We start from the raw sequence: 114,756 nt of genomic DNA, 5'->3' as shown, positions 1-114,756 counted from the left end.
CTTTGATGATCTTCCTGACCGTGATCAGCACCCTGATCCTGCTGGCGTCGCTGCACGATCTGCTGCTGCTCTGACGGCTCCGCTCAGCCCGCGGCTTCCTTGCGGCGGGCGCGGTAGGCGGCGACATGCAGGCGGTTGCCGCAGGTGCGGCTGTCGCAGTAGCGCCGGGACCGGTTGCGCGAGAGGTCGGCGAAGGCGCGCCGGCAGTCCGGTGCCTCACAGCGCCGCAGCCGGTCCTGTTCCCCCGCGACCACGAAGAAGGCCAGGGCCATGCCGCAGTCGGCGGCCAGGTGGTCGGCGATGGAGGCGCCGGGCGCGAAGTAGTGGATGTGCCAGTCGTAGCCGTCGTGGTCGGTGAGGCGGGGCGTGGTGCCCGCCGCCGCGATGAGGTCGTTGATGATGCGGGAGGCGGCCTTCGGCTCCGGGTTGGCGAAGACCTCGGCGAAGCGGCCGCGGACCCGGTGCACATCGGCGAGGTCCCCTTCGGTGAGCACCCCGACGTCGCTCACCTCATGGCTCCGTGCGAAGTCACCGAGCGCCGCCACGTCCGCGAGCCCGTCGGCGCCGTCCTGCTCCGGTGCGGTGTTCACCAGATCGACCACGGCGTCGAGAGAACACCGGGTGTCGTGGGTGATCAGCACGATTCGCTCCCTGGCCTGGGGGTCGGGCCGGTGCCCGCCGATGCTGGCCGATGCTAGCGGTATCCCAGGCGAAGACAGCGGCGCCGTCACTGCGGAGGATCTCCGCGGCGACGGCGCCCGTGTCTGTTTCTCTGCGGCGAGCGTCTCGCGCCGTGACCCTTCGCGCCGTCGCCCCGAGTCGGACGGCGTGAAGGGATCCCGACGCTCCTGGCGCGGTTAACTTTCCGCCAGGATGTGAGAGAGCTCGGTGTCGAGATCGAAGTGGCGGTGCTCCGTACCGGGGGGCACGGCCGCGTCGGTTCGCTTCAGGAAGGACTCCAGGGCCCGCGCCGGGGCCTCGAGCAGAGCCTCGCCCTCCGGGGAGCTCAGGGCGATGCAGACGACGCCCTGACCGTGGCTCCGGGACGGCCAGACTCGGACGTCGCCGGTACCGGTGGGCCGGTGCAGGCCCTCGGCGAGGAGATCGCGGGCGAATACCCACTCGACCGTCTCCTCGGCTCCGGTGTGGAAGGTGGCGTGCACGGCATAGGGATCGGCCGTGTCATACCGCAGTCCTGCGGGAACAGGCAGTGAGGACTCGCTCGACACAACGAGGCGCAGGTGCAGCTCGCAGCTGACCGTGGTGTTCATAAGCGCCAGGGCCTTTCGCTCAGTGTGCGCTCGGGGATTCGCACGTCGGCGAAATCGACATGCCACCTACGGTGCCGTTGTAAACCCCTCTGAGTGTTTTGCGTGTCTTTAGGTAGCTCTTTTGGCGGGTTGTCTCCGTTGGCCATGCGGCCATTCCGGTGAAGGGTTTCCATCCGGTAGGGTTTGGCCGTATGAATACGGGGAGTAACGAACCGCCGGAGGTCGCGGAACCGATCGACGGGGCGGTCGCGGAGCCGGCCCTCGGGTCCCGTGCGCCGCAGTACGTCCAGTCGCGCAGGGCGCTGCACCTGAGCTGGCAGGTGGGTGTCTTCATCGTGGGGCTCGCGGTGGTCGTCGCGGGCATCATCATGCTGCCGCTCCCCGGCCCCGGCTGGCTGGTGATCTTCGGTGGCATGGCGATCTGGGCGACCGAGTTCGTCTGGGCCCAGCTGGTGCTGCGCTGGACGAAACGCAAGGTCACCGAGGCGGCACAGCGTGCGCTCGACCCCAAGGTGCGCCGCCGGAACATCATTCTGACGACGATCGGCCTGGTCATCGTCGCGGTGCTCGTCGCCGTGTACGTGTGGAAGTTCGGCATCACGATGCCGTGGAAGATCAAGGAGTGACCCACGGGTGACTCCGGGGCGGTCGGAGGCACCCGCTGACATGCGGTAATGTTCTCCATGCGCCCGGGGCGATTAGCTCAGTGGGAGAGCGCTTCGTTCACACCGAAGAGGTCACTGGTTCGAACCCAGTATCGCCCACCCCGGATTACGGCCCGGAGGCTTTTCAGCCTCCGGGCCGTTCTCGTATTCACTTATGAGCCAAGGGAATTGACGGGTCCACATACGCGCGGGTGTACCGGTGCGCGGCTGTCCGGATTTCACCGCATTCGGTTCAGCGCATTCCGGAACCCCCGCGCGCCGCGCGGCCGTTGCTCATACCCGGCGCGGATGGCGAGAATCAGCGGCTCCCCGAGGGCCGTATCTCTGCCCCCGGCGGGCAGACTCGGACCATGGACTGGTGCCGTTACCGCTTCCACACCCGCTGGGACCTCCCCGCCGCCCCCGATGACGTCTACGCGGCTTTTGAGCGGGTGCGGGACTATCCGCTGTGGTGGCCGCAGGTGCGCGAGGTGACGTCGACCGACGGCCGCAGCGGTGTCGCCCGCTTCCGGTCCTTCCTCCCGTACGACTTGGTCGTCGGCGCGCGGGAGGCCCGCCGTGATCCCGGCGCCGGGATCCTCGAGATACGGATGACCGGCGATCTGGACGGGTGGGCGCGCTGGACGGTCGAGGCCGCGCCCACGGGGACGCGCGCCGTCTACGACCAGGAGGTCGAGGTGCGCAGGCCGCTCATGCGGCGCCTGGCCGTGCCCGGCCGGCCGTTCTTCGTCGTCAACCACGCCCTGATGATGCGGGCGGGACGGCGCGGGCTCGTCGCCCATCTCGCCGCCAGGGACCGCTCGTAGCCGCTCGGCGGGAGCCGGGGGAAGACGGTTTGAAGGAAGGGCGCCGGGACCTGTATTGTTCAGTGCGTTCCCGGGCGATTAGCTCAGTGGGAGAGCGCTTCGTTCACACCGAAGAGGTCACTGGTTCGAACCCAGTATCGCCCACCGGAGAACGCCGGTCCGTCAGCAGACGGACCGGTTTTTTCTTTGCCCTGCGTCAGGCGGCGGCCCGCAGTTCGGGCCGCAGCGGCCACGCCGGGTCCACCGTCTCCGGTGTGCCGCTCTTCGCGAACCACGCCTGGAGCCCCCGCGCCTGCGCCGCGTGCCAGACCGCCTGGAGCGTGTGCAGCTCGGCCGGCGAGAGGCGTTCCAGACGGGACGCGAAGCGGCGCCCTATCGCCCGTACGACATCGAGCGCCGCCTGGGCGTCCGCCGCCGCGTCATGGGCCTCGGACAGCTCCACCTCGTAGTGCTCGCACAGGTCGGTGAGCGTGCGGCGGCCCTTGCGGTAGCGGTCCAGGTGCTTGTCCAGGACCCGTGGATCGATCACGCAGAGGGCGGAGCCCTCCATATAGCGGCCGAGCGACGACGCGCGGTGCCTGCGCAGCTCCCGGTCGAGCATCGTCAGGTCGAACGGCGCGTTCATCACCACGATCGGCCGGCCCGCGGCGCCCTGCTCGGCCAGATCACGCGCGATCTCCTCCATCACCGGCGCCGGCCAGCGTCCGGTGCGCTGAAGATGATCCTCCGTCAGTCCGTGGACCGCGGTGGCCTCCTCGGGCACCGGAACGCCCGGGTTGACCAGCCAGCGGCTGATGCGCGGCCTGGTGCCCGCGCCCTGCTGGACGACGACGGCGGCCGACACTATGCGGTCGGTCTCGACGTCGACGCCCGTGGTCTCCGTGTCGAATGCGGCCAAGGGCCCCTCGTACCAGCACGTCATGGTCGTGCAACTCCTCGCTCAGTTCCGGCAGATGACGTCGGTCCTCCGCCCACACCGGTGATACCCGGGCCGTTTGCGCCGTACGCGGGCCGGAGACAACAGAGGTGCGGGGCCCTTGACATGACGGCCCGCGCCGGGAACCGACCTTTCGCGGAAGGCCTGTTGGACATGGCGCTCGCGCAGCCCGAACAGGGTGGGCTGCTGCCCGAGCGGATCGCACCGCCGCGCGGCACACTCGCCACCACCGCCTGTATGGAGACACTTCAGGTGGGCTACCTGCACGCCGTCGCGGCGGCCGCGGGATGCTCGCTCTCCCAGCCCTTTCCGGACAACGGCATCGACTGGCACGTCAGCCACAGCGCCCCCGGGCACACGGTCGACGACGAGGTCACCATCAAGGTCCAGCTCAAGTGCACGTACCAGATACCGCCGATCCCGGCGCCCCCGGACGACGGGTCCACGCGGCCCGCCTTCTCCTTCACGCTCGACAACGCGCACCTGGTGAAGCTGGCCCGTACGCCGGTCTCGGTGCACAAGATCCTTGTCGTGATGATCGTGCCCAGGTCCCGGGACGACTGGCTGCGGGCCGGTCACGACCGGCTCGACCTGCGGCACTGCTGCTACTGGACCAACCTCGCCGGGCATCCCGTGACCGGCAGGCGCAGGACCACCGTGCGCGTCCCCACCTCGCGGATCTTCGACGACCGTGCGCTCTGCGAGATCATGACGCGGGTGGGAAGGGGAGGGAGACCCTGATGCACCGCCCCCACGAAGAGCCCCTGCCGGCGGCCCGCCCCCACCCGGTGCCCGCCGCGGGCCCGTGGCCGGAGCCGCCCGAGCCCGGCCTCGTCGACCCCGCGGTGCTCGGCGCGCTGCTCGCCCGGCACGGCTGGCACCGGCGCGGCGGAGCCCCCGGCCGCTACGCCCGCTGGACGCCCCCGGGACCCGGTGGCGGCGGCACCAGCCTGCTCGTCCCCGAGAGCCGGGCCTTCCCCGACTGCGAGGACCTCATCGGCGAGGCCCTCGTCGCGCTCTCCCGCAGCGCTTCGCCGACCGCCCGTGACGTCCTCGTCGCTCTCGCCGTGCCCAGTGACGAGATCCACTGGTGGCGTGACGTGCCCGAGGGGCCCGCGGGCGCCGCGACCTGGCCGGCCGAGGAGCGGCTGCGCTCGGCGGCCCGGCAGCTGCTGCTCGCCGGAGCGCTCGCCGCGCGCGCCCGCGCCGGGTACCACGGGGCGCGGCACCGCGGGGCCGCCGCGACCGCCCTGGAGAACGTGCTGGTCGGGCCCGCGCCCGGCGGCCGCAGGCTGACCGCGTACCTGCCGGTCGGGACCGGGCGGCCACTCGCCGTCCGGCTGCGTCAGGCGCTGTACGCGGTCCGCGAGGCCGTCGACCTCCAGCGCGCCACCGGGGGCATGGACGCCTTCGACGGGGCGGTCGAGGCGGGCGCGAGCCATGAGCTGACCGAGGCGATCGTGGCGCTGGTGCACGGCACGGAGGGAGCGCGCGTCGCGGTGGAGTGGGCGCCCGGCGCGGGGGTGCCCGAAGGGTGCGCGGCGCACGCGGAGCCCGTGGAGTTCTCGCCCGGCGACCTGGCGGCGCTGCGCGCGGCGAGCGCCCGCTATCTGCGGGGCGAGCCGTCGGTGCCGGTTCACCTCACCGGGGCCGTGGTACGGATGCGGCGCTCGTCGCCGCGCGGTCCCGGCACCGTCCGGGTCAGGGTGATCACCGGGGCGGACGTCCCGCAGGTGCGGATGGTCCTGGACGAGGAGTCGTACCTCGTGGCCATCCAGGCCCATCTGGTGGGGCTGCCGATCCAGGTGCGCGGACGCCTGGAGAGCCGGGGCGGCTTCCGGCGGCTGACCGGGGCGAGCGGCGTGGCGCCGGTGCAGGTGGACGAGGCGGAGCGGGACCGGCTGATGAAGTCGCTCCAGGAGAACATCGACTTCTTCGAGGAGGCGTGCGGCACGGACTGAGGCGTGTGCGGTGGGCGTCGCCGGGGGACAGCCGCCCGGGAGCAGGGGGCGGAGGGGGCGCGCTTACGGGCGGGTCGGGAGATCCGTTTCGCGGGGGAAGCCCCGGGCTCGGTACGATCCCTCTTGCGTGCGCGATATGAACGTGCCGCACCCCCCTTCAGCTAGGAGAGACCGGTGTCAGACGTCCGTGTGATCATCCAACGCGATTCCGAGCGGGAAGAGCGCGTGGTGACGACGGGGACTACGGCCGCGGAGCTCTTCCCCGGTGAGCGCACCGTCGTCGCCGCCCGCGTGGCCGGCGAGCTGAAGGACCTGGCCTACGCCGTGGCCGACGGCGACGAGATCGAGCCCGTCGAGATCTCCTCCGAGGACGGCCTGAACATCCTGCGCCACTCGACCGCGCACGTCATGGCGCAGGCCGTGCAGGAGCTCTTCCCCGAGGCCAAGCTGGGCATCGGCCCGCCCATCCGGGACGGCTTCTACTACGACTTCGACGTCGCCGAGCCGTTCACCCCCGAGGACCTCAAGCGCGTCGAGAAGAAGATGCAGGAGATCCAGAAGCGGGGCCAGAAGTTCTCGCGCCGCGTCACCACCGACGACGACGCCCGCGAGGAGCTGGCCGGGGAGCCGTACAAGCTGGAGCTCATCGGTCTCAAGGGCAACGCGGCCAACGCCGCCGAGGGCGCGGACGCCGAGGTGGGCGGCGGCGAGCTGACCATCTACGACAACCTCGACGCCAAGACCGGCGAACTGTGCTGGAAGGACCTCTGCCGCGGTCCGCACCTGCCCACCACGCGGAACATCCCCGCGTTCAAGCTGATGCGCTCCGCCGCCGCCTACTGGCGGGGCAGCGAGAAGAACCCTCAGCTCCAGCGCATCTACGGCACCGCGTGGCCGTCGAAGGACGAGCTGAAGGCGCACCTGGAGTTCCTCGCCGAGGCCGAGAAGCGCGACCACCGCAAGCTCGGCTCCGAGCTGGACCTGTTCTCCTTCCCCGAGGAGCTCGGCCCGGGCCTCGCGGTCTTCCACCCCAAGGGCGGCGTGATCCGCAAGGAGATGGAGACCTACTCCCGCAAGCGGCACGAGGACACGGGCTATGAGTTCGTGAACACGCCGCACATCTCCAAGGAGCGTCTCTTCGAGATCTCCGGGCACCTGCCGAACTACTCGGACGGCATGTTCCCCGCCATCGAGTTCGACGAGCAGAACTACCGCCTCAAGGCGATGAACTGCCCGATGCACAACCTCATCTTCAAGGCGCGCGGCCGCTCCTACCGCGAACTGCCGCTGCGCCTCTTCGAGTTCGGCACGGTCTACCGTTACGAGAAGTCGGGCGTCGTGCACGGCCTGACCCGCTCGCGCGGCTTCACGCAGGACGACTCGCACATCTACTGCACCAAGGAGCAGATGGCGGGCGAGCTCGACTCGCTCCTCACCTTCGTCCTCGACCTGCTGCGCGACTACGGCCTGAACGAGTTCGAGCTGGAGCTGTCCACCCGCGACCCCGAGTCGGACAAGTTCATCGGCGAGGACGCGGAGTGGGAGGAGGCCACCGAGGCGCTGCGCCAGGCGGCCGCCAAGCAGGACCTCCCGCTGGTCCCGGACCCGGGCGGCGCCGCGTACTACGGCCCGAAGATCTCCGTGCAGGCCAAGGACGCGATCGGCCGGTCCTGGCAGATGTCGACCATCCAGGTCGACTTCCAGCAGCCCAAGCGCTTCGGCCTGGAGTACACCGCGCCTGACGGCACGAAGCAGCAGCCCGTCATGATCCACCGGGCGCTCTTCGGCTCCATCGAGCGGTTCTTCGCGGTGCTCCTCGAGCACTACGCGGGCGCCTTCCCGGTGTGGCTGGCCCCCGTGCAGGCGCTCGGCATCCCGATCGGCGACGCCCACGTGTCCTACCTCCAGGAGTTCGCGGCCAAGGCGAAGGAGAGGGGCCTGCGGGTGGACGTCGACGCCTCGTCGGACCGCATGCAGAAGAAGATCAGGAACGCCCAGAAGTCCAAGGTGCCGTTCATGGTCATCGCGGGCGACGAGGACATGGCCAACGGCGCCGTCTCCTTCCGTTACCGCGACGGCTCGCAGGAGAACGGCATCCCGGTCGACGAGGCGATCGCCAAGATCACCAAGGCCGTGGAGGACCGCGCCCAGGTCTGAGGCGGGCATATGCGCAGAGGCCCCCGAGGCGTGTCCTCGGGGGCCTCTCCTCGTACGGGCGTGCGGTTCCGCCCCGCCGACGCGTTCCGTACGGGTGAAGTCATATGCTGCACCTCATGACGAGTGAGCCGGAGCAGCAGATCGGAGTGGGGACGCAGGACGCGTTCCAGCGCCTGTGGACGCCCCACCGGATGGCGTACATCCAGGGCGAGAACAAGCCGACGGGTCCGGGGGCCGACGACGGCTGCCCCTTCTGCTCCATCCCGGCCAAGTCCGACGAGGACGGCCTGGTGATCGCGCGGGGCGAGCACGTCTACGCGGTGCTCAACCTCTACCCGTACAACGGCGGCCACCTCATGGTCGTGCCCTACCGGCACGTCGCCGACTACACCGGTCTGACCGCGCCCGAGACGGCCGAGCTCGGTGAGCTGACCAAGCAGGCGATGACGGCCCTGCGCACCGCGTCGGGCGCGCACGGCTTCAACATCGGCATGAACCAGGGAGCGGTGGCGGGCGCCGGCATCGCCGCCCACCTGCACCAGCACGTCGTACCGCGCTGGGGCGGCGACACCAACTTCATGCCCGTCGTGGGGCACACGAAGGTGCTGCCGCAGCTCCTCGCCGACACCCGCGAGATGCTCGCCGACGCCTGGCCGGTCCAGGCCGCCTGACCCGGCTCACGCGTCGTAGACGTCCGCCTTCTTCGGCATCGGGTCCTGGATCGCCCCGCTGAGGAAGCCGGAGCGGGCACCGAACTTCTCGGTGTTCACGCCGTTCTCCGCCAGGACCTTGATCGCCGCCGAGTGCACCACGCGCAGCACGGGGGTGGCGGCGCGCAGCGCGTCGTCGGCCATGAAGCGGTGCCGCCACGGCTTGTCGGCCCAGGCGTGCCGCAGGCCGAACGGCTCGGGCAGGACCAGCTTGCCGCCGAGGTGGTCCAGGAGCGGCGGATACCAGGTGAACGGGGCGCGGACGGCGAGTCGCACCACCTCGTCGGCGTCGACCAGGGGCAGACTGCGGTCCACGGTCTCCCAGAACTTGATGGGCTTGGCGACCGTCTTGGTCTTCGGGGCGGGCTTGCTGGTGAACAGCGAGTGCACGGGACCGAGCGCGTGCCCGGTGACCTCGATGCGCAGCGTCTCGTGCAGCACGGTCACGGTGATGAGCATCGTGATGACCAGCTGGCCGTCCCAGAGCGTGAACTGCACGCCCAGGTAGTGCCGCTCGCCGCTGCCGAACTGCTGTTCGTTGCAGATCCGCTGTACCTCGTGACCGCGTATCTGGAAGGCCTCCACGTCCGTGCCGGTGGGGCGGGCCACCGCCTTGGCGTTCTCCCCGATGGGGGAGACGATCCAGTGGTTCGTCTGGGGCTTGGTGAAGCCGCCGGTGTGCAGGGGCCCGCGCTCCAGGAGGCGGAGCTGGTCGTGCACCGCGCGTATGACGTCCCAGCTGCGGAAGGGGTGGATCTCCTTGCCGTCCTCGGCGGGCACCAGCTCCTCGGCGAGCTGCCAGCTCCCCCAGCGCGTGCCCATGCCCAATATGCCCTTGGGCCCGGCGTAGAAGACGGAGTTGCTCTGCTGCTCGGCGGAGAGCCGCGCCAGGTTCTGGCGCAGCCGCTCGGCGGCCGTCTCGCCGGGGCTGCCGGGCACCGCCTCGGGGATCTTGGCGCCGATGCCGCCGCCCGAGAGCAGGGCGGACCAGCGCTCGCGCATGTCCTTGGCCGTGCGCTCGGCGATCTGCTTGGCCCAGAACCAGCCCACCACGGGCAGCACGATCGACGCCCGCAGATACCACGCCCAGAAGCCGCCGAACGGCAGCTTGATCAGGGCGAGGACGGCCAGCACACCCACCGCGACGAGGACGGCCGTGGCGAGCGCGCTCGTCCGTTTGTTCTCGCTCTTGGCGACCTGGCGCCGGATGGTGAAGACCGCGAGCCAGACGACGAGGCCCGGCAGGAAGAGCACACCGCACAGGACCATCACGGCCGTGAGCCAGCTGTCGCGCTCCTTGCGGATGCGGTTGGCCGCGAGGCAGTGCTCGACGACCACCTGCGGCTCGGTGCCGAAGGACTGGATGAGCGGCTTGCGGCCGCCGCCCAGCATCCGCACCTGCACGGTCCGCGCGAACGCCTCACCGAGGCTCGGTTTGAACAGTGACCATATGCCGGGCTTCACCTCGGACTTGTGCCACTCGTTGTTCGCCTTGAGGATCTCGGTCACGTCGCTGTCGCGATACGCGGCCGAGGCCAGGGCGTGCGTCGCCGCCGTCTGGCCCGCGGCACCCGAGAGCGGGACCTGGGCCCCCGGCCTGAAGTCGAATCCATCGTCCGCCACTGCCGCCCCCTTGCCGCGACGCCTTCGCTGCTGCGGCTCTTCCCGACTTCCCTGTCCGGCACACCTGTTGACGTCCGGCGCATCTGTTGATCAGGTCATCAGCGTATCGGGGAGCACCGACATCCGGCAGTGGGCACCGGGGTGCCGCCCGCGCACGAGGGGCGCGGCGGACGGCACTCGTCCACCGCTCGACTACGCGGTTGCCTCCGCCCGTTCGCGGATCTTCTCCGAGAGCTGCGGGGGCATCGGCTCGTGGCGCGCGTACGTACGGCTGAAGCGTGCGGTGCCCTGGGACAGGGAGCGCAGGTCCACCGCGTACCGGCCGATCTCGATCTCGGGCACCTCCGCGCGCACCAGTGTGCGGCCGCCCGGCGCCTGCTCGGTGCCGACGACGCGGCCGCGGCGCCCCGACAGGTCGCTCATCACCGCGCCGACGTGGTCGTCGCCGACGAGCACGCGCACCTCGGCGACGGGTTCGAGCAGGTGGATGCGGGCCCCGGCCGCCGCCTCGCGCAGCGCGAGCGCGCCCGCCGTCTGGAAGGCGGCGTCGGAGGAGTCCACCGAGTGCGCCTTGCCGTCGAGGAGCGTCACGCGTACGTCGATCAGCGCGTACCCGGCGGCGACGCCCCTCGCCGCCTGCGCGCGCACGCCCTTCTCGACGGACGGTATGAACTGCCGCGGCACCGCGCCGCCGACGACCTTGTCGACGAACTCGATGCCGCTGCCGCCCGGCAGCGGCTCCACCTCGATCTCGCAGATCGCGTACTGGCCGTGCCCGCCGGACTGCTTCACATGGCGCCCGCGGCCCCCGGACCTCCCCGCGAACGTCTCCCGCAGGGTGACCTTGTGCGGCACCACGTCGACCTGCACGCCGTAACGGCTGCGCAGGCGCTCCAGGGCGACGTCGGCATGGGCCTCGCCCAGGCACCACAGGACCACCTGGTGGGTGTCCTGGTTGTGTTCGAGCCGCATCGTCGGGTCCTCGGCGACGAGTCGCGAAAGGCCCTGGCTGAGCTTGTCCTCGTCCGCCTTGCTGTGCGCCTGGATGGCGAGCGGCAGCAGCGGGTCGGGCATGTCCCAGGCCTCCATGAGGAGCGGGTCGTCCTTGGCCGACAGGGTGTCGCCGGTCTCCGCGCGGTGCAGCTTCGCCACGCACGCCAGGTCGCCGGCGACGCACCGCGTGAGGGTGCGCTGCTGCTTGCCGAACGGCGCGGAGAGCGCGCCGATCCGTTCGTCGGCCTCGTGCAGCGCGCGCGGTTCATGGCCGACGTCGGTCAGGCCGTGCCCGCAGACATGCACGGTCTCGTCGGGCCGCAGGGTGCCGGAGAAGACCCGTACGAGTGAGACGCGTCCTACGTAGGGGTCGGACGCCGTCTTGACCACCTCGGCGGCCAGCGGGCCCGCGGGGTCGCAGGTCAGCGCCGGGCGGGGCGCGCCGCTCGGCGTGGTCACGACGGGCGCGGGGTGTTCGAGCGGCGTGGGGAAGCCGCCGGTGATCAGTTCCAGGAGCTCGACGGTGCCGATGCCCTGGCGGGCGCCGTCCGCCGCGGGCGCGGCCGCGAGCACGGGGTGGAAGACGCCGCGGGCCACGGCCCGCTCCAGGTCGTCCACGAGGGACTTGTAGTCGATGTCCTCGCCGCCGAGATAGCGGTCCAGGAGGGACTCGTCCTCGCTCTCGGCGATGATCCCCTCGATGAGCTCGCTCCGTGCCTCCTCGATCAGCGGGAGCTGGTCGTCGCCCGGCTCGGACTCCTTGCGTTCGCCCGACGCGTAGTCGAACACCCGCTGCGAGAGCAGCCCGACCAGGCCGGTCACGGGGGCGTGCCCGTCCGGGCCCTGCTCGCCGTGGAGCGGCAGGTACAGCGGCAGTACGGCGTCCGGGTCGTCGGCGCCGAACGCCTCGGCGCACGTCCGCGTCATCCCGGCGAAGTCCGCGCGGGCCGACTCCAGATGCGTCACCACGATGGCGCGCGGTATGCCGACCGCCGCGCACTCCTCCCACACCATGCGGGTCGCGCCGGTGATGCCCTCGGCGCCCTCCGCCGCCGAGACGACGAAGAGGGCCGCGTCCGCCGCACGCAGACCGGCCCGCAACTCCCCGACGAAATCGGCGTATCCCGGGGTGTCCAGTAGGTTGATCTTGAAGCCGTCCCATTCGACGGGTACCAGGGAAAGCTGGACCGAGCGCTGCTGCCGGTGCTCGATCTCGTCGTAGTCGGAAACGGTGCCGCCGTCCTCGACGCGGCCCGCCCGGTTCACCGCCCCCGCGGTCAGCGCGAGGGCCTCCACCAGAGTCGTCTTGCCCGAACCGCTGTGGCCGACCAGCACCACATTCCGTACGGACGCGGGGTGGTCGGCCGATACTGCCCTGCCGGCGGCTCCGGGGTGTGCGTTCGCCTTGTCGCCCATGCCTTGCCTCCCGGTTACGTGCACGGTGAGGAGGCTCAGCCCCCTCGGGGATGCTGGCTGCTCGCGGGCGCGCGGGGCCGGGTGCTGGGCGGCTCCGACGGCGCCCGTGTCGCTTTCGAGCTTTCCACTCGGGTCACTCTGCGTCCATACGTCGTACGCGATGGTGAGGGGGCGAGCCGGTCGGTGAAGGGCGTGACTACGATGGGCCAGTCGGTGGCCAACGGGGCCACGCGGCGCACCGACCCCTCGGGAAGGCCATGCTGAACAAGTACGCGCGTGCATTCTTCACGCGTGTTCTCACACCGTTCGCCGCGTTTCTCATCCGCCGTGGGGTCAGCCCCGACGCGGTCACCTTCATCGGCACGGCCGGTGTGGTGGCGGGAGCGCTGGTCTTCTTCCCCCGTGGTGAGTTCTTCTGGGGCACGGTCGTCATCACCCTGTTCGTCTTCAGTGACCTCGTCGACGGCAACATGGCCCGCCAGCTCGGCCGCTCGAGCCGCTGGGGCGCCTTCCTCGACTCCACGCTCGACCGCGTGGCGGACAGCGCCATCTTCGGCGGGCTCGCCCTCTGGTACGCCGGTTCCGGCGACGACAACATCCTCTGCGCCGTCTCGATCTTCTGCCTCGCCAGCGGCCAGGTGGTCTCGTACACGAAGGCGCGCGGCGAGGCGATCGGCCTGCCCGTAGCCGTGAACGGCCTGGTGGAGCGCGCCGAACGGCTGGTGATCTCGCTGGTCGCCGCGGGCCTCGCGGGACTGCACACGTTCGGCGTCCCCGGCATCCAGATCCTGCTGCCCATCGCCCTGTGGATCGTCGCCGTCGGCAGTATGGTCACCCTCGTCCAGCGGGTCGTCACGGTCCGCAGGGAGTCCGCGGAGGCGGACGCCGCCGGGGGCAGCGCGCAGGAGAGTGAGGCCGCGCAGTGAAGGACCGACTGACGGACGGGCTCTACGGAGCCGGCTGGAGCACCGTCAAGAAGCTCCCCGAGCCGGCCGCCGTGCGGCTCGGCCGCATCATCGCCGACGTGGCCTGGAAGCGCCGCGGCAAGGGCGTGCTGCGCCTGGAGTCCAACCTCGCGCGCGTGGTGCCCGACGCCACCCCCGAGCGGCTCGCCCAGCTCTCCAGAGCGGGCATGCGCTCCTATCTGCGGTACTGGATGGAGTCCTTCCGGCTGCCGTCCTGGAGCAGGGACCGCGTCAGGAACGGCTTCGATCCGACGGGCCTGCACCACCTCACCGACGGCCTCGCCGCGGGCAAGGGCGTCATCGTCGCCCTGCCGCACCTGGGCAACTGGGACCTCGCGGGCGCCTGGGTCACCGCCAAGCTGGAGACGCCCTTCACGACCGTCGCCGAGCGCCTGAAGCCCGAGACGCTCTACGACCGCTTCGTCGCCTACCGCGAGAGCCTCGGCATGGAGGTCCTGCCGCACACCGGCGGCTCCGCCTTCGGCACCCTCGCCCGGCGGCTGCGCGCCGGCGGCCTCGTCTGCCTCGTGGCCGACCGCGATCTGTCCGCCTCCGGCGTCGAGGTGAAGTTCTTCGGGGACACCGCCCGGATGCCCGCGGGGCCCGCCATGCTGGCCCAGCAGACCGGGGCAGTGCTCCTGCCGGTCACCCTCTGGTATGACGGGACGCCCGTCATGAAGGGCCGCATCCACCCCCCGGTCGACGTGCCCGAGACAGGTACGAAGGCAGAGAAGACGTCTGCCATGACACAGGCGGTGGCAGACGCCTTCGCCATCGGTATCGCCGACCACCCGGAGGATTGGCACATGCTGCAGCGACTGTGGCTCGCCGACCTGGAACCCCGCCCCGAGCAGGCCCCGGCGGGGGAGGCGTCGTGAGGATCGGCATCGTCTGCCCGTACTCGTGGGACGTGCCGGGCGGCGTCCAGTTCCACATCCGCGATCTGGCGGAGCACCTCATCCGCCTGGGGCACGAGGTGTCCGTCCTCGCCCCGGCCGATGACGAGACCCCGCTCCCGCCGTACGTCGTGTCGGCTGGACGAGCCGTTCCCGTGCCGTACAACGGCTCGGTCGCGCGGCTCAACTTCGGCTTCCTGTCCGCCGCGCGGGTCCGCCGCTGGCTGCACGACGGGACCTTCGACGTCATCCACATCCACGAGCCCGCCTCGCCCTCGCTCGGCCTGCTCGCGTGCTGGGCGGCGCAAGGACCGATCGTCGGCACCTTCCACACGTCCAACCCGCGCTCCCGGGCCATGATCGCCGCGTATCCCATCCTCCAGCCCGCCCTGGAGAAGATCAGCGCGCGCATCGCCGTGAGCGAGTACGCGCGCCGCACCCTCGTGGAACACCTGGGCGGCGACGCGGTCGTCATCCCCAACGGCGTCGACGTCGGTTTCTTCGCCGATGCCGCGCCGAAGCCGGAGTGGCAGGGCGAGACCATCGGCTTCATCGGCCGCATCGACGAGCCCCGCAAGGGCCTTCCCGTCCTCATGAAGGCGCTCCCGCAGATCTTCGCCGAGCGGCCGAACGCCCGTCTGCTCGTCGCGGGCCGCGGCGACGAGGAAGAGGCGGTGGCCTCGCTCCCCGCCGAGCTGCGCTCCCGGGTGGAGTTCCTCGGCATGATCAGCGACGAGGACAAGGCGCGGCTGCTGCGCAGCGTCGACCTGTACGTGGCGCCGAACACCGGCGGCGAGAGCTTCGGGATCATCCTGGTCGAGGCGATGTCCGCGGGCGCGCCCGTGCTCGCCAGCGACCTGGACGCCTTCGCCCAGGTCCTCGACAAGGGCGGGGCCGGCGACCTCTTCATCAACGAGGACGCCGACTCCCTGGCCAAGTCGGCGATCCGCCTCCTGTCCGACCCGGCACGCCGCAAGGGCCTCCACGACCGCGGCAGCGCCCACGTACGCCGCTTCGACTGGTCGACGGTGGGCGCGGACATCCTCGCGGTCTACGAGACGGTGACGGACGGTGCGGCCTCCGTGGCGGAGGACGAACGCGTGGGGCTGCGGGCACGATTCGGCCTCGCGCAGCGGAACTAGCCGGCCGCATCACGGAACCGGCCCTGGTCAGGACAGCCCGTCCGGCGTTTGAGGACCGGGGGCTCGGGGGCGGAGCCCCCGTGACGGTGCCCACGAGGGCGGCCACGGGCCGAAGGCAGGGCGGCCAGACGGGACACCCGCCCACCGGCGGTAGCCTTGCGGCCCGTGACCTCCACACTGATCTGGATCGCCGCCGCACTGTTCGCGATCGGCCTGTACCTGAGCTGGACCGCCGGCCGGCTCGACCGGCTGCACGCCCGCATCGACGCGGCCCGCGCCGCCCTCGACGCCCAACTGCTGCGCCGCGCCTCGGTCGCCCAGGAGCTCGCGACCTCCGGGGTGCTCGATCCCGCCGCCTCGATCGTGCTCTACGAGGCGGCGCACGCGGCACGTCAGGCCGAGGAGGAGCAGCGCGAGGTCGCCGAGAGCGAACTCAGCCAGGCGCTGCGGGCCATCTTCGGTGAGGCCCAGCAGGTCGAGGCGGTGCGCGCGGCCCCCGGCGGGGACGAGGCGGCCACCGAGCTGGCAGCGGCCGTGCGCAGGGTGCCGATGGCCCGCCGCTTCCACAACGACTCCGTACGCGCGGCCCGCGCCCTGCGCGAACACCGCGCGGTCCGCTGGTTCCGCCTCGCGGGGCACGCGCCCTTCCCGCTGGCGTTCGAGATGGACGACGAGCCTCCGGTGGCGCTGGCCGACCGGGCCACCACATAGGGGCCTGACCAGGCACGTAGCGGCGGACCGACCAGGAGGGCGGTGGAAAATGAGCCACCGGTCACCCATTGGCCCTTGCTGTGGCCTGGTCGCCGGGAGTTTCCTCGTAGACGTAGCAGCCGTCTCCCTCGAGTGAGGTCACTCCGTGTCCAGCACCCCCTCCAGCAGCAACCCGTCGCCCGAGACCGGCACCGCGCGCGTGAAGCGCGGCATGGCCGAGCAGCTCAAGGGCGGCGTCATCATGGACGTCGTCAACGCCGAGCAGGCGAAGATCGCCGAGGACGCCGGTGCCGTGGCCGTCATGGCGCTGGAGCGGGTGCCCGCCGACATCCGCAAGGACGGCGGCGTGGCCCGGATGTCCGACCCCAACATGATCGAAGAGATCATCGAGGCCGTCTCGATCCCGGTCATGGCCAAGTCCCGCATCGGCCACTTCGTCGAGGCCCAGGTCCTCCAGTCGCTCGGCGTGGACTACATCGACGAGTCCGAGGTCCTCACCCCGGCCGACGAGGTCAACCACAGCGACAAGTTCGCCTTCACGACCCCGTTCGTCTGCGGCGCCACCAACCTCGGCGAGGCCCTGCGCCGCATCGCCGAGGGCGCGGCCATGATCCGCTCCAAGGGCGAGGCCGGCACCGGCAACGTCGTCGAGGCCGTCCGCCACCTGCGCCAGATCAAGAACGAGATAGCCCGGCTGCGCGGCTTCGACAACAACGAGCTGTACGCCGCGGCCAAGGACCTCCGCGCCCCTTACGAGCTGGTCAAGGAGACCGCCGAGCTCGGCAAGCTGCCGGTCGTCCTGTTCTCCGCCGGCGGTGTCGCCACCCCCGCCGACGCCGCGCTGATGCGCCAGCTCGGCGCCGAGGGCGTCTTCGTCGGCTCCGGCATCTTCAAGTCCGGCGACCCGGCCGCGCGCGCCGCCGCCATCGTGAAGGCCACCACCTTCTACGACGACCCGAAGGTCATCGCGGACGCCTCCCGCAACCTCGGCGAGGCCATGGTCGGCATCAACTGCGACACCCTGCCCGAGAACGAGCGCTACGCGAACCGGGGCTGGTGATGACCACTCCCGTCGTGGGCGTCCTCGCCCTCCAGGGGGACGTACGGGAGCACCTCATCGCCCTGGCCTCGGCGGACGCCGTGGGCAGGCCGGTGCGGCGCCCCGAGGAGCTCGCCGAGGTCGACGGCCTGGTCATCCCCGGCGGCGAGTCCACCACCATCTCCAAGCTGGCCGCCCTCTTCGGCCTGCTGGAACCCCTGCGCGCCCGCGTGCGCGACGGCATGCCGGTCTACGGAAGCTGCGCCGGCATGATCATGCTCGCCGACAAGATCCTCGACCCGCGCTCGGGCCAGGAGACGGTGGGCGGCATCGACATGATCGTGCGGCGCAACGCCTTCGGGCGGCAGAACGAGTCGTTCGAGGCCGCCGTCGCGGTCAAGGGCGTCGAGGGGGACCCCGTCGAGGGTGTCTTCATCCGGGCGCCCTGGGTGGAGTCGGTCGGCGCCCGGGTCGAGGTGCTCGCCGAGCACGAGGGCCACATCGTCGCCGTGCGGCAGGGCAACGCGCTCGCCACCTCGTTCCACCCCGAGCTGACCGGCGACCACCGGATCCACGCCCTGTTCGTCGAGATGGCGCGGGGCAACCCGCGCGCGGGAGCCTTGTAGGATCTCGGGGGACTACCCCCCGGGGCTCAGAGCCTGTGTCATAACCCCCGCGGGGGCTATGACACAGGCTCTAAGGTCTGGGTAAGTTCGTACTGGTTGTTGGGTAACGCGAAGGAGACAGGCAGATGTCCGGCCACTCTAAATGGGCTACGACGAAGCACAAGAAGGCCGTGATCGACGCCAAGCGCGGCAAACTCTTCGCGAAGATGATCAAGAACATCGAGGTGGCGGCCCGCACGGGCGGCGCCGACATCTCGGGTAACCCGACCCTCTTCGACGCCATCCAGAAGGCCAAGAAGAGCTCGGTCCCGAACAAGAACATCGACTCCGCGGTCAAGCGCGGCGCCGGTCTCGAAGCCGGTGGCGCCGACTACGAGACGATCATGTACGAGGGCTACGGACCGAACGGCGTCGCGGTGCTCATCGAGTGCCTCACCGACAACCGCAACCGCGCCGCGTCCGACGTCCGCGTCGCCATGACGCGCAACGGCGGCTCGATGGCCGACCCGGGCTCCGTCTCGTACCTGTTCAACCGCAAGGGCGTCGTGATCGTCCCCAAGGGGGAGGGCGAGCTGTCCGAGGACGACGTCCTCGGCGCGGTCCTCGACGCGGGCGCCGAAGAGGTCAACGACCTCGGCGACACCTTCGAGGTCCTCAGCGAGGCCACCGACATGGTCGCGGTCCGCACCGCGCTCCAGGACGCCGGCATCGAGTACGACTCGGCCGACGCCAACTTCGTCCCGACCATGCAGGTCGAGCTCGACGAAGAGGGCGCGCGGAAGATCTTCAAGCTCATCGACGCCCTGGAGGACAGCGACGACGTGCAGAACGTATTCGCCAACTTCGACGTGTCCGACGAGGTCATGGCCAAGGTCGACGCATAACGCTGCCGCGATGAGCGGTTTCGGCGGGTCGGGTGGGACACACGTCCACCGGCCCGCCGCTGTTGTCGGTGCCGGCGGATAGCCTGGCACGAGGTCAAAGATCGCCGCCGCGAAGAGGGGGAGGGGCGCGCATGCGCGTACTGGGGGTGGACCCCGGACTGACCCGGTGTGGCGTCGGCGTCGTCGACGGAGTCGCAGGACGGCCGCTCACGATGCGCGGCGTCGGTGTCGTGCGGACCCCGGCCGACGCGGAGCTGGGCCTGCGCCTGGTCGCCATCGAGCGCGGCATCGAGCAGTGGCTGGACGAGCACGAGCCGGAAGTCGTCGCCGTGGAGCGGGTCTTCAGCCAGCACAATGTCCGCACGGTCATGGGCACCGCCCAGGCCAGCGCGGTCGCCATGCTCTGCGCCTCCCGCCGCGGCATCACCGTCGCCCTGCACACCCCCAGCGAGGTCAAGGCCGCCGTCACCGGCAGCGGCCGTGCCGACAAGGCGCAGGTCGGCGCGATGGTCACCCGCCTGCTCCGGCTCGACGCGCCGCCCAAGCCCGCCGACGCCGCCGACGCCCTCGCGCTGGCCATCTGCCACATCTGGCGCGCCCCCGCGCAGAACCGCCTCCAGCAGGCGGTCGCCCAGAACCGCTTCCAGCAGGCAGCGGCCCTGCACGCGGCGAAGACCGCCACAGCACAGAAAGGCCGTATCTCATGATCGCCTTCGTCAGCGGCCCCGTGGCCGCGCTCGCACCCGACACCGCGGTCATCGAGGTCGGCGGCGTGGGCATGGCCGTCCAGTGCGCGCCGAACACCCTCTCCACGCTCCGGGTCGGCCAGCAGGCCAAGCTCGCCACCTCGCTGGTGGTGCGGGAGGACTCCCTGACGTTGTACGGCTTCACGGACGACGACGAGCGCCAGACCTTCGAACTGCTGCAGACCGCGAGCGGCGTCGGACCCCGCCTGGCCCAGGCCATGCTCGCCGTGCACAGCCCCGACGCCCTGCGCCGCGCCGTCTCCACCGGCGACGAGAAGGCCCTGACCGCCGTGCCGGGCATCGGCAAGAAGGGTGCCCAGAAGCTGCTCCTCGAGTACAAGGACCGCCTCGGTGAGCCCCTCGGCACCGGCGGCCCCGCCATCGGCACCGCCGTCACCGCGGGCTGGCAGGACCAGCTCCACGCCGCCCTGATCGGCCTGGGGTACGCCACGCGCGAGGCCGACGAAGCCGTTGCCGCCGTGACCCCGCAGGCCGAGGCGGCCGGAGGCACACCGCAGGTGGGCCAGCTCCTCAAGGCGGCGCTCCAGACCCTGAACCGCACCCGTTAGCCGGACCGTCACCGTCCGGCCGGACAGTGAACCGCACCCGCGGGCCCTCCCCGTACGGCAACCCCCGACCGCACCTCTGAACCGCATCGCGAGGCACACCGCATGAACTGGGACGACACGACCGACGACGCTGCCGATGCGGCCGAGCGGCTGGTCGGTGCGTCCGCCGACGGCGAGGACCAGGCCGTCGAGGCCGCCCTGCGCCCCAAGGACCTCGGCGAGTTCATCGGCCAGGAGAAGGTCCGCGAGCAGCTCGACCTCGTCCTGCGCGCGGCCCGCGCCCGTGGCGCCACCGCCGACCACGTCCTGCTCTCGGGCGCCCCCGGCCTCGGCAAGACGACCCTGTCGATGATTATCGCGGCCGAGATGGGCGCCCCGATCCGCATCACGAGCGGCCCCGCCATCCAGCACGCGGGCGACCTCGCGGCGATCCTGTCCTCCCTCCAGGAGGGCGAGGTCTTCTTCCTCGACGAGATCCACCGGATGTCGCGGCCCGCCGAGGAGATGCTGTACATGGCGATGGAGGACTTCCGCGTCGACGTCATCGTCGGCAAGGGCCCCGGCGCCACCGCCATCCCGCTGGAACTGCCGCCCTTCACGCTGGTCGGCGCCACCACGCGCGCGGGACTGCTGCCGCCGCCGCTGCGCGACCGCTTCGGCTTCACCGCCCACATGGAGTTCTACGAACCCGCGGAGCTGGAGCGCGTGGTCCACCGCTCCGCGGCGCTGCTCGACGTGGAGATCGACGCGGAGGGCGCCGCCGAGATCGCGGGCCGCTCCCGGGGCACGCCCCGTATCGCCAACCGTTTGCTGCGCCGCGTGCGGGACTACGCCCAGGTCAAGGCCGACGGCTCGATCAACAGGGACATCGCGGGCGCCGCCCTCGCCGTCTACGAAGTCGACGAGCGGGGCCTCGACCGCCTCGACAGGGCCGTCCTCGAAGCCCTGCTCAAGCTGTTCAGCGGCGGCCCGGTCGGCCTGTCGACGCTCGCGGTCGCCGTGGGGGAGGAGCGGGAGACGGTCGAGGAGGTGGCCGAGCCCTTCCTGGTGCGCGAGGGGCTGCTCGCCCGCACGCCCCGCGGTCGTGTCGCCACCCCCGCGGCGTGGGCGCACCTGGGTCTGGTCCCCCCGCGCCGAGCGGACGGAAAGGGACAACAGGATCTGTTCGGGGCGTGACGGGGCGGCCCGGGGGCGGCCCGGGGGCCTCACGGTGGTGCAACCTCGACGGAACGGCGCGGATAGTCGCGGGGTCAGGAACCCCGGTGCCATGCTGAGCGTTGTTCGTAAGGCGCGGACTCGCTTAGACTCCGCCGATGCCGCCCTTGCGGGCGGCGTGCCCACCCCCATCCAGTAGGCCGCTTTTACCCGCGCGGTCGTGCGAAGGAAATTCCGTCCCGTGAATATCGTGACCCTCCTCCCGTTCATCGTGCTCATCGGGGCCATGTTCCTGATGACCCGGTCGGCGAAGAAGAAGCAGCAGGCCGCCGCGTCGATGCGTAACGACATGCAGCCCGGCACCGGCATCCGCACGATCGGTGGCATGTACGCCACCGTCAAGGAGGTTCACGACGACGCCGTCCTCCTTGAGGTGGCCCCCGGTGTCCACGCGGTTTACGCCAAGAACTCGATCGGCGCGGTCCTCTCCGACGACGAGTACAACCGCATCGTGCACGGCACCGAGGACGACCTGAAGGAGGACACCCCCGTCGTTCCCGACGACGCCTCCTCGCTGACCGAGACCGACGAGCCCGCCGCCGCCTCCGACGACTCGCGCATCGACCTCGGCAAGAAGGACGCTGCCCCCGAGGCCGACGACGCGGAGCCGAAGAAGACCGACGGCGAGTCCGACGCGAAGTAGTCACGACCGGGGTTCGCGGGGCGCGCCGCTCGCGCGCCACGGGCTCCGGACTCCGTGCATCTCGCGCCGGGTCTCGACACCACTTCATGGCCGCCCGCCCGGGTCCTCCCCGCAACCGTAGGGGCCGGACCGGACGCCGGGCGGTTGGACAGGGAGAACGAGAAGGTGGCAGCACCGAAGAAGGGCCGAAGGCAGAGCGCTCCGGGCAAGCCGGGTCGCGCACTGGCCTTCATTCTGATCGCCCTCGTGGCGCTGACCGGGGGAATGTTCCTTTCCGGGCACACCACGCCGCGTCTGGGCATCGACCTCGCGGGTGGCACGAGCATCACGCTCGAGGCGAAGAACGAGCCGGGTCAGAAGAACGCGATCAACCCGACGAACATGAACACCGCGGTTGACATCATCAACAACCGTGTCAACGGCCTGGGTGTCTCCGAGGCCGAGGTTCAGACCCAGGGTGATCGCAACATCATCGTCAACATCCCCAAGGGGACGAACGAGAAGCAGGCGCGCGAGCAGGTCGGCACGACCGCTCAGCTCTTCTTCCGTCCGGTGATCACGCAGGCCGCAGGCGCCCCGACTCCCGACCCGTCCGCCACGGAGAAGGAGAAGGACAAGGACAAGGCCACCGACAAGGCGACGGACAAGGCCACCGACAAGGCGACGGAGGGGGCGAACTCCCCGGACTCCTCCGCGTCGCCGCAGGGCCGCGCCCTGACCGACGCCCTGAAGGCCGACCCGACGCCCTCCGCCTCGGACAAGCCCAAGGACGGCGAGGAGGGCACGAAGAAGGACGAGACGCCGGCTCCCGACCCGGCCACGGCCAAGCTCCAGGAGCAGTTCACCAAGCTGGACTGCACGGACAAGACGGCCCGCGCCGAGGCCGGCCGCGGCGTCAAGCCCTCCGACCCCACCGTCGCCTGCGGCAAGAGCGCCGACGGCAAGACGTGGGACAAGTTCATCCTTGCCCCGGCCGAGGTCAACGGCAAGGACGTCGACGAGGCCGAGGCCACCATCAGGCAGGACACCGGTGCCTGGATCGTCAACATGGAGTTCACGAAGGGCGGCGCGAAGAAGTTCTCGGACGTCACGAGCAAGCTCTCGCAGCAGCAGCCCCCGCAGAACCAGTTCGCGATCGTCCTCGACGGCGACGTCGTCTCGGCCCCCAGCGTCAACACGACCCTGAGCAAGAACGCCGAGATCTCCGGCAGCTTCACGCAGCAGTCCGCCAAGGACCTCGCCAACGTCCTGTCGTACGGCGCCCTGCCGCTCACCTTCCACGAGCAGAGCGTCACCACGGTCAGCCCGGCCCTCGGCAGTGAGCAGCTCCAGGCGGGCCTCATCGCGGGCGCCATCGGCCTCGCGCTGGTCGTCATCTACCTGGTGTGCTACTACCGCGGCCTGGCGCTCATCGCCATCGCGAGCCTTCTGGTCTCCGCGGCGCTGACGTACACGATCATGACCTTGCTCGGCCCGACCATCAAGTTCGCGCTGAACCTCCCCGCGGTCTGCGGAGCCATCGTCGCGATCGGCATCACGGCGGACTCGTTCATCGTGTTCTTCGAACGCGTACGTGACGAGGTCCGCGAGGGCCGCACGCTGCGCCCCGCCGTCGAGCGCGGCTGGCCGCGCGCCCGGCGCACCATCCTGGTCTCCGACTTCGTGTCGTTCCTCGCCGCCGCCGTGCTCTTCGTGGTGACGGTCGGCAAGGTGCAGGGCTTCGCGTTCACGCTCGGCCTGACCACGCTCCTCGACGTCGTCGTGGTCTTCTTCTTCACCAAGCCGCTGATGACGCTCATGGCACGCAAGAAGTTCTTCGCGGGCGGTCACAAGTGGTCCGGCTTCGACCCGAAGCGGCTCGGGATCAAACCCCCGATCCGCCGGGTCCGCCGTGCCCCCGGTTCCTCCGCTGGCTCCGTCGACCCGAAGGAGGCCTGAGGTGTCGAAGCTCGGTAATCTCGGCGCCAGGCTCTACCGCGGCGAGGTCGGCTACGACTTCGTCGGCAAGCGCAAGATCTGGTACGCCGTCTCGATCCTGATCACCATCACGGCCATCGTCGGCCTTGCGGTGCGCGGCCTGAACATGGGCATCGAGTTCGAGGGCGGTGCCGTCTTCAACACCCCGAAGACGAGCGCCTCGGTCGCGAAGGCGGAGGAGTCCGCGGAGAAGGCCTCCGGGCATGACGCGATCGTCCAGAAGCTGGGCGACGACGCCATGCGCATCCAGATCGCCGGCGTGGACATCGAAAAGTCCGACCAGATCAAGAAGGCGCTCGCCGAGGACCTCGGCGTCAAGGCCGGCGACATCAACGCCGACCTGGTCGGCCCGAGCTGGGGCGAGCAGATCGCCAACAAGGCCTGGCAGGGCCTCGCGATCTTCATGGTCCTGGTGGTGATCTATCTGGCCATCGCCTTCGAGTGGCGCATGGCCCTGGCAGCACTCGTCGCGCTCATCCACGACATCACCATCACCGTGGGTGTGTACGCACTGGTCGGCTTCGAGGTCACGCCGGGCACGGTGATCGGTCTGCTGACCATTCTCGGTTACTCGCTCTACGACACGGTGGTGGTCTTCGACAGCCTGAAGGAGCAGTCGAAGGACATCACCAAGCAGACCCGCTTCACCTACGGCGAGGTCGCCAACCGCAGTATCAACGGCACCCTGGTGCGCTCCATCAACACCACGGTCGTCGCGCTCCTCCCGGTCGGCGGTCTGCTCTTCATCGGTGGCGGTGCCCTGGGCGCGGGCATGCTCAACGACATCTCGCTCTCGCTGTTCGTCGGCCTCGCGGCCGGTGCGTACTCCTCGATCTTCATCGCCACGCCGCTCGTCGCCGACCTCAAGGAGCTCGAGCCGCAGATGAAGGCCCTCAAGAAGCGGGTGTTCGCCAAGCGCGCGGCAGCCGCGGCCAAGGGCGAGCCGGAGGACGCACCGGAGTCAGCGGGCGACGACGAGCCGCAGGACGACGGTTACGAGGACGACGCCGCCCCGGCGGTCGTCGGTCCCCGCAGCCAGCCCGCGTCGCGCGGCCGCGGCAAGGGCCGTTCTTCGGGGAAGCGCCGATGACCGAGCTGACGGACGTCACGGGGCTGCTGCTCAGCCGCATCCGTGACGTCCCGGACTACCCGGTGCCGGGCGTGATGTTCAAGGACATCACCCCGCTGCTCGCCGACCCGGCGGCGTTCGCGGCGCTCACCGAGGCGCTCGCCGATTTCAGCGTGCGGCACGGCGCCACGAAGATCGTCGGCCTGGAGGCCCGCGGCTTCATCCTCGGCGCCCCCGTCGCGCTCCGCGCCGGGCTCGGCTTCATCCCCGTACGCAAGGCGGGCAAGCTCCCCGGGGCGACGCTCAAGCAGAGCTATGACCTTGAGTACGGCAGCGCCGAGATCGAGGTGCACGCCGAGGACCTGGCCGCGGGTGACCGTGTCGTGGTCATCGACGACGTCCTCGCCACCGGTGGCACCGCCGCCGCCTCGCTGGACCTGATCCGGCGCTCCGGCGCGGAGGTGGCCGGGGTCGCCGTGCTCATGGAGCTCGGTTTCCTCGACGGGCGCCAGAAGCTCGCGGGCGCTCTGGACGGCGCGCCCCTGGAGGCGCTGATCACCGTCTGAGCCGGATCGCCGTCCGAGACGGCGTACGGCACAGTGAGACGGGCGTCCCGGCCACCGGTCGGGGCGCCCGTCGCCGTTTTCGGCCGTGCCCGTCGCCGCTTCGGCCGGTTCTCACCCTGGACGGCGCCCCGGCGGGTCGGCGAGGGTCGGCAAGGATCGGCGCGGGCCCGGATCGGGGCCGGATGGGGGCGGTGGCCGCCCACGGCGGGAATCGACGGCTCGTCCCACGCGTTTCTCCAGTACAGCGCAGTCTCACCGGCCCAGGGCGAGCCGAAGGCCCAGGATCGATACCATGAAGTATTCGGGGCCTGTCCGGGGGCCCGATCGCGCACAGGGAGCGCTCTTGCCAGACGAGTCCCAGCCACTCACCGCCGCCAAGGCCGCCCAGCAGGCCCAGCAGGCCTCGGCGGACTCCGCCGCGTCCGCGAAGAAGGCGGAGGGCGGGCAGGGCGGCACATCCGCGCAGCGCGCCCAGGGAGAGGTCTCCCGGGGCGACAAACCGGCCGAGCAGCCCCGTCCGAAGCTGCCGGCGGACCACCACCCGACGGCTCCCGCGATCCGCCCCGCCACGGGGCAGCCCCCGCGCTCCGGCTCCTCCAACCGCGTACGGGCCCGCCTCGCCCGCCTCGGCGTGCAGCGTTCGAACCCGTACAACCCGGTCCTCGAGCCCCTGCTGCGGATAGTGCGCAGCAACGACCCGAAGATCGAGACGTCGACGCTGCGCCAGATCGAGCGCGCCTACCAGGTCGCCGAGCGCTGGCACCGCGGGCAGAAGCGCAAGAGCGGCGACCCGTACATCACGCACCCCCTCGCCGTGACGACGATCCTCGCCGAGCTCGGCATGGACCCGGCGACGCTGATGGCGGGGCTCCTGCACGACACCGTCGAGGACACCGAGTACGGCCTGGACACCCTCAAGCGCGACTTCGGCGACCAGGTGGCCCTGCTCGTCGACGGCGTCACCAAGCTGGACAAGGTCAAGTTCGGCGAGGCCGCGCAGGCCGAGACCGTGCGCAAGATGGTCGTCGCCATGGCCAAGGACCCCCGCGTCCTGGTCATCAAGCTCGCCGACCGCCTGCACAACATGCGCACGATGCGGTATCTCAAGCGCGAGAAGCAGGAGAAGAAGGCCCGCGAGACCCTGGAGATCTACGCTCCGCTGGCGCACCGCCTGGGCATGAACACCATCAAGTGGGAGCTGGAGGACCTCGCCTTCGCGATCCTCTACCCCAAGATGTACGACGAGATCGTGCGCCTGGTCGCCGAGCGCGCCCCCAAGCGCGACGAGTACCTCGCCATAGTGACCGACGAGGTCCAGGCCGACCTGCGCGCCGCCCGCATCAAGGCGACCGTCACCGGCCGCCCGAAGCACTACTACAGCGTCTACCAGAAGATGATCGTCCGCGGCCGGGACTTCGCGGAGATCTACGACCTGGTGGGTATTCGGGTACTTGTCGACACGGTCCGCGACTGTTACGCCGCACTCGGCACCGTCCACGCGCGATGGAACCCGGTCCCCGGCCGGTTCAAGGACTACATCGCGATGCCGAAGTTCAACATGTACCAGTCGCTGCACACGACGGTCATCGGACCCAACGGCAAGCCCGTCGAGCTCCAGATCCGTACGTTCGACATGCACCGCCGCGCCGAGTACGGCATCGCCGCGCACTGGAAGTACAAGCAGGAGCCTTCCGCGGGTGCCTCCAAGGTGCGCACCGACGTGCCGAGGAAGGCCGGCGGCAAGGACGACCACCTCAACGACATGGCGTGGCTGCGCCAGCTCCTCGACTGGCAGAAGGAGACCGAGGACCCCAGCGAGTTCCTGGAGTCGCTGCGCTTCGACCTGTCGCGCAACGAGGTCTTCGTGTTCACGCCGAAGGGCGACGTCATAGCGCTCCCGGCGGGCGCCACCCCGGTCGACTTCTCGTACGCGGTCCACACCGAGGTCGGCCACCGCACCATAGGGGCGCGGGTCAACGGCCGGCTCGTGCCGCTCGAATCGACCCTGGACAACGGCGACCTCGTGGAGGTCTTCACCTCCAAGGCGGCGGGCGCGGGCCCGTCCCGCGACTGGCTCGGCTTCGTCAAGTCGCCGCGGGCGCGCAACAAGATCCGCGGATGGTTCTCCAAGGAGCGCCGCGACGAGGCGATCGAGCAGGGCAAGGACGCCATCGCGCGCGCCATGCGCAAGCAGAACCTGCCCATCCAGCGGATTCTGACCGGCGACTCCCTGGTCACGCTCGCCCACGAGATGCGCTACCCCGACATCTCGTCGCTGTACGCGGCGATCGGCGAGGGCCATGTCACCGCGCAGTCCGTCGTGCAGAAGCTCGTCCAGGCCCTCGGCGGCGAGGAGGCCGCCAACGAGGACATCGCCGAGAGCGCGCCGCCCTCGCGCAGCCGCAGCAAGCGCCGCGCCAACGCCGACCCCGGTGTCGTCGTCAAGGGCGTCGAGGACGTCTGGGTCAAGCTCGCCCGCTGCTGTACGCCGGTGCCGGGCGACCCCATCATCGGCTTCGTCACGCGCGGCAGCGGCGTATCGGTGCACCGCAGCGACTGCGTGAACGTCGACTCCCTCTCCCGGGAGCCCGAGCGGATCCTGGAGGTCGAGTGGGCGCCCACCCAGTCCTCGGTCTTCCTGGTCGCCATCCAGGTCGAGGCCCTCGACCGCTCGCGCCTCCTCTCGGACGTCACGCGCATCCTCTCGGACCAGCACGTGAACATCCTGTCGGCCGCGGTGCAGACCTCGCGCGACCGCGTCGCCACGTCCCGCTTCACCTTCGAGATGGGCGACCCCAAGCACCTGGGGCACGTGCTCAAGGCGGTCAGGGGCGTCGAGGGTGTGTACGACGTGTACCGGGTGACGTCGACGCGAAGGCCCTGAACCGGCTGTAGGCGACGGGCGAGCGCCCCGAACCGGCTGCATGCGACGGAAGGCCCGGCAGGTGACACCTGCCGGGCCTTCCGTCGTCTACGGTGCGGGTGTTCAGCCGCCGAACTCGTGCAGGCCCTTCAGGGCCTGGTCGAGCAGCGCCTGGCGGCCGTCGAGCTCCCGCTGGAGCTTGTCGGCCTTCGCGTTGTTGCCCGCGGCACGCGCGGTCTCGATCTGGCCGTGCAGCTTGTCCACGGCCGCCTGGAGCTGACCGGTGAGACCCTCGGCACGCGCGCGTGCCTCCGGGTTCGTGCGGCGCCACTCGGCTTCCTCGGACTCCTGGAGCACCCGCTCCACGGCGTGCATACGGGCCTCGACCTTCGGGCGCGCGTCACGCGGGACGTGGCCGATGGCCTCCCAGCGCTCGTTGATCGAGCGGAACGCGGCGCGGGCCGACTTCAGGTCCTTCACCGGGACGAGCTTCTCGGCCTCCTCGGCCAGCTCCTCCTTCAGCTTCAGGTTCTCCGTCTGCTCGGCGTCACGCTCGGCGAACACCTCGCTGCGTGCCGCGAAGAAGACGTCCTGGGCGCCGCGGAAGCGGTTCCACAGGTCGTCCTCGTGCTCGCGCTGGGCGCGGCCCGCGGCCTTCCACTCGGTCATCAGGTCGCGGTACCGCGCGGCCGTCGGACCCCAGTCCTTCGAGCCGGACAGCGCCTCGGCCTCGCCGACCAGCTTCTCCTTGGCCTTGCGGGCCTCCTCGCGCTGCGCGTCCAGCGAGGCGAAGTGCGCCTTGCGGCGCTTGGAGAACGCCGAGCGGGCGTGCGAGAAGCGGTGCCACAGCTCGTCGTCCGACTTGCGGTCCAGACGCGGCAGACCCTTCCAGATGTCCACCAGGGCCCGCAGCCGCTCACCGGCCGCCCGCCACTGCTCGCTCTGGGCCAGCTCCTCGGCCTCGACGACCAGGGCCTCCTTGGCGTGCCGCGCCTCGTCGGACTGCTTGGCCTTCTGGACCTTGCGCTCCTCGCGGCGGGCCTCGACGGTCTCGACCAGCTTGTCGAGCCGCTTGCCCAGGGCGTCCAGATCGCCCACCGCGTGCGCCTCGTCGACCTGTTGGCGCAGGTGCTCGACGGCGGTCATGGCGTCCTTGGCCGACAGGTCGGTCGTCTTCACCCGGCGCTCGAGAAGTCCGATCTCGACGACCAGACCGTCGTACTTGCGCTCGAAATAGGCGAGGGCCTCATCAGGAGATCCTGCCTGCCACGAACCGACCACTCGCTCGCCGCCGTCGGCCGTACGCACGTACACGGTCCCCGTCTCGTCGACGCGGCCCCACGGGTCGCTGCTCACAGCGCCTCCTCCACATGATGCCTGCGCAGGGCCTCGGGGCCCCCGGCATCGTCCACAGTTTCGTCACCGCCAACATAGGCGACCGGCGGGGCGGCTGTCCGCATCCCGCACGACCGAAGTTGCCCGGCGGCCCTCATGATCTGGTGACGGTCGCCTTGTCGATGACCACGGTCGCGTTCGGGCTGCCGTCGCCCTGCCCGGTGCTCTCCCCGGCGTCGGCGATCTTCTTGAGCACCTTCATCCCGGAATCGGAAATGGTCCCGAACGGTGTGTAATGGGGCGGGAGCTGACTGTCCTGGTAGACGAGGAAGAACTGGCTTCCGCCGGAGTCGCGGCCCTTCTTCGTCTGGGCGTTGTACTGGTTCGCCATGGCGACCGTGCCCGCCGGATACACGTTCCCCTTCAGGCGCTTGTCCTTGAGGTTCTCGTCCGGGATGGAGTAGCCGGGGCCGCCCTTGCCGGTGCCCTTCGGGTCGCCGCACTGAAGGACGTAGATGCCGCCCGTGGTGAGGCGGTGGCACGCGGTGTGGTCGAGGTAGCCCTTGTTCACCAGGAAATTGAACGAGTTCACCGTGTGCGGCGCCTTCGCCGCCGACAGGTCCAGGCCGATGTCGCCGCACGTCGTCTTCAGGGTCATCGTGTAGTCCGCCGACTTGTCGACGGTGAGCGCCGGCTCCTTGTCGAAGTCGAGCGGCTTCACCTTGCCGGGCGCCGGCTTCTCGCACGGGTCCTTCGGCGTGCTGGTCGGCTGCGCGGCGGCCTCGTCGTCCTTCGTCCCGCCGTCGCCGTCGAAGGCGCCCGCCACATACGACACCGCGCCCCCCGCCAGCACCACCGCGAGCGCCGACGCGATCACCGCGTTGCGCATGCGCGCCCTGCGCCGGGCGGATTCCCGCCGCTGCTGTTGACGCTCGAACTTCTCGCGGGCGAGCTGCCGCCGCCGCTGATCGTTGCTGACCACCGGGTTCTCTCCCCTTTTCTGGTGACCGCCTGAGTGTGCCCGTACCGTATATGGGTTACCTGTGGAATCGGCAGCGCCGGTAGGCTCTGATCTGCCGTGATCCTCCGCCGGGGGGCCGCGGTCCCTGCCACCGGACGACGAATGAAGGACGATCGTGCTCATTGCCGGGTTCCCCGCCGGGGCCTGGGGGACCAACTGCTACGTGGTCGCCCCCGCCGCCGGTGAGGAGTGCGTGATCATCGACCCGGGCCACCAGGCCGCCCAGGGAGTCGAGGACGCACTCGAGAAGCATCGGCTCAAGCCCGTCGCGGTCATCCTCAGCCACGGCCACATCGACCACGTCGCCTCGGTCGTCCCGGTCTGCGGAGCGCACGACGTACCCGCGTGGATCCACCCCAGCGACCGGTACATGATGAGCGACCCCGAGAAGGCCCTCGGCCGCTCCATCGGGATGCCGCTCATGGGCGAGCTGACGGTGGGGGAGCCCGACGACGTGCGGGAGCTGTCCGACGGCGCGGGGCTGAAGCTGGCGGGACTCGACTTCTCCGTCGCGCACGCGCCGGGCCATACGAAGGGGTCGGTGACCTTCCGGATGCCCGAGACGCAGGAGATCCCCTCGGTCTTCTTCTCGGGCGACCTGCTCTTCGCCGGCTCCATCGGACGCACCGACCTGCCCGGCGGCAGCCACGCCGAGATCCTCGAGTCGCTGGCACGCGTGTGCCTGCCGCTCGACGACTCGACGGTCGTGCTGTCCGGCCACGGCCCCCAGACATCCATCGGCCAGGAGCGCGCCACCAACCCGTATCTGCGGCAGGTGGCCGCCGGCCTGGGCGCGGACGAGACGTCCGCCCCGCGACGAGGAATGTGACGAGAGAATTCCGTGAGCACCTTCAAGGCCCCCAAGGGCACCTACGACCTGCTCCCCCCGGACTCCGCGAAGTTCCTCGCGGTCCGCGAGGCGATCGCCGCACCGCTGCGCAACTCCGGCTACGGCTACATCGAGACGCCCGGGTTCGAGAACGTCGAGCTGTTCGCGCGCGGTGTCGGTGAGTCCACCGACATCGTCACCAAGGAGATGTACGCCTTCACGACCAAGGGCGGCGACGAGCTCGCCCTGCGCCCCGAAGGCACCGCCTCCGTGCTGCGCGCCGCCCTGGAGGGCAACCTCCACAAGGCGGGCAACCTCCCGGTCAAGCTCTGGTACTCGGGCTCGTACTACCGCTACGAGCGCCCCCAGAAGGGCCGCTACCGCCACTTCTCGCAGGTGGGTGCCGAGGCGGTCGGCGCCGAGGACCCGGCGATCGACGCCGAGCTGATCATCCTGGCCGACCAGGCGTACCGCGCGCTCGGCCTGCGGAACTTCCGCATCCTGCTCAACTCCCTCGGCGACAAGGAGTGCCGTCCCGTCTACCGGGCCGCGCTCCAGGACTTCCTGCGCGGCCTCGACCTGGACGAGGAGACACGTCGACGTGTCGACATCAACCCGCTCCGCGTCCTGGACGACAAGCGCGCCGAGGTCCAGAAGCAGCTCGTGGGCGCCCCGTCGCTGCGCGACTCCCTGTGCGAGGCGTGCAAGGCGTACCACGAGCAGGTACGTGAACTGATCACCGCGGCGGGCGTCGCCTTCGAGGACGACGAGAAGCTGGTCCGCGGCCTGGACTACTACACCCGCACGACGTTCGAGTTCGTCCACGACGGCCTCGGCTCGCAGTCCGCGGTCGGCGGCGGCGGCCGCTACGACGGCCTGTCCGAGATGATCGGCGGCCCCTCGCTGCCCTCGGTCGGCTGGGCGCTCGGCGTGGACCGCACGGTCCTCGCCCTGGAGGCGGAGGGCGTCGACCTCGAACTCCCCGCGTCCACCAGCGTCTTCGCGGTCCCGCTCGGCGACGAGGCCCGCCGGGTCCTCTTCGCCAAGGTGACGGAGCTGCGCAAGGCGGGCGTCGCGGCCGACTTCGCGTACGGCGGGAAGGGGCTGAAGGCGGCGATGAAGGCGGCCAACCGCTCCGGCGCGCGGTATGCGCTCGTGGCCGGTGAGCGTGATCTGGCGGAGGACGTCGTACAGCTCAAGGACATGGAGTCCGGCGAGCAGAGCGCTGTCGCGGTGGGGGAGATCGTGGAACTGCTCAAGGGGAAGCTGGCCTAGCGACCGGCTCGTGGGGGGCGAGGGGCAGCCCTCGCCCCTTCGCCCCCTTCCCCTTCGCCCTCTCCGGCACCGCTCAGTCCAGCAGCCCGAGCCGCAGCGCGTGGGTGACCGCCGCCGTCCGGTCGTCCACGCCCAGCTTCCCGAAGGCCCTCAGCAGATGCGTCTTCACCGTCGACTCGGCGACGAACAGACGACGCCCGACCTCCGCGTTCGTGCACCCCTCGGCGACCAGCCGCAGCACCGCCGTCTCCCGCTCCGACAGCCGTGGCCGCTCGGGCCTGGTCCGCAGCCGGTCGACCAGGCGGGCGGCCACCGAGGGGGCGAGGACGGTCTCGCCGCGGGCCGCCGCCCGCACCGCGTCGGCGAGCTCCCCGCGGGCCAGGTCCTTCAGCAGGTAGCCCGCCGCGCCCGCCTCCACGGCCCGCAGGATGTCGCCGTCCGTCTCGTACGTCGTGAGGACGATGACCCGGCAGGTGAGCCCGGCCGCCGCCATCCGCTCGATGGAGTCGGCACCGCCGCCGCCGGGCATCCGCAGGTCCATCAGGACGATGTCGGGCCGCAGTTCGGCCGCGAGCGCCTCCGCTCGGGGGCCGCTCGACGCCTCCGCGACCACCTCCACGTCCGGCTCGGCGCTCAGCATGGCGCGCAGGCCCTCGCGTACGACGGGATGGTCGTCGGCCAGTACGACGCGGATCACGGGGAACTCCTCTCGGGGGCCGGCAGGACGACCGTCACGGTGGTGCCCTCGCCGGGGCGGCCGGTGACCTCCGCCGTGCCCCCGACCTCCGTCGCACGCGACCGCATCCCGCGCAGGCCGTAGCCCGGCAGGGGCACGCCGGGGTCCAAGCCGCGGCCATTGTCGCGGACCTGGAGGCTGAGCGAGGTCCGGGTGTACGTGAGCGCGACGCCGGCCGACGCGCCGGGGCCCGCGTGTCTGCGGACGTTGGCCAGGGCCTCCTGGCAGGAGCGCAGGGCGACCACGTCGAGGCCGGGCGGCAGCGGCCGTACGTCGCCCGTGACGGTCAGCGTGGCGTCATGGCGGGCCGAGAGGCGGCGCAGGGCGTCCGGCAGCGGACCGCCGCCGGTCAGATCGGCGGGGGCCCCGCCGGAGACCAGGGCCCGTGCCTCGGCGAGGTTCTGCCGGGCCGTGGCCTCCATCAGCTCCAGGTGACGCCGGGCCGCCGGCACGTCACGGTCCAGCTCGGCGCCGACGGCCTGGGCGAGCATCAGGACGCTGGTGAAGCCCTGTGCGAGGGTGTCGTGGATCTCGCGGGACAGCCGCTCCCGCTCGGCGAGGGCGCCGCGCTCGGAGGAGAGCCGGGTGATTTCCTCGCGGCTTGCCTCAAGCCGGGCGATGAGCTCGGCTCTCTCCATGCTCTGCTCGATGAGCCGGACCGTCCAGCTCCCCACGGCCACCGAGAAGACCAGGGTCACCAGGGCGAAGACGGAGTTGTAGAAGACGTCCTGGGCCGAGGGCCGCCACAGCACCGCCCAGCCGGCCACGGGGGCGACGTTGACGACGACGACCGCGACCAGCGCGGCACGCAGCCGCAGCGCGATGAAGCACATGGGGATGATCGCGAACGTCATCAGACGGGTCTGGCCGACCATGACGCCGGGCGGCAGGAACAGCAGGACGGAACCCGCGACGTAGACGAGCGCCCGGTGTTCGTCGGCGCCCTCGCACATCAGCACCGGACGCCCGACGACGACGTACCAGGGGACGAGGAGCGCGAGCAGCGCGGCGGCCGCGATCCGCACGGACCACCCCGGGTGGGCCGTGCCGAGGACGAAGACCAGGGTGGCCAGCCAGACCACGGCGAAGTACGAGTCCCAGAGCCGGAAGGTCCGATTCCAGACGTCGGACGCGGCGGCGCCCGCCGGCTCGCTCATCCGTCGCGCCGGTTCTTCCACCGGAAGGTCAGCAGACATAGCGCCAATCCTCCGACGCACCAGGCGCCGAGCACCAGGGCCGTCCTGCCGTACTCCCAGCTTCCCGTCTGTTCCAGGACGCTCGCCGACTCCGGCAGGAAGACGCCGCGCAGTCCCTGGCACATCCACTTCAGCGGGAAGAGCGCGCTGATGTCCAGCATCCAGCCCGGAATGGTGTCGACGGCGATGTACACCCCGGAGATGAACTGGAGCACCAGGAACGGAAGTACGACCACGGAGGTCGCGCTCCGTCCCGACCTCGGGACGCCGCTGACGGCGATGCCGAGCAGCGCGCAGCCGGTGAGCCCCAGGACGAAGATCCAGCCGAACGTGAACCAGTCCCACGCGCGCGTGGGCGGCTCCACCCCGAAGAACCAGACGCCGACGAGCAGCAGGAGCACCGTCTCCAGCACCCCCGTGACCAGGACGAGCCAGATCTTGCCGAGGAAGTACGCGGCCGGGGGCATCGGCGTCCCGCTGAGCCGGCGCAGCACCTTCTCGTCCCGCTCGATCGCGATGGAGATGCCGAGCGACTGGAAGCTGATCGACATGATGCCCGCGGCCATCATCGCGGGCACGTACAGCTGTGAGGCGGTGATGCCCGCGCCCGTCACGTCGTCACGGAAGATCGACGCGAAGAGGAAGAGGAAGACGACAGGGAAGGCGAAGGTGAAGACCACCTGCTCGCGCAGCCGGAAGAACTGCTTCAGCTCAAGACCGCCCTGATGCAGCCCGAGCCCCCAGGCGCCGGGCAGCCGTGCGGCGCCCCCGCTCGCGGTCCGTTCGCCGGTGACGGTGGTCATCGCGTGCCCTCCTGTCCGGTCAGCCGGAGGTAGACGTCCTCCAGCGTGGGCCGTTCGATCCGCAGGTCGGGGACCTCGCCGTCGAAGCGGCGGGAGAGCTCGGCGACGGTGCGGGCCGGGGTCGTGGTGTGCTCCTCGCGCGGTGTGCCGTCCGGCCCGGTCCACCCGACGGTGGCCCCGGTGCCGTACCGGCGGCGCAGGGCGGCGGGCTCGCCCTCGGCGACCACCCGGCCCTCCGCGATCACGGCGAGGCGGCCGGCGAGGGCTTCGGCCTCCTCCAGGTAGTGCGTGGTGAGCACGATGGTGGTGCCCTCGTGCGCCAGCGCCCCGATGAGATCCCAGAATCGCCGCCGCGCGGCCGGGTCGAAGCCCGTCGTCGGCTCGTCTAGGAGCAGCAGCTCGGGGCCGCCGATCACGCCCAGCGCCACGTCGAGCCTGCGTCGCTGACCGCCGGACAGCGCCTTGACGCGGCTCGCCGCCTTCTCCCGGAGACCCACCAGCGCGATCACCTCATCGGGGTCGCGCGGGCGCGGGTAGTAGCGCGCGAAGTGCCGCACCGTCTCCCGGACGGTCAGTTCGGCGGGCGCCGACTCGTCCTGCCACACGATGCCCACGCGCGAGCGCCAGGCCCGCCCCGCCGAGCCGGGGTCGGCGCCGAGCACGCGGACGTCGCCGCCGTCCCGGGCCCGGTTGCCCTGGAGGATCTCCACGGTGGTGCTCTTGCCCGCCCCGTTGGGGCCGAGGATGCCGAAGACCTCGCCGGGGCGGATCGCCAGATCGACGCCGTCGACCGCGGTGACCTCGCCGTACCGCTTGCGCAGTCCCCGTACGTCCACCGCGAGTTCGCCCGTGTGTGCTGTCATGACGTCGAGCATTCCGCCGGACCGGACGCCCCGGGACCCCCGTGCGTACCCCCTTGTGTCCATCGACCGGTGGACACACAGGCGCGTACGGCACAATGTCCCTGCCCGCGGCCACGACAAGCGACGGAACGGCGTGATGAGCAAAACGATGTCAGCGAAGGACGACGCCCCGGACCGTGAGGAGCGGGTGGCCGCTTCGAGGAGTGTCGGCGGGAGCAGCGCGCTCGCCCTGCTCCTGGTGATCACGGGCGTCGGCGGGCTGCTCGCCTCCTGGATCATCACCCTCGACAAGTTCGAGCTCCTCAAGGACCCGAACTTCCAGCCGGGCTGCAGCATCAACCCCGTGGTCGCCTGCGGCAGCATCATGAAGAGCGAGCAGGCGGAGGTCTTCGGGTTCCCGAACCCGATGCTGGGCCTCGTCACCTACGGCATCGTGGTCGGCGTCGGCATGAGCCTGCTGGCGGGGGCCCGCTTCCCGCGCTGGTACTGGCTGACGTTCAACGCGGGCGCGCTCTTCGGCGTCGGGTTCTGCACCTGGCTGATGATCCAGTCGCTCTACCACATCAACGCGCTCTGCCTCTGGTGCTGCCTGGCCTGGGTCGTCACGCTCCTGATCTTCTGGTACGTCACGTCCTTCAACATCCGCCACGGCTTCCTGCCCGCGCCCCGCTGGGCCAAGGGCTTCCTGGAGGACTTCACCTGGGCGCTGCCGGTGATGCACATCGGCGTCATCGCCATGCTGATCCTCACCCGCTGGGGCGCCGACCTCTGGGCCTGAGCGGCGGCCCGGCCCCGGGCGGCCGCCCCGGCCGCCCGGCGGGATTGTCAGTGGCGTGACATAGGGTTCTGGACGTGGAGCCCGACCTGTTCACCGCCGCAGCCGAAGACCGCCAGGAAAAGGATCCGTCCAGCAGCCCCCTGGCCGTCCGGATGCGCCCGCGCACCCTCGACGAAGTCGTCGGCCAGCAGCATCTGCTCAAGCCGGGCTCGCCCCTGCGCCGCCTCGTCGGCGACGGCGGCGGACCCGCAGGACCGTCGTCGGTGTTCCTGTGGGGCCCGCCGGGCATCGGCAAGACGACCCTTGCCTACGTGGTCTCCAAGGCGACGAACAAGCGCTTCGTGGAGCTCTCCGCGATCACCGCGGGCGTGAAGGAAGTGCGCGCGGTCATCGACGGCGCCCGCAGGGCGATGGGCGGCCACGGCAAGGAGACCGTCCTCTTCCTCGACGAGATCCACCGCTTCAGCAAGGCCCAGCAGGACTCCCTGCTCCCCGCCGTCGAGAACCGCTGGGTGACGCTCATCGCGGCGACCACCGAGAACCCGTACTTCTCGATCATCTCCCCGCTCCTCTCCCGCTCCCTGCTGCTCACCCTCGAACCGCTCACCGACGACGACCTGAGCGCCCTGCTGCGCCGGGCGCTCACCGACGAGAGGGGCCTCGGCGGCGCGGTCGGGCTGCCCGACGAGGCCGAGGCGCACCTGCTGCGGATCGCGGGCGGCGACGCCCGGCGCGCGCTCACCGCCCTGGAGGCCGGGGCGGGCTCGGCCCTCGCCAAGGGCGAGAAGGAGATCACCCTCCAGACGCTGGAGGAGTCCGTCGACCGGGCCGCCGTGACGTACGACAGGGACGGCGACCAGCACTACGACGTCGCCAGCGCCCTCATCAAGTCCATCCGCGGCTCCGACGTCGACGCGGCCCTGCACTATCTGGCCCGCATGATCGAGGCGGGCGAGGACCCCCGCTTCATCGCCCGGCGCCTGATGATCTCCGCGAGCGAGGACATCGGCCTCGCCGACCCGACGGCCCTGCCGACGGCCGTCGCCGCCGCGCAGGCCGTCGCCATGATCGGCTTCCCGGAGGCCGCGCTCACGCTCAGCCACGCCACGATCGCCCTCGCCCTGGCCCCGAAGTCGAACGCCGCGACGATCGCCATCCAGCAGGCCCAGGCCGACGTCCGCGGGGGCCTCGCCGGCCCCGTCCCGCCCCACCTGCGCGACGGTCACTACAAGGGCGCGGCCAAGCTCGGCCACGCGCAGGGGTACGTGTACCCGCACGACGTCCCCGGCGGCATCGCCGCCCAGCAGTACGCCCCGGACACCATCGAGGGCAAGCGGTACTACCAGCCCACCAGGTACGGCGCCGAGGCGCGCTATGCCGACGTGGTCGAGCGTGTGCGCGCCCGGCTGAAGGGCGAGCAGCCCGAGGTCTGAGGCACCTCGCCGCACCCGGTACACTTGTCGCCAGTGCTGAGTCCCGTGCCCGGTCTTGTACCGGCACCACCAGAGCGGGACACCCAGCCGGAACCCCGGCGCCGCGAGGCAAGGGGATCCAGGAGCGTCGCGCACCGTCGAAGGTGTCGCGGGCAGCCCACCACCATCTCGTACTCCGGGAATCGGTCGGTGGGCCACTCGCGTACTGCACATAGTGCCCAGACCAGGGAGCGGCTGCCTCGTGAGCCCATGGCTCGTGAGGTTTCCCAGGCTGCGGATGCGACCTCCCCTAACCACTGGTGAAGCCGATTTCACAATGAACAGAGAGGTTGGTTCATGCCGAACCAGTCCCGCCCCAAGGTCAAGAAGTCGCGTGCCCTCGGCATCGCGCTGACCCCGAAGGCCGTCAAGTACTTCGAGGCCCGCCCCTACCCGCCGGGCGAGCACGGCCGTGGGCGCAAGCAGAACTCGGACTACAAGGTCCGTCTGCTGGAGAAGCAGCGGCTGCGCGCGCAGTACGACCTCTCCGAGCGTCAGCTCGTCCGTGCCTACGAGCGCGCGTCCAAGACGCAGCTCAAGACCGGTGAGGCCCTGGTCATCGAGCTGGAGCGTCGTCTCGACGCCCTGGTCCTGCGTTCGGGCATCGCCCGCACGATCTACCAGGCCCGCCAGATGGTCGTGCACGGCCACATCGAGGTCAACGGCGGCAAGGTCGACAAGCCGTCGTTCCGCGTCCGTCCCGACGACGTCGTGATGGTCCGCGAGCGCAGCCGCGAGAAGCCGCTGTTCCAGGTCGCGCGCGAGGGTGGCTTCGCCCCCGACGGCGAGACCCCGCGCTACCTCCAGGTGAACCTGAAGGCCCTGGCCTTCCGCCTGGACCGCGACCCGAACCGCAAGGAGATCCCCGTGATCTGCGACGAGCAGCTCGTCGTCGAGTACTACGCCCGCTGACCCGGACGTAGCTCACCCTGCTTCAGCCCGTCGTCTCCCCGCCCTTCCCGGCGGGGCAGGCGGCGGGTTTGCTCGTATCCGGACCCGGCGCGCAGCGCCCGCGCCACCGCCGCGTCGAGGTCGAGCCCCGCGCCCGTGCCCACGCACTCCTCGTACCGCGCGTCGCCGAGCGCCTCGCGGACCTGCTCCTCGCAGACCGCGTGCGGCCCGCCGAAGTTGCCCGAGCCGAACAGCGGCAGCCCCACCGAGGGCCAGATGCGGGACGCGGCGCCCTGGAGCACCGCCGCCTCCGCCGCGTCGCCCGCCGCCGCGGTGAACAGCGCGATCAGCTCGATGGACAGGACCGTGCCGAGCAGGTCGTGGAAGCGGTGGCCCAGGTCCAGTGACTCGGTGAGCAGCTCACGCGCCGTCGCCGTCTCGCCGCGCGTCCAGGCCGCGTACCCGAGGACGTACAGGGCGTACGCGAGGGTCCAGCGCTCGCCGTGGTCCTCGCAGATCCGGCGCACGTCCTCGCACAGCTCCACCGCCACCCCCAGCTCGCCCCGGAACAGCAGGGCCATGGCGAGCTCGACCTGACTCATCAGGACGTTGCTGTTGAGCTCGCCGATCTCCTGGTAGCGGTCGAGCGCCGAGCGCAGCAGCGTCTCGGCGCGCGGGATGTCGTCGGTGACCAGGGCGAGGCAGCCGATGCGGTGCTCCGCGTACGCCGCGGCGACCGCGCTGCCCGACAGCTCCGCGCCCTCACGGCACTCGTGCAGCGCGGCCAGGGCGGCGGTCGTGTCGCCCTGGAGCACCGCCACGTAGCCGAGCACCCACAGCGCCTTGAGCCGCGTGTCCTCGTGGCCGCCGTCGAGTTCGAGGGCGCGGTCGAGCCAGTGCCTGCCCTCCGCGAGCCGGCCGCAGCCGACCCAGTAGAACCACAGCGTGCCCGCGAGGTACTGCCCCAGGTGCGCCTCGTCGCGCTCGGTCAGGCAGAACTCCAGGGCGGCCCGCAGATGGGGCAGCTCCATCTCGACCAGCTCGGCGACCGCGGCCTGGCGCGGCGAGAACCAGTCCAGCTCGCACCACGTGGCGAGCCCCGTGTACCAGTCGCGGTGCCTGCGCCGCAGCCGTGCGGCCTCGCCCGCCGCCTCCAGCCAGTCGAGACCGTACGCCCTGACCGTGTCGAGCATCCGGTAACGGACGCCCGCGGCACCCTCCTCGCGGGTCACGACGGACTGCGCGAGCAGCTCGTCGAGTACGCCGAGGACGTCCTCGGCGGCCAGTCCGTCCCCGGCGCAGATGTACTCGACGGCCTCCAGGTCGAACTGCCCGGCGAACACCGAGAGCCGCGACCACAGCAGCCGCTCCCGGGGCGAGCACAGCTCATGGCTCCAGCCGATGGCCGTGCGCAGCGTGCGGTGGCGCCGCGGCACGTCACGGCGGGCGCCGGTCAGCAGCCGGAACCGGTCGTCGAGCCGGGCCAGGAGCTGGGCGGGGGAGAGCGCCCGCAGCCTGCCCGCCGCCAGCTCCACGGCGAGCGGGATGCCGTCCAGGCGTCGGCAGAGCTCCAGGACGTCCTCGCGGTTGCCGTCGTCCAGGGTGAAGCGGGAGAGGCCGGCCGCCGCCCGGTCGGCGAAGAGCTCGGCGGCCTCCTCCTCGGGCATCGGCGCGACGTCGAGGAGCCGTTCGCCCGCGGTCTCCAGGGGCCTGCGCCCCACGGCGAGGACACGGAGCCCGGGGGAGTGCACGAGAAGGTCACGCACCAGCGGGGCGCACGCCTCGACGAGGTGCTCGAACCCGTCGAGCACGAGGAGCAGCTCCCGCTCGGCGAGGTGTTCCCGCAGCCCCTCGACCGGCGGCCTGCTGGTGTGGTCGGTGAGTCGCAGGGCCTCGGCGATGGCGTGCTCCACGAGGTCCGCGTCCCGCAGCGCCGCGAGATCCACCAGCCAGGCGCCGTCGCGCGGAGGGCTCTCGGCCGCGGCCCGAACGGCGAGCCGCGACTTGCCGACCCCGCCGACGCCGGTCACGGTGACGAGCCGCGCGGTCCTCAACGCGGCGGTCAGCTCGGCCAGTTCACGCGTGCGGCCGACGAAGGCGTTGAGCTCCAGGGGCAGATTGCCGGGGCGAAGTAAGGACATGGGGTACGGAGCGTACTCATCCGCATGCGGTCCGTACAATCGCTTCGGCCGTCTCCCGCGGCGCCGGGAGGCCGGGCGGTAGGGAGCGGCGGCCCCGGCGCGATAGGCTCGGGAAACGACTTTTCGATGTTCAGGGACGATGTCTCAAGGAGCGGTGCCAAGTGTCCGGTGGAGAGGTTGCCGGGATCTTGGTGGCCGTCTTCTGGGCGATCCTGGTCTCCTTCCTCGCGGTGGCACTCGCGAGGCTGGCCCAGACGCTCAGGGCGACCACCAAACTCGTCGCGGACGTGACCGAGCAGGCGGTGCCCCTGCTGGCGGACGCCTCCACCGCGGTGCGCTCGGCGCAGACCCAGATCGACCGCGTCGACGCCATCGCCTCCGACGTCCAGGAGGTCACGTCGAACGCGTCGGCACTGTCCACGACGGTCGCCTCCACCTTCGGCGGCCCGCTCGTCAAGGTGGCCGCGTTCGGTTACGGCGTACGCCGGGCCGTCAGCCGCAAGGCAGGACCTGAAACAGGGGAAGTGCCCGCCAAGCCGTCCCGTCGTACGGTGATCGTGGGCCGCACGGTGCCGTCCGCGCGCCAGAAGAAGCGGGACAACCGGAATAAGAGGGACTGACACCGATGTTCCGCCGTACGTTCTGGTTCACCGCGGGCGCAGCCGCCGGTGTGTGGGCCACCACCAAGGTCAACCGCAAGCTCAAGAAGCTGACGCCCGAGAGCCTGGCCGCGCAGGCCGCGAACAAGGCGATCGAGGCGGGCCACAAGCTCAAGGACTTCGCGCTCGACGTCCGCGACGGCATGGCCGAGCGAGAGGCCGAGCTGGGCGAGGTCCTCGGCCTGAACGCCCACCCCGACGCCGTCCCCGCGCGCCGCTTCGCGGTCATCGAGAACCGCAGCCCCGCCAAGCACGACAGCAGCAACGACAAAAAGACGAAGTACCTCGAGAACACGACGTACTCGTACAACCGGAATGAGGACCACTGATGGAGTCGGCTGAAATCCGCCGCCGCTGGCTGAGCTTCTTCGAGGAGCGCGGGCACACCGTCGTCCCTTCGGCGTCGCTCATCGCGGACGACCCGACTCTGCTGCTCGTCCCCGCCGGCATGGTGCCCTTCAAGCCCTACTTCCTCGGTGAGGTCAAGCCGCCCGGACCGCGCGTCACCAGCGTGCAGAAGTGTGTCCGTACGCCCGACATCGAAGAGGTCGGCAAGACCACGCGCCACGGCACGTTCTTCCAGATGTGCGGCAACTTCTCCTTCGGCGACTACTTCAAGGAAGGCGCCATCAAGCTGGCCTGGGAGCTGCTCACCGGCTCCGTGGCCGACGGCGGCTTCGGCCTGGACCCGGAGAAGCTCTGGATCACCGTCTACCTCGACGACGACGAGGCCGAGCGAATCTGGCACGAGGTGGTCGGCGTGCCCAAGGAGCGCATCCAGCGCCTGGGCAAGAAGGACAACTTCTGGTCCATGGGCGTCCCCGGACCCTGCGGCCCGTGCTCGGAGATCAACTACGACCGCGGCCCCGAGTTCGGCGCGGAGGGCGGCCCCGCCGTCAACGACGAGCGCTACGTGGAGATCTGGAACCTGGTCTTCATGCAGTTCGAGCGCGGCGCCGGCGACGGCAAGGAGGACTTCCCGATCCTCGGCGAGCTCCCCTCGAAGAACATCGACACGGGCCTCGGTCTCGAACGCCTCGCCATGATCCTCCAGGGCGTGCGGAACATGTACGAGACGGACACCCTGCGCGTCGTCATGGACAAGGCCACCGAGCTGAGCGGCGTGCGCTACGGCGCCGACGCGGGCTCGGACGTCTCCCTGCGCGTCGTCGCGGACCACATCCGTACGTCCGCCATGCTCATCGGCGACGGTGTCACGCCGGGCAACGAGGGCCGCGGGTACGTCCTGCGCCGCATCATGCGCCGCGCCATCCGCAACATGCGCCTGCTCGGCGCCACCGGCCCCGTCATCAAGGACCTCATCGGCGTCGTCATCGACACGATGGGTCTTCAGTACCCGGAGCTCATCGCCGAGAGCAAGCGCATCGAGACCGTCGCGCTCGCCGAAGAGGCCGCCTTCCTCAAGGCCCTCAAGGGCGGCACCAACATCCTCGACACCGCCGTCACGGAGACCAAGGCCTCGGGCGGCAAGGTGCTCTCCGGCGACAAGGCGTTCCTGCTGCACGACACGTGGGGCTTCCCGATCGACCTCACCCTGGAGATGGCCGCCGAGCAGGGCCTCTCCGTGGACGAGGACGGCTTCCGGCGCCTGATGAAGGAGCAGCGGGACCGCGCCAAGGCCGACGCCAGGGCCAAGAAGACCGGCCACGCGGACCTGCACGCCTACCGCGAGATCGCCGACACCGCCGGAGCCACCGACTTCACGGGCTACTCCGCCACGGAGAGCGAGGCCCGGATCGTCGGCCTCCTGGTCAACGGCGTCTCCTCGCCCGCCGCCACCGAGGGCGACGACGTCGAGATCGTCCTCGACCGCACCCCGTTCTACGCCGAGGGCGGCGGCCAGATCGGCGACACCGGCCGCATCCGCCTGGACAGCGGCGCCGTCGTCGAGATCCGCGACGTGCAGAAGCCGGTGCCCGGCGTGCACGTCCACAAGGGCGTCGTCCAGGTCGGCGAGATCACCGTCGGCGCCCCGGTGTGGGCCTCCATCGACGCGCACCGCCGCCGTGCCATCGCCCGCGCCCACTCCGCCACGCACCTCACGCACCAGGCGCTGCGCGACGCGCTCGGCCCCACGGCCGCCCAGGCCGGTTCGGAGAACCAGCCCGGCCGGTTCCGCTTCGACTTCGGCTCGCCGTCCGCCGTGCCCACGGCCGTGATGACGGACGTCGAGCAGAAGATCAACGCGGTCCTCTCCCGGGAGCTGGACGTCCAGGCCGAGGTCATGTCGATCGACGACGCCAAGAAGCAGGGCGCCATCGCCGAGTTCGGCGAGAAGTACGGCGAGCGCGTGCGCGTCGTCACCATCGGCGACTTCTCCAAGGAGCTGTGCGGCGGCACGCACGTGCACAACACCGCCCAGCTCGGCCTGGTCAAGCTGCTCGGCGAGTCGTCCATCGGCTCCGGCGTGCGCCGCATCGAGGCCCTGGTCGGCGTCGACGCGTACAACTTCCTCGCCAAGGAGCACACGGTCGTCGCCCAGCTCCAGGAGCTGGTCAAGGGCCGTTCCGAGGAGCTGCCCGAGAAGATCTCCGCCATGCTCGGCAAGTTGAAGGACGCCGAGAAGGAGATCGAGAAGTTCCGCGCGGAGAAGGTCCTCCAGGCCGCCGCCGGTCTCGTCCAGGGCGCCAAGGACGTACGCGGTGTCGCCGTCGTCACCGGTCAGGTGCCCGACGGCACGGGCGCCGACGACCTGCGCAAGCTGGTCCTCGACGTGCGCGGGCGCATCCCCGGTGACCGCCCGGCGGTGGTCGCCCTGTTCACGACGGCCAACGGCAAGCCGTTCACGGTCATCGCCACCAACGAAGCCGCCCGTGAGCGCGGCCTCAAGGCCGGCGACCTGGTCCGTACCGCCGCCAAGACCCTCGGCGGCGGTGGCGGCGGCAAGCCGGACGTCGCTCAGGGCGGCGGCCAGAACCCGGCCGCCATCGGCGAGGCCATCGCCTCCGTCGAGCGCCTCGTCACCGAGACGGCCTGATGCACGAGTCCATGCGCAGGGGCCGGCGTCTGGCCGTCGACGTCGGTGACGCCCGGATCGGGGTCGCCTCGTGCGACCCCGACGGGATCCTCGCCACGCCGGTCGAGACGGTGCCGGGGCGCGACGTCCCGGCCGCGCAGCGCCGGTTGAAGCAGCTCGTCGAGGAGTACGAACCGATCGAGATCGTCGTCGGTCTCCCTCGCTCCCTCAACGGGGGCGAGGGCCCGGCGGCCGCCAAGGTCCGCGCGTTCACCCAGGACCTCGCCCGCATGGTCGCCCCCGTCGCGGTGAGGCTCGTGGACGAGAGGATGACCACAGTGACGGCAAGCCAGGGGCTGCGCGCCTCGGGCGTGAAGTCCAAAAAGGGCAGGTCTGTCATCGATCAGGCGGCGGCCGTGATCATCCTTCAGCAGGCACTGGAGTCCGAACGGGCGTCAGGTAAAGCTCCGGGCGAGGGCGTCGAAGTGGTCATCTGATCGCGATACGGTAACGTTCCGCGCGATGCGGCGGTGTTCGAACAGCTGCCGCACAGCATCAAGAGGCGGAATGGTTGCCCGGCCCACCCGACGGCGGCCCCGCCTCGCGGCATGTAGGGGATCGATGACTGAGTATGGCCGGGGCCCAGGCTCCGAACCGTGGCATCCGGAGGACCCCTTGTACGGGGACAGCGGATGGGGAGGACAGCAGCCCGAGGGCGGCCGGTCCACCTACGGCGGCCAGGGGCAGTACCACCCGCAGCAGCCGCACCAGCATCAGCAGCCGCATCAGCAGCAGCCGCAGCAGGGGCAGCCGCAGCAGGGACAGTACGGCGGCGACTGGAACACCGGTCAGCAGCAGGCCGCCTACGACCAGTCGTACGGCGGCCCGCAGGGTTACGGGGGCGGGCCCGGCCAGGGGTACGGCGACCAGGGCCAGGGGCACGGCCAAGGGCAGAGCCAGGGCCACGGCCAGGGCCAGAGCCACGGCCAGAACGGCGGCTCGGAGTCCGGTTACCCCGCAGGACCCGACTCCGCGTACGGCGGCGGCCACGACCCCTACGGCGGCGGTGGCTATGACACCGGACAGCAGCCGCAGGCGCCCTACGCGGGCGATCCGATGGACCCCTACGGCGGCCGGCCCGCGGACTACGCCCAGGAGAACCCCGACTACTACGCGACGCCCGATGCGTACGAACCCCCGGAGCCGCCCGGCCGCCGCCGCCCGGTGGAGGCCGAGCCGGGGTCGGACACGGACTGGGACCCGGGGCCCGACCAGGGCGAACACGCCTTCTTTGCGGACGACGACGAATCCGGCGACGACCCGGGCCGCGGGGGCGGACGGGGTGACCGGCGCGGCCGGGGCGGCAAGAAGCCGAAGAAGCGCCGCAGCGGCTGTGCCTGTCTGGTCGTCACCGTGGTCTTCGGCGGCGGCCTGGCCGGCGTCGGCTACTTCGGCTACCAGTTCTACCAGGATCGTTTCGGCGCGGCGCCCGACTACGCGGGCGCCGGCTCGGGTGCGGTCACGGTCGACATCCCCGAGAACTCCACCGGCTATCAGATCGGCGCGGAGCTGAAGAAGGCCGGTGTCGTCAAGAGCGTCGACGCGTTCGTCTCGGCGCAGGGCAAGCGCAAGGACCAGGCGATCCAGTCGGGCGTCTACACGCTCAAGAAACGCATGTCCGCGGCGAGCGCCGTGGATCTGATGCTGAGTCCCAAGAGCCGCAGCAACCTCGTCATTCCCGAGGGAACGCGGAACAAGGCGATCTATCAGCAGATCGACAAACGTCTGAAGGTCGCGGACGGCACCACGGCGAAGGTCGCCAAAAACGAATACAAGAGCCTCGGTCTGCCCGACTGGGCGAATACGAACAAGGACATCAAGGACCCGCTGGAAGGCTTCCTCTACCCCTCCAGCTATCCGGTCGCGAAGGGCCAGAAGCCCGCGGACGTCCTCCGCAAGATGGTCGCCCACGCCAACAAGAAGTACGAGGAACTCGACCTCAAGTCGAAGGCCGCGGAACTGGACCTGGAGAACCCGCTACAAGTCCTCACGGTGGCGAGCCTGGTCCAGGCGGAAGGCAAGTACAAGCACGACTTCGAGAAGGTCGCGACGGTCGTCTACAACCGCCTGAAGCCCACGAACACCGAGACGTACGGCCTGTTGGACTTCGACTCCACCGTGAACTACCTCCGCGGCGAGTCCAAGCTCGGCACCGGCACGGTCGACGCACTCCGCACGATCGAGGACCCGTACAACACCTACAAGATCAAGGGTCTGCCGCCCGGCCCGATCAGCAACCCGGGCGAAGTGGCGCTGAATTCGGCGCTGCATCCCGCCAAGGGTGATTGGTACTACTTCGTTTCGGTCAGCGAGGACAAGACGCTCTTCGCCGAGACGAACGAAGAGCAGAACCGCAACCGCGAGAAATACCTGAAGGGGCAATGAGCGCGCAGAAGCGTCGAGCCGCCGTCCTTGGCTCCCCGATCGCCCACTCCCTCTCCCCGGTGCTGCACCGTGCCGCATACGAGGAGCTGGGGCTGAGCGAGTGGACGTACGACCGTTTCGAGATCGATGAGGCGGCGCTCCCCGAATTCATCGGGAATCTCGGCCCGGAATGGGCCGGGCTCTCGCTGACGATGCCGTTGAAGCGGGCGGTCATTCCGCTGCTCGACGAGATCAGCGCGACCGCCGCGTCCGTCGAGGCCGTGAACACGGTGGTGTTCACCGACGACGGCCGCAGAATCGGCGACAACACCGACGTCCCCGGCATGGTCGCGGCCCTGCGCGAACACGGCATCGAGCAGGTCGAGTCCGCCGCGATCCTCGGCGCGGGCGCCACGGCGTCCTCCGCGCTCGCCGCCCTCGCCCGGATCTGCACCGGCGAGGTCGTCGCGTACGTGCGCGGCGACGCGCGGGCCGCGGAGATGCGGCAGTGGGGCGAGCGGCTCGACGTGGAGGTCAGGACCGAGGCCTGGGCGGACGCCCGGGAGGCGCTGAACGCCCCCCTGGTGATCGCCACGACCCCGGCGGGCACGACGGACGCGCTGTCCGGCCTCGTGCCCGAGCGCCCGGCCACCCTCTTCGACGTGCTGTACGACCCGTGGCCCACCACCCTCGCCGCCCGCTGGTCGACGTACGGCGGGGCGGTGGTCAGCGGCCTCGACCTGCTCGTGCACCAGGCGGTGCTCCAGGTCGAGCAGATGACCGGCTGTGCGTCCGCGCCGCTCGACGCCATGCGCGGGGCGGGCGAGCACGCGCTCGCCGAGCGGTAGCCGTCCCTCCGGCGGACGGGCGTCCGTCTGATGGACCTGGGGCCTGGCGCGCCACCGGATCGTGGGAGGATCGGGGCATGGCGGGCCAGGGCCGCGCACCCGGCCTCGCCGTCGAAGACCGCAGTTCCAGGCGCGAGCATGAGGAGCACCGTTGAGCAGGTTGCGCTGGCTGACCGCTGGGGAGTCCCACGGACCCGCACTTGTGGCGACGCTGGAGGGACTTCCCGCCGGCGTTCCGATCACCACGGAGATGGTGGCGGACCACCTGGCCAGGCGGCGGCTGGGCTATGGACGCGGTGCGCGCATGAAGTTCGAGCGCGACGAGGTCACCTTCCTCGGCGGCGTCCGGCACGGTCTGACCATGGGCTCGCCCGTGGCCATCATGGTGGGCAACACCGAGTGGCCCAAGTGGGAGCAGGTCATGGCGGCCGACCCGGTCGACCCCGACGTCCTCGCCGACCTGGCCCGCAACGCCCCGCTGACCCGCCCCCGCCCCGGCCACGCCGACCTCGCGGGCATGCAGAAGTACGGCTTCGACGAGGCACGGCCGATCCTTGAGCGCGCCTCCGCCCGCGAGACCGCGGCCCGCGTCGCGCTCGGCGCGGTCGCCCGCTCGTACCTCAAGGAGACGGCCGGGATCGAGATCGTCAGCCATGTGACGGAGCTGGCCGCGGCGAAGGCCCCCTACGGCGTCTACCCGACCCCCGCCGACGTCGACAAGCTCGACGCCGACCCGGTGCGCTGCCTGGACGCCGACGCGTCGAAGGCGATGGTCGCGGAGATCGACCAGGCCCACAAGGACGGCGACACGCTGGGCGGCGTCGTCGAGGTGCTCGCCTACGGAGTGCCGGTCGGGCTCGGCTCCCACGTGCACTGGGACCGGCGGCTCGACGCGCGGCTCGCCGCCGCGCTCATGGGCATCCAGGCCATCAAGGGCGTCGAGGTCGGCGACGGCTTCGACCTCGCGCGCGTGCCGGGCTCCCAGGCGCACGACGAGATCGTCTCCACCGACGACGGCATCCGGCGCACCTCCGGCCGCTCCGGCGGCACCGAGGGCGGCCTGACCACCGGTGAGCTGCTCCGCGTACGCGCCGCCATGAAGCCCATCGCGACCGTGCCGCGCGCGCTCGCCACCGTCGACGTGGCGACCGGTGAGGCCACCAAGGCGCACCACCAGCGCTCCGACGTGTGCGCCGTGCCCGCGGCCGGCATCGTCGCCGAGGCCATGGTCGCGCTCGTCCTCGCCGACGCCGTCGCCGAGAAGTTCGGCGGCGACAGCGTTCCGGAGACCCGGCGCAACGTCCGGTCCTACCTCGACAACCTCCAGATCCGGTGACCCGCCCGGCAGTGGACGGCCCGCGCGTCGTCCTGATCGGACCCATGGGCGTCGGCAAGACGACGGTCGGCGAGCTGCTCGCCGACCGGCTCGGGACCACGTTCCGGGACACCGACGCCGACATCGTCGCCGCGCAGGGCCGCGAGATCGCGGACATCTTCGTCGACGAGGGAGAGCCGTACTTCCGTGACCTGGAACGGCAGGCCGTGCGGGCGGCCGTCGAGGAGCACGACGGCGTCCTCGCGCTCGGCGGGGGAGCGATCCTCGACGACACCACGCGCGCGTTGCTCTCGACGCACCCCGTCGCCTATCTGTCGATGGACGTCGAGGAGGCCGTCAAGCGCACCGGCCTCAACCAGGCGCGTCCGCTGCTCGCCGTCAACCCGCGCAAGCAGTGGCGCGAGCTGATGGACGCCCGCCGCCATCTGTACGCCGAAGTCGCCCGCGCGGTCGTCGCCACCGACGGCCGCACCCCCGAAGAGGTCGCCCAGGCGGTCCTCGACGCACTGGAGTTGAAGGAAGCATGACGACGGAGCAGACCCCCACCCGTATCCACGTCGGCGGCACCGCCGGCACGGATCCGTACGAGGTACTGGTCGGTCGGCAGCTCCTCGGCGAGCTGCCCGGACTCATCGGCACCCAGGCCAAGCGCGTCGCCGTGATCCACCCCGAGGCGCTCGCCGGGACCGGTGACGCGCTCCGCCAGGACCTCGCCGACCAGGGCTACGAGGCCGTCGCCATCCAGGTGCCCAACGCCGAGGAGGCCAAGACGGCCGAGGTCGCGGCGTACTGCTGGAAGGCGCTCGGCCAGTCCGGCTTCACGCGCAGCGACGTCATCGTCGGCGTCGGCGGCGGTGCCTCCACCGACCTCGCCGGGTTCGTGGCCGCGACCTGGCTGCGCGGTGTCCGCTGGATCGCCGTGCCGACCACGGTGCTCGGCATGGTGGACGCGGCGGTCGGCGGCAAGACCGGCATCAACACCGCCGAGGGCAAGAACCTGGTGGGCGCCTTCCACCCGCCGGCCGGGGTGCTCTGCGACCTGGCGGCGCTGGACTCGCTTCCCGTGAACGACTACGTCTCCGGGCTCGCGGAGATCATCAAGGCCGGGTTCATCGCGGACCCGGCGATCCTGGAGCTCATCGAGGCGGACCCGCAGGCCGCGCGCACGCCGGCCGGGCAGCACACCGCCGAGCTCATCGAGCGCTCCATCAAGGTCAAGGCGGAGGTCGTCTCCGGTGACCTGAAGGAGGCGGGGCTGCGGGAGATCCTCAACTACGGGCACACGCTCGCGCACGCCATCGAGAAGAACGAGCGGTACAAGTGGCGGCACGGGGCCGCCGTCTCCGTCGGCATGCTCTTCGCCGCCGAACTCGGCCGTCTGGCGGGGCGGCTCGACGACGCGACCGCCGACCGGCACCGCACCGTCCTGGAGTCGGTGGGCCTTCCCCTGACGTACCGTTACGACCAGTGGCCGAAGCTGCTCGAGACCATGAAGGTCGACAAGAAGTCCCGCGGTGACCTGCTGCGCTTCATCGTCCTCGACGGCCTCGGCAAGCCGACCGTCCTGGAGGGTCCCGACCCGGCGGTGCTGCTCGCCGCGTACGGCGAAGTGGGCGCGTAGGGCGCCTTGCTCGCCCTGCCGGCCCTGCCTATTCGGCCACGGGCACTTCGAGGCCTCCCCGGCCGTTCACACAACGGTGGCCGGGGACGGTACCGTTCGGTAAGAGTCTGGCCGGGGTTGTCGCACAGGCTCTGACGGGCGGGCCCAACAGCCGCCCGACCAGCGTCAGTCGTACGAGACGGAGTGGCACCGGATGCAGCACGCAGTGGGGTCTCCGCTGCCGCCGCCCCATCAGCCGGGGCACGGACCGGCCACCGGCTGGTCCCCGGCCGCACAACACCCGAGCGCTCCACCACCGGGAGCAGCACCGCCACCGCCCGCCCCGGGCCAGGCACCGCCGGCCCCGGGCCGAGCACCGCAGGACCCACGTCAGGCCCGGGCTCCGCAGGCCCCCGGGCAGGCGCCGCACATCCCGGGTGAAGCACCGCAGGCCCCGCACGTCCCACGCGCCCACAGCCAGGCGTCGGCCGCGCACCCGCAGGGGCCCGTGCCGCCCGCGCCGGACACCACCGGGCACATCCAACTGCCGCCGGGCGGCCCCGTGGCGATGCCGAGTCCGCCGCCGGGCACGGCACAGGCCGACACGGGGGCCACCACGCTCGCCGTGCTGCTCATCGGGCCCGCGGGCGCGGGAAAGACGAGCGTGGCGAAGTACTGGGCCGAGCACCGGCATGTGCCGACGGCCCACATCAGCCTCGACGACGTACGCGAATGGGTGCGGTCGGGCTTCGCCGACCCGCAGTCGGGCTGGAACGACCACTCCGAGGCGCAGTACCGCCTGGCCCGCCGCACCTGCGGCTTCGCCGCGCGGAACTTCCTGGCGAACGGCATCTCCTGCATCCTCGACGACGCGGTCTTCCCCGACCGCCCGGTCGTCGGCCTCGGCGGCTGGAAGCGCCACGTGGGTCCCGGCCTGCTCCCCGTCGTCCTCCTGCCGGGCCTGGAGATCGTCCTGGAGCGCAACGCCCAGCGCAGCGGGAACCGCCGCCTCACCGACGAGGAAGTGGCCCGCATCCACGGCCGCATGGCGGGTTGGTACGGCTCGGGCCTGCCCATCATCGACAACTCCCAACTGGACGTCCCCACCACGGCCCGACTCCTGGACGACGTCCTGACCCGAGCAATCGCGAGCCCACCACAGTGGTAGCGGGGCCCGCAGACCAGGACCGGGGCGCTACGCCTCCCCACCACCTTCACGCCGCCTGAGCGCGGAAGCGGTACGTGATTCCCGCGATCGTCCTCGCCCTCGGGCTGGGGGCCGGCGTCGGTGCCGGTGGGGACGGCACGGCGGCGGACGAGGCCGAAGCGCGAGCCACGGTGACGACTACCGCCACCGCCACCGCTACTGCCACCGCTACTGCCACCGCCACGCGGACCGCGGCGCCCGGTCCGCGGCCGACCGTCACGGTGCGGTCGACCAAGACGGTCAAGGCCACCAAGACGGTCAGGTCGACCGTGACGGTCACCCGCGACGGCGACGGCGGCTCCGGCGGAGGCGGCGGGTCCGTGTACTACGAGAACTGCGCCGAGGCCCGCGCCGCCGGCGCCGCTCCCGTGCACCGCGGCGACCCCGGCTACGGCAGCCACCTCGACCGTGACGGCGACGGCACCGGCTGCGACAGCTGACCGCGTCACCCGGTGACACCCCGACGCCCGGTCGGACGCGCTGGCCGGGCCGGACCGCGGTGGCGCTCGTAGGCTCGCCCCATGTCTGAGGTGTACGCGGTCCGCAGGGAGCGGGTGAGGGAGCGGTGCGCCGCGGGTGGGGGCGCCGCGGCGCTGGTGTCCCGGCCCGCCAATGTCCGCTATCTCGCCGGGGCGGCCCCCTCGGGTGCCGTGCTGCTGGTGGGCAAGGACGAGGACGTCCTGCTGTGCGGGAGACCTCCCAGCGATCAGCACGGCGAGGGACGCCCCGACGAGGGCCTGCGGATGCGGCTGCTGCCCGAGCCGGGCGCCGACCCTGCCGTGGCCGGCGCGGGGCTCGCGGTCGCCCAGGGCGCCGAGTCACTGGCCGTCGAGGAGCACCACCTGACCGTCGCCCGGCACCGGGCCCTCGGCTCGGTCGCCCCGCGGCTGCGCCTGGTGGACCTCGGCGGGGCGGTGGAGCAACTGCGGTACGTCAAGGACGAGGAGGAGATCTCCTGTCTGCGGATCGCCGCCGAGATCACCGACCAGGCCCTCGGAGAGCTCCTGGAGTCCATCCTCGTCGGCCGGACCGAGCGGCACCTCGCCCTTGAGCTGGAGCGACGGCTGGTGGATCACGGGGCCGACGGCCCCGCCTTCGCCACCTCGGTCGGGACGGGGCCCAACTCCGGCAGGGGCGGGCACAGGCCGTCGGACCGGAGAGTGGAGGAAGGGGACTTCCTCTCCGTGTGCCTGGGGGCCGGCTACCGCGGATACCGGTGTGAGATCGGACGTACGTTCGTCATCGGCACCTCTCCCGCCGACTGGCAGATCGAGCTGTACGACCTCGTCTTCGCCGCCCAGCGAGCGGGCAGGGAGGCCCTCGTACCCGGCGCGGCCTGCCGCGACGTGGACCGCGCGGCCCGTCATGTGATGAACTCGGCCGGGTACGCGGACGGACTCGCTCCGGTGACCGGTCACGGCGTGGGGCTCGAAATCGACGAGGACCCTCAATTGGCGCCCTCGGCCATGGGTAAACTGGACGCTTGCGTGCCTGTCACCGTCGAACCGGGGATTCACCTCCCGGGCCGGGGCGGTGTCCGGATCGATGACACGCTCGTCGTACGCCCCGAGGCGGACGGCGGACCCGAGCTACTCACCATCACGACCAAGGAGCTGCTCGCGCTCTAGCCCCGAGCTGAGCGCGTGCGCCGGGGTCGTCCACGTCAGTCCAGGAGATTGAAGCAACCGTGGCTTCCACGAACGACCTCAAGAACGGCCTGGTGCTCAAGCTCGAAGGCGGCCAGCTCTGGTCCGTCGTCGAGTTCCAGCACGTCAAGCCCGGCAAGGGCCCGGCTTTCGTGCGCACCAAGCTCAAGAACGTGCTCTCCGGCAAGGTCGTCGACAAGACGTTCAACGCCGGCGTCAAGGTCGACACGGCCACGATCGACAAGCGCGACATGCAGTTCTCGTACATGGACGGCGACTACTTCGTCTTCATGGACATGGAGACCTACGACCAGCTGCACGTCGACCGCAAGGCCGTCGGTGACGCCGCCAACTTCCTGATCGAGGGCTTCACCGCCTCCGTGGCGCAGCACGACGGCTCGGTGCTCTTCGTCGAGCTGCCCGCCGCCGTCGAGCTCGTGATCCAGGAGACCGAGCCGGGCGTCCAGGGCGACCGCTCCACCGGCGGCACCAAGCCCGCCACGCTGGAGACCGGCCACCAGATCCAGGTCCCGCTCTTCATCACGACGGGCGAGAAGATCAAGGTCGACACCCGCACCAGCGACTACCTCGGCCGGGTGAACAGCTAACCGTGGCTGCTCGTAATACGGCCCGTAAGCGCGCCTTCCAGATCCTCTTCGAGGCCGACCAGCGTGGCACCGACGTCAGGACGGTCCTCGCTGACTGGGTGCGCCACTCGCGGTCCGACACCCGGCAGCCGCCGGTGAGCGAGTACACGATGGAGCTCGTCGAGGGGTACGCGGAGCATGAGCGCCGCATCGACGAACTCATCTCGCAGTACGCCGTCGGTTGGACCCTGGATCGGATGCCGGTCGTCGACCGCAACATTCTGCGGCTCGGCGCCTTCGAACTGGTCTGGGTCGACGGCACACCCGACGCGGTGGTGCTCGACGAGGCGGTCCAGCTCGCCAAGGAGTTCTCCACGGACGAGTCGCCGTCCTTCGTGAACGGCCTGCTCGGGCGCTTCAAGGACCTGAAGCCGTCCCTGCGCCGCGACGAGGAGTAAGGCACCTCGTCACGTCACCCGGAGGGCCCGCGGCTGTTCGCCGCGGGCCCTCCGGGTTTTCCCGCGCAAAGGCGGGTATGCGTCCATGGCGGGGCCACGCACCAAAGGGCCCACGCGAGGACACACAAAAGCCCGCGCCCATGGGCGCGGGCCAAAGCTTTGGGTAAAGCAGAAACCGCCGGGGTGGCCGCGCCTTTCGGCTGCGGCCACCCCGGCGGCACGTTTCTGCTGCGTATGAGGGGTCGATCAGACCTCTTCGTGAGCGACGGCGCGGCGCGCGTCCGCGTCCAGAACACCCCAGCTGATGAGCTGCTCGGTGAGGACCGAGGGGGACTGGTCATAGATCACGGCGAGGGTGCGCAGGTCATCCTGGCGGATCGAGAGCACCTTGCCGTTGTAGTCCCCGCGCTGCGACTGGATCGTGGCGGCATAACGCTGGAGCGGGCCCGCCTTCTCGGCCGGCACATGGGCAAGACGCTCCAGGTCGAGGACGAGCTTCGGCGGCGGCTCGGCGGCCCCACCGGGGGCGGTTCCAGGCAGGAGCTCCTGCACCGGGACGCCGTAGAAGTCCGCCAGCTCGGCGAGGCGCTGCACGGTCACGGCACGGTCACCGCGCTCGTACGACCCCACCACGACCGCCTTCCAGCGTCCCTGGGACTTCTCCTCGACACCGTGGAGGGAAAGGCCCTGCTGGGTACGGATCGCACGGAGCTTGGCTCCGAGCTGCTTGGCGTATTCGCTGGACATATAGCTCCCCGGACGCTGCGACAATCAGGCGGCTCCGCCGCGTGGCTGGTAACTCACTGTGAGGTTACGCAGCGTTACTTGCCTGCGTCAAGCCGAATGGTCTCTACCGCTCCATCGGTGGAGTCGGATGTCGTACTCGGTCATCCGTACTGGTAGTGTGATGGCGCAATTTCGACGTCCTTTAAGGTCCGTCCCGTGAGGCGGAGAAGGAGGTCCGTTTTCACATGGACACGCAGGAAACGAACGACTCCGCTGTCGCGCGCCCCGTTCTCGAGGGCCCCGACATCGCGCGGGTACTGACCCGCATCGCCCACGAGATCGTCGAGCGCGCCAAGGGCGCGGACGACGTGGTCCTCCTCGGCATCCCCACCCGTGGCGTCTTCCTCGCCCGACGGCTCGCCGAGAAGCTCCAGGACATCACCGGACGCGAGGTTCCGGTCGGCTCCCTCGACATCACCATGTACCGCGACGACCTGCGCATGCACCCGCCGCGCGCGCTGGCCCGCACCGCGATCCCCGGTGACGGGATCGACGGCCGCCTGGTCGTCCTCGTCGACGACGTCCTCTTCTCCGGCCGCACGATCCGGGCCGCCCTCGACGCGCTGAACGACATCGGGCGCCCCCGCGCGGTGCAGCTCGCCGTCCTCGTCGACCGCGGCCACCGCGAGCTGCCCATCCGCGCCGACTACGTGGGCAAGAACCTCCCCACGTCGCTGCGGGAGACGGTCAAGGTCCAGCTCACCGAGGAGGACGGCCGCGACGCCGTGCTGCTCGGCGCCAAGCCCGTCTCCGCCTGAAGGACCGGCTTCCTTTCACACGGGCCGCACGGGCACCAGGGCACAGCCCTGCGCGCCCGCGTGCCCGCAGACCTCCACGACACCGGAGTACACCCCCGATGATGCGACACCTCATCTCGGCCGCCGACCTCTCCCGCGACGAAGCCGTCCACATCCTCGACACGGCCGAGGAGATGGCCCGGGTGGCCGACCGGCCGATCAAGAAACTGCCCGCCCTGCGCGGCCGCACCGTCGTCAACCTCTTCTTCGAGGACTCGACGCGGACCCGGATCTCGTTCGAGGCCGCCGAGAAGCGCCTCTCCGCCGACGTCATCAACTTCGCCGCCAAGGGTTCGTCGGTCTCCAAGGGCGAGTCCCTCAAGGACACCGCGCAGACCCTGGAGGCGATGGGCGTCGACGCCGTCGTCATCCGGCACGGCGCCTCCGGCGCGCCCTACCGCCTCGCCACCTCGGGCTGGATCGACGCCGCCGTCATCAACGCCGGTGACGGCACCCACCAGCACCCCACCCAGGCCCTGCTCGACGCCTTCACCATGCGGCGCCGCCTCGTCGGGCCCGACGAGGGGATCGGCAAGGACCTGGCAGGCCGGCGCATCACCCTCGTCGGCGACATCCTGCACAGCCGCGTGGCCCGCTCCAACGTCGACCTGCTGCACACGCTCGGCGCCGAGGTCACGCTGGTCGCCCCGCCCACCCTGGTGCCGGTCGGCGTCGAGAACTGGCCCTGCGAGGTCAGCTACGGCCTGGACGGCGTCCTCGCGAAGTCCGACGCCGTGATGATGCTGCGGGTGCAGCGCGAGCGCATGAACGCCGCGTTCTTCCCCACCGAGCGGGAGTACTCACGCCGCTACGGCCTGGACGGCGAGCGCATGGCGAAGATGCCCGCGCACGCCATCGTGATGCACCCGGGACCGATGGTCCGCGGCATGGAGATCACCGCCGAGGTCGCCGACTCCGACCGCTGCACGGTCGTCGAACAGGTCGCCAACGGCGTCTCCATCCGCATGGCCGTCCTCTACCTGCTCCTTGGCGGCAACGAGCCCGCCGCCCACACCCGTACCGAGGAGAACAAGTAACGATGAGCAAGATCCTGATCCGTGGTGCGAAGGTGCTCGGCGGCGAGGCGCAGGACGTCCTGATCGACGGCGAGACGATCGAGGCCGTCGGCACCGGTCTGACCGCCGAGGGCGCGGACGTCGTCGAGGCCGGGGGCAAGATCCTCCTGCCGGGCCTCGTCGACCTGCACACCCACCTGCGCGAGCCCGGCCGCGAGGACTCCGAGACGGTCCTGACCGGCACGCGCGCCGCCGCCTCCGGTGGCTACACCGCCGTGTTCGCCATGGCCAACACCTTCCCCGTCGCCGACACCGCGGGCGTCGTCGAGCAGGTCTACCGGCTCGGCAAGGAGTCCGGCTACTGCGACGTACAGCCCATCGGCGCCGTCACCGTCGGCCTGGAGGGCAAGAAGCTCGCCGAGCTCGGCGCCATGCACGAGTCCGCCGCCGGGGTCACCGTCTTCTCCGACGACGGCAAGTGCGTCGACGACGCCGTGATGATGCGCCGCGCCCTGGAGTACGTGAAGGCCTTCGGCGGTGTCGTCGCCCAGCACGCGCAGGAGCCGCGGCTCACCGAGGGCGCCCAGATGAACGAGGGCGTCGTCTCCGCCGAGCTCGGCCTCGGCGGCTGGCCCGCGGTGGCCGAGGAGTCGATCATCGCCCGCGACGTCCTGCTCGCCGAGCACGTCGGGTCCCGCGTCCACATCTGCCACCTCTCGACCGCCGGGTCCGTGGAGATCGTGCGCTGGGCCAAGTCGCGCGGCATCGACGTGACCGCCGAGGTCACCCCGCACCACCTCCTCCTCACGGATGAGCTGGTCCGCTCCTACAACCCCGTCTACAAGGTCAACCCGCCGCTGCGCACCGAGCGCGACGTCATGGCGCTGCGCGAGGCCCTGGCCGACGGCACGATCGACATCGTCGCCACCGACCACGCCCCGCACCCGCACGAGGACAAGGACTGCGAGTGGGCCGCGGCCGCCATGGGCATGGTCGGCCTGGAGACCGCGCTCTCCGTCGTCCAGCAGACGATGGTGGAGACCGGCCTGCTGACCTGGGAGGCCGTCGCCGACCGCATGTCGGCCAAGCCCGCGGAGATCGGCGGGGCCACCGGCCATGGACGCCCCGTCTCGGCAGGTGAGCCCGCGAACCTCGTCCTGGTCGACGCCGATTACCGTGGGGAAGTGGACCCCGCGAGCTTCGCCTCGCGCAGCCGCAACACTCCCTACGAGGGCCGTGAGCTGCCGGGCCGCGTCACGCACACGTGGCTCCGGGGTCGGGCCACGCTCGTCGACGGGAAGCTCGCGTGACAACTCTTCTGGAACTGGCCGCCGGCAAGGAATCGGCGGACGTGACCGACTGGGCCGCACGGCTCGGCTGGGTCGTGGGACTGCTGCTCTTCATCGCGCTCGTCTACTGGCTGATGCGCGAGGGCTGGAAATGGCGGGGCACGCTCCAGAGCGACCTGCCCGAGCTGCCCGGCGCGCCGAGCGACCCGGGTCCGGTGAGACTTGAGCTGACCGGCCGCTACCACGGCTCGACCACGGCCGGACAGTGGCTCGACCGCATCGTGGCGCACGGCCTCGGCACCCGCAGCCGGGTGGAGCTCACGCTCACCGACGCGGGCCTGGACGTCGTACGCCCCGGGGCGGCCGACTTCTTCGTCCCGGTGGACCGGCTGCGCGAGGCCCGGCTCGACAAGGGCATCGCCGGCAAGGTCCTCGCCGAGGGCGGCCTGCTGATCGTCACGTGGGAGCACGGCGACAAGCTGCTCGACTCCGGCTTCCGCTCCGACCACGCGGCCGAGCAGGCCGAGTGGGTCGAGGCCATCAACACATTGATCAATACGTCCAGCACTACGGAAGGCACCGCACGATGACGACCTCCACCAGGGGAGCCAGCAAGGCTCCCGCCGTACTCGTCCTGGAGGACGGCCGCATCTTCCGCGGACGTGCCTACGGGGCCGTGGGGGAGACCTTCGGCGAAGCGGTGTTCTCCACCGGCATGACCGGCTACCAGGAGACGCTCACCGACCCCTCGTACCACCGTCAGGTCGTCGTCATGACGGCCCCGCACATCGGCAACACCGGCGTGAACGACGAGGACCCCGAGTCCCGGCGGATCTGGGTCGCCGGCTACGTGGTGCGCGACCCCGCGCGCGTGCCCTCCAACTGGCGCTCCCGCCGCACCCTGGACGACGAGCTCACCGAGCAGGGCGTCGTCGGCATCAGCGGCATCGACACCCGGGCGCTCACCCGCCACCTGCGTGAGCGCGGCGCCATGCGCGTGGGCGTCTTCTCCGGAGAGGCGCTCGCCGACGACGCGGTGCTCCTCGCCCGCGTCAAGGAGGCCCCCGAGATGGTGGGCGCCAGCCTCTCCACCGAGGTCACCACCACCGAGTCCTACGTGGTCCCCGCCGTGGGCGAGAAGAAGTTCACCGTCGTCGCCCTGGACCTCGGCATCAAGGGCATGACCCCGCACCGCATGGCCGAGCGCGGCATCGAGGTGCACGTGCTGCCCGCCACCGCCACGCTCGACGACGTGTACGCGGTGAACCCCGACGGCTTCTTCCTGTCGAACGGCCCCGGCGACCCCTCGACGGTGGACCTCACCGTGGTCAAGGGCGTCCTGGAGCGCAAGACGCCGCTCTTCGGCATCTGCTTCGGCAATCAGATCCTCGGCCGCGCCCTCGGCTTCGGCACGTACAAGCTGAAGTACGGCCACCGCGGCATCAACCAGCCGGTGCAGGACCGCACGACCGGCAAGGTCGAGGTCACCGCGCACAACCACGGCTTCGCCGTCGACGCCCCGCTCGACAAGGTCAGCGACACCCCCTACGGGCGCGCCGAGGTCTCCCACGTCTGCCTGAACGACCAGGTGGTGGAGGGACTCCAGCTCCTCGACCAGCCGGCGTTCAGCGTCCAGTACCACCCCGAGGCGGCCGCGGGCCCGCACGACGCCGCCTACCTCTTCGACCGCTTCACGTCTTTGATGGACACCGCTCTGATGGAGGGCCAGCGTGCCTAAGCGCACCGATATCCAGTCCGTCCTGGTCATCGGCTCCGGCCCGATCGTCATCGGCCAGGCCGCCGAGTTCGACTACTCCGGCACCCAGGCGTGCCGCGTCCTCAAGTCCGAGGGCCTGCGCGTCATCCTCGTCAACTCCAACCCGGCGACGATCATGACCGACCCGGAGATCGCCGACGCCACGTACGTCGAGCCGATCACCCCCGAGTTCGTCGAGAAGATCATCGCCAAGGAGCGCCCCGACGCGCTGCTGCCCACCCTCGGCGGCCAGACGGCCCTGAACACGGCCATCTCCATGCACGAGCAGGGCGTCCTGGAGAAGTACGGTGTTGAGCTCATCGGCGCCAATGTTGAGGCGATCAACAAGGGCGAGGACCGCGACCTCTTCAAGGGCGTCGTCGAAGAGGTCAACAAGAAGATCGGGCACGGCGAGTCCGCCCGCTCGGTCATCTGCCACTCCATGGACGACGTCCTCAAGGGCGTCGACGAGCTCGGCGGCTACCCCGTGGTCGTCCGGCCCTCCTTCACCATGGGCGGCGCCGGCTCCGGCTTCGCCCACGACGAGGAGGAGCTGCGCCGCATCGCCGGCCAGGGCCTCACGCTCTCGCCGACCACCGAGGTGCTCCTGGAGGAGTCCATCCTCGGCTGGAAGGAGTACGAGCTGGAGCTGATGCGCGACAAGAACGACAACGTCGTGGTCGTCTGCTCCATCGAGAACTTCGACCCGATGGGTGTGCACACCGGCGACTCGATCACCGTCGCCCCGGCGATGACGCTGACCGACCGCGAGTACCAGACCCTGCGGGACGTCGGCATCGCGATCATCCGTGAGGTCGGCGTCGACACCGGCGGCTGCAACATCCAGTTCGCCGTGGACCCCGTCGACGGCCGCGTCATCGTCATCGAGATGAACCCGCGCGTGTCGCGGTCCTCCGCGCTCGCCTCCAAGGCCACCGGCTTCCCGATCGCGAAGATCGCCGCCAAGCTGGCCGTCGGGTACACGCTGGACGAGATCCCGAACGACATCACCGAGAAGACCCCGGCCTCCTTCGAGCCGACCCTCGACTACGTCGTCGTCAAGGCCCCGCGTTTCGCCTTCGAGAAGTTCCCCTCGGCGGACTCGACCCTGACGACCACCATGAAGTCGGTCGGCGAGGCCATGGCCATCGGCCGCAACTTCACCGAGGCGCTCCAGAAGGCGCTGCGCTCGCTGGAGAAGAAGGGCTCGCAGTTCACCTTCGTCGGTGAGCCCGGCGACAAGGCCGGGCTCCTCGCCGAGGCCGTCCGGCCCACCGATGGCCGCATCAACACCGTCATGCAGGCCATCCGCGCGGGCGCGAGCCCGGAAGAGGTCTTCGACGCCACGAAGATCGACCCGTGGTTCGTCGACCAGCTCTTCCTGATCAAGGAGATCGCGGACGGTCTTGCGGCCGCCGAGCGCCTGGACGCCGACCTGCTCGCCGAGGCCAAGCGGCACGGCTTCTCCGACGCCCAGATCGCCGAGATCCGTGACCTGGGCGAGGACGTCGTCCGCGAGGTCCGCCAGACCCTCGGGGTGCGCCCGGTCTACAAGACGGTCGACACCTGCGCCGCCGAGTTCGCCGCGAAGACGCCGTACTTCTACTCCTCGTACGACGAGGAGAGCGAGGTCGCCCCGCGCGAGAAGCCCGCGGTGATCATCCTCGGCTCGGGCCCGAATCGCATCGGCCAGGGCATCGAGTTCGACTACTCCTGCGTCCACGCCTCCTTCGCGCTCAGCGACGCGGGCTACGAGACCGTGATGGTCAACTGCAACCCCGAGACCGTCTCCACGGACTACGACACCTCCGACCGGCTCTACTTCGAGCCGCTCACCCTGGAGGACGTCCTGGAGATCGTCCACGCCGAGGCGCAGGCCGGGCCGATCGCGGGCGTCATCGTCCAGCTCGGCGGCCAGACCCCGCTGGGCCTGTCGCAGGCGCTCAAGGACAACGGCGTGCCCGTCGTCGGCACCTCGCCCGAGGCCATCCACGCCGCCGAGGACCGCGGCGCCTTCGGCCGCGTGCTCGCCGAGGCCGGTCTCCCCGCGCCGAAGCACGGCACCGCGACGACGTTCGCCGAGGCAAAGGCCATCGCCGACGAGATCGGCTACCCCGTCCTCGTACGCCCCTCGTACGTGCTCGGCGGCCGCGGCATGGAGATCGTGTACGACGAGACCCGCCTCGCCGTGTACATCGAGGAGTCGACCGAGATCAGCCCCTCGCGGCCCGTCCTGGTCGACCGCTTCCTCGACGACGCCATCGAGATCGACGTGGACGCGCTCTACGACGGCACCGAGCTCTACCTCGGCGGCGTCATGGAGCACATCGAGGAGGCCGGCATCCACTCCGGCGACTCGGCGTGCGCGCTGCCCCCGATCACGCTCGGCGGCTTCGACATCAAGCGCCTGCGCGCCTCCACGGAGGGCATCGCCAAGGGCGTCGGCGTGCGCGGCCTGATCAACATCCAGTTCGCGATGGCCGGGGACATCCTGTACGTCCTTGAGGCCAACCCGCGCGCGTCGCGCACCGTCCCCTTCACCTCGAAGGCGACCGCCGTCCCGCTGGCGAAGGCCGCCGCCCGGATCTCGCTGGGCGCGACCATCGCCGAGCTGCGCGAGGAGGGCCTGCTGCCCAAGCACGGCGACGGCGGCACGCTCCCCATGGACGCGCCGATCTCCGTCAAGGAGGCCGTCATGCCGTGGTCGCGCTTCCGCGACATCCACGGCCGCGGCGTCGACACCGTCCTCGGCCCGGAGATGCGCTCCACCGGCGAGGTCATGGGCATCGACTCGGTCTTCGGCACCGCCTACGCCAAGTCCCAGGCGGGCGCCTACGGCCCGCTGCCGACCGGTGGCCGCGCCTTCATCTCCGTCGCCAACCGCGACAAGCGCTCGATGATCTTCCCGGCGCGCGAGCTGGTCGCGCACGGCTTCGAACTCTTCGCCACGTCCGGCACGGCCGAGGTCCTCAAGCGCAACGGCATCAACGCCACCATCGTGCGCAAGCAGTCCGAGGGCGAGGGCCCGAACGGCGAGAAGACCATCGTCCAGCTCATCCACGACGGCGGCGTCGACCTCATCGTCAACACCCCGTACGGCACCGGCGGCCGCCTCGACGGCTACGAGATCCGCACGGCGGCCGTGTCCCGGTCCGTGCCGTGCCTCACGACGGTCCAGGCGCTCGCCGCGGCCGTCCAGGGCATCGACGCGCTGGGCCGCGGGGACGTGGGCGTGCGCTCGCTCCAGGAACACGCGGAGCATCTGACCGCGGCGCGCGACTAAGGCCGACAGACCCTGGGGGGACACCGATCCGGTGTCCCCCTTCTGGTGAGGACACCTCTCATGTACAAGTTCTTCTTCCACCTCGTCTTCCAGCGCATGGACCCGGAGCAGGCCCACCACATGGCCTTCCGCTGGATCCGTCTCGCGGCCCGCGTCCCCGTCCTGCGCACCTTCGTCGCGGCCGTCCTCGCGCCGCGCCACAAGGAGCTGCGCACCGAGGCGCTCGGGCTGCGGATGCACGGCCCCTTCGGGCTCGCGGCGGGCTTCGACAAGAACGCCGTCGCGATCGACGGCATGTCGATGCTCGGCTTCGACCACATCGAGATCGGCACCGTCACGGGGGAGGCGCAGCCCGGCAACCCCAAGAAGCGCCTCTTCCGCCTCGTCCCCGACCGCGCGCTGATCAACCGCATGGGCTTCAACAACGAGGGCTCGGCCGCCGTCGCCGCGCGCCTCGCCTCCCGCAGGCCGGTCTTCAACACGGTCGTGGGCGTCAACATCGGCAAGACCAAGGTCGTCTCCGAGGAGGCGGCCGCGGGCGACTACGTGAAGTCGGCCGAGCGGCTCGCCCGCCACGCCGACTACCTCGTCGTCAACGTGTCGTCCCCGAACACCCCGGGCCTTCGCAACCTCCAGGCCACCGAGTCGCTGCGGCCGCTGCTCACCGCCGTGCGCGAGGCCGCCGACCGCAGCGTGGCGGGCCGTCGCGTACCGCTCCTGGTCAAGATCGCGCCCGACCTCGCCGACGAGGACGTCGACGCCGTGGCCGACCTCGCGGTCGAACTCGGCCTGGACGGCATCATCGCCACGAACACCACCATCGCGCGCGAGGGCCTCGGCCTGACGTCGGACCCGGCCCTGGTCGAGGAGGCCGGCGGACTCTCCGGCGCGCCGGTCAAGGAGCGCTCCCTGGAGGTCCTGAGGCGCCTCTACGCGCGCGTGGGCGACCGCATCACCCTCGTGGGCGTCGGCGGCGTCGAGAACGCCGAGGACGCCTGGCAGCGCATCCTCGCGGGTGCCACCCTCGTCCAGGGGTACAGCGCCTTCATCTACGAGGGCCCGTTCTGGGCCCGCGCCATCCACAAGGGCCTCGCCGCGCGGCTGCGCACGAGCCCCTACGCCACCCTCGCCGACGCGGTCGGCGCCGACGTGAGGAAGTCCGCATGAGCGTCCAGGAGCCCTTCGGCACGCGCCTTCGTCACGCCATGGACGAGCGCGGCCCGCTGTGCGTCGGCATCGACCCGCACGCCTCGCTGCTCTCCGCGTGGGGCCTGAACGACGACATCGCGGGCCTGGAGCGGTTCACGGGCACCGTCGTCGAGGCGCTCGCCGGGTCCGTCGCCGTCTTCAAGCCGCAGAGCGCGTTCTTCGAGCGCTTCGGGTCGCGGGGCATCGCGGTCCTGGAGAAGGCGGTCGCGGAGCTGCGGGCGGCCGGCGCCCTGATCGTCATGGACGCCAAGCGCGGCGACATCGGCTCGACCATGGCCGCGTACGCCGAGACCTTCCTGCACAAGGACTCGTCCCTGTTCAGCGACGCGCTCACGGTCTCGCCCTATCTCGGGTACGGGTCGCTGAAGCCGGCCGTCGACCTCGCGCGCGAGAACGGCGCCGGGCTCTTCGTGCTCGCCCTGACCTCCAACCCCGAGGGCGCCGAGGTCCAGCACGCGGTCCGTGCGGACGGCCGCACGGTCGCGGCCACCGTCCTGGGTCACCTCGCCGCCGAGAACGCGGGAGAGGCGCCTCTGGGGTCCTTCGGCGCGGTCGTCGGGGCGACGCTGGGCGACCTGTCCTCGTACGACCTCGCCATCAACGGCCCCCTGCTCGCCCCCGGCATCGGGGCGCAGGGCGCGACCCCCGCCGATCTGCCCGGCGTCTTCGGCGCGGCGGTGCGCGACGTCGTGCCGAACGTCAGCCGGGGGGTGCTGCGGCACGGACCCGACGTCGTGGGCCTGCGGGAGGCCGCGGAGCGCTTCGCGGACGAGATCCGGGTGGCGGTCGAAAGGGCCTGAGCGAGGTGCGGGGGAGCGCGCCCACGTCTTACTGACGACATGTCAGCGGAAATCGGGGGTGAAATGCCGGGTTTGTGTGGCTCGACAGAGGCTGACCAGGACTTTTCGTCTGTTCTCGCTGACTCTGGCGGCCGTGGCCGCTAGTCTCCGACGAGAGGTGTGGGGCGACTAGGTTCCTCACCGGTCCGTATCCGACAGTTCGACATCCGAGGTGACGTAGGCGTGGCTCTTCCGCCCCTTACCCCTGAACAGCGCGCAGCCGCGCTCGAAAAGGCCGCCGCGGCTCGCCGGGAGCGGGCCGAGGTCAAGAATCGACTCAAGCACTCCGGCGCCTCTCTTCACGAGGTCATCAAGCAGGGCCAGGAGAACGATGTCATCGGCAAGATGAAGGTCTCCGCCCTCCTGGAGTCCCTGCCGGGCGTGGGCAAGGTCCGCGCCAAGCAGATCATGGAGCGTCTTGGCATCTCCGAGAGCCGCCGTGTGCGCGGCCTCGGCTCCAACCAGATCGCGTCTCTTGAGCGCGAGTTCGGTGGTGGCGCTGCCTGACGTTCTCAGGCACTCCTGAGAACCTGGATAATCGCTGCATGGCTGCAACATCCCGGGGGACGACCCCCGTACCCCCGGACGTACGTCCGCGGCTGACCGTGCTCTCCGGCCCCTCCGGGGTCGGCAAGAGCACGGTCGTCGCTCATATGCGCAAGGAACACCCCGAGGTCTGGCTCTCGGTCTCCGCCACCACGCGGAAGCCGCGCCCCGGTGAGAAGCACGGTGTCCAGTACTTCTTCGTCTCCGACGACGAGATGGACAAGCTGATCGCCAACGGTGAGCTCCTGGAGTGGGCCGAGTTCGCGGGCAACCGCTACGGCACCCCGCGCGACGCGGTGCTCGCCCGCCTGGAGGCGGGTGAGCCCGTCCTCCTGGAGATCGACCTTCAGGGCGCGCGCCTGGTGCGCGAGTCGATGCCCGAGGCGCAGCTCGTCTTCCTCGCCCCGCCGAGCTGGGACGAACTGGTCCGCCGGCTCACCGGCCGGGGGACCGAGGCGCCGGAGGTGATCGAGCGCAGGCTGGTCGCGGCGAAGACCGAGCTCGCCGCCGAGGCCGAGTTCGACACCACCCTGGTCAACACCTCCGTCGAGGACGTGGCCCGTGAGCTGCTAGCCTTGATGAGAGTCCTTTAGATCTCCACCCCTGTCCCGACCTCTGGTCGCGACGTCATTTGAACCCATCGGAAGGCGAAGAGTGTCCTCTTCCATCACCGCGCCCGAGGGCATCATCAACCCGCCGATTGATGAGCTGCTCGAAGCCACCGACTCGAAGTACAGCCTCGTGATCTACGCCGCCAAGCGCGCGCGCCAGATCAACGCGTACTACTCGCAGCTCGGTGAGGGCCTCCTGGAGTACGTCGGCCCCCTGGTGGACACGCACGTCCACGAGAAGCCGCTCTCGATCGCGCTCCGCGAGATCAACGCCGGCCTGCTGACGTCCGAGGCCATCGAGGGCCCGGCGCAGTAAGCGGTTCGTACCTTCACCACAGGCCCGGCAGCACGACTGCCGGGCCTGTGGTGTGTCATGGAGCAGTACGCATCCGAGCGCGGGGAGACGAAGGCAGTGGCCGAGAAGCCGAAGGTTGTCCTGGGTGTCAGCGGCGGCATCGCCGCCTACAAGGCGTGCGAGCTGCTGCGGCGGCTGACCGAATCCGGCCATGACGTGCGCGTCGTGCCGACCGAGTCGGCGCTGCACTTCGTCGGCGCCGCGACCTGGTCCGCGCTCTCCGGGCACCCCGTGTCGACCGAGGTCTGGTCCGACGTCCACGAGGTGCCGCACGTCCGCATCGGCCAGGGCGCCGACCTCGTGATCGTCGCGCCCGCCACCGCGGACATGATGGCCAAGGCGGCCCACGGCCTCGCCGACGACCTGCTCACCAACACGCTCCTCACGGCGCGCTGCCCCGTGGTCTTCGCCCCCGCCATGCACACCGAGATGTGGGAGCACCCGGCCACCCAGGAGAACGTCGCCACCCTGCGCCGCCGCGGCGCCCTGGTCATCGAGCCCGCCGTCGGCAGGCTCACGGGCGTCGACACCGGCAAGGGGCGCTTCCCCGACCCCGCCGAGCTCTTCGAGGTCGTACGCCGCGTCCTAGCCCGCGGGGACCTGGCGCAGGACCTGGCCGGGCGCCATGTCCTGGTCAGCGCGGGCGGCACCCGTGAGCCCCTCGACCCGGTCCGCTTCCTGGGCAACCGCTCCTCGGGCAAGCAGGGCTACGCGCTCGCCCGCAGCGCCGCCGCGCGCGGCGCCCGCGTCACGCTCGTGGCGGCCAACGCGGCGCTGCCCGATCCCGCCGGGGTGGACGTCGTGCAGGTCGGTACGGCCGTGCAGCTCCGCGAGGCGGTCCTGAAGGCCGCGGCCGACGCCGACGCCGTCGTGATGGCCGCGGCCGTGGCCGACTTCCGCCCCGAGACGTACGCGGCGGGCAAGATCAAGAAGAGGGACGGCCAGGAGCCCGCGCCCATCGCCCTGGTCCGCAACCCCGACATCCTCGCCGAGATCGCGGGGGATCGCCCGCGCCCCGGCCAGGTGATCGTGGGCTTCGCGGCCGAGACGGACGACGTCCTCGCCAACGGCCGGGCCAAGCTCGAACGCAAGGGCTGCGACCTGTTGGTCGTCAACGAGGTGGGCGAGCGCAAGACCTTCGGCTCCGAGGAGAACGAGGCCGTGGTGCTCGGCGCCGACGGCAGCGAGACGCCGGTGCCGTACGGACCCAAGGAGGCGCTGGCGGACACGGTGTGGGACCTGGTGGCGCTGCGGCTGCCCTGAGGGGGCGGCGCGAGGTCTGTCCTCTTCTGGCGGAACTTGGCCAGGTTCTGCCGCGTTACTTGACGGAGTCTTCTTCTCAGGGGCTCAATGTCACTTTCGCTCCACCAGAAGCGTCACTCCACGTTCATCAAGAGCCGCGAAACCGGGTCAAACCGGGTGCGTGGCCCTCTGGTGGATAGTGATCGGCGTGACGCACAATGCAGTGTCGCAGGTCACAGGGCTCCCAAGTGGCGAGACATGTGGTCCGGCGGACGAGTGTGACCGATAAACTGGTCTCGGACGAGCCGGGCGCAGCTCCCGGCAGTCCACCAATGATCAGCCAGCAGCCGCTGCAACCCCAGGGAGCGATGTGTCCCGGCGCCTCTTCACCTCGGAGTCTGTGACCGAGGGTCACCCCGACAAGATCGCTGACCAGATCAGCGACACCATTCTCGACGCGCTTCTGCGGGAGGACCCGACGTCCCGGGTCGCCGTGGAGACGCTGATCACCACCGGCCTCGTCCACGTGGCCGGCGAGGTCACGACGAAGGCGTACGCGCCGATCGCGCAGCTCGTGCGCGACAAGATCCTCGAGATCGGTTACGACTCCTCGAAGAAGGGCTTCGACGGCGCCTCCTGTGGCGTCTCGGTGTCCATCGGCTCGCAGTCCCCCGACATCGCGCAGGGCGTCGACACGGCGTACGAGAAGCGCGTCGAGGGCGACGAGGACGAGCTCGACAAGCAGGGCGCGGGCGACCAGGGCCTGATGTTCGGCTACGCCTGCGACGAGACCCCGGAGCTCATGCCGCTCCCGATCCACCTCGCGCACCGCCTCTCGCGCCGCCTCTCCGAGGTGCGCAAGAACGGGACGATCCCCTACCTGCGCCCCGACGGCAAGACCCAGGTCACCATCGAGTACGACGGCGACAAGGCCGTCCGCCTCGACACGGTCGTGGTCTCCTCGCAGCACGCATCGGACATCGACCTGGACTCGCTCCTGGCCCCCGACATCCGAGAGTTCGTCGTCGAGGCCGAGCTGAAGGCCCTCCTCGAGGACGGCATCAAGCTCGACACCGATGGCTACCGCCTCCTGGTCAACCCGACGGGACGCTTCGAGATCGGCGGCCCGATGGGCGACGCCGGCCTCACCGGCCGCAAGATCATCATTGACACTTACGGCGGCATGGCCCGCCACGGCGGCGGTGCCTTCTCCGGCAAGGACCCGTCCAAGGTGGACCGCTCGGCGGCGTACGCGATGCGCTGGGTCGCCAAGAACGTCGTCGCGGCCGGCCTCGCGGCCCGCTGCGAGGTCCAGGTCGCCTACGCCATCGGCAAGGCCGAGCCGGTCGGCCTCTTCGTCGAGACCTTCGGCACGGCCACGGTCGACACGGAGAAGATCGAGACGGCGATCGCCGAGGTCTTCGACCTGCGCCCCGCCGCGATCATCCGCGACCTCGACCTGCTCCGCCCGATCTACTCGCAGACCGCCGCGTACGGCCACTTCGGCCGGGCGCTCCCCGACTTCACGTGGGAGCGGACGGACCGCGTGGACGCGCTGCGCAAGGCGGCGGGTCTGTAGTCCCGGCCACCTCGGTCCACCGGGGCCCGGCTCTCCCTTCGGGGAGGGCCGGGCCTTCGTGCTTTTCTCGGCGCTGTCAGTCCCGTCTGGTAGGAATGCTGCTGTGAGCAGGGAGAACGAGGCCGGTGCGGGCGAAGGCGGGGGCGGGATGCCGGAGCCGGAGCAGCTTGCCCTGATCCGGGAGAGCGTGCGCGAGGCCAAGGTGCCGCGGGCCAAGCCCCGGACGTGGCGGGGTGCCGCGCTGGCCAAGGAGCTGCCCGTGGCGCGGGTCCTCGTCGACAAGGGCGTGCTGCACCTCGACAGGTACTTCGACTACGCGGTGCCGGAGGAACTGGACGAGGTGGCCCAGCCGGGAGTGCGGGTCAGGGTCCGCTTCGGGGCCGGCTCGCGGAACGTACGGGACGGGCGGCGTGAGGGCGGCGGACTGATCGACGGGTTCATCGTCGAGCGGTGCGCCGAGACCGAGTACCGGGGGCCGCTGGCCGCGCTGGCCCAGGTCGTCTCGCCGGAGCCCGTGCTCGGCCCGGAGCTGCTCGGCCTCGCCCGGGCCGTCGCCGACCGGTATGCCGGGAGCCTCGCCGATGTGCTGCAACTCGCCGTCCCGCCCCGGCACGCGCGGGCCGAGTCACGGGCCGCCGCCGCGCCTCCCGCGCCGCCCGCCGCGCCCGATGCCGGGAGCTGGCGGCGGTATGGCCACGGGGAGGAGTTCCTCGCCGCGCTCGCCTCCGGGGCCTCGCCCCGCGCGGTGTGGACCGCCCTGCCGGGGCCCCAGTGGGCGGACGAGATCGCCCGTGCGGTGCGGGCCACGCTGGCCTCAGGCCGGGGCGCGCTCGTCGTCGTGCCGACCGGGCGGCCCGCCGCGCGTGTGGACGCCGCGCTGACCGAACTCCTCGGCGCGGGGCAGCACGCGCTGCTCACCGCCGACGCCGGGCAGGAGCGGCGGTACCGCGAGTGGCTCTCCGTGCGGCGCGGGGAGGTGCGGGCCGTGGTGGGGACGCGGGCCGCCATGTTCGCGCCCGTACGGGACCTGGGTCTCGTCGCCGTGTGGGACGACGGTGACTCCAACCACAGCGACGACCGCGCCCCCTTCCCGCATGTGCGGGAGGTGTTGGAGCTGCGGGCCTCGCGGGACAAGTGCGGCTTTCTGCTCGGCGGCTGGAGCTGCACGGTCGAGGCCGCCCAGCTCGTCGAGAGCGGGTGGGCCGCGCCGCTCGTCGCCGACCGGGAGCAGGTGCGGGGCGCCGCGCCGCTGGTGCGGACCGTGGGCGACGGCGACCTCGCGCGGGACGAGGCGGCGCGGGCCGCGCGGCTGCCGACGCTGGCCTGGCGGGCCGTCCGGGAGGGGCTCAAGCTCGGGCCCGTCCTGGTCCAGGTGCCGCGGCGCGGCTATGTGCCCCGCCTCGCCTGTGAGCGCTGCCGGGAGCCCGCGCGGTGCCGCCGGTGCGCGGGGCCGCTGGAGGCGCAGGACGGCGGGGCCGCCCTGCGGTGCGGCTGGTGCGGGGTGGAGGAAGCCGCCTGGCACTGCGGCGAGTGCGGTGGGTTCCGGCTGCGGGCGCAGGTCGTCGGGGCGCGGCGGACCGCGGAGGAGCTGGGGCGGGCCTTTCCCGCCGTGCCGGTGCGCACCTCGGGGCGCGAGCAGGTGCTCGACACCGTCCCCGCGGCGCCGGCCCTGGTGGTGAGCACGCCGGGGGCCGAGCCGGTCGCCGAGGGCGGCTATGCGGCCGCCCTGCTGCTCGACGGCTGGGCCATGCTGGGCCGGCCCGACCTGCGGGCCGGCGAGGACGCGCTGCGGCGCTGGATAGCGGCCGCCTCGCTCGTCCGCCCGCAGAGCGCGGGCGGCACGGTGGTCGTGGTCGCCGAGCCGACGCTGCGGCCCGTCCAGGCCCTCGTGCGGTGGGACCCCGTGGGGCACGCGGTGCGGGAGCTCGGGGAGCGGGCCGAGCTGGGATTCCCGCCGGTCTCCCGGATGGCCGCGGTATCCGGCACGCCGGAAGCCCTCTCCGATTTCCTCTCGGCGGCCGAACTGCCGCCGGACGCGGCGGTGTTGGGGCCCGTGCCGGTGCGGGACGCCGGGCCGGGGCCCTCGCGGCGGCCCGGTGCGGCGCCCGCCGGTGAGCAGTGGGAGCGGGTGCTGGTCCGGGTGCCCCCGGGCAGCGGCGCGGCGCTCGCCGCCGCCCTGAAGGTGGCGCAGGCCGCGCGGATGGCCCGCGGAGCCAAGGGCTCACGCGAGGGCCAAGCCGAAGCGGTGCGGATCCGGGTGGACCCGCTGGACATCGGCTGAGGGGTGAGGGCTCCGCTCAAGGGGGCTCCGCTCAGGGGCCGGTGAGCCGGGCCCCGCACACCCCCGCCCCCAAGCCAGGAGGCAAGGGGGCGGGAACGGGTGTCGCTCGGGTGGGGTCAGCCGTTGCGGGGGCCGGGGAAGGCGGGGGGCCTGGGGTCCTCGCGCAGCGTGGGGCTGCCCGCCATCGGCTGCGTCGGCATCGTGCGCGCCGCGGGGACGGACGGCAGGGGAGCGCCGACCGGCACGGGGCGGGGGACCGTGGTCGTCGCAGCCGCCGTCGCCGTCGCCGCCGGCGCAGCCGTCGTCGCTGTCGCCGTCGTCGCCGCGGCGGCCGGAGCCGGTGCTTCCGCCGCCCGCTCCGCCTCGGCGGCGGCCTGCGTGGTGGCCCGCCGCGCGCCGTAGCGCCGGTGGACGGCCTGCTTGGTGACCCCGAGGGCGGAGCCCACCGCGTCCCACGAGAACCCGAGCGAGCGGTCGAAGTCCACCGCCGCGGTGACCAGCGTCTCGACGCTGTCCCGCAGTTCCTGGGCGAGGCGTACGGTCGGTGCGGGGGCCCGTCCGTAGACGACGAAGCCCGCGGAGGGGCTGGAGCGCCGCGGGCGGTAGACGTTTCCGAGCTGGGCGGTGAGCGTACGCAGTGCGTCCACCTGCCGGCGGACCCGCTCGATGTCCCGTACCAGAAGGTGCAGGCTGGCCCGAGCCTGGGCGTCGTGGGTTGCGTGGTCGGCCATGAACAAGCCTCTCGAACCGGCGTGGAAAAGGATCGGGCCACCTGTGCGGCCCTTTGTGGTCAACTCCTTCTTGACCAACGCGCTAGTTCCTGAGGGGTCACGGTGCAGGGGGCGTATGTGCATATGCACAGGGCGCGCGACGCTTCGTACGCCCCCAGGAGCGTCAACGGGACTCAGAGCCCGTGTCTCACCCGGAAGGACGCCCCGGCCGGCGTCTCGGAGGGGCCCATAGACTGGTGCGCTGCCGTCGCCCCCTCCAGAGATCCGAGGTATCCCCCAGTGAAGCTCGTCTTCGCAGGCACCCCTGAGGTCGCCGTCCCCGCGTTGGACGCCCTGATCGCCTCCGGCCGGCATGAGGTGGCCGCCGTCGTGACCCGCCCCGACGCCCCCGCGGGCCGTGGCCGCAGGCTCGTCGCGAGCCCGGTGGCGCAGCGGGCCGAGGAGGCGGGCATCGAGGTGCTCAAGCCGGCGAAGCCGCGGGACGAGGACTTCCTGGCGCGGCTGCGCGAGATCGCGCCCGACTGCTGCCCCGTCGTCGCCTACGGCGCGCTGCTGCCCCGGGTCGCGCTGGACGTGCCGGCCCACGGCTGGGTCAACCTGCACTTCTCGCTGCTGCCCGCCTGGCGCGGCGCCGCCCCGGTGCAGCACGCGGTGATGGCGGGCGACGAGATCACCGGGGCCTCCACCTTCCTGATCGAGCAGGGCCTCGACTCCGGCCCCGTCTACGGCACGGTGACCGAGGAGGTGCGCCCCACCGACACCAGCGGGGACCTGCTGACGCGGCTGGCCCTCGCGGGCTCCGGGCTGCTCGTCGCCACCATGGACGGCATCGAGGACGGCGGCCTGAAGGCGGTGCCGCAGCCCGCCGACGGCGTCACCCTCGCCCCGAAGCTCACCGTCGAGGACGCCGAGATCGACTGGGCCGCGCCCGCCCTGCGCGTCGACCGCGTGGTGCGCGGCTGCACCCCCGCGCCCGGCGCCTGGACCCTCTTCAGGGGCGAGCGGCTGAAGATCATCCAGGCCGCGCTCGTCACGGACCGCACCGACCTCGCGCCGGGCGAGCTGTCCCCGGCCAAGAACAACGTGTACGTGGGCTCCGGATCGCACGCCGTCGAGCTCCTCTGGGTGCAGCCGCAGGGCAAGAAGCCGATGCGCGGCGCCGACTGGGCCCGCGGGGTGCGGATCGCCCCCGGCGAGCGCGTGGGCGCGGGCGACGTAGGCTAGATGAGTTCGACCCACACCAGCAGCGGAGCACCTTTGAACGACCAGCCGACCCGGCGTCCCCACAAGTCGACGGGCAAGCCCGCGGGGAAGCCGGGCAAGCCCTACCGCCGTCCCCAGAAGGACCCCGTCCGCATCCTCGCCTTCGAGGCGATGCGGGCCGTGGACGAGCGCGACGCCTACGCGAACCTCGTCCTGCCGCCGCTGCTGCGCAAGGCCAGGGAGAAGGGCGACTTCGACGCGCGGGACGCGGCGCTCGCCACCGAGCTGGTCTACGGAACGCTGCGCCGCCAGGGGACGTACGACGCGATCGTGGCCGCCTGCATCGACCGGCCGCTGCGCGAGGTCGACCCGCCGGTCCTCGACGTGCTCAACCTCGGTGTGCACCAGCTCCTCGGCACGCGCATCCCGACGCACGCGGCCGTCTCCGCCTCGGTGGAGCTGGCACGCGTGGTGCTCGGCGACGGGCGCGCCAAGTTCGTCAACGCCGTGCTGCGCAAGGTCTCCCAGGACGACCTCGACGGCTGGGTGGCGAAGGTCGCGCCGCCCTACGACGACGACCCCGAGGACCACCTCGCCATCGTGCACTCACACCCCCGCTGGGTCGTCTCGGCCCTGTGGGACTCCCTCGGCGGCGGCCGTGCCGGCATCGAGGACCTGCTCGAAGCCGACAACGAACGCCCCGAGGTCACGCTCGTCGCCCGGCCGGGACGCTCCACCGCCGACGAGCTGCTCGACTCGGTGGGGGAGGAGTCGGCGCTGCCCGGGCGCTGGTCCCCGTACGCCGTGCGGCTCAGCGAGGGCGGTGAGCCCGGCCTCGTCGACGCGGTGCGCGAGGGGCGCGCCGGCGTGCAGGACGAGGGCAGCCAGCTCGTCGCGCTCGCCCTGGCCAACGCCCCGCTGGAGGGCCCCGACACGAAGTGGCTCGACGGCTGCGCGGGCCCCGGCGGCAAGGCGGCCCTGCTCGCCGGGCTCGCCGCCCAGCGCGGTGCGACCCTGCTCGCCTCCGAGAAGCAGCCGCACCGGGCCGGGCTCGTCGCCAAGGCGCTCGCCGGCAACCCCGGTCCCTACCAGGTCATCGCCGCCGACGGCACCCGGCCGCCGTGGCGGCCCGGCACCTTCGACCGCGTCCTGATGGACGTGCCCTGCACCGGACTCGGCGCGCTGCGCCGCCGCCCCGAGGCCCGCTGGCGCCGCCGCCCGCAGGACCTGGACGGCTTCGCCCCGCTGCAACGCTCCCTGCTGCGCGCGGCGTTGGAATCCGTGCGGATCGGCGGGATCGTCGGCTACGCCACCTGCTCGCCGCACCTGGCCGAGACCCGCGCGGTCGTCGACGACGTCATCAAGCACACGGCGGGCGCCGAGCTCCTCGACGCGCGGCCGCTCATCGAGGACGTCCCCGCGCTCGGCGACGGCCCCGACGTACAGCTGTGGCCGCATCTGCACGGGACGGACGCGATGTACCTGGCACTGATCCGGCGCACCGCCTGAGCCGCGCGCGGCAAGGGCCCGCTCACCGCGCCGGGGACCGTTCCGCCTCGGAGCCCTCCGGTCGCCGGGCGAGGGCGTGCGGCCACCACACCTTCGGGCCCACGTCCAGGAACAGGGACGTGACCAGGACCGACCGTACGACGAAGGTGTCGATGAGCACGCCGAGGGCCACCGCGAAACCGATCTCGGCGAACGCCACCAGCGGCAGCGTGCCGAGCGCGGCGAACGTGCCCGCGAGCACCAGACCCGCCGAGGTGATCACCGCGCCGGTCGCCGCAAGCCCCGTCAGGACGCCCTGGCGGCTGCCCTGGCGTGCGGTCTCCTCGCGGATGCGGGTCGCCAGGAAGATGTTGTAGTCGATGCCGAGCGACACCAGGAAGACGAAGACGAAGAGCGGGAAGTCGGTCGGCTCGCCCGAGTAGCCGAAGAGGTGGCGGAAGGCCAGCGCGCTCAGGCCGAGGGCCGCGGCGAAGGACAGGACCACCGTCCCGATGAGCAGCAGCGGGGCGATGACCGCCCGCAGCAGCACGCCGAGGATCAGCAGCACCACGATCAGGACCAGCGGAATGATCAGCTTGTTGTCGTGCGCGGTCGCGTTGTCCATGTCGACCAGGGCCGCCGTGCCGCCACCCACCCGCGCGTCGGCGTCGGGCACGGCGTGGACGGCGTCGCGCACCCGCTCCACGGTCCGCTTGGCGGCCGGGCTGTCGGACGAGTCGGTGGGCGTCGCTTCCAGCAGCACCTTGCCGTCGTGCACGGCCTTCGTCCCCGGAGGCCGGCCGACGCTGGCCGGCACCACGCCCGCCGTCTGACGGACCGCTCGGGCGACCTCGCCGCTCCGCGCCCTGTCGGCCACGATGACCAGCGGATCGCCGGAGCCCGCGGGGAAGTACTCGGCGAGCACTTCCTGGCCGGTGACCGATTCGGGCTTGTCGGTGAACGAGTCGGCGTTGCTGAGCCCCTCGGCCCGCAACTGGAACAGGCCGAGCGACAGCAGCGCGAGGACCGCCGCCGTGGCGCCCCAGATCGCCCGCGGGCGCCGGGCGATGCGCCGGCCCGTGCGGGCCCACAGGCCGCGCTCGGTCGGCTCGGGAGAGCCCAGGTGCGGGACCAGCGGCCAGAAGAGCCAGCGGCCGAAGATCACCAGGAGCGCGGGGAAGAGCGAGAGCATCGCGACGAGCCCCACGGCGACGCCGATGGCGGCGACAGGACCGAGGCCCCGCGTGGAGTTCATCTCGGCGGCGAGCAGGACCAGCATGCTCAGGACGACCGTCGCGCCCGAGGCGAGGACCGCGGGGCCCGCCCGGTGCAAGGCGAGCGCCATGGCCTCGTGACGGTCCTCGTGGCGGCGCAGCTCTTCGCGATAGCGAGCGACCAGGAGCAGGGCGTAGTCGGTCCCCGCGCCGAAGACGAGGACGGTCAGGATGCCCGCGCTCTGGCCGTTGACCGTCAGGTCGGCGTGCTCGGCCAGCAGATAGATGAGCGCCTGCGCGGTGAACAGCGCCGTGATCACCGCGACCAGGGGCGCGAGCAGCAGGGTGGGGCTTCGGTAGGTGAACAGCAGGATCACGATGACGATGCCGGCGGCCGAGAGCAGCAGTGTCGAGTCGATGCCCTCGAACGCCTCGGTGGAGTCGGCGGCCGTGCCGCCGGGCCCGGTCACGTGCACCTTGAGGCCGCCCTCGCCACTGCCCACCCGCTCGCGGACGGAGTCGACGGCGGGCCCGATCCGTTCCCAGCCGTCGGCGTCCATCGTGATGGGGACGAGGATCTGGGCCGCCTCCGGGTCCCGCTTCTCGTCGTAGGCGGGCCCGCGTACCTCCGCGCCGCGGATGCCGTGGGCGCGCAGCTCCCCCGTCTGGCGCACGTCCTCGCTGATCCTGGCGCGGTCGGCGGAGGTGAGGCCGCCCTCGCGGGCGTACACGACGACCGCGGGGATCACCTCCGGCCTGAAGTCGTCGGACAGCGCGAGGACTTGGGTGGACTCGGCGGAGCCGGGCAGCCAGGAGTCCGCGTCGTTCTCCTGGGCGTCGGTCAGCTTCTGGGCGAGCGGCGCCGCGACGACGATGACCAGCAGCCAGAAGAGCACCACCAGCCACTTGGCGCGCCGTCCGCACACCAGCCACGCGACTCCACGCCGCTCGTGCCGTTCCCGTACGTCCGCCATGGCTTCCCCCCGCTGGGCCGTGCCGCGGTGCCGGTGGACCGCTCAGCATGGCATGACGCGCGCCCTCGGGGGAGTCGTCGTGCCCATGGCTCGGACCGCGGTCCACGACCGGCGCCGGACATGGCAGTCTTGGGGCATGGCCCCGCAGATCAACCCCAGCATCCTGTCCGCGGACTTCGCCCGCCTTGCCGACGAGGCAAAGGCCGTCGAGGGCGCCGACTGGCTCCACGTCGATGTGATGGACAACCACTTTGTCCCGAACCTCACTCTCGGGGTGCCGGTCGTAGAGTCGCTCGCCCGCGCGACGGACACGCCTCTGGACTGCCACCTGATGATCGAGGACCCCGATCGCTGGGCGCCGCAGTACATCGAAGCGGGGGCCGGATCGGTCACCTTCCACGCGGAGGCCGCCGCCGCTCCCGTGCGCCTCGCCCGCGAGATCCGCGCCAAGGGCGCCCGCGCCTCCATGGCGCTGAAGCCCGCGACGCCCATCGAGCCCTACGAGGACCTGCTCCCCGAGCTCGACATGCTGCTGATCATGACCGTCGAGCCGGGCTTCGGCGGCCAGTCCTTCCTCGACATCATGCTGCCCAAGATCCGCCGCACCCGTGAGCTGATCAGCAAGCACGGTCTCCAACTCTGGCTCCAGGTCGACGGCGGCGTCTCGGCCTCGACCATCGAGCGCTGCGCCGAGGCCGGCGCCGATGTCTTCGTCGCGGGCTCGGCGGTCTATGGCGCCGACGATCCCGCGGAGGCGGTACGTTCACTGCGTACCCAAGCGGCGGCAAAGACCGCGTCAAGCGCCTGGGCATGCGGCCACTGAGCCACGGGAACGTGAACGCAGTCCCTCAGGGCTGATCAAACGGGCCGGATCTGCAAGGATGAACGGCGTACGCATTTTGTGAACAGCAGTGAGGAGAGCGCCGTGTCGGCCATGTCGGCGGGTCGGTCAGCCATGCGGATGGGACCCGCGGAGCTGGTGCAGGCGGCGGCCATGGCCCGCCGCTTCTACCTCGAGGGCAAGTCCAAGATCCAGATCGCCGAGGAGTTCGGCGTCAGCCGCTTCAAGGTGGCCAGGGTCCTGGAGACCGCCCTTGAGCGGGATCTCGTGCGCATCGAGATCCGGGTCCCCGCGGAGCTGGACGCGGAGCGCTCCGACGCACTGCGGGCCCGCTACGGCCTGCGGCACGCGGTCGTCGTGGAGTCGCCCTCGCCCGCCGACGAGATCGACGAGTCCCCGGACCCGGAGAACCTCGGCGAGGTCGCGGCGGACCTGCTCGGCGAGCTCGTCACCGAGGGCGATGTGCTCGGCCTCGCCTGGGGACGCTCGACCATCCACATGGCGGCCGCGCTCGACCAGTTGCCGCCGTGCACGGTCGTGCAGCTCACGGGCGTCTACGACGCGGGCACCGCCGAGCGCGGATCCGTCGAGGCGGTGCGCCGCGCGGCCCAGGTCTCCGGCGGCGAGGCCCACCCCATCTACGCGCCGATGCTGCTGCCCGACCCCGCCACGGCGGCGGCGCTGCGCAACCAGACCGGCATCGCGCGGGCCTTCGAGTACTTCGACAAGGTCACGGTCGCCGCGGTCTCCATCGGCTCCTGGGAGCCGGGGATCTCCACCGTCCACGACATGCTCAGCGACGAGGAGCGCGCGCACTACGCCTCGCTGGGAGTGGCCGCCGAGATGTCCGCGCACCTCTTCGACGCCGAGGGGCGCCGGGTCGGGCGGGACCTCGGGGAGCGGTGCATCACCGTCGAGACCGACCGGCTCCGGCGGATTCCCGAGGTCGTCGCGATCGCCGGGGGGCGGCGGAAGGCCGCCGCCATCGACGCGGTGCTCCGGTCGGGCCTCGTGACCAGCCTGGTCACGGACACGGCCGCCGCCGATCAGCTCCTCGTGGCGGGGACCGCGCCCCGGCCCGCCCTGAACCGCGCGGACCCGGACGGGTTCTGAGGCGCCACAGCACCCCGCGGTCCTTGCGGGGTGCTGTCGCTGTGGCAGCATCTGGCCCATGGTGACCGGTGCTGATCCCGTGGAGCTCTCCCTCGTCGGGGTGAGGGACAAGGCCGCGTTCATGGAGCGCTGTGCGCGGGCGCTCGCGCTGCCCGAGTACTTCGGGCGCAACTGGGACGCCCTCGCCGACTGCCTGACCGACCCCTCCTGGGCGCCGGACGTCCTCGTCGTCTCCGGCTGGCAGGAGTACGCGAGGGCCGCGCCGGGGGAGTGGGAGATCGCGCGGGAGGTGTTCTCCGCCGCCGCCGAGCACTGGCGGGGCGTGGCGGGCCCAAGCCCGGAGATCGTGCTCGTCCCCCACGGCACCGGCCTGCCCATGGACACCCCGCGTGGCGAGAGCTGAACGCACCGTTCCGCGCGACGGGCCCTTTGGACGATCCGACCAGGGCCCCGGCCGACTGCCTGGGTGATCATCCCAGCCCGTGCCGCCCCCATGACGTGGGACACTGAAGTACGTGCTTTTCCCTCGGGCTAACTGTCCGGGGGCCACCTCTGATCGACTGGGATGAGCAGCACGTGCGCTTCCTCAACGACATCCAGCCTGCGTACGACCTGACGTACGACGACGTCTTCATGGTCCCGAGGCGCTCCGCCGTCGGTTCCCGCCAGGGCGTGGACCTGTCATCGCCCGACGGCACCGGCACCACGATCCCGCTGGTCGTCGCCAACATGACCGCGATCGCCGGCCGCCGCATGGCCGAGACCGTCGCCCGCCGCGGCGGACTGGTCGTCATTCCGCAGGACATCCCGATCGAGGTCGTCACCGACGTCGTCTCCTGGGTCAAGACGCGCCACCACGTCCTGGACACCCCGATCGTCCTGGCCCCCGGCCAGACCGTCGCGGACGCGCTCGCGCTGCTGCCCAAGCGCGCGCACAACGCGGGCGTCGTGGTCGACGAGGACTCCAGGCCCATCGGCGTCGTCACGGACGCCGACCTCAGCGGCGTCGACCGCTTCACCCAGCTCTCCGAGGTCATGTCGAGGGACCTGCTGCTCCTCGACGCCGACATCGACCCGCGCACCGCGTTCAACAAGCTGGACGGCGCCAACCGCCGGTATGCCCCCGCCGTGGACAAGGACGGCCGCCTCGCGGGCATCCTCACCCGTACGGGCGCCCTGCGCGCGACCCTGTACACCCCGGCCGTGGACGCCAACGGCGGGCTGCGCATCGCTGCCGCCGTCGGCATCAACGGCGATGTGGCGGGCAAGGCCAAGCAGCTCCTCGACGCGGGCGTGGACACCCTCGTGGTGGACACCGCACACGGCCACCAGGAGTCGATGATCTCCGCGGTCAAGGCCGTGCGCGCGCTCGACCCGCGGGTCCCGATCGTCGCGGGCAACATCGTCGCCGCCGACGGCGTACGCGACCTCATCGAGGCCGGCGCCGACATCATCAAGGTGGGTGTCGGTCCCGGCGCCATGTGCACCACGCGCATGATGACGGGCGTCGGCCGCCCGCAGTTCTCCGCGGTCCTCGAATGCGCCGCGGAGGCCAAGAAGTTCGGCAAGCACGTATGGGCCGACGGCGGCATCCGGCACCCGCGCGACGTCGCCATGGCGCTGGCCGCCGGCGCGTCGAACGTCATGGTCGGCTCCTGGTTCGCCGGGACCTACGAGTCCCCCGGCGACCTCCAGCAGGACGCCGACGGCCGCCTCTACAAGGAGTCGTTCGGCATGGCCTCCGCCCGCGCGGTGCGCAACCGCACGAGCGAGGAGTCGGCGTACGACCGGGCCCGCAAGGCGCTCTTCGAGGAGGGCATCTCCACCTCCCGCATGTTCCTGGACCCGACCCGCCCCGGCGTCGAGGACCTGATCGACTCGATCATCGCGGGCGTCCGCTCCTCCTGCACGTACGCGGGCGCCGGGTCCCTGGCGGAGTTCGCCGAGCGGGCCACGGTCGGCGTCCAGAGCGCCGCCGGGTACGCCGAGGGCAAGCCTCTGCACGCCAGCTGGGTCCAGTAGCCGCCCGCCGTCCCGCCCTCGGCCGATCACGAAGAACCCCGCGCCCCTTCATGGGGCGCGGGGTTCTTTTTCGTCCACGGAGCGCAACGGACCAAACGGACTGCGCAACGAAGAGACGCATATGACCGAAGCGCGCAATGATCGACTGGCGGTGCGCAAGGTTGCTGCATTACGGTCGGGAAGGCGCTGACCTTAGAGTCAGGCGCTGAACGTGAGTGGCGGGGACTGCCTGCTCGGCGGTTCCCCACCTCTGGTGCGGGTCCCACGGGTCCTCGCCGCCTGACCGGCAGCGATGAAGGAGCCAGCGCGTGCTCGACCAAGGCGCACCCCCGCAGAACCCTCCGAGCCCCCGGGCACCCACCGGGCTCGGCGGCCGCTTGATGCGCCGTAAGCCGGTGGAGAGCCTGGTCGCAGAGGGGGGCCAGGGTGAGGGTGGCTCGCTGAGGCGCTCCCTCGGCATGTGGCAGCTGACCATGATCAGCATCGGTGCCACCCTCGGCACCGGCATCTTCGTCGTCCTCGGCGAGAGCGTCCCCAAGGCCGGGCCCGCCGTGACCCTGTCCTTCGTGATAGCCGGACTCACCGCCCTCTTCTCGGCCCTCTCGTACGCCGAACTGGCCGGCACCATACCGGTCGCGGGCTCCTCCTACTCATATGCGTACGCAACGATGGGCGAACTCATCGCCTGGGTCTGCGGCTGGTGCCTGGTCCTGGAGTACGGGGTGTCCGTTGCCGCCGTGGCCGTCGGCTGGGGCGAGTACCTCAACGAACTGCTCGACGGCACGATCGGCGTCACCATCCCGGACGCGCTCTCCGCGGCGCCCGGCGAGGTCGACGGCGCCATCATCAACCTGCCGGGCCTGCTCGTGGTGCTCCTCGCCATGGTCTTCCTGCTCGGTGGCGCCAAGGAGTCGGCGCGCGCCAACACGATCATGGTCATCGTGAAGATCGCCGCGCTCGTGCTCTTCTGCTCCATCGGCTTCATGGGCTTCAAGTCCGGCAACTACTCCGACTTCATGCCGCTCGGCATGGCCGGCGTCAGCGCCGCGGGAGCGAGCCTCTTCTTCTCCTACATCGGCTTCGACGCCGCCTCCACCGCCGGTGAGGAGGCCAAGAACCCGCAGCGCGACCTGCCGCGCGCGATCATGCTCTCGCTGATCATCGTCACCGCGCTCTACGTCCTGGTCGCCGCCGTCGCCGTCGGCGCCTGGAACTGGAAGGACTTCGAGGGCTCCCAGGCCACGCTCGCCGCGATCATGAACGACGTCAGCGGCCAGAGCTACTTCGGCACGCTGCTCGCCGCCGGTGCCGTCATCTCCATCGCCTCTGTCGTCCTCACCGTCCTGTACGGCCAGACCCGTGTGCTGTTCGCCATGTCCCGCGACGGCCTGGTCCCCAAGGCGTTCGGCAAGGTCAGCAAGAAGACCGGCACGCCCCGCGTGAACACCGTCATCGTCTCGCTGTTCTGCGGCGCCCTCGCCTCGGTCATCCCGCTCGGCAAGCTTGTCGACGCCACCAGCATCGGCACGCTCTTCGCCTTCGGCCTGGTCAACATCGCCGTCGTCGTGCTGCGCAGGACGCGCCCCGACATGCCCCGCACTTTCCGGGTGCCGCTCGGCTGGCTCTTCCCGGTCCTCGGCTTCGGCTTCTGCGCGTACAACATGTTCAGCCTCGACTCCGTGACCTGGGTCGTCTTCGGTGTCTGGATGGCCGTCGGCCTCGTGTTCTACTTCGGGTACGGCATGCGCCGTTCCCGACTGGCCACAGCAGAGAAATGATCCACCCGCCGTGCGACTGAACGATCTCGACGAACGCATCGTGCACGCCCTCGCCGAGGACGCCCGCCGCTCCTACGCCGACATCGGCCAGTTGGTCGGCCTCTCCGCGCCCGCCGTGAAGCGCCGCGTGGACCGGCTGCGGGCGACGGGCGCCATCACCGGGTTCACCGTACGGGTGGACCCGGCGGCCCTCGGCTGGGAGACCGAGGGGTTCATCGAGATCTACTGTCGCCGCAACACCTCGCCGGAGGCGATCCAGCGGGGTCTTGAGCGGTATACCGAGGTCGCGTCCGCGTCCACCGTGACCGGTGACGCGGACGCCATCGTGCAGGTCTTCGCCGCGGACATGCGGCACTTCGAACGGGTCCTGGAACGGATCGCGGGAGAGCCGTTCGTGGAGCGGACGAAGTCCGTGCTCGTGCTCTCGCCCCTGATGCGGAGATATTCGTCCGGATCGCCCGCCTGACGCTCCCCGTCAGTTCGTCGGGTACGGCACCTTCCACGGCAGGACGTGGAAGTCACCGGTGCCGTTCCTGACCTTCTCGTACGGGGCGGAGCTGTTGCACTTCGACAGCTTCTTCGTGCCGTCGGGGCCGCCCGTCGCGGCCCAGCTATATCCGACGCGGTCGTGCTTGCCCTGGTCGTGGACGCTGAAGCCGACGCGTCCGCCCTTGATCGAACGCATCTGGGCATCGGGGCTCGTCTCGGTGACGATCCCGGTCGCCGTGGCCACCTTGCCGCCCGTGACCAGGCAGTCGATGCGGCCCTTCGCCCAGCCGCCCTTGCCGCCCGGCCTGTCCAGATGCACGAACTCGAAGGTGCCGGTCGCCTTGTCGGGGCGCTTGTTGTCCGCGGCCGCCAGATGCGCGTCGAAGGTGAACGTCACGTCCTCGGTGGTCTTGCGGTACATCTTCGCCGAGCCGGTCAGCGCGGCGGCCTCGCGGGCCTGCGGATGCGCCGCGGTCCGGCTGCGCGTCGTGTCGTCGCGCGAGTCACCGGCATCCGACGCGACGGCCGCTCCCGTGGCGCCGGCGCAGATCAGCAGGGCGGTTCCCAGGGCGATCACGCGGCCGCGGCCGCTGGTCAGGCGGCCGACGGTGATCCGGGTGCGTATCTTGCGGCTCACGGGGAGCCTCCGTCCGATGTGCTCTTCGCCCGGTCCCTCCGGGTGAGACCACGCTCTCGCGGAAGAGGGGTCCGCCACGTCCGGCCACGGGCGGCACTCCCCTTCCGCCGCACGGCGGGGACCGGCCCGTACGCCGTGCGACCCGAGACGGACGGCACCGATACCCGGGGCGCACACCCGCCCGGCCGCCACGCAACGAATCGCCGTCCCGGCGACCCCACACGCAACGGATCCGGCGGCAGCCCGCAACACTCGCGGCTTGTCCGGGCATGGCCGCCGACCGTACGGTCTAACGGACCCCATCTGCCCCTTCGTACGTCATGAGGATCAGCCATGCCTGCGCTCCGCACCGCCCTGCTCCAGAGCTCGGGGAAGCCCGGGTCCGTCGAGGAGAACCTCGCGGAACTCGACGCGGCCGCGGGGCGCGCCGCCGCCGCGGGCGCCGGGCTGCTCGTGACGTCCGAGCTGTTCCTCACCGGGTACGCGATCGGCGGCGGCATGTCCCGTCTCGCGGAGCCTGCCGACGGCGCCTCGGCCACGGCGGTCGCCGGGATCGCGGCACGGCACGGGGTCGGCGTCGCCTACGGCTACCCCGAGCGCGAGGGCGAGGCGATCCACAACTCCGTCCAGCTCATCGGCCCCGACGGGGCGCGCCTCGCGAACTACCGCAAGACCCACCTCTTCGGCCGCTTCGAGCGCGACGCCTTCACCCCGGGCGACCTGCCGGTGGTCCAGGCCGACCTCGGCGGCGTACGCGTGGGCCTCATGATCTGCTACGACGTCGAGTTCCCGGAGAACGTCCGGGCGCACGCGCTGGCCGGCACCGACCTCCTCGTCGTCCCCACCGCGCAGATGCACCCCTTCCAGTTCGTCGCCGAGTCCGTCGTGCCGGTGCGGGCCTTCGAGAACCAGATGTACGTCGCCTACGTCAACCGGGTCGGCCGGGAGGGCGCGTACGAGTTCGTCGGGCTCTCCACGCTGGCGGGACCCGACGGTGTGTCGCGCGCCCGCGCGGGCCGCGCCACCGAGCTGGTCGTCGGCGACGTCGACCCCGACTTCCTGAGCGCGTCCCGCGCGGCCAACCCGTATCTGAGCGACCGCCGCCCCGGCCTGTACGGCTCGCTCGGCTGACCGCGCCCGCGCCCGTCCCCGCTCGCCTCTTCCCTCAGTCCGCGCAAGGAGTCCGTACCCCCATGACGTCCACGGTGCCCACCGCCATCCAGCACACCGACGCCGAGCCGCCGATCACCATGTTCGGTCCGGACTTCCCGTACGCGTACGACGACTTCCTCGCGCACCCGGCCGGGCTCGGCCAGATACCCGCGACCGAGCACGGCACCGAGATCGCCGTCATCGGCGGCGGGCTCTCCGGCCTCGTCGCCGCGTACGAGCTGATGAAGATGGGCCTCAAGCCCGTCGTCTACGAGGCCGACCAGATCGGCGGCCGGCTGCGCACCGTCGGCTTCGAGGGCTGCGACCCGTCGCTGACCGCCGAGATGGGCGCCATGCGGTTCCCGCCGTCCTCGACCGCCCTCCAGCACTACATCGACCTGGTGGGTCTCACCACCCAGCCGTTCCCGAACCCCCTCGCCGAGTCGACGCCCTCCACGGTCGTCGACCTCAAGGGCGAGTCGCACTACGCCGAGACCGTCGCCGACCTGCCGCAGGTCTACCGCGATGTGGCCAAGGCGTGGAACGACTGCCTGGAGGAGGGCGCGGACTTCTCCGACATGAACCGCGCGCTGCGCGAGCGCGACGTACCGAAGATCCGTGAGATCTGGGCGAAGCTCGTCGAGAAGCTCGACAACCAGACCTTCTACGGTTTCCTCTGCGAGTCCGACGCCTTCAAGTCCTTCCGGCACCGCGAGATCTTCGGCCAGGTGGGCTTCGGCACCGGCGGCTGGGACACCGATTTTCCCAACAGCATCCTGGAGATCCTCCGCGTGGTCTACACGGAGGCCGACGACCACCACCGCGGCATCGTCGGCGGCAGCCAGCAGCTGCCGCTGCGCCTGTGGGAGCGCGAGCCGCAGAAGATCGTGCACTGGCCGATGGGCACCTCCCTCAGCTCGCTGCACGAGACCGGTGAGCCGAAGCCCGCCGTGACCCGGCTGCACCGCACCGCGGGCAACCGCGTCACCGTCACGGACGCGTCGGGCGACATCCGCACCTACCGGGCGGCGATCTTCACCGCCCAGTCCTGGCTGCTGCTCTCGAAGATCGACTGCGACGACTCGCTGTTCCCCATCGACCACTGGACGGCGATGGAGCGGACCCACTACATGGAGTCCTCCAAGCTGTTCGTCCCCGTCGACCGGCCGTTCTGGCTGGACAAGGACGAACAGACCGGCCGTGACGTCATGTCGATGACGCTCACCGACCGCATGACGCGCGGCACGTACCTGCTTGACGACGGCCCGGACAAGCCCGCCGTCATCTGCCTCTCGTACACCTGGTGCGACGACAGCCTGAAGTGGCTGCCGCTCTCGGCGAACGAACGCATGGAGGTCATGCTCAAGTCGCTCGGCGAGATCTATCCGAAGGTCGACATCCGCAAGCACATCATCGGCAACCCGGTGACGGTGTCCTGGGAGAACGAGCCCTACTTCATGGGCGCCTTCAAGGCGAACCTGCCGGGCCACTACCGCTACCAGCGCCGTCTGTTCACCCACTTCATGCAGGACCGGCTCCCCGAGGACAAGCGCGGCATCTTCCTCGCGGGCGACGACATCTCCTGGACGGCGGGATGGGCCGAGGGCGCCGTCCAGACCGCGCTGAACGCGGTCTGGGGCGTGATGAACCAGCTCGGCGGCGCCACGGACCCGACCAACCCGGGCCCCGGCGACCTGTACGACGAGATCGCGCCGGTGGAACTGCCGGAGGACTGACCCGCGGGGGGCGGGTTCAGTCCGGCAGCGGGGTGAGCAGGACGCGGCCGACGAGTCCCACCGCCCCGTCGAGCCGCTCCCCGAACTCCGCCGCGACGCCCGGCAGATGGCGCAGCGCCCACAGGGCGCGCGCCGCCACCCACGCGCCGTCCCTGGCCCGCTCCAGGCTCCAGGAACCCGCCAGGTGGGTCAGCGGATCGCCGATCTGGAGCAGGTCGGGCCCCGGCATCAGCTCCTCGCGGATGCGCTCCTCCAGGGACACGAGGATGTCGCCCACGCTGTCGAACTCGTCCTCCAGGTCGGCCGGTTCACAGCCGAGCGTGTGGCAGGAGTCCACCAGGGCGAGCGCCAGGTCGTGGCCGATGTGCGCGTTGATGCCGGCGAGCGCGAACTGGAGCGGGTGCACGCCGGGATGACGGCGGTACTGGAGGAGCGGACGCCAGCAGGCGGGTGCGCCGCGCCCCTCGGAGCCGTCGCCGACGGCCTTCAGATAGCGCTCGGCGAACCGGACGTCCAGCGTGGCGGCGCTGCGTGCGTCGGGGAAGGTGCCGGCGCCCAGGTGTCTGGCGACCTCTTCGGTGACCGACAGATAGAGCCGGTTGAAGACGGCCACCCCGTCCCGCGGCGGCCACCCGTCGCCCAGCGCACGCATCCGTGCCACCACGCCGTCGACCCCGTGCGCCGGGGTCCCGCTCTCCGCCAACCGCTCCAAAGGCGCCATGGCGGCAGGGTCCCAGCTACGGGAGGGCCGGGGTGCGGGCGCACCGGCCGCTTCCCCGAAACGAGGGAACGGCCGGTGCCACGTACGTGCGTACGTGCCTACGCGTCGGCGCGCGGCCGGGCCGCGGCCCGCGCCGGGGCCCGTCGCCGCAGGGCGAGTGCCGTGCCCCCGGTGACCAGGGCGAGGGCGACCAGGAGCGCGCTGACCCAGAGCGGTGAGCGGTGACCGAGCCCCGCGGAGAGGGCGAGGCCGCCGCCCCACGGGCCGAGCGCGGCGCCCACGTTGAACGCGGCGGTGGCGAAACCGCCCGCGAGCGTGGGGGCTTCGGCCGCCGCGTAGAGGGCCTGCGAGATCAGCGTGGCGCCGACGCCGAACGACAGGGCGCCGAGCACGGGGACGAGCACCACCACGGCCACCGGGTGCGCGGCCGTCACCGCGAACAGCGGCAGGGCGCCGAGCAGGGCGCACGAGCCGCCCACCAGAAGCGGCAGCGGCCGTACGTCGGCGACGCGCCCCGCCACGCTCACCCCGGCGAACGAGCCGATGCCGAAGAGCGCGAGGACCACGGGGACCCAGCCGGAGCCGAGCCCGGTGACCTCGGTGACCAGCGGTGCCAGGTAGGTGAACGCACAGAAGGTCGCGCCGTTCACCAGCGCGCCGAGCAGCAGCGTCACCCGGAGCCGCGGCGAACGCAGCGCGCGCACCTCACCGAGGGCGCTCGGCCCCGCGGTGTCCGGCCCCGCGGTGTCCGGCCCCGCGGTGTCCGGCGCCCCCGCGGCGTCCGGCCTGCCCGCGGGCACCGCCCTGGCGATGGCGATCAGCGCGGGCAGGGAGAGCAGGGCCACGGCCCAGAACGCCGACCGCCAGCCCCACACCTCGCCGAGCAGCGCGCCCGCGGGCACGCCCGCGACGCAGGCCACGGTCACCCCGCCCAGCAGCGCGGAGGTCGCGCGCCCCTTGGCGTCGGGCCCGGCCAGGTCCGCGGCGGCCATGAGGGCGACCGCGAGGAACCCGGCGTTGGCGAGCGCGCCGACGACGCGGGTCACGAGCAGCACGGTGAAGCTCGTGGTGAGGGCGCCGGCCACATGGACGGCGAGGAAGGTGACGAGGAAGGCGAGCAGGGCGCGCCGGCGTGAGAAACGCCGGCTCAGGACGGCCATCAGCGGCGCGCCGACGATCATCCCCACGGCGAACGCCGACGTCAGATGGCCGGCCGCCGGGATGGAGACGTCCAGGTCCCGGGCGATGCCGGAGACCAGGCCGGACAGCATGAATTCGGAGGTGCCTTGCGCGAAGACGGCAAGGCCGAGCAGGTGGACGGCAAAGGGCACAGCGGGACTCCGCAACCACGAGGTGCAGCAAAGGGATCAGGGCACGGGGGCGGTGATCCGGTGGTGGCTGTGCCAGGGGTCGCGGACGGCCGCCCGAAGGGCGGCGGGAGTGTCAGCGCGACAGCACGGGAAGCCACCGGACGACCGGTGGCCTGAGTCTTGATGCCTCGGGGCTGGACATGGTGCGCAACCCTAACCAGGGCCGCACACCACGTCCAGCGATTAAGCGCCGTTCAGCGCTTGGGGCTCGCGTCGTCCTCTTCGTCGTACGTCGAGGTGCCCGAATCGAGCAGCGGCTCCTGCGTCTTGAGGTGCGGCGGGGCGAACGCGCGCAGGACGTGGTAGCCGGTGATGACCACGATCGTGCCGAGGGCGATGCCGCTCAGCTCGAAGTTGTCGGTGAACTTCAGCGAGACCCCGCCGACACCGATGATGATGCCCGCGGCGGCGGGGACGAGGTTCAGCGGATTGCGCAGATCGACCCCGGCGTTGATCCAGATCTGCGCGCCGAGCAGGCCGATCATGCCGTACAGGATGACGGTGATGCCGCCGAGCACCCCGCCCGGGATCGCGGCGACGACCGCGCCGAACTTGGGGCAGAGGCCGAAGAGCAGCGCGAAGCAGGCCGCGGCCCAGTACGCGGCCGTGGAGTAGACGCGGGTGGCGGCCATCACGCCGATGTTCTCGGAGTACGTCGTGTTGGGCGGGCCGCCGACCGCGGTGGAGAGCACGGAGGCGGCGCCGTCGGCGGAGATCGCGGTGCCCAGCTTGTCGTCGAGGTTGTCGCCGGTCATCTCGCCGACGGCCTTGACGTGCCCCGCGTTCTCCGCGATCAGGGCGATGACGACGGGCAGCGCCACGAGGATCGCCGACCACTCGAAGCTCGGCGCGTGGAAGGAGGGCAGGCCGATCCAGTCGGCGTTGCCGACGGCGGACAGGTCCAGGCGCCAGTGGTCGACGACCTTGCCGGAGCCGTCCGCCGAGTGGATCTTTCCGAAGACCTGGTCGAGGACCCAGGAGATGCCGTAGCCGAAGATCAGGCCGAGGAAGATCGCGATGCGCGACCAGAATCCGCGCAGGCACACCACGGCCAATCCGGTGAAGAGCATCACCAGGAGCGCCGTCCACTGGTCCTGCGGCCAGTAGGTCGAGGCGGTGACCGGCGCCAGGTTGAAGCCGATCAGCATGACCACCGCGCCGGTCACGATCGGCGGCATCGCCGCGTGGATGATCCGCGCGCCGAACTTCTGCACCGCGAGGCCCACCAGGAACAGCGCGGCGCCGACCACGAGGACCGCGCCGGTCACGGTCGCGCTGGAGCCGCCCTGCGCCCGGATCACGGCGGCGACGCCGACGAAGGAGAGCGAACAGCCCAGGTAGCTGGGGACCCGGCCGCCCGTGGCGAGCAGGAAGATGGCGGTCGCGACGCCCGACATCATGATGGCCAGATTCGGGTCGAGGCCCATCAGGACGGGTGCCACGAACGAGGCGCCGAACATGGCCACCACGTGCTGCGCGCCGAGCCCGAAGGTCCGTGGCCACGAGAGGCGCTCATCGGGCCGTACGACCGCGCCGGGGGCGGGGGTACGGCCGTCGCCGTGGAGTTTCCAGCGCACGCCGAGATCCATGGTGAGTGTCGCTTTCTGTGCGCTGAGCCGGGCCGTGTCGCGTGGCCCGAAATGATCGACGCCATGTTAATGCGACGCAAGTGCGACTTCTCCCCGGCCCGGCCCCGGGGGAGGGGTCAGGGCGTGCGGTCGGGCGCCGCCGACTGGGCCGTCGAGCCCTGCGCGGCCTTGCGGCCGTCCGTGCGCAGCACGTTCGCGAAGAGGACGAGGCCGAAGGCGAGCAGCGTCACCAGGCCGAAAGAGGTCACCAGACTCGTCGCGTCCGCCAGCGTCCCGATCGCCGAGGGCGCGATCAGACCCGAGGTGTACGTGATGGTGGCGACGCCCGCGATGGCCTGGCTGGGGTTCGGGCCGCTGCGGCCCGCCGCGGCGAAGGCCAGCGGGACCACGACCGCGATGCCGAGGCCGAGCAGGGCGAAACCGGCCATGGCCATGAGGGCGTGCGACGAGAGGACCACGAGCAGCCCGCCGAGCACCGCGAGGGCGCCGCCCGCGCGCACCGTCCGCACCGCGCCGAACCGGTCGACCACGGCGTCGCCCGCGAGCCGCGCGATGGCCATGGTGAGCGTGAAGCCGGTGGTCGACGCGGCGGCGACACCGGCCGACGTGTCGAGGACGTCCCGCAGGTAGACCGCCGACCAGTCCAGGCTCGCGCCCTCCGCGAAGACCGCGCAGAAGCCGACCGCGCCGATGAGCAGCGCCGACTTCGGCGGCAGCGAGAACCGCGGCGGCGCCTCCTCCTCGGGCTCCGCCTGTACGTCGAGCACGCCCTGGCAGGCCACCAGGCCGAGCGCGGTGAGCGCGGCGGCGGCGAGCGCGTGGTGCAGACGGGCGTCGGAGCCCAGGTGCGCGGCGACCGTGCCGGCCGCGGAGCCGATCAGGGCGCCGACGCTCCACATGCCGTGCAGGCCCGACATGATCGACTTACCCATGCGGGTCTCGGTCTCGACGCCGAGGGCGTTCATCACCACGTCCGACATGCCCGAAGAGGCGCCGTACACGAACAGCGCCAGGCAGAGCGTGAGCAGGTTGGGCGCGAGCGCGGGAAGGACGAGCGAGAGCGTCCACATGGCGAGCAGTCCGCGCAGCGCGGTGCGGGCGCCGAAGCGGTGGCTTATGCGGCTCGCGAGGGGCATCGCCACGGAGGCGCCGATCGCCGGGAAGGCGAGGGCCAGGCCGAGCATGCCCGCGCTGACCGACGCGTGCTCCTGGATCCAGGGCACCCGGGTCGCGAAGGAACCGGTGACGGCGCCGTGCACGCAGAACACGGCCGCCACAGCGATCCGCGCACGCCGCAGCCGCGCCTTGTCGTAGACCACTTCACTCATCCCGTTCCGCCCCTCCCGAGGACTGCCCCGATACGGCGACGTAAACTATCAGGAACCCTGCCTGATAAATAGAAGCGCCGTGTGGAAGGATCCCGGCATGCCTGCCTCACCGAGTACCGCTCGGGCCATCAACGACCGGCTCGCGCTGGGCCTCCTGCAGAGCGAAGGGCCCCTCACGGCCAACCAGTTGAAGCAGCTCACCGGCCTCTCCAGGCCCTCCGTGGCCGACCTCGTCGAGCGCCTCCAGGGCTCCGGGCTCGTCACCGTCGTGGGCGAGGCGGGTGCCCAGCGGCGCGGGCCCAACGCACGGCTGTACGGAATCGTCGCGGACCGGGCCCACCTCGCCGCGCTCGACGTACGTACGGAGAGCGTCTCCGTCGTCGTCACCGATCTGCTCGGCGCGGTCCTCGCCGAGGCCTCCGCGCCCGTCGGCGGCGACCCGGACGCCGCGCTGGAGCGCGCCCTCGGCCTCGTGGTGCGCACGGCGGGCGCGGGGGGCGTCCAGCGGCTGCACACGGTCGGCGTCGGTGCCCCCGGCCTCATCGACCCCGCCACGGGCGACCTGCACGACACCACCTCCCTGCCCGTCTGGCACCGCAGGATCGCGGGCGCCCTCCAGGAGCGGCTCGGCGCGCGCGTCCTGGTGGAGAACGAGACGAACCTCGCGGCCCGCGCCGAACAGCGGGACGGCGCCGCGCACGGCACGGACACGTTCGTGCTGCTCTGGCTCGGGGACGGCGTGGGGGCCGCCGTGGTGCTCGACGGGACCCTGCGCAGGGGCGCTTCGGGCGGCACGGGGGAGATCGGCTTCCTGCCGGTGCCGGGCACGGGCGGCCTGCCCTCGGCCACCGGCTGCGAGGGCGGCTTCCACTCGCTGGCCTGCGCCGCGGCGCTCCTCGAACTCGGCGCGGAGCACGGCCTGCGGTCCCCGGAGATGTCCGCGTCCGACCTCGTGCGGCACGCGGTGGAGAGCGCCGACGGCGCCTTCCTGGACGCCGTCGCGGACCGCGTCGCCGTGGGCGCCGCGGCCATGGCGGCGATCCTCGACCCCGGGTGCGTCGTCCTCGGCGGCGAGGTGGGCCGCGCGGGCGGTGCCACGCTCGCCGCCCGGGTCGAGGACCGCGTCACGGCCATGTCCCCGCTGCGTACGGAGGTACGCGCCAGCGCCCTCGGCGGCTCCGCGGTGCTGCGCGGCGCACTGCTCGCCGCGAGGGACGCGGCCCAGGAGGAGCTGTTCGGCCCAGGAGCCTGAGGGACCGGCACAAAGCCGCCCCCTCCCGCCGGGGTGGGCCGGCGGGAGGGGGCGGCGGGGTCATGACACAGGCTCTGAGCGGCGGTCAGCGGTTCAGCAGGTGCCGAGGTCCTGCCAGACGCCCCATTCGCCGCCGGCGCCGGGCTCGTCGCCCTTCGTCCACCACTTGGCCTTCCAGGTGTGGGACTTGTGGGACACGGTCTTGCCGGAGCCGTACTCGGTCGACGCGCTCCACGCCGGAGCCGTGCACGCGCCGGGCGGGTCCGTCGGTCCCGGCGGGTCGGTCGGTCCCGGCGGGTCCGTCGGCCCAGGGCCCGTGCCCGTGCCCGGCTCGACCAGCGTGGTGCCGCGCGCCAGGTCACCGGCGAGCGCGTACTTCGTGCCGCTGATCTCGACGGTCCAGTTCCACGGCGTGGACGTCGGCAGGTAGTAGTTGAAGGAGAGGTCCACCGAGGCGCCGGGCGCGAGCGACTGCCAGGCCGGCAGTTTCAGCGAGACGCGGTGGAAGTCGCCCTTCAGCCCGCCGACGTTGCTGCCGGTGTGATCACTGCTGATCACCTTGGTGCCGAAGCCCGACTGGTCGGAGGCGTTGCCGGGAGCCGAGGTCGCGTAGTCGAACTGGAACTCCGTGCCGCCGGGCAGTGCCGTCTTCGTGTTGTTGGTGATCTTCACCTTCGGGGTGATCGGGTAGTTGGAGTCACCGAGCTTGAAGTCGCCGAACTCGACGCCGACGTCCACCGCCTTTGTGGGCAGCTCCTTGTTCGAGACCTTCGCGCCGTAGGGCTTCGCGGTCTTGAACTTGTCGTACATCAGCGAGGTGAGGGTGTCCCCGATCTCGTACTGGCCCTTGGTCGCGTTCCAGCGGTAGTCGCCCGCCATCTCCCAGACCATGGTGCCGCCGATGCCGCGGTCGACCACGTAGTCGGCCTTCTTCGCCACCGACGTCTCGTCCTCCGTGGAGAGGAAGACCTTCTTCTCGGCGTTCCACAGCCACGGGGCGACCAGCGTCGAGTCGTACTTGCGGGCGTAGGTGCCGGTCAGCTTGGTGTCCGCGGGGAAGCCGTACTTGGTGACGTAGTCGCCGACGATCCCCTTCTCCAGGTTCTTCGCGTGCCACATCGGGTTGGAGCCCGCCGGGGACTCCTTGCCGTTGTCGTCCTTGTCGTGCCAGAGGTTGTCGATGCCGACCGCGCCGTCACCGCACTTGGTCAGGCCGGAACCGGCCGGGCAACTGGACGCGGCGGCCTTGCCCCACAGGCCGTCGGTGCCGCCCTGCACGTTCTTGTGGCCGCGGGTGTAGTACGGCAGGCCGATGTTGATGCGGCCGGCCGGCATCGAGCCGCGGAAGTAGTGGTACGCCCAGTCGGTGTTCAGATAGCCGACGCCGCCGTACTGCTGGCTGCCGTAGACGCCGGCCGCCGCCAGCTCGGCGTCCTTGCCGTCGTCGAAGAGGGAGGCGTTGGGGCCGACGTACTCGTTCCAGGCGCCGTGCAGGTCGTAGGACATGATGTTGACGTAGTCCAGGTACTTCTGGACCTGGAAGGTCTCCATGCCGCGCAGCAGATAGCCGGAGGAGGGTGCCGCCACGGTGAGCATGTAGTGCTTGCCGTCGGCCGCGCCCGCCTTGTCGAGCTTCTCGCGCAGGCTCTTCATCAGCGCCGCGTACCCCTTGACGAGGCCGCCGCGCCGGGCGTTGGAGATGGGGAAGTCCGAGGGGTGGCCCGCGTCCTTCATGGAGGTCGGGTACTCGTAGTCGATGTCGACGCCGTTGAAGCCGTACTTCTTGATGAAGGCGACCGCGGAGTCCGCGAAGGTGTCGATGCCCGCCTGGTTCACGGAGCCGTCGGCGTTGGTCGCCATCGAGTAGAAGCCGCCGGAGTCGACGCGCTTGCCGTCGTCGCCGAAGTAGCCGCCGGTCTCGGCCCAGCCGCCCACCGAGATCAGCGTCTTGACGTCCGGGTGCTGCTTCTTGAACTTGTTCAGGAGGTTGAAGTGGCCCTTGTAGGGCAGCGACGGGTCCATCTCGGCGCCCGCGACGCCCGGCCAGGTCATCCCGGTCGCGGCGTTCTTCTCCCCGTCGGAGCCGACGGAGAGCTTGTTGTCCTTGCCGATGTGCGCGAAGGCGTAGTTGACGTGGGTGACCTTGTCCCACGGGATGTCCGGGGCGAGGTAGGCGGGCTCGCCGTTCTTGCCCGTACGCCAGCCGGTGAAGTAGCCGATGACGCGCCGCTGGTGGTCGGCGCCCATCTTCTCCCGTCCCTCGCTGTCGTAGACGGAGCAGTACGGGACGTCGACGCCCGGGGTCGAGTAGAGACCGTCGGGGCGGCAGGACGCGTCGTCGGCGGCGTGCGAGGCGCCGCCGGAGACCAGGCCGAGCAGCAGTCCGGCGACGGCGGCGCCGGACGCGAGCAGGGTGGGTCTCGCGCGGGTGAGGAACGGCAAGGGGAACCTCCGGGTGCGGGGGCGGTACACGAACGGGGCGGTACACGAACGGGGCGGAACACACGGGTGAAGTCGTGAAACGTGTCGGGGCCCGGTGTGCGCACACCGTCGGCTCCGGCTCCTGGAGGTGACGCAGAGATTAAGAGGACTAGACCAAAGCGTCAATAGGTCTGGACCAAATAGGTCTGGACCAAAGTCGGCGGCGTCCCGCGATGCCCGGGGGGGGGGGCGCGTGTGACGCATGGGCCCTATGCCCGACGTGCCTGTGAGTCAGCCCACAGGCCGCCCCCCGGCGGGCCGACGATCAGACGTGGCACACTGGCCTCGTACCAGAAGCAGCGCACTCCGGGGTCGGTGTAATTCCGAACCGGCGGTTACAGTCCGCGACCCGGCCGCCTCCAGCGGCCGGTTGACCAGGTGAAATTCCTGGACCGACGGTGAAAGTCCGGATGGGAGGCAGTGCGCGGCGGGCGGGCATCTTGCACGCCGTCGTAGTGGCTTGTTCCTGGACCTCCGAGGAGGCCGGGACGGTTCCCGGTATTTTCCGGGGACGGTTCTCGGGAGATCCCGAGGACAGGTGTCATCGGCGTCGGCGTCGCCACAGGTGCCGCTGCCCGTACGTGTCGTCGTCTTTCGACAGCCCCGGAGTCCGTGCCCGAAGAGGCAGGAGATCCGGTGGCCACCGCCGTAGCCGAAGAGACCGCCATGCGGCGCGCCGTCGCGCTGGCCGCCCGCGGACTCGGCTCCACCAGCCCCAACCCCGTCGTCGGCTGCGTCGTCCTCGACGCCTCCGGCGAGGTCGCGGGCGAGGGCTGGCACCAGCGCGCCGGCGGCCCGCACGCCGAGGTCAACGCCCTGCGCGCGGCCGGAGAGCGGGCCCGTGGCGGCACCGCCCTCGTCACCCTCGAACCCTGCGACCACACCGGCCGCACCGGCCCGTGCACGCAGGCCCTCATCGAGGCGGGGATCGCCCGCGTCGTCTACGCCGTCGGCGATCCGACCCCCGCCGCGACCGGCGGCGCCGAGACCCTGCGCACGGCCGGGATCTCCGTCGAGCAGGGCCTGTGCGAGGCCGAGGCCGCCGCGGGCAACGCCGCCTGGCTCACCGCCGTCCGGCTCGGCCGGCCCCACGTCACCTGGAAGTACGCCGCCACCCTCGACGGCCGCACCGCCGCCGCCGACGGCACGAGCCGCTGGATCACCTCCGCCGAGGCCCGCGCCGACGTCCACCGGCTGCGCGCCGAGTGCGACGCCGTGCTGGTCGGCTCCGGCACCCAGCGCGCCGACGACCCGCACCTCGCCGTGCGCGGCGTCGAGGGCGCCGTCCAGCCCCTGCGGGTCGTCGTCGACACCAACGGCACCGCCGTCACGCCCGGCGCCCGCGTCCTCGACGACGCGGCGCCCACCCTCATCGCCGTCGCCGACGACGTACCGCCCAGGACCGACGCCGAGACCGTACGGCTCCCGCGCGCCGAGGGCGGGCTCGACATCCCCGCGCTGCTCGCCGCCCTGCACGCGCGTGGAGTGCGGTCCGTACTCCTCGAAGGCGGCCCGACGCTCGCCGGGGCCTTCGTCGCGGCGGGCGCCGTCGACCGCGTCGTCGGCTACCTCGCCCCCGTCCTGCTCGGCGCGGGCCCGGCCGCTCTCGCGGGCGGCGGAATCACCACCATCACCCAGGCGTTGCGGCTCGACGTGAGCGAGACCCGCCGCCTCGGACCCGACCTGCGGATCACCGCGACCCTCGTAGCGAAGGAGCACTGACGTGTTCACCGGAATCGTCGAAGAGCTGGGCGAGATCACCGCCGTCGAGAACCTTCCCGACGCCTCCCGGTTCCGCCTGCGCGGCCCCGTCGTCACCGACGGCGCCAAGCACGGCGACTCCATCGCGGTCAACGGCGTCTGTCTGACGGTCGTGGAGCACGAGGGCGAGGAGTTCACCGCCGACGTCATGGCGGAGACCCTGGACCGCTCCAGCCTCGGCGCGCTCACGGTCGGCTCCCGCGTCAACCTGGAGCGCCCCACCGCGGTCGGCGCGCGCCTCGGCGGACACATCGTGCAGGGCCACGTCGACGGCACCGGCGAGATCGTCGAGCGCAAGCCGTCCGAGAACTGGGAGATCGTCAAGGTCTCCCTCCCCGCCGGACTCGCGCGCTACGTCGTCGAGAAGGGCTCCATCACCGTCGACGGCGTCAGCCTGACCGTGGTCGACGCGGGCCCAGACTTCTTCACCATCAGCCTCATCCCCACCACCCTCGCGCTGACCACGCTCGGCATCAAGCAGCCCGGCGACCCGGTCAACCTCGAAGTCGACGTCATCGCCAAGTACGTGGAGCGCCTGCTCGGCGACCGTGCCCAGGGACCGGACCAGGAGGCCACCAAGTGAACTGGCTCAACGCGGAAGCCTTCACGGCCTTCGACCAGCACATCCTCTGGTCCGACATGATCGGCAACACCATCGGGCTGATCGCCCTCGCGCTCGGCTGGCGGCGCTCCATATGGACCTGGCCCGCCCAGTTCCTGTCCGGCGTCATCCTCGTCGCCGCGTACGCCTCCGCGCAGCTCTCCGGCGGCGTCGGCAAGCAGCTCCTCGTCATCGGCGTCGCGCTGTGGGGCTGGCGGCAGTGGACGCGCGGCAGGCAGCAGGCGCAGGACGGCTCCATCGCCATCCGGTTCGCCACCTGGAAGGAGCGGGGCATCATGCTCGCGGGCACCGCCGTCGGCACGCTCGCGGTCGGCGCCCTGTTCACCGCCGTTCCCGACCTGTCCTGGAACCCCTGGCCGGACGCCTACATCTTCGTCGGCACGCTCACCGCGATGGTCGCCCAGGCGCGCGGCCTCGTCGAGTTCTGGTTCGCCTGGCTCCTCGTCGACGTGGTCGGTGTGCCGCTCGCCTTCACCAGCGGCCTGGCCTTCTCCGGCCTTGTGTACGTCGTCTACCTCGCCCTCGTCCTGTGGGGCATGCGCGACTGGTGGCTGCGCTCCCGCGCGGCGGCCTCTCAGCCCGTCATGGAAGGAGCCCCGGCATGACCACGGCACCCCTCTGGTACAGCACGGACAACGTCGAAGACCTGTCCCTCGACCCCGTCGAGCAGGCCATCCGTGACATCGCCGCCGGCCGGCCCGTCGTGGTCGTCGACGACGAGGACCGCGAGAACGAAGGTGACCTCGTCGTCGCCGCCGAGAAGGCGACCCCCGAGATCGTCGCCTTCATGATGAGCGAGTGCCGCGGCCTGGTCTGCGCGCCCATGGAGGCGGAGGAGCTCGACCGGCTGCGGCTGCCGCAGATGGTCGAGCACAACACCGAGTCGATGAGCACCGCCTTCACCGTCTCCGTCGACGCCTCCGCCGCGCACGGCGTGAGCACCGGCATCTCCGCCGCCGACCGGGCGACCACGCTCCAGCTCCTCGCGGGCGGCGAGGCCACCGCGGACGACTTCGTGCGCCCCGGGCACGTCTTCCCGCTGCGCGCCAGGTCCGGCGGCGTCCTCGTCCGCAACGGCCACACCGAGGCCGCCGTCGACCTCGCCCGCCTCGCGGGCCTGCGCCCGGCCGGGGCGATCGTGGAGATCGCGGGCGAGGACGGCAGGATGCTCCGCCTGCCGGAGCTGATCCCCTTCGCCCGCAAGCACGGCCTGACGATCATCTCCATCGAGGACCTGATCTCCTACCGCCGCTCGTCGGAGCCCACCGTCCGCCGCGAGGCCGAGGTCCGGCTGCCCACCGCCTTCGGCGACTTCACCGCGTACGGCTACCGCTCCACCGTCGACGGCGTCGAGCACGTGGCCCTGGTCCACGGCGACCTCGGCGACGGCGAGGACGTCCTGGTGCGGCTGCACTCCGAGTGCCTGACCGGCGACGTCTTCCACTCCCTTCGCTGCGACTGCGGCCCGCAGCTCGAAGCGTCCATGGAGCGCATCACCGGGGAGGGCCGCGGCATCGTCGTCTACCTCCGCGGCCACGAGGGGCGCGGCATCGGCCTGCTCTCCAAGCTGCGCGCCTACGAACTCCAGGAGCGCGGCAGCGACACCCTCGACGCCAACCTGGAGCTCGGCCTGCCCGCCGACGCGCGGGACTACGGCGCGGGCGCCCGCATCCTCGCCGACCTCGGCGTGCGCGGCGTCCGGCTGATGACCAACAACCCCGACAAGACCGACGCGGTCCTGCGGCACGGCCTGAAGGTCACGGCGCGCGAGCCCATGCCCGTCAAGGCCGGCGAGCACAACCTGAGCTATCTGCGCACCAAGCGCGACCGCATGGGCCACGACCTGCCCTGGCTCGACGCCCCCGGCGTCTCCGCCTGCGGCAATCAGTGACCGGCCGGCAAAACGTACACACACCACGGAAACGATCAGGAGAAGCGCGTGAGCGGCAAGGGTGCACCCGAACTGAGCGTGAAGAACTGCGGCGACCTGCGGGTCGCGGTGATCGCCGCGCAGTGGCACGAGAAGGTCATGGACGGCCTCGTCGACGGCGCCCTGCGCGCCCTGACCGAGCTCGGCATCAGCGAGCCGACCGTCCTGCGCGTGCCGGGCAGCTATGAGCTGCCGGTCGTCGCCAAGGTCCTCGCCGGACGGGGTTACGACGCGATCGTCGCGCTCGGCGTCGTCATCCGCGGCGGCACCCCGCACTTCGAGTACGTGTGCCAGGGCGTGACGCAGGGCCTCACCCAGGTCTCCGTGGACACCGGAGTGCCCATCGGATTCGGCGTGCTGACCTGCGACACCGAGGAGCAGGCGCTCGACCGCGCGGGCATCGAGGGGTCCAGCGAGGACAAGGGGCACGAAGCGGTCACCGCGGCCGTCGCCACCGCGACCACGCTGCGCACCGTCTCCGAGCCCTGGCGCTGAGCGGCGCCGCGCGGGCGCGTAGAGTGAACGGCATCATGTCCAAGAAGACTTTCGAGGAGCTCTTCACCGAGCTCCAGCACAAGGCCGCCAACGGCGACCCCACGACCTCCCGCACCGCCGAGCTCGTCGGCAAGGGCGTCCATGCCATCGGCAAGAAGGTCGTCGAGGAGGCCGCCGAAGTCTGGATGGCCGCCGAGCACGAGGGCAAGGAGGCCGCCGCCGAGGAGATCTCGCAGCTCCTCTACCACGTCCAGGTGATGATGGTCGCCCGCGGCATCTCCCTCGACGACGTGTACGCCCACCTCTGAGCCGTACGCCCACTCCGCCCGACTCTCCCGTCACGCAAAGGAATCCGACCTCATGCTGCGCATCGCCGTCCCCAACAAGGGTTCACTGTCCGGACCTGCGTCGGCGATGCTCCATGAGGCCGGGTACCAGCAGCGCAAGGAGTCCAAGGAGCTCGTCCTCGTCGACCCCGAGAACGAGGTGGAGTTCTTCTACCTGCGCCCCAAGGACATCGCGATCTACGTCTCGGCGGGCCGCCTCGACATCGGCATCACCGGCGAGGACCTGCTCGTCGACTCCGGCGCCGGTGCCGAGAGCATCCTGCCGCTCGGCTTCGCCCGCTCCACCTTCCGCTTCGCCGCGAAGCCGGGCACGGCCACCGGCGTGGAGGACCTCGCGGGCAAGACCGTCGCGACCTCGTACGAGGGCATCGTCGCCAAGCACCTCGCGGGCCACGGCGTCGACGCCTCCGTCGTCCACCTCGACGGTGCCGTCGAGACCGCCATCGAGCTGGGCGTCGCCCAGGTCATCGCGGACGTCGTCGAGACCGGCACCTCCCTGCGGAACGCGGGCCTCGAAGTCTTCGGCGAGCCCATCATGAAGTCGGAGGCGGTCGTCATCCGGCGCATCGGCGCCGACACCTCCGACGCCGCGCAGCCCAAGATCGAGCAGTTCCTCCGCCGTCTCCAGGGCGTGCTCGTCGCCCGTTCGTACGTGATGATGGACTACGACTGCCGCGCCGAGCACCTGGAGCGCGCCGTCGCCCTCACCCCGGGCCTGGAGTCGCCGACCATCTCGCCGCTGCACAACGAGGGCTGGGTCGCCGTGCGCTCCATGGTCCCCGCCAAGGAGGCCCAGCGGGTCATGGACGACCTCTACGCCCTCGGGGCGCGGGCCATCCTCACCACGGCGATCCACGCATGTCGCCTCTGAACCGGCAGGAAGACCCGTCCCGTGTCTGAGCTTCCCTCCCTCCCCGTCACCTTCAGGCCGAAGCGGACCAGGACGGTCCTGCTCAGCGCGGGCGCCGCGATGTTCGTCGTCCTCACGGTGATCGCCCTCATGCTGCCCGGCATCGGCCCGGGGGAGCGGGCCAGCTTCGTCCTCACCGGCGCGCTGCTCTTCGGCGTACTCGTACTGCTCGGCAGGCCCAAGGTCGTCGCCGACGAGGCCGGCGTGCACGTCGTCAACATCGCCGGCGGCAGGCGCCTGGAGTGGGCGGAGATCGTGCAGGTCACCCTCCGCCCCGGCGACCCCTGGGTGTTCCTGGACCTCAGCGACGGCACCCGGCTGCCCGCCCTGGGCATCCAGCCGGGCATCGCGCGGCAGCAGGCGTTCGCGGACGCCCGCGCCCTGCGCGACCTCGCCGAGTCCCGCGCCCCGCTCGGGGACTGACCATCCGTGCCCGGATCTGATTAATCTGGTGGCGGAGCGGCCCGGTGTGCCGCCCCGCCCCTGACGGGCCCGCCCGGCCCCCAGGGGCTCCTGCTAACCGAGGAGTGACTCCCTCCAGCGATGGACGGATCGTCCTGTAGTACCTGCGCCGCCCCCGCCCGGCCTACCGGGACCCGCACGACATGGGAGGCGGCGGCATGACAGTCCCGCTGCTGCTCCTCGGGGCGGCATTCCTGCTGATTCTCGCCAACGGCTTCTTCGTGGCGGCCGAGTTCGGTCTCGTCACCGTGGAGCGGCCCGAAGCGGAGAAGGCCGCGGCCGACGGCGACCGCCGGGCCCGCACGGTCGTCCAAGCCCTCAAGGAGCTGTCGTTCCAGCTCTCCGGCACCCAACTCGGCATCACGATCACCTCGCTCGTCGTCGGCATGCTCGCCGAACCGGCGCTCGCCGAGCTGCTCGCGGTCCCGTTCACCGCGATCGGCGTCCCCGAAGGCGCCGTGGGCGGCCTCTCCGTGGTCGTCGGCATGCTGCTCGCGTCCGCCGTGCAGATGGTCATCGGCGAGCTGGTCCCCAAGAACTGGGCGGTCTCCAAGCCGTTGCAGGTCGCGCGGTTCGTCGCGGGCCCGCAGCACGCCTTCGCGCGGCTCCTGCGGCCCGTGATCGCCCTCCTGAACGCCGTCGCCAACCGCCTGGTGCGGATGCTCGGCGTGGAGCCCACCGAGGAGCTCGCCTCCGCGCGCACCCCCGGCGAACTGGTCTCCCTGGCCCGGCACTCGGCGCAGGCCGGCACCCTGGAGCAGGACACCGCCGACCTGTTCGTACGCACCCTCTCGCTCGGCGGGCTGACCGCGCAGCACGTGATGACGCCGCGCGTGAAGGTCAGCGCGCTCCAGTCGTCGGCGACGGCCGAGGACGTGGTCAACCTGACCCGCGCCACCGGCCTGTCCCGTTTTCCCGTGTACCGCGAGCGGATCGACGAGATCGTCGGCGTGGTGCACCTCAAGGACGCCCTCGCGGTGTCCGCGCACGAACGCCTGCGCACCCCGGTCGTCCGCATCGCGCAGCCGCCGCTCCTGATCCCCGGGACGCTGCCCGTGAAGCCCCTCCTGGAGCGGCTGCGCAGCGAACAGCCCATGGCCGTCGTCGTCGACGAGTACGGCGGCACGGCGGGCGTGGTCACCCTGGAGGACATCGTCGAGGAGCTCGTCGGCGAGGTCCGCGACGAACACGACCTGCACGACCTGCCCGAGCTGTGCGCGGCCCCGCCGGAGGACGGCAGGCCGAGCTGGGACGCCGACGGCGGCAGCCGGGTCGACACGCTCCGGCGCATCGGACTCGACGTGCCCGAGGGCCCGTACGAGACCGTCGCGGGCCTCGTGGCCGACCTGCTCGGCCGCATCCCGGTCCCCGGTGACCGGGCCGAGCTGCCCGGCTGGCGGCTCTCGGTGCGCCAGGTCGGGCACTACCGCGCCGAGCGGGTCCGGATCGTCAAGGTGGCCCAGGCGCCGGCCCCCGTAGCCGCGGAGGCGCTTCGATGAGCCTGCTCCAGCTTCTCTTCGCCGTCCTGCTGGTGCTCGCCAACGGCTTCTTCGTGGGAGCCGAGTTCGCGCTCGTCTCCGTGCGCCGCAGCCAGATCGAGCCCCTGGACTCCAAGCGGGCCCGCCAGGTCCTCTACGGGCTCGAACACCTGCCGCAGATGATGGCCGCAGCCCAGTTCGGCATCACCGTCTGCTCGTTGACGCTCGGCGCGGTCGCCGAGCCCACCGTCGCGCACCTCCTCGAACCGCTGTTCGCGGCGGCCCACCTGCCCGAGGGCATGATCCACCCGCTCGGCTACGTGATCGCGCTCGCCGTCGTCATCTTCCTCCACCTCGTCATCGGCGAGATGGTCCCGAAGAACCTCGCGATGGCGGCCCCCGAGAAGACCGCGCTCTGGTTCAGCCCCGGCCTGGTCGCCTTCGCCCGGCTGTGCCGCCCGGTGACGGTGGCGCTCGGGGCGTGCGCGCGCGTCGTCCTGAAGGCCTTCCGGGTGGAGCCCAAGGACGAGGTGGAGGCCGTCTTCACCAGCGAGCAGCTCAACCGCCTCGTGGAGGACTCCGGCCAGGCGGGTCTGCTCGACCCCGAGGAGCAGGAGCGCCTGGAGGACGCCCTGGAGCTGGGCTCGCGCCCGGTGACGGACGTGCTGCTCGACCGGGCGTCACTGGTGACCGTCGACGCCTCGGTCACCCCGGGCCAGGTCGTCGGCCTCACCGGACGCACCGGCTTCTCCCGCTTCCCCGTCTGCGCGGAGAACGGCGCCTTCATGGGCTACCTCCACGTCAAGGACGTCCTCGACCTGGAGGAGAGCGACCGTGCCGTGCCGCAGCAGGTGTGGCGGCCGATGACGACCCTGCGGGCGGAGCTGCCGCTGGACGACGCCCTGACCGTGATGCGCCACGCCGCGACGCACCTGGCCCAGGTCGCCGACGCGTCGGGCAAGGTGCTCGGCCTGGTCGCCCTGGAGGACGTCCTGGAACTCCTGGTCGGCGAGGTCCGCGACCCGGCGCACCGCGTGGCCGTGCCGCGCCCGCAGGCCGAGGCCGAGGACATGCCCGAGAGCCTGGACGGCGCCCTGGTGGGATGAGCCGCACGGCGCGGGACGCGCCCGGGCCTCAGATGCCGGGCGCGTCCTGCGGCCCACGTCCCGAGAGGACCTCGCCGTAGGCCTGCATCAGGTCCGGGAGGCGCAGGGTGGCGAGGTCGTCGCGGGAGGGCTCGCCGGGGTAGCCGGAGAGCCGCAGATCGCGGTAGGCGCAGCTCTTCTCGTAGAGCGTGCGCAGGAACCTGCCGTTGCCCAGCTCGTCGATCCAGGACTGGTCCACGACGTGCCCGCTGATGGAACGCAGCTCCTCCAGCGCCTCCTCGTCCCACACGTCACCGTTCTCGGCCGCGAGCACCTCGCCGATGGCGGTCAGCTCCAGGGGGCGGTACGAGGGGAAGTCGACGCGCGTCGTGAAGCGCGAGGACAGGCCGGGGTTGGCGGCGAGCAGCCGGTCCATGCCCTCGGGGTAGCCCGCGAGGATCACGACGAGGTGGTGCCGGTTGTCCTCGGCCCGCTTGAGCAGCACCTGAAGGGCCTCGTCGCCGTAGGCGTCGCCCTTGCCGTACCCGGAGTTGGAGAGGGAGTAGGCCTCGTCGACGAAGAGGACGCCGCCGATCGCGGAGTCGATCAGTTCATTGGCCTTCACGGCGGTCTGGCCCAGGTACTCGCCGACCAGGTCGGCGCGCTGCGCCTCCACCAGGTGGTCGCCGCCGAGCAGCCCGAGCGCGTAGAAGACCCGGCCGAGGATGCGGGCCACGGTGGTCTTGCCGGTGCCCGAGGGCCCGGAGAAGACGAAGTGTCGTTTCGGCGGCTGTACGGGCAGTCCCTGGGCGGCCCGCAGGCGCGCCATTTTGAGCTGCGCGGAGAGCGCCTTGACCTGCCGCTTCACGGGCTCCAGGCCGACCATGCCCTCCAGTTCGGCGAGCGCGGCCTCCAGGAGGGCGGGGTCGGTGGAGCCCGGCGGGAGCTGCGGGGCGCCGCCCGGCTTGATCGGGACGATCGCCTTCTCGCGGACCGCGTCGGAGGGCCCCGCGGGGACGCCGCCGGGGCCCTGTGTGCCCGGAGCGCCGCCGGCCGGGGGTAGCTGGGAGTCGGTCACCTTCACGTCCCGGCCCTCGGCGCCGAAGAGCGTGTCGATGCCGTCCGGTCCTTCGAGGACGTCCTGCCCCGTGCCGGCCAGGCTGATCGCGGCGGCGAGGTCGGCCGCCTCGTCGTAGCCGTCGCCCTCGGCGATGGCGGCGAGCCGCGCGGAGGTGTCCATGAAGGAGGCGTCGACCCGGTGCACCGCGCGGTACAGGGGGAGCGCCGCGGCCGAGCGCCCCGTGCCCTCGTGCGCCCTGGCCAGCCAGTACCGCAGCTCCTTGCGCTGCGGCTGTTCGCTGCGGCAGCGCATCAGGGCGGCGGAGAGGAGCGGCTCGGCCTGCCCGTACATCTCCAGGCGCACCCGGGCCATGCCGCCGAAGAGCCCGGCCTCGATGCCCAGCATCGGGTCGTCGACCAGCGGGTCCGTGTGCCGCACGAGCTGGTCCCAGTCCTTGACGAGGTAGGCGCGGCAGGCGTGCAGGAAGCGGACCTGCGGGTCGGCGTCGACCGGCGGCAGCCCCGCGAGCGCCCGGTCGAGCTCGGGGACGTGGCGGCCGTCGAGCCAGTGCGAGGCGTGCGCGAGGAGCAGGTCGCGGGTGCTTTCGAGGACGGGCTGGACCCACCAGCCCAGCCAGTACCAGGAGTTGAGGGTGCGGGTGTGCCGGGTGCGCTGCTCCCCGAACCGCTCGCGGTACTGGAACATCCGCAGCAGTGCCGTCGTCGTGTCGATGCGCAGCGCGTGCAGGCCGAGCCAGCCGTCGGCCATGCCGGGATCCATCCGGACCGCGGAGCGGAACTCCTCCTCCGCCTGCGGGTAGGCGCCCATCGTGTAGGCGTCGACGCCCCTCAGCCAGGCGAGGTCGGCCGGGGCGGGTGTGCCCACCGCGTCGAAGTCCATCACGTCCCCCACAAACCGTGCCCCCGTGTGCGAACCGCCGGACCGGTGCCCGTCGGCCACTTCGTCGAACCGCCTTGCTGTGGACGGGAGTTGCCTCGGCGCGCAGAGCAGCCGTCCAAAAAGGCGCACCGATGGGCATCGTACCTGCGGGGGAGCGGTCGGCCGTAGGGTGCCGCAGCGAGAGATCGGCCGGATGTGGCCGTGGAGCGGGGTCCCGATGGTGACCGAGGGTGAGCGAATGGCGGCTCGCGGCGGCCGAAAATGGAGGGCTTGAGGCAGAACGAAGCCCCCGATCACGGGGGAACAACCGGGGGCTTCGCGTCTGCGGTCGGTCCCTCAGGACCGCACATTCAGAACGTAAGTCCTGTAAGGCCCCCGGGTCAAGCAGAGTTGGGGCACTCATGGAAAAGTCTCGGGCCCAACTGGAAGACACTTTCCGGAGGTTCAGCGGACCGCCGATGGTCCTTCACACTCCGTGACGAGTTGGGTCCCCACTGATGTCCCACGGGGCCCTGGCAGCACCTCGTATCCCTCGGGGAACTGCCGTACCAAAATGTCGGCGAAGGGCCGTGAGGGGTCCTCGGTGAAGTGCCGCAGCTCCGCGGGTTCCCATCCGTCCCAGAAACCCCGCTGGGCAGTCCCGTCCCGCAGGCGCCCGCGCCGCCATGCCGCCTCCCGCGTCACGTCCATCCACAGCAGGGCGGCGAGGTGGGGCCGCAGCGCCGCGCGGCCCGCGCCGACCCCCTCGACGATCACCACGGGGGCGGGCGGCAGCGTCTGCTCGGCGGGGCCGAACCGGCGCTCCACCCAGTCGTACGTCGTGAAACGCGCCGTCTCGCCGAGGGCGAGCGGTCGAAGGACCCACCGCCGCAGCCGGTCCGTCCAGGCGAACAGCTCGCCGTGGCTCGCGATGTCGTCGAGCCGCAGGACGGGCGCGCCCCCGAGCGCCTCGGCGAGGTGCCGCGCGAGGGTCGACTTGCCCGAGCCCGCGTGCCCGTCCACGGCGATCAGCCGGACCGGGCCGCAGGAGGGCGGCAGCCGGCGCAGGGCTCCGGCGAGACGCGGCAGCGGGGGAAGCGGATCGTGCGGCTTCGGGCTCTTCGCGGGCGGGTCCGGGGTCATTCCGGCAAGCGTACGACCCCGGAAGGAGGTGTTCCGCGCGCCGCCGCAGGTCATGCCATTGGTTGAGGCCAATATAAGTGGGTGCGGCGGTGCCCGAAGCGCTGGCAGAAATCAGCGGGGAACGGCCATAGTTGGCCCACTTCCGTGCACCCGACCGAGCCTTTCCCCATTCCGCAGGAACCACGTCGACTGGGGGTCCCTTGATGGACCGAGCTGACCGACCCGACCGTTCTGACGCCATGTCCCGCAGATCCGTCCTCGCCTCGGCCGCCGCCGTGGCCGCCCTCGCGGCGAGCGCGGGGCCCGCGCTCGCCGTCCCGGCCGCGGGGCCGGGGCAGCGCCGCCCGCGCGCCGACCGGCACGTGGACAACCGCTTCTGGACCACGGGCGCGGACTGGCGCACCGGCACCGCCGAGGGCACGGCCGTCACCGCGGGGGCCAGGCCGGGGCTGCGCGTCGGCAGGGCCGCGGGCCGCGCCGACTACGCGGACCCGCACACCGGCAGGACCGCCACCTGGGAGTACGCCCGGTGGACCTCGCCCGTGCACCGCTCCACCGTCCCCGCCACCGAGCTCATCGCCTCCTGGAACGCGGACACCCCCGCGGGCACCTGGCTCCAGACCGAGCTGCGGGGCACGTACCAGGACGGGACGAAGACGCCCTGGTACGTGATGGGCCGCTGGGCCTCGGGGGACGACAAGGAGAAGGACATCCGGCGGACCTCCGTCGACGACCAGACCGACGGCAGATCCACGGTCTGGACGGACACGCTCTCGCTGAACGACACGGCGGCCGGGCCGCGCGTCGTCTCCTACCGGCTGCGGCTCACGCTGTACCGCGAGCCCGGGGCCACCGCGACCCCCACGGTCTGGCGGGCCGGTGCGATGGCCTCCGCGGTGCCCGACCGCTTCACCGTCCCCGCCTCGAAGCCGGGGCTCGCCAAGGAGCTGAAGGTCCCGCGGTACTCGCAGGAGATCCACGCGGGCCAGTACCCCGAGTACGACAACGGCGGCGAGGCCTGGTGCAGCCCGACCTCCTCGCAGATGGTCATCGAGTACTGGGGCCGCAGACCCACGCCGGCCGACCTGGCCTGGGTCGACCCCTCCTACGCCGACCCGCAGGTGTGCCACGCGGCCCGTGCCACGTTCGACTACCAGTACGACGGCTGCGGCAACTGGCCCTTCAACGCGGCGTACGCGGCCACGTACAAGGACCTCCAGGGCGTCGTGACCCGCCTCGCCTCGCTCACGGAACTGGAGGCGCTGATCGCCGCGGGCATCCCGGCCATCACGTCCCAGTCCTTCCGCAAGGAGGAGCTGACGGGCGCCGGGTACGGCACGGCGGGCCACCTGATGACCGTCATCGGCTTCACGGCCGGCGGCGACGTCATCGCCAACGACCCCGCGTCTCCCAGCAACCCCGCGGTGCGCCGCGTCTACAAGCGCCGCGAGTGGGAGAACATCTGGCTGCGTACGAAGCGGTACAACGCCACGGGCAAGGTCGTCTCCGGCACCGGCGGCGTCTGCTACCTGTACTTCCCGGTGAAGCTGAGTGCGGCGCAGAAGAAGGCGCTGGCGGCCGTCGGCGTCAAGTGACCGGGTGAACGGGTGACCGGTCGGGGGTGCGGGCCCGGCGCCCGCACCCCCGGCCGCGGGCTCACGTCACCGGGTCGACCACCCAGTCGGGGTGTCCCGGCATCGGCGGGGTCTTCGAGCCGTACAGCCACGGGTGGAGGAAGCCTTCGAGGTCCTCGCCCGCGACCTTCGACGCCAGGCCGACGAACTGCCGTGTGCTCGCCGTGCGGCCCTTGAATCCGCTGACCCAGGCGCGCTCGATCTTCCGGAACGTGGCCTCGCCGACCCTCTCGCGCAGCGCGTACAGGACGAGGGCGGAGCCGTCGTACCGCATGCGCTTGAAGAGGTTGGGCTCGGTCGGCTCCGCGGGGGCGCCGAAGTCCTTGCGCCACTGGTCGTGCGCCGCGTAGGCGGTCTTCATCGCGGCCTCGAAGCTGTCCCCGCCGTTGGCCTCGGAGTACAGCCGCTCGTAGAACCGGGCGTGTCCCTCGCTCACCCAGAGGTCGGACCAGCTCTCGAGGGCCACGCTGTCGCCGAACCACTGGTGGGTCAGCTCGTGCACCATGTTCCGCTCGGCGTCGACCTTGGTGCCGAGCAGGTCGGCCTTGGGGACGAGCGACAGCGTCTGCGTCTCCAGGGCCACGCCGAGGTCGGTGTCGCCGACCAGGATGCCGTAGCGGTTGAAGGGGTAGGGGCCGAGCCGCTCCTCCAGCCACTTCAGGTGGTCGGGCGTGAGCGCGCGGTAGGCGGCCGTCGGCTCGACGAGGGCGTCCGGCACGACGTCCCGCAGCGGGAGACCGCCGGGCCCCTCGCTCTCGACCAGCTTGAACTTGCCCACGGCGAGCTGCACGAGCTGCGTGGAGAGCGCCTGCTCGGAGTCGTACGTCCAGCGCAGCCGGCCGCCGGGGGCCTGGGTGCGCGAGACCAGCTTGCCGTTGGCGACGGCCGTGCGGTCGCTCGGCGTGGTGATGCGGAAGGTGACCGGTGCCCGCTGACTGGGGTGGTCGTTGCCGGGGAAGATCAGCCGGGCGCCGTTGGGCTGCGGGTAGACGACCGTGCCGTCGGGCGTGGGAATCCAGCCGTAGTCCTCGATCGCGTCGTCGCGGTGCCGGGTCTGCGTCGGATCGGCGGTGTAGGTGACCTTGACGGTGAAGGAGCGGCCCTCGGGTATCGGGGAACCGGGCGTCACGGTCAGCTCGTCGCCGGCGCGCGAGGCGTCCGCCTTCGAGCCGTTCACCGTCACGGCGTGCAGGGTGTTGCCCGCGAAGTCCAGGTTGAAGCGCGAGAGCGCCTGGGTGGAGGTCGCCCTGATGGTCGTCGCCGCCTCGAACGGCGTCCTCGGGGCCTGCCAGTCGAAGTCCAGGTAGTAGCGGTCCACGCGGTAGCCGCCGTTCCCGTCCAGCGGGAACATCGGGTCGCCGAGTCCCGGCGCGCCCGGCGACGGCTTCGGGGCGGGGGCCTGGGCGGCCTGGGAGACGGGTGCGGTGAGGGTGGCCGCCACGGCGACCGCGGCGGCGAGGGTGAGCCGCGCTCTGCGGTGGGACGTCCGGTACGTGCTCATCGGGAACCTCTCGGTCGGATGCTGCCCGGTCGTGCGTCGTGTCGCATCTCTCGTCCGAGACGCGTCGTGTCCCGTCTTAGACGCACGGCACCCGCGCTCAGTTGTGGGGTGACCAAGCTCTCTCCCGCAATCCGCCGAGCGACTGGCAAGGTGGAGAGGTCCCGTGGGGGGAAGACCAGTCGAACGTCTGCGAGAGAACATGACCGCGACCTCTGTCACCGCCCCCCGCGTGCGGGCCCGTACCGGCGGCCCCAAGGAAGACGGACCGAACCTGCTCGAACACCTCGCGGGCTGGGCGCTCGTCGTCGTCCTCGCGATGCTCGTCACGCAGGCCGGCCTGCTGTGATCGCCGTCACGCCCTGCGCGGGGGCGTGCGCGAGGCGATGACCGGGATCGCCGAAGGGGTGGGAGCCACCGTGCGGCTCCCACCCCTTCGGCATGTCCGCCCACCGGTCAGTTGATGGCCTTGATCAGCTCACCGTTGGCCGTGTCGCCGCTGAGCTCCCAGAAGAACGTGCCGCCGAGGCCCTGCTGGTTCTTGTAGGTCATCTTCCCCGCGATGGTCGCCGGGGTGTCGTAGCTCCACCAGTTGTTGCCGCAGTGGGCGTACGCGGTCCCGCCGACCGTGCCGTTGGCCGGGCACTTGGTCTTCAGCACCTTGTAGTCGTCGATGCCCTGCTCGTACTTGCCCGCCGCCGGGCCCGTGGCGGTGCCGCCGGGCGCCTTCTGCGTGACGCCCGTCCAGCCGCGGCCGTAGAAGCCGATGCCGAGCAGCAGCTTGTTCGAGGGGATGCCGAGGCCCTTGAGCTTCTTGATGGTGGCGTCGGAGTCGTAGCCGGCCTTCGGTATGCCGCTGTAGGAGGTGAGCGGCGAGTGCGGGGCGGTCGGCCCCTTCGCGTCCCAGGCACCGAAGTAGTCGTACGTCATGGGGTTGTACCAGTCGACGTACTGGGCGGCGCCCGCGTAGTCGGTGGCGTCGAGCTTGCCGCCGGCCGAGGCGTCGGCCGGGATCGCCGCGGTCACGAGGTTGCCGCCGCCGAACTTCGAACGGACCGCCGACATCAGCTTCTTGTACGCGTCGCGCCCGCTGGTGTCGCACGTCAGGCCGCAGGCGTTGGGGTACTCCCAGTCGATGTCGATGCCGTCGAAGACATCGGCCCACTTGGAGTTCTCGACCAGGTCGTAGCAGGACTTGGCGAACGCCTCGGGGTTCTTCGCGGCCTCGGTGAACCCGCCCGACCACGTCCAGCCGCCGAACGACCAGAGGACCTTGAGGTTCGGGTGCTTCTTCTTCAGCTTGCGGAGCTGGTTGAAGTTGCCGCGCAGGGGCTGGTCCCAGGTGTCGGCGACGCCGTCCACCGACTGGTCGGCGGTGTACGCCTTGTCGGTGGCCGCGTAGGCGTCGCCCATCGCGCACTTGCCGCCCTGGACGTTGCCGAAGGAGTAGTTGATGTGCGTCAGCTTGGCGGCGGAGCCGGACGTCTCGATGTTCTTGACGTGGTAGTTCCGGTCGTAGACGCCCCACTCGGTGAAGTAGCCGACGACCTTGGAGCCGGCGGCGGCCTTCTGCTGCGGGGCGGGGCTCTGCCCGGCGGTCGCGGTGCCCGCGCCGGCCAGCAGGCCCGCGCCGAGGACGGCGCAACAGGCGGTGGCGACCAGGGCCCGGAAGCCCGGGCGGGAAGAGTGCGGTCTGAGCATCGTGTCTCCTCGTGGGGGAGGACCCTGCGTGGGGCGACCCCTGCGTGGGGCGGACCCCTGCGTGAAGGGAGGGGGAAGTGGTGCCGTGGACCTTGACATGAACGCGGTAAGGCGTCCGGGGAAAACAGTAGGAGGACTAGACCAGTTGGTCAATGGTGCGTACCAATGCGGACGCTCTCGACGACCTTCGTGGCGATCTCGCATCTCTTTCGAGTAAGCGGTCGTTAACTAGTGACTGGCTGCCGCCGATCGGGCATACTCAACGCGCCACAGCCGCTGGTCAGCCGCTTCCGTGACCCGGAGGGAGACCCTGGCTCGGCATCGTTTCTCGGCGGCGCCGCCTCACCCTGCGCGGGCGTCCGTCGTAGCCCCACAGGGAGGAGAGCGACATGCCCGACCACGCCTTGCAGCCGGTGGAACGTCAGCTGCCCACGGACGAGGCCAGGGATCTGCTCTCGCTCGTCCGGGACATCGTCCAGCGCGAGATCGCGCCGAAGGCGGCCGAGGAAGA

At 71.4% G+C, this 114,756-nt stretch carries 104 protein-coding genes, 2 tRNA genes and 1 riboswitch (2 of these 107 only partly in view); of the genes, 81 read left to right on the top strand and 25 right to left on the bottom strand.

The annotated features are described in order from the left end of the window. Positions 1–74: the final stretch of a hypothetical protein gene (locus tag ACRAKF_RS08435; protein ID WP_447036311.1), read on the top strand. The gene continues 100 nt to the left of window position 1, outside the view; only the last 74 of its 174 coding nucleotides appear in the window; its start codon lies beyond the left edge, outside the window; it ends in the stop codon at positions 72–74. Positions 75–83: 9 nt separating this feature from the next. Here the strand turns inward: ACRAKF_RS08435 and ACRAKF_RS08430 are convergent, their stop codons facing one another. Continuing rightward, positions 84–641 (bottom strand): CGNR zinc finger domain-containing protein, encoded by a 558-nt coding sequence (locus tag ACRAKF_RS08430; protein WP_447036310.1) that lies wholly within the window; start codon positions 639–641, stop codon positions 84–86. A gap of 216 nt (positions 642–857) precedes the next feature. Continuing rightward, positions 858–1,271, bottom strand: a complete 414-nt coding sequence (locus ACRAKF_RS08425; RefSeq protein WP_003959770.1) for an SsgA family sporulation/cell division regulator — start codon at positions 1,269–1,271, stop codon at positions 858–860. 191 nt (positions 1,272–1,462) lie between these two features. Between ACRAKF_RS08425 and ACRAKF_RS08420 the strand changes: the two genes are divergently transcribed. The 4 genes from ACRAKF_RS08420 (at position 1,463) to ACRAKF_RS08405 (ending at position 2,886) form a co-directional block, all read left to right on the top strand. Beyond that, positions 1,463–1,897, top strand: a complete 435-nt coding sequence (locus ACRAKF_RS08420) for a TIGR02611 family protein (protein ID WP_447036309.1) — start codon at positions 1,463–1,465, stop codon at positions 1,895–1,897. A gap of 66 nt (positions 1,898–1,963) precedes the next feature. Next, a tRNA-Val gene (locus tag ACRAKF_RS08415) sits at positions 1,964–2,035 on the top strand. A 251-nt stretch (positions 2,036–2,286) separates the two neighbouring features. Beyond that, the gene (locus ACRAKF_RS08410) at positions 2,287–2,742 is read left to right on the top strand and encodes an SRPBCC family protein (protein ID WP_447036308.1); all 456 of its coding nucleotides are present in this window, start codon (positions 2,287–2,289) and stop codon (positions 2,740–2,742) included. A gap of 72 nt (positions 2,743–2,814) precedes the next feature. Beyond that, positions 2,815–2,886: transfer RNA gene (locus tag ACRAKF_RS08405), tRNA-Val, on the top strand. A 52-nt stretch (positions 2,887–2,938) separates the two neighbouring features. On the opposite strand, the gene ACRAKF_RS08400 is transcribed toward ACRAKF_RS08405, so the two are convergent. Then, on the bottom strand, positions 2,939–3,664 hold the full coding sequence (locus tag ACRAKF_RS08400; RefSeq protein ID WP_447036307.1) for an exonuclease domain-containing protein: 726 nt from the start codon (positions 3,662–3,664) through the stop codon (positions 2,939–2,941). 168 nt (positions 3,665–3,832) lie between these two features. Between ACRAKF_RS08400 and ACRAKF_RS08395 the strand changes: the two genes are divergently transcribed. The 4 genes from ACRAKF_RS08395 to ACRAKF_RS08380 all read left to right on the top strand — a co-directional run bounded on the left by ACRAKF_RS08395 (position 3,833) and on the right by ACRAKF_RS08380 (position 8,468). Further along, positions 3,833–4,420 carry a DUF4365 domain-containing protein gene (locus ACRAKF_RS08395; protein WP_447041870.1) on the top strand — a complete coding sequence of 196 codons (588 nt, stop codon included), beginning with the start codon at positions 3,833–3,835 and terminating at the stop codon, positions 4,418–4,420. After that, positions 4,417–5,640 carry a hypothetical protein gene (locus ACRAKF_RS08390; protein ID WP_447041869.1) on the top strand — a complete coding sequence of 408 codons (1,224 nt, stop codon included), beginning with the start codon at positions 4,417–4,419 and terminating at the stop codon, positions 5,638–5,640. The genes ACRAKF_RS08395 and ACRAKF_RS08390 overlap by 4 nt, the downstream gene beginning before the upstream one ends. Before the next feature lie 174 nt (positions 5,641–5,814). Further along, complete coding sequence (thrS, locus tag ACRAKF_RS08385) at positions 5,815–7,797, top strand: threonine--tRNA ligase (protein WP_447036306.1); 1,983 nt, start codon at positions 5,815–5,817, stop codon at positions 7,795–7,797. 104 nt (positions 7,798–7,901) lie between these two features. Beyond that, on the top strand, positions 7,902–8,468 hold the full coding sequence (locus ACRAKF_RS08380; protein WP_447036305.1) for an HIT family protein: 567 nt from the start codon (positions 7,902–7,904) through the stop codon (positions 8,466–8,468). Between the two features lie 6 nt (positions 8,469–8,474). Here ACRAKF_RS08380 and ACRAKF_RS08375 read toward each other — a convergent pair whose 3' ends face one another. Together ACRAKF_RS08375 and ACRAKF_RS08370 are read right to left on the bottom strand one after the other, a co-directional pair. Continuing rightward, entirely contained in the window at positions 8,475–10,130 is a 1,656-nt protein-coding gene (locus ACRAKF_RS08375) for a hypothetical protein (protein ID WP_447036304.1), read from the bottom strand. 192 nt (positions 10,131–10,322) lie between these two features. Next, positions 10,323–12,539, bottom strand: a complete 2,217-nt coding sequence (locus ACRAKF_RS08370; protein ID WP_447036303.1) for an elongation factor G-like protein EF-G2 — start codon at positions 12,537–12,539, stop codon at positions 10,323–10,325. Positions 12,540–12,796: 257 nt separating this feature from the next. On the opposite strand from ACRAKF_RS08370, the gene pgsA reads away from it, so the two are divergent. From pgsA to ACRAKF_RS08295, 15 genes are all read left to right on the top strand, one after another. Next, positions 12,797–13,465, top strand: coding sequence for a phosphatidylinositol phosphate synthase (pgsA, locus tag ACRAKF_RS08365; RefSeq protein WP_447036302.1), 669 nt, complete (start codon positions 12,797–12,799; stop codon positions 13,463–13,465). After that, the gene (locus tag ACRAKF_RS08360) at positions 13,462–14,382 is read left to right on the top strand and encodes a phosphatidylinositol mannoside acyltransferase (protein WP_447036301.1); all 921 of its coding nucleotides are present in this window, start codon (positions 13,462–13,464) and stop codon (positions 14,380–14,382) included. The genes pgsA and ACRAKF_RS08360 overlap by 4 nt, the downstream gene beginning before the upstream one ends. Next, positions 14,379–15,542 carry a glycosyltransferase family 4 protein gene (locus ACRAKF_RS08355; RefSeq protein WP_447036300.1) on the top strand — a complete coding sequence of 388 codons (1,164 nt, stop codon included), beginning with the start codon at positions 14,379–14,381 and terminating at the stop codon, positions 15,540–15,542. The genes ACRAKF_RS08360 and ACRAKF_RS08355 overlap by 4 nt, the downstream gene beginning before the upstream one ends. Before the next feature lie 165 nt (positions 15,543–15,707). Beyond that, positions 15,708–16,253, top strand: a complete 546-nt coding sequence (locus tag ACRAKF_RS08350) for a hypothetical protein (protein ID WP_447036299.1) — start codon at positions 15,708–15,710, stop codon at positions 16,251–16,253. A 145-nt stretch (positions 16,254–16,398) separates the two neighbouring features. Beyond that, positions 16,399–17,313 carry a pyridoxal 5'-phosphate synthase lyase subunit PdxS gene (gene pdxS / locus ACRAKF_RS08345; RefSeq protein ID WP_447036298.1) on the top strand — a complete coding sequence of 305 codons (915 nt, stop codon included), beginning with the start codon at positions 16,399–16,401 and terminating at the stop codon, positions 17,311–17,313. Continuing rightward, positions 17,313–17,918: a pyridoxal 5'-phosphate synthase glutaminase subunit PdxT gene (gene pdxT, locus ACRAKF_RS08340; protein ID WP_447036297.1), complete on the top strand. Its 606-nt coding sequence runs from the start codon at positions 17,313–17,315 to the stop codon at positions 17,916–17,918. Before pdxS ends, pdxT begins: the two co-directional genes overlap by 1 nt. 125 nt (positions 17,919–18,043) lie before the next feature. Continuing rightward, positions 18,044–18,802 carry a YebC/PmpR family DNA-binding transcriptional regulator gene (locus ACRAKF_RS08335; protein WP_447036296.1) on the top strand — a complete coding sequence of 253 codons (759 nt, stop codon included), beginning with the start codon at positions 18,044–18,046 and terminating at the stop codon, positions 18,800–18,802. Positions 18,803–18,933: 131 nt separating this feature from the next. Continuing rightward, entirely contained in the window at positions 18,934–19,509 is a 576-nt protein-coding gene (gene ruvC / locus ACRAKF_RS08330; RefSeq protein ID WP_447036295.1) for a crossover junction endodeoxyribonuclease RuvC, read from the top strand. Then, positions 19,506–20,117 carry a Holliday junction branch migration protein RuvA gene (ruvA, locus tag ACRAKF_RS08325; protein ID WP_447036294.1) on the top strand — a complete coding sequence of 204 codons (612 nt, stop codon included), beginning with the start codon at positions 19,506–19,508 and terminating at the stop codon, positions 20,115–20,117. Before ruvC ends, ruvA begins: the two co-directional genes overlap by 4 nt. A 102-nt stretch (positions 20,118–20,219) precedes the next feature. Next, positions 20,220–21,293, top strand: a complete 1,074-nt coding sequence (gene ruvB / locus ACRAKF_RS08320; protein ID WP_447036293.1) for a Holliday junction branch migration DNA helicase RuvB — start codon at positions 20,220–20,222, stop codon at positions 21,291–21,293. Between the two features lie 220 nt (positions 21,294–21,513). Further along, entirely contained in the window at positions 21,514–21,975 is a 462-nt protein-coding gene (yajC, locus tag ACRAKF_RS08315; protein ID WP_447036292.1) for a preprotein translocase subunit YajC, read from the top strand. Positions 21,976–22,140: 165 nt separating this feature from the next. Beyond that, a complete protein-coding gene (gene secD / locus ACRAKF_RS08310; RefSeq protein WP_447036291.1) occupies positions 22,141–23,913 on the top strand; it encodes a protein translocase subunit SecD in 1,773 nt (590 codons plus the stop codon). A 1-nt stretch (position 23,914) separates the two neighbouring features. Continuing rightward, on the top strand, positions 23,915–25,042 hold the full coding sequence (gene secF / locus ACRAKF_RS08305; RefSeq protein WP_447036290.1) for a protein translocase subunit SecF: 1,128 nt from the start codon (positions 23,915–23,917) through the stop codon (positions 25,040–25,042). After that, positions 25,039–25,587 (top strand): adenine phosphoribosyltransferase, encoded by a 549-nt coding sequence (locus ACRAKF_RS08300; protein ID WP_447036289.1) that lies wholly within the window; start codon positions 25,039–25,041, stop codon positions 25,585–25,587. The genes secF and ACRAKF_RS08300 overlap by 4 nt, the downstream gene beginning before the upstream one ends. Before the next feature lie 343 nt (positions 25,588–25,930). Beyond that, complete coding sequence (locus ACRAKF_RS08295; RefSeq protein ID WP_447036288.1) at positions 25,931–28,471, top strand: RelA/SpoT family protein; 2,541 nt, start codon at positions 25,931–25,933, stop codon at positions 28,469–28,471. A 102-nt stretch (positions 28,472–28,573) separates the two neighbouring features. On the opposite strand, the gene ACRAKF_RS08290 is transcribed toward ACRAKF_RS08295, so the two are convergent. Both ACRAKF_RS08290 and ACRAKF_RS08285 read right to left on the bottom strand, forming a co-directional pair. Then, on the bottom strand, positions 28,574–29,806 hold the full coding sequence (locus ACRAKF_RS08290; RefSeq protein ID WP_447036287.1) for a DUF349 domain-containing protein: 1,233 nt from the start codon (positions 29,804–29,806) through the stop codon (positions 28,574–28,576). Between the two features lie 133 nt (positions 29,807–29,939). Then, positions 29,940–30,767, bottom strand: a complete 828-nt coding sequence (locus ACRAKF_RS08285) for a peptidylprolyl isomerase (protein WP_447036286.1) — start codon at positions 30,765–30,767, stop codon at positions 29,940–29,942. A 154-nt stretch (positions 30,768–30,921) separates the two neighbouring features. Here ACRAKF_RS08285 and ACRAKF_RS08280 point away from each other — a divergent pair, with 154 nt between their 5' ends. Both ACRAKF_RS08280 and hisS read left to right on the top strand, forming a co-directional pair. Continuing rightward, positions 30,922–31,635, top strand: a complete 714-nt coding sequence (locus ACRAKF_RS08280; protein ID WP_447036285.1) for an MBL fold metallo-hydrolase — start codon at positions 30,922–30,924, stop codon at positions 31,633–31,635. A 12-nt stretch (positions 31,636–31,647) separates the two neighbouring features. Further along, complete coding sequence (gene hisS, locus ACRAKF_RS08275; protein ID WP_447036284.1) at positions 31,648–32,910, top strand: histidine--tRNA ligase; 1,263 nt, start codon at positions 31,648–31,650, stop codon at positions 32,908–32,910. Between the two features lie 73 nt (positions 32,911–32,983). Here the strand turns inward: hisS and ACRAKF_RS08270 are convergent, their stop codons facing one another. Genes ACRAKF_RS08270 through ACRAKF_RS08255 form a run of 4 tightly spaced genes read right to left on the bottom strand, consistent with a single transcriptional unit; the run spans position 32,984 to position 36,508 of the window. After that, positions 32,984–33,607, bottom strand: a complete 624-nt coding sequence (locus ACRAKF_RS08270; protein WP_447036283.1) for a response regulator — start codon at positions 33,605–33,607, stop codon at positions 32,984–32,986. Next, positions 33,604–34,803, bottom strand: a complete 1,200-nt coding sequence (locus ACRAKF_RS08265; RefSeq protein WP_447036282.1) for a sensor histidine kinase — start codon at positions 34,801–34,803, stop codon at positions 33,604–33,606. Before ACRAKF_RS08265 ends, ACRAKF_RS08270 begins: the two co-directional genes overlap by 4 nt. Next, complete coding sequence (locus ACRAKF_RS08260) at positions 34,800–35,645, bottom strand: ABC transporter permease (RefSeq protein WP_447036281.1); 846 nt, start codon at positions 35,643–35,645, stop codon at positions 34,800–34,802. The genes ACRAKF_RS08265 and ACRAKF_RS08260 overlap by 4 nt, the downstream gene beginning before the upstream one ends. Continuing rightward, positions 35,642–36,508 (bottom strand): ABC transporter ATP-binding protein, encoded by an 867-nt coding sequence (locus tag ACRAKF_RS08255; protein ID WP_447036280.1) that lies wholly within the window; start codon positions 36,506–36,508, stop codon positions 35,642–35,644. The genes ACRAKF_RS08260 and ACRAKF_RS08255 overlap by 4 nt, the downstream gene beginning before the upstream one ends. Positions 36,509–36,644: 136 nt before the next feature. On the opposite strand from ACRAKF_RS08255, the gene ACRAKF_RS08250 reads away from it, so the two are divergent. The 3 genes from ACRAKF_RS08250 (at position 36,645) to rpsD (ending at position 39,670) form a co-directional block, all read left to right on the top strand. Then, positions 36,645–37,286 (top strand): vitamin K epoxide reductase family protein, encoded by a 642-nt coding sequence (locus ACRAKF_RS08250; protein WP_447036279.1) that lies wholly within the window; start codon positions 36,645–36,647, stop codon positions 37,284–37,286. A gap of 74 nt (positions 37,287–37,360) precedes the next feature. After that, on the top strand, positions 37,361–38,719 hold the full coding sequence (locus ACRAKF_RS08245) for a replication-associated recombination protein A (protein ID WP_447036278.1): 1,359 nt from the start codon (positions 37,361–37,363) through the stop codon (positions 38,717–38,719). Positions 38,720–39,055: 336 nt separating this feature from the next. Next, a complete protein-coding gene (gene rpsD, locus ACRAKF_RS08240) occupies positions 39,056–39,670 on the top strand; it encodes a 30S ribosomal protein S4 (protein ID WP_055543665.1) in 615 nt (204 codons plus the stop codon). Here the strand turns inward: rpsD and ACRAKF_RS08235 are convergent. Beyond that, positions 39,658–41,790 carry an ATP-binding protein gene (locus ACRAKF_RS08235; protein WP_447036277.1) on the bottom strand — a complete coding sequence of 711 codons (2,133 nt, stop codon included), beginning with the start codon at positions 41,788–41,790 and terminating at the stop codon, positions 39,658–39,660. The two genes, rpsD and ACRAKF_RS08235, sit on opposite strands and share 13 nt — an antisense overlap. A gap of 161 nt (positions 41,791–41,951) precedes the next feature. Between ACRAKF_RS08235 and ACRAKF_RS08230 the strand changes: the two genes are divergently transcribed. The 14 genes from ACRAKF_RS08230 to nusB all read left to right on the top strand — a co-directional run bounded on the left by ACRAKF_RS08230 (position 41,952) and on the right by nusB (position 55,532). Then, a complete protein-coding gene (locus ACRAKF_RS08230) occupies positions 41,952–42,410 on the top strand; it encodes a DUF948 domain-containing protein (protein WP_447036276.1) in 459 nt (152 codons plus the stop codon). Between the two features lie 5 nt (positions 42,411–42,415). Continuing rightward, entirely contained in the window at positions 42,416–42,778 is a 363-nt protein-coding gene (locus ACRAKF_RS08225) for a DUF6167 family protein (protein ID WP_447036275.1), read from the top strand. After that, a complete protein-coding gene (gene alaS, locus ACRAKF_RS08220; RefSeq protein WP_447036274.1) occupies positions 42,778–45,447 on the top strand; it encodes an alanine--tRNA ligase in 2,670 nt (889 codons plus the stop codon). The genes ACRAKF_RS08225 and alaS overlap by 1 nt, the downstream gene beginning before the upstream one ends. Continuing rightward, complete coding sequence (gene ruvX, locus ACRAKF_RS08215) at positions 45,447–45,923, top strand: Holliday junction resolvase RuvX (protein ID WP_447036273.1); 477 nt, start codon at positions 45,447–45,449, stop codon at positions 45,921–45,923. The genes alaS and ruvX overlap by 1 nt, the downstream gene beginning before the upstream one ends. 124 nt (positions 45,924–46,047) lie before the next feature. Then, positions 46,048–47,871 carry an endolytic transglycosylase MltG gene (gene mltG, locus ACRAKF_RS08210; protein ID WP_447036272.1) on the top strand — a complete coding sequence of 608 codons (1,824 nt, stop codon included), beginning with the start codon at positions 46,048–46,050 and terminating at the stop codon, positions 47,869–47,871. After that, the gene (locus ACRAKF_RS08205; RefSeq protein ID WP_447036271.1) at positions 47,868–48,698 is read left to right on the top strand and encodes a shikimate dehydrogenase; all 831 of its coding nucleotides are present in this window, start codon (positions 47,868–47,870) and stop codon (positions 48,696–48,698) included. The genes mltG and ACRAKF_RS08205 overlap by 4 nt, the downstream gene beginning before the upstream one ends. Positions 48,699–48,849: 151 nt before the next feature. After that, positions 48,850–50,034 (top strand): chorismate synthase, encoded by a 1,185-nt coding sequence (aroC, locus tag ACRAKF_RS08200; RefSeq protein ID WP_447036270.1) that lies wholly within the window; start codon positions 48,850–48,852, stop codon positions 50,032–50,034. Positions 50,035–50,078: 44 nt separating this feature from the next. Next, positions 50,079–50,561: a shikimate kinase gene (locus ACRAKF_RS08195; protein WP_447041868.1), complete on the top strand. Its 483-nt coding sequence runs from the start codon at positions 50,079–50,081 to the stop codon at positions 50,559–50,561. Continuing rightward, positions 50,558–51,655 (top strand): 3-dehydroquinate synthase, encoded by a 1,098-nt coding sequence (aroB, locus tag ACRAKF_RS08190; protein WP_447036269.1) that lies wholly within the window; start codon positions 50,558–50,560, stop codon positions 51,653–51,655. Before ACRAKF_RS08195 ends, aroB begins: the two co-directional genes overlap by 4 nt. A 193-nt stretch (positions 51,656–51,848) precedes the next feature. Beyond that, positions 51,849–52,802, top strand: coding sequence for a Pro-rich N-terminal domain-containing protein (locus tag ACRAKF_RS08185; protein ID WP_447036268.1), 954 nt, complete (start codon positions 51,849–51,851; stop codon positions 52,800–52,802). Positions 52,803–52,876: 74 nt separating this feature from the next. Beyond that, positions 52,877–53,281: an excalibur calcium-binding domain-containing protein gene (locus tag ACRAKF_RS08180; protein WP_447036267.1), complete on the top strand. Its 405-nt coding sequence runs from the start codon at positions 52,877–52,879 to the stop codon at positions 53,279–53,281. A gap of 81 nt (positions 53,282–53,362) precedes the next feature. Next, positions 53,363–54,469, top strand: a complete 1,107-nt coding sequence (locus tag ACRAKF_RS08175; RefSeq protein WP_447036266.1) for an aminopeptidase P family protein — start codon at positions 53,363–53,365, stop codon at positions 54,467–54,469. Between the two features lie 59 nt (positions 54,470–54,528). Next, positions 54,529–55,095 carry an elongation factor P gene (efp, locus tag ACRAKF_RS08170; RefSeq protein ID WP_447036265.1) on the top strand — a complete coding sequence of 189 codons (567 nt, stop codon included), beginning with the start codon at positions 54,529–54,531 and terminating at the stop codon, positions 55,093–55,095. A gap of 2 nt (positions 55,096–55,097) precedes the next feature. Further along, positions 55,098–55,532 (top strand): transcription antitermination factor NusB, encoded by a 435-nt coding sequence (gene nusB / locus ACRAKF_RS08165; protein WP_447036264.1) that lies wholly within the window; start codon positions 55,098–55,100, stop codon positions 55,530–55,532. Positions 55,533–55,778: 246 nt separating this feature from the next. Here nusB and bldD read toward each other — a convergent pair whose 3' ends face one another. Beyond that, the gene (gene bldD / locus ACRAKF_RS08160; RefSeq protein ID WP_055698930.1) at positions 55,779–56,279 is read right to left on the bottom strand and encodes a transcriptional regulator BldD; all 501 of its coding nucleotides are present in this window, start codon (positions 56,277–56,279) and stop codon (positions 55,779–55,781) included. Positions 56,280–56,503: 224 nt separating this feature from the next. Between bldD and pyrR the strand changes: the two genes are divergently transcribed. The 14 genes from pyrR (at position 56,504) to ACRAKF_RS08090 (ending at position 73,121) form a co-directional block, all read left to right on the top strand. After that, a complete protein-coding gene (gene pyrR, locus ACRAKF_RS08155) occupies positions 56,504–57,076 on the top strand; it encodes a bifunctional pyr operon transcriptional regulator/uracil phosphoribosyltransferase PyrR (protein WP_447036263.1) in 573 nt (190 codons plus the stop codon). 98 nt (positions 57,077–57,174) lie between these two features. Then, complete coding sequence (locus ACRAKF_RS08150; protein WP_447036262.1) at positions 57,175–58,152, top strand: aspartate carbamoyltransferase catalytic subunit; 978 nt, start codon at positions 57,175–57,177, stop codon at positions 58,150–58,152. Positions 58,153–58,154: 2 nt separating this feature from the next. Next, positions 58,155–59,441, top strand: coding sequence for a dihydroorotase (locus tag ACRAKF_RS08145; protein ID WP_447036261.1), 1,287 nt, complete (start codon positions 58,155–58,157; stop codon positions 59,439–59,441). Continuing rightward, entirely contained in the window at positions 59,438–60,010 is a 573-nt protein-coding gene (locus tag ACRAKF_RS08140; RefSeq protein ID WP_447036260.1) for a PH-like domain-containing protein, read from the top strand. The genes ACRAKF_RS08145 and ACRAKF_RS08140 overlap by 4 nt, the downstream gene beginning before the upstream one ends. Then, positions 60,007–61,158 carry a glutamine-hydrolyzing carbamoyl-phosphate synthase small subunit gene (gene carA, locus ACRAKF_RS08135; protein ID WP_447036259.1) on the top strand — a complete coding sequence of 384 codons (1,152 nt, stop codon included), beginning with the start codon at positions 60,007–60,009 and terminating at the stop codon, positions 61,156–61,158. Before ACRAKF_RS08140 ends, carA begins: the two co-directional genes overlap by 4 nt. Continuing rightward, the gene (carB, locus tag ACRAKF_RS08130; RefSeq protein WP_447036258.1) at positions 61,151–64,459 is read left to right on the top strand and encodes a carbamoyl-phosphate synthase large subunit; all 3,309 of its coding nucleotides are present in this window, start codon (positions 61,151–61,153) and stop codon (positions 64,457–64,459) included. Before carA ends, carB begins: the two co-directional genes overlap by 8 nt. Before the next feature lie 60 nt (positions 64,460–64,519). Then, positions 64,520–65,626, top strand: coding sequence for a quinone-dependent dihydroorotate dehydrogenase (locus tag ACRAKF_RS08125; protein ID WP_447036257.1), 1,107 nt, complete (start codon positions 64,520–64,522; stop codon positions 65,624–65,626). Further along, the gene (gene pyrF / locus ACRAKF_RS08120; protein WP_447036256.1) at positions 65,623–66,468 is read left to right on the top strand and encodes an orotidine-5'-phosphate decarboxylase; all 846 of its coding nucleotides are present in this window, start codon (positions 65,623–65,625) and stop codon (positions 66,466–66,468) included. Before ACRAKF_RS08125 ends, pyrF begins: the two co-directional genes overlap by 4 nt. 222 nt (positions 66,469–66,690) lie before the next feature. After that, positions 66,691–67,014, top strand: coding sequence for an integration host factor (locus tag ACRAKF_RS08115; RefSeq protein WP_005319887.1), 324 nt, complete (start codon positions 66,691–66,693; stop codon positions 67,012–67,014). A gap of 38 nt (positions 67,015–67,052) precedes the next feature. After that, positions 67,053–67,646 (top strand): guanylate kinase, encoded by a 594-nt coding sequence (gene gmk, locus ACRAKF_RS08110; RefSeq protein ID WP_447036255.1) that lies wholly within the window; start codon positions 67,053–67,055, stop codon positions 67,644–67,646. A 61-nt stretch (positions 67,647–67,707) separates the two neighbouring features. Further along, positions 67,708–67,980 carry a DNA-directed RNA polymerase subunit omega gene (rpoZ, locus tag ACRAKF_RS08105; protein ID WP_005319902.1) on the top strand — a complete coding sequence of 91 codons (273 nt, stop codon included), beginning with the start codon at positions 67,708–67,710 and terminating at the stop codon, positions 67,978–67,980. 57 nt (positions 67,981–68,037) lie between these two features. Next, positions 68,038–69,282 carry a bifunctional phosphopantothenoylcysteine decarboxylase/phosphopantothenate--cysteine ligase CoaBC gene (gene coaBC, locus ACRAKF_RS08100; protein WP_447036253.1) on the top strand — a complete coding sequence of 415 codons (1,245 nt, stop codon included), beginning with the start codon at positions 68,038–68,040 and terminating at the stop codon, positions 69,280–69,282. 349 nt (positions 69,283–69,631) lie between these two features. Further along, on the top strand, positions 69,632–70,840 hold the full coding sequence (gene metK / locus ACRAKF_RS08095; protein WP_447036252.1) for a methionine adenosyltransferase: 1,209 nt from the start codon (positions 69,632–69,634) through the stop codon (positions 70,838–70,840). 103 nt (positions 70,841–70,943) lie between these two features. Then, positions 70,944–73,121, top strand: coding sequence for a primosomal protein N' (locus ACRAKF_RS08090; RefSeq protein ID WP_447036251.1), 2,178 nt, complete (start codon positions 70,944–70,946; stop codon positions 73,119–73,121). 116 nt (positions 73,122–73,237) lie between these two features. Here ACRAKF_RS08090 and ACRAKF_RS08085 read toward each other — a convergent pair whose 3' ends face one another. Next, entirely contained in the window at positions 73,238–73,852 is a 615-nt protein-coding gene (locus ACRAKF_RS08085) for a hypothetical protein (protein WP_447036250.1), read from the bottom strand. 279 nt (positions 73,853–74,131) lie between these two features. Here ACRAKF_RS08085 and fmt point away from each other — a divergent pair, with 279 nt between their 5' ends. Together fmt and ACRAKF_RS08075 are read left to right on the top strand one after the other, a co-directional pair. Beyond that, on the top strand, positions 74,132–75,076 hold the full coding sequence (gene fmt, locus ACRAKF_RS08080; RefSeq protein WP_447036249.1) for a methionyl-tRNA formyltransferase: 945 nt from the start codon (positions 74,132–74,134) through the stop codon (positions 75,074–75,076). A 33-nt stretch (positions 75,077–75,109) separates the two neighbouring features. Beyond that, the gene (locus ACRAKF_RS08075) at positions 75,110–76,564 is read left to right on the top strand and encodes an RsmB/NOP family class I SAM-dependent RNA methyltransferase (protein ID WP_447041867.1); all 1,455 of its coding nucleotides are present in this window, start codon (positions 75,110–75,112) and stop codon (positions 76,562–76,564) included. Positions 76,565–76,586: 22 nt separating this feature from the next. Here the strand turns inward: ACRAKF_RS08075 and ACRAKF_RS08070 are convergent, their stop codons facing one another. Beyond that, the gene (locus ACRAKF_RS08070) at positions 76,587–78,731 is read right to left on the bottom strand and encodes an MMPL family transporter (protein ID WP_447036248.1); all 2,145 of its coding nucleotides are present in this window, start codon (positions 78,729–78,731) and stop codon (positions 76,587–76,589) included. A gap of 136 nt (positions 78,732–78,867) precedes the next feature. Here ACRAKF_RS08070 and rpe point away from each other — a divergent pair, with 136 nt between their 5' ends. From rpe to ACRAKF_RS08040, 6 genes are all read left to right on the top strand, one after another. Further along, a complete protein-coding gene (rpe, locus tag ACRAKF_RS08065) occupies positions 78,868–79,554 on the top strand; it encodes a ribulose-phosphate 3-epimerase (protein WP_447036247.1) in 687 nt (228 codons plus the stop codon). Between the two features lie 78 nt (positions 79,555–79,632). After that, positions 79,633–80,685 (top strand): sugar-binding transcriptional regulator, encoded by a 1,053-nt coding sequence (locus tag ACRAKF_RS08060; protein ID WP_447036246.1) that lies wholly within the window; start codon positions 79,633–79,635, stop codon positions 80,683–80,685. A 58-nt stretch (positions 80,686–80,743) separates the two neighbouring features. Continuing rightward, positions 80,744–81,088, top strand: coding sequence for a barstar family protein (locus ACRAKF_RS08055; protein ID WP_447036245.1), 345 nt, complete (start codon positions 80,744–80,746; stop codon positions 81,086–81,088). 173 nt (positions 81,089–81,261) lie between these two features. Beyond that, on the top strand, positions 81,262–82,707 hold the full coding sequence (locus ACRAKF_RS08050) for a GuaB1 family IMP dehydrogenase-related protein (RefSeq protein ID WP_447036243.1): 1,446 nt from the start codon (positions 81,262–81,264) through the stop codon (positions 82,705–82,707). Between the two features lie 308 nt (positions 82,708–83,015). After that, positions 83,016–84,485, top strand: a complete 1,470-nt coding sequence (locus tag ACRAKF_RS08045; protein ID WP_447036242.1) for an amino acid permease — start codon at positions 83,016–83,018, stop codon at positions 84,483–84,485. Between the two features lie 10 nt (positions 84,486–84,495). Continuing rightward, on the top strand, positions 84,496–84,951 hold the full coding sequence (locus ACRAKF_RS08040; protein ID WP_447036241.1) for an Lrp/AsnC family transcriptional regulator: 456 nt from the start codon (positions 84,496–84,498) through the stop codon (positions 84,949–84,951). A 9-nt stretch (positions 84,952–84,960) separates the two neighbouring features. Here the strand turns inward: ACRAKF_RS08040 and ACRAKF_RS08035 are convergent, their stop codons facing one another. After that, positions 84,961–85,611, bottom strand: coding sequence for a Repetin (locus ACRAKF_RS08035; protein ID WP_447036240.1), 651 nt, complete (start codon positions 85,609–85,611; stop codon positions 84,961–84,963). Between the two features lie 333 nt (positions 85,612–85,944). On the opposite strand from ACRAKF_RS08035, the gene ACRAKF_RS08030 reads away from it, so the two are divergent. Continuing rightward, the gene (locus ACRAKF_RS08030; protein ID WP_447036239.1) at positions 85,945–86,742 is read left to right on the top strand and encodes a carbon-nitrogen hydrolase family protein; all 798 of its coding nucleotides are present in this window, start codon (positions 85,945–85,947) and stop codon (positions 86,740–86,742) included. A gap of 62 nt (positions 86,743–86,804) precedes the next feature. Continuing rightward, positions 86,805–88,499: a flavin monoamine oxidase family protein gene (locus ACRAKF_RS08025; RefSeq protein ID WP_447036238.1), complete on the top strand. Its 1,695-nt coding sequence runs from the start codon at positions 86,805–86,807 to the stop codon at positions 88,497–88,499. 16 nt (positions 88,500–88,515) lie between these two features. On the opposite strand, the gene ACRAKF_RS08020 is transcribed toward ACRAKF_RS08025, so the two are convergent. The 4 genes from ACRAKF_RS08020 to ACRAKF_RS08005 form a co-directional block, all read right to left on the bottom strand. Then, complete coding sequence (locus ACRAKF_RS08020) at positions 88,516–89,220, bottom strand: DUF5995 family protein (protein ID WP_447036237.1); 705 nt, start codon at positions 89,218–89,220, stop codon at positions 88,516–88,518. 98 nt (positions 89,221–89,318) lie between these two features. Next, positions 89,319–90,551, bottom strand: a complete 1,233-nt coding sequence (locus ACRAKF_RS08015; protein WP_447036236.1) for a Cmx/CmrA family chloramphenicol efflux MFS transporter — start codon at positions 90,549–90,551, stop codon at positions 89,319–89,321. Between the two features lie 233 nt (positions 90,552–90,784). Beyond that, complete coding sequence (locus ACRAKF_RS08010; protein WP_447036235.1) at positions 90,785–92,179, bottom strand: uracil-xanthine permease family protein; 1,395 nt, start codon at positions 92,177–92,179, stop codon at positions 90,785–90,787. A gap of 116 nt (positions 92,180–92,295) precedes the next feature. Continuing rightward, the gene (locus tag ACRAKF_RS08005) at positions 92,296–93,507 is read right to left on the bottom strand and encodes an MFS transporter (protein ID WP_447036233.1); all 1,212 of its coding nucleotides are present in this window, start codon (positions 93,505–93,507) and stop codon (positions 92,296–92,298) included. A gap of 97 nt (positions 93,508–93,604) precedes the next feature. Here ACRAKF_RS08005 and ACRAKF_RS08000 point away from each other — a divergent pair, with 97 nt between their 5' ends. After that, complete coding sequence (locus ACRAKF_RS08000; protein ID WP_447036232.1) at positions 93,605–94,759, top strand: ROK family transcriptional regulator; 1,155 nt, start codon at positions 93,605–93,607, stop codon at positions 94,757–94,759. A gap of 93 nt (positions 94,760–94,852) precedes the next feature. On the opposite strand, the gene ACRAKF_RS07995 is transcribed toward ACRAKF_RS08000, so the two are convergent. Then, positions 94,853–97,201 (bottom strand): chitinase C-terminal domain-containing protein, encoded by a 2,349-nt coding sequence (locus ACRAKF_RS07995; RefSeq protein ID WP_447036231.1) that lies wholly within the window; start codon positions 97,199–97,201, stop codon positions 94,853–94,855. 336 nt (positions 97,202–97,537) lie between these two features. Then, positions 97,538–97,668, top strand: a riboswitch (FMN riboswitch). A gap of 238 nt (positions 97,669–97,906) precedes the next feature. On the opposite strand from ACRAKF_RS07995, the gene ribD reads away from it, so the two are divergent. The 10 genes from ribD to ACRAKF_RS07945 all read left to right on the top strand — a co-directional run bounded on the left by ribD (position 97,907) and on the right by ACRAKF_RS07945 (position 106,351). Beyond that, positions 97,907–98,962, top strand: coding sequence for a bifunctional diaminohydroxyphosphoribosylaminopyrimidine deaminase/5-amino-6-(5-phosphoribosylamino)uracil reductase RibD (gene ribD / locus ACRAKF_RS07990; RefSeq protein WP_447041866.1), 1,056 nt, complete (start codon positions 97,907–97,909; stop codon positions 98,960–98,962). 1 nt (position 98,963) lies between these two features. Further along, the gene (locus ACRAKF_RS07985; RefSeq protein ID WP_447036230.1) at positions 98,964–99,584 is read left to right on the top strand and encodes a riboflavin synthase; all 621 of its coding nucleotides are present in this window, start codon (positions 98,964–98,966) and stop codon (positions 99,582–99,584) included. A 56-nt stretch (positions 99,585–99,640) separates the two neighbouring features. Beyond that, entirely contained in the window at positions 99,641–100,228 is a 588-nt protein-coding gene (locus ACRAKF_RS07980; protein WP_447041864.1) for a nicotinamide mononucleotide transporter family protein, read from the top strand. Further along, on the top strand, positions 100,225–101,514 hold the full coding sequence (locus ACRAKF_RS07975) for a bifunctional 3,4-dihydroxy-2-butanone-4-phosphate synthase/GTP cyclohydrolase II (RefSeq protein WP_447036229.1): 1,290 nt from the start codon (positions 100,225–100,227) through the stop codon (positions 101,512–101,514). The genes ACRAKF_RS07980 and ACRAKF_RS07975 overlap by 4 nt, the downstream gene beginning before the upstream one ends. A gap of 48 nt (positions 101,515–101,562) precedes the next feature. Further along, entirely contained in the window at positions 101,563–102,048 is a 486-nt protein-coding gene (gene ribH, locus ACRAKF_RS07970) for a 6,7-dimethyl-8-ribityllumazine synthase (protein ID WP_447036228.1), read from the top strand. Positions 102,049–102,083: 35 nt separating this feature from the next. Continuing rightward, the gene (locus ACRAKF_RS07965; RefSeq protein WP_447036227.1) at positions 102,084–102,356 is read left to right on the top strand and encodes a phosphoribosyl-ATP diphosphatase; all 273 of its coding nucleotides are present in this window, start codon (positions 102,084–102,086) and stop codon (positions 102,354–102,356) included. A 52-nt stretch (positions 102,357–102,408) separates the two neighbouring features. Then, positions 102,409–103,266, top strand: coding sequence for an ATP phosphoribosyltransferase (hisG, locus tag ACRAKF_RS07960; RefSeq protein ID WP_447036226.1), 858 nt, complete (start codon positions 102,409–102,411; stop codon positions 103,264–103,266). Positions 103,267–103,287: 21 nt separating this feature from the next. Then, positions 103,288–103,728, top strand: coding sequence for a PH domain-containing protein (locus ACRAKF_RS07955; protein WP_447036225.1), 441 nt, complete (start codon positions 103,288–103,290; stop codon positions 103,726–103,728). 197 nt (positions 103,729–103,925) lie between these two features. Beyond that, entirely contained in the window at positions 103,926–105,266 is a 1,341-nt protein-coding gene (locus ACRAKF_RS07950; protein ID WP_447036224.1) for a hemolysin family protein, read from the top strand. Next, a complete protein-coding gene (locus tag ACRAKF_RS07945; protein ID WP_447036223.1) occupies positions 105,263–106,351 on the top strand; it encodes a hemolysin family protein in 1,089 nt (362 codons plus the stop codon). Before ACRAKF_RS07950 ends, ACRAKF_RS07945 begins: the two co-directional genes overlap by 4 nt. Positions 106,352–106,379: 28 nt before the next feature. Here the strand turns inward: ACRAKF_RS07945 and ACRAKF_RS07940 are convergent, their stop codons facing one another. Both ACRAKF_RS07940 and ACRAKF_RS07935 read right to left on the bottom strand, forming a co-directional pair. After that, positions 106,380–108,290 (bottom strand): AAA family ATPase, encoded by a 1,911-nt coding sequence (locus tag ACRAKF_RS07940; protein WP_447036221.1) that lies wholly within the window; start codon positions 108,288–108,290, stop codon positions 106,380–106,382. Between the two features lie 444 nt (positions 108,291–108,734). After that, positions 108,735–109,412 carry a uridine kinase family protein gene (locus tag ACRAKF_RS07935; protein ID WP_447036220.1) on the bottom strand — a complete coding sequence of 226 codons (678 nt, stop codon included), beginning with the start codon at positions 109,410–109,412 and terminating at the stop codon, positions 108,735–108,737. 203 nt (positions 109,413–109,615) lie between these two features. On the opposite strand from ACRAKF_RS07935, the gene ACRAKF_RS07930 reads away from it, so the two are divergent. Beyond that, entirely contained in the window at positions 109,616–111,007 is a 1,392-nt protein-coding gene (locus ACRAKF_RS07930) for a peptidase C39 family protein (protein ID WP_447036219.1), read from the top strand. A 61-nt stretch (positions 111,008–111,068) separates the two neighbouring features. On the opposite strand, the gene ACRAKF_RS07925 is transcribed toward ACRAKF_RS07930, so the two are convergent. Continuing rightward, complete coding sequence (locus ACRAKF_RS07925) at positions 111,069–112,547, bottom strand: M1 family metallopeptidase (RefSeq protein ID WP_447036217.1); 1,479 nt, start codon at positions 112,545–112,547, stop codon at positions 111,069–111,071. Positions 112,548–112,746: 199 nt separating this feature from the next. On the opposite strand from ACRAKF_RS07925, the gene ACRAKF_RS07920 reads away from it, so the two are divergent. Further along, entirely contained in the window at positions 112,747–112,893 is a 147-nt protein-coding gene (locus ACRAKF_RS07920; protein WP_447036216.1) for an SCO1431 family membrane protein, read from the top strand. Positions 112,894–113,000: 107 nt separating this feature from the next. Here the strand turns inward: ACRAKF_RS07920 and ACRAKF_RS07915 are convergent, their stop codons facing one another. Then, a complete protein-coding gene (locus ACRAKF_RS07915) occupies positions 113,001–114,245 on the bottom strand; it encodes a glycoside hydrolase family 18 protein (protein WP_447036215.1) in 1,245 nt (414 codons plus the stop codon). A gap of 389 nt (positions 114,246–114,634) precedes the next feature. On the opposite strand from ACRAKF_RS07915, the gene ACRAKF_RS07910 reads away from it, so the two are divergent. Next, a protein-coding gene (locus ACRAKF_RS07910; protein WP_447036214.1) for an acyl-CoA dehydrogenase family protein crosses the window boundary here: on the top strand, positions 114,635–114,756 show its beginning. The gene runs 1,051 nt beyond the window's last position; only the first 122 of its 1,173 coding nucleotides appear in the window; its start codon is at positions 114,635–114,637; its stop codon lies beyond the right edge, outside the window.

The sequence above is a fragment of the Streptomyces sp. DSM 118878 genome (genome assembly GCF_052936595.1).
The sequence above is the reverse complement of the archived record's forward strand: the minus strand, read 5'-3'. Positions and strand labels throughout refer to the sequence as shown.

Bases quoted from the DNA above. Each gene is read 5' to 3' on its own strand.
- ACRAKF_RS08425 (WP_003959770.1), bottom strand. From the start codon at position 1,271: ATGAACACCACGGTCAGCTGCGAGCTGCACCTGCGCCTCGTTGTGTCG.
- ACRAKF_RS08420 (WP_447036309.1), top strand. From the start codon at position 1,463: ATGAATACGGGGAGTAACGAACCGCCGGAGGTCGCGGAACCGATCGAC.
- ACRAKF_RS08410 (WP_447036308.1), top strand. From the start codon at position 2,287: ATGGACTGGTGCCGTTACCGCTTCCACACCCGCTGGGACCTCCCCGCC.
- ACRAKF_RS08400 (WP_447036307.1), bottom strand. From the start codon at position 3,664: ATGACGTGCTGGTACGAGGGGCCCTTGGCCGCATTCGACACGGAGACC.
- ACRAKF_RS08395 (WP_447041870.1), top strand. From the start codon at position 3,833: ATGGCGCTCGCGCAGCCCGAACAGGGTGGGCTGCTGCCCGAGCGGATC.
- ACRAKF_RS08380 (WP_447036305.1), top strand. From the start codon at position 7,902: ATGCTGCACCTCATGACGAGTGAGCCGGAGCAGCAGATCGGAGTGGGG.
- ACRAKF_RS08370 (WP_447036303.1), bottom strand. From the start codon at position 12,539: ATGGGCGACAAGGCGAACGCACACCCCGGAGCCGCCGGCAGGGCAGTA.
- pgsA (WP_447036302.1), top strand. From the start codon at position 12,797: ATGCTGAACAAGTACGCGCGTGCATTCTTCACGCGTGTTCTCACACCG.
- pdxT (WP_447036297.1), top strand. From the start codon at position 17,313: ATGACCACTCCCGTCGTGGGCGTCCTCGCCCTCCAGGGGGACGTACGG.
- ACRAKF_RS08335 (WP_447036296.1), top strand. From the start codon at position 18,044: ATGTCCGGCCACTCTAAATGGGCTACGACGAAGCACAAGAAGGCCGTG.
- ruvC (WP_447036295.1), top strand. From the start codon at position 18,934: ATGCGCGTACTGGGGGTGGACCCCGGACTGACCCGGTGTGGCGTCGGC.
- ruvA (WP_447036294.1), top strand. From the start codon at position 19,506: ATGATCGCCTTCGTCAGCGGCCCCGTGGCCGCGCTCGCACCCGACACC.
- ruvB (WP_447036293.1), top strand. From the start codon at position 20,220: ATGAACTGGGACGACACGACCGACGACGCTGCCGATGCGGCCGAGCGG.
- ACRAKF_RS08300 (WP_447036289.1), top strand. From the start codon at position 25,039: ATGACCGAGCTGACGGACGTCACGGGGCTGCTGCTCAGCCGCATCCGT.
- ACRAKF_RS08265 (WP_447036282.1), bottom strand. From the start codon at position 34,803: ATGAGCGAGCCGGCGGGCGCCGCCGCGTCCGACGTCTGGAATCGGACC.
- ACRAKF_RS08260 (WP_447036281.1), bottom strand. From the start codon at position 35,645: ATGACCACCGTCACCGGCGAACGGACCGCGAGCGGGGGCGCCGCACGG.
- ACRAKF_RS08255 (WP_447036280.1), bottom strand. From the start codon at position 36,508: ATGACAGCACACACGGGCGAACTCGCGGTGGACGTACGGGGACTGCGC.
- ACRAKF_RS08250 (WP_447036279.1), top strand. From the start codon at position 36,645: ATGAGCAAAACGATGTCAGCGAAGGACGACGCCCCGGACCGTGAGGAG.
- rpsD (WP_055543665.1), top strand. From the start codon at position 39,056: ATGCCGAACCAGTCCCGCCCCAAGGTCAAGAAGTCGCGTGCCCTCGGC.
- ACRAKF_RS08235 (WP_447036277.1), bottom strand. From the start codon at position 41,790: ATGTCCTTACTTCGCCCCGGCAATCTGCCCCTGGAGCTCAACGCCTTC.
- ACRAKF_RS08225 (WP_447036275.1), top strand. From the start codon at position 42,416: ATGTTCCGCCGTACGTTCTGGTTCACCGCGGGCGCAGCCGCCGGTGTG.
- alaS (WP_447036274.1), top strand. From the start codon at position 42,778: ATGGAGTCGGCTGAAATCCGCCGCCGCTGGCTGAGCTTCTTCGAGGAG.
- ruvX (WP_447036273.1), top strand. From the start codon at position 45,447: ATGCACGAGTCCATGCGCAGGGGCCGGCGTCTGGCCGTCGACGTCGGT.
- mltG (WP_447036272.1), top strand. From the start codon at position 46,048: ATGACTGAGTATGGCCGGGGCCCAGGCTCCGAACCGTGGCATCCGGAG.
- ACRAKF_RS08205 (WP_447036271.1), top strand. From the start codon at position 47,868: ATGAGCGCGCAGAAGCGTCGAGCCGCCGTCCTTGGCTCCCCGATCGCC.
- ACRAKF_RS08195 (WP_447041868.1), top strand. From the start codon at position 50,079: ATGGGCGTCGGCAAGACGACGGTCGGCGAGCTGCTCGCCGACCGGCTC.
- aroB (WP_447036269.1), top strand. From the start codon at position 50,558: ATGACGACGGAGCAGACCCCCACCCGTATCCACGTCGGCGGCACCGCC.
- ACRAKF_RS08185 (WP_447036268.1), top strand. From the start codon at position 51,849: ATGCAGCACGCAGTGGGGTCTCCGCTGCCGCCGCCCCATCAGCCGGGG.
- ACRAKF_RS08175 (WP_447036266.1), top strand. From the start codon at position 53,363: ATGTCTGAGGTGTACGCGGTCCGCAGGGAGCGGGTGAGGGAGCGGTGC.
- bldD (WP_055698930.1), bottom strand. From the start codon at position 56,279: ATGTCCAGCGAATACGCCAAGCAGCTCGGAGCCAAGCTCCGTGCGATC.
- pyrR (WP_447036263.1), top strand. From the start codon at position 56,504: ATGGACACGCAGGAAACGAACGACTCCGCTGTCGCGCGCCCCGTTCTC.
- ACRAKF_RS08150 (WP_447036262.1), top strand. From the start codon at position 57,175: ATGATGCGACACCTCATCTCGGCCGCCGACCTCTCCCGCGACGAAGCC.
- ACRAKF_RS08145 (WP_447036261.1), top strand. From the start codon at position 58,155: ATGAGCAAGATCCTGATCCGTGGTGCGAAGGTGCTCGGCGGCGAGGCG.
- carA (WP_447036259.1), top strand. From the start codon at position 60,007: ATGACGACCTCCACCAGGGGAGCCAGCAAGGCTCCCGCCGTACTCGTC.
- ACRAKF_RS08125 (WP_447036257.1), top strand. From the start codon at position 64,520: ATGTACAAGTTCTTCTTCCACCTCGTCTTCCAGCGCATGGACCCGGAG.
- pyrF (WP_447036256.1), top strand. From the start codon at position 65,623: ATGAGCGTCCAGGAGCCCTTCGGCACGCGCCTTCGTCACGCCATGGAC.
- gmk (WP_447036255.1), top strand. From the start codon at position 67,053: ATGGCTGCAACATCCCGGGGGACGACCCCCGTACCCCCGGACGTACGT.
- coaBC (WP_447036253.1), top strand. From the start codon at position 68,038: ATGGAGCAGTACGCATCCGAGCGCGGGGAGACGAAGGCAGTGGCCGAG.
- ACRAKF_RS08085 (WP_447036250.1), bottom strand. From the start codon at position 73,852: ATGGCCGACCACGCAACCCACGACGCCCAGGCTCGGGCCAGCCTGCAC.
- ACRAKF_RS08070 (WP_447036248.1), bottom strand. From the start codon at position 78,731: ATGGCGGACGTACGGGAACGGCACGAGCGGCGTGGAGTCGCGTGGCTG.
- rpe (WP_447036247.1), top strand. From the start codon at position 78,868: ATGGCCCCGCAGATCAACCCCAGCATCCTGTCCGCGGACTTCGCCCGC.
- ACRAKF_RS08055 (WP_447036245.1), top strand. From the start codon at position 80,744: ATGGTGACCGGTGCTGATCCCGTGGAGCTCTCCCTCGTCGGGGTGAGG.
- ACRAKF_RS08030 (WP_447036239.1), top strand. From the start codon at position 85,945: ATGCCTGCGCTCCGCACCGCCCTGCTCCAGAGCTCGGGGAAGCCCGGG.
- ACRAKF_RS08025 (WP_447036238.1), top strand. From the start codon at position 86,805: ATGACGTCCACGGTGCCCACCGCCATCCAGCACACCGACGCCGAGCCG.
- ACRAKF_RS08020 (WP_447036237.1), bottom strand. From the start codon at position 89,220: ATGGCGCCTTTGGAGCGGTTGGCGGAGAGCGGGACCCCGGCGCACGGG.
- ACRAKF_RS08010 (WP_447036235.1), bottom strand. From the start codon at position 92,179: ATGGATCTCGGCGTGCGCTGGAAACTCCACGGCGACGGCCGTACCCCC.
- ACRAKF_RS08005 (WP_447036233.1), bottom strand. From the start codon at position 93,507: ATGAGTGAAGTGGTCTACGACAAGGCGCGGCTGCGGCGTGCGCGGATC.
- ACRAKF_RS08000 (WP_447036232.1), top strand. From the start codon at position 93,605: ATGCCTGCCTCACCGAGTACCGCTCGGGCCATCAACGACCGGCTCGCG.
- ribD (WP_447041866.1), top strand. From the start codon at position 97,907: ATGCGGCGCGCCGTCGCGCTGGCCGCCCGCGGACTCGGCTCCACCAGC.
- ACRAKF_RS07980 (WP_447041864.1), top strand. From the start codon at position 99,641: ATGATCGGCAACACCATCGGGCTGATCGCCCTCGCGCTCGGCTGGCGG.
- ACRAKF_RS07975 (WP_447036229.1), top strand. From the start codon at position 100,225: ATGACCACGGCACCCCTCTGGTACAGCACGGACAACGTCGAAGACCTG.
- ACRAKF_RS07965 (WP_447036227.1), top strand. From the start codon at position 102,084: ATGTCCAAGAAGACTTTCGAGGAGCTCTTCACCGAGCTCCAGCACAAG.
- hisG (WP_447036226.1), top strand. From the start codon at position 102,409: ATGCTGCGCATCGCCGTCCCCAACAAGGGTTCACTGTCCGGACCTGCG.
- ACRAKF_RS07950 (WP_447036224.1), top strand. From the start codon at position 103,926: ATGACAGTCCCGCTGCTGCTCCTCGGGGCGGCATTCCTGCTGATTCTC.
- ACRAKF_RS07945 (WP_447036223.1), top strand. From the start codon at position 105,263: ATGAGCCTGCTCCAGCTTCTCTTCGCCGTCCTGCTGGTGCTCGCCAAC.
- ACRAKF_RS07940 (WP_447036221.1), bottom strand. From the start codon at position 108,290: ATGGACTTCGACGCGGTGGGCACACCCGCCCCGGCCGACCTCGCCTGG.
- ACRAKF_RS07935 (WP_447036220.1), bottom strand. From the start codon at position 109,412: ATGACCCCGGACCCGCCCGCGAAGAGCCCGAAGCCGCACGATCCGCTT.
- ACRAKF_RS07930 (WP_447036219.1), top strand. From the start codon at position 109,616: ATGGACCGAGCTGACCGACCCGACCGTTCTGACGCCATGTCCCGCAGA.
- ACRAKF_RS07925 (WP_447036217.1), bottom strand. From the start codon at position 112,547: ATGAGCACGTACCGGACGTCCCACCGCAGAGCGCGGCTCACCCTCGCC.
- ACRAKF_RS07920 (WP_447036216.1), top strand. From the start codon at position 112,747: ATGACCGCGACCTCTGTCACCGCCCCCCGCGTGCGGGCCCGTACCGGC.
- ACRAKF_RS07915 (WP_447036215.1), bottom strand. From the start codon at position 114,245: ATGCTCAGACCGCACTCTTCCCGCCCGGGCTTCCGGGCCCTGGTCGCC.